Origin of the sequence: Oceanobacillus sojae, from assembly GCF_900162665.1 — a bacterium.
In the GTDB taxonomy this organism is placed as follows: domain Bacteria; phylum Bacillota; class Bacilli; order Bacillales; family Amphibacillaceae; genus Oceanobacillus; species Oceanobacillus sojae_A.
Window position 1 is genome coordinate 6961 of record NZ_LT727813.1, and the last position, 115343, is coordinate 122303.

The window sequence follows — 115343 nt, forward strand, 5'->3', positions numbered from 1 at the left end:
ATCGATAAAGAAACAATGAATATCCATCATACGAAGCATCATAACACCTACGTTACAAAATTAAATGATGCACTGGAAGGGCATGAAGATCTGCAAAATAAATCCGTAGAAGAGCTTGTAACTGATTTGAATTCCGTACCTGAAAGCATTCGTACTGCAGTACGCAATAATGGCGGCGGACATGCGAACCACAGCTTTTTCTGGAAGACATTGTCACCAAATGGCGGCGGAGAACCGGCAGGAGAACTGGCTGATAAAATCAACAGCAAATTCGGTTCTTTAGACAAATTTAAAGAAGAATTTGCAGCTGCAGCAGCGGGACGCTTTGGTTCTGGCTGGGCATGGCTGGTATTAAACAATGGCGAGCTTGAAATTACAAGCACACCGAACCAGGATTCACCATTAACAGAAGGTAAAACACCATTATTAGGACTGGATGTATGGGAGCATGCATACTATCTTAAATATCAAAATAAACGCCCTGAATACATTTCAGCATTCTGGAATGTAGTAAACTGGGATCAGGTAGCTAACAATTACGAAGCTGCGAAATAACTAAAAAACAGGCTGAGGCAAAAAAGAAAATATGTAAGCTCTGAAGCCGAAAAATATGTAAATAGAATGAAATAGATACAGGCCTGCTTCTTCAGGAAAGCTCCATTTTTTTCGATGGACAGGCAATCGCAGCTGGTTTCATTTTGGGGGAGCAATTACAATTCCAGCAGAGGGACATTTCAGGAAAAAGCAAATTTCTTTTTTCTGAAGTGTTCCTAACACCCCCTGCATAGAACCAGATTCCATCCTGACACAGCGTCTTCAATAATCGTTAAGAAATCCATATAATCCATAAGGGTATGCATACAACTCCTTTTATAAAGTTTATTGCCTGACATTCTAAATCTATGACTGCACACTGTCCCTATACATATCCTCTTAACCTCATGCAAAAAAATTATGATATTCAACTGAAAATCATTAAAAACAAATCTTTTTCGTAAATTTTGTGAAATATTGAACAAAGTTATTACAAAAATAAACAATTAGTATATTATAAAAGTATAGATTATGAATTATTTCACAATATGAAAATTCACAATCAAATAAATTACTTCCTGAACAGGAAAAAAAAGTAACTTTCTATGAAACACCAAATACTTCAGGTTCCCTTTGGTGCTTAGAACCCGGGCAAGAGGTGTTCAAGCACTCCCATTCTGATGGAGATGACCTTTGGATTTGTCTCCAGGGAACGGAGAAGAAGTGGAAATCGAAAAAGGAGATATGATTATTTCCAAACCTGCCCAGCACCATGGAATGAAGAATACAGGCGATGAAAGATTTATCTTTGTCGGTGTGGCGGGACCAATGCCGATAGATGTCATCCGTCATTAAGCGTTTAATCAATTGACATAAACCCTCGATCCAGATGGATGGAGGGTTTTGTTTGTCTAAAAATACTTCCGCTTTTCAAACAGTAAGATTGACATATCGTAAAATATCGATATAAAGAAATCCATGGAACCAATTGATGTATTTAAGGCTGCTCTGCTTCAACGATACTCCTCAAATTGATAATAGGGTTATTTATATAGTAACAAGCATAGAGATGAAAAAATACTTACAGTTGATGTAAGAAAAGGTTGTTAAATGGAGATGATAATGTTGCTTCCAGGAAATAACAATACCCTTCTCCTCAGCCTAAATAAAAAGCAGATCTCACACTAATGAACAGTTCCATAATGCTGATATTGTGTTTTGCAACTTAAAAGGTTACAAGATTGCAATGAAAAGGTTAGAACTTTGCCAGCCCGTATTTTATTATGATTGATGATTGGAAAGCGCATGTGTGACGCGATAACTATCCCCAGTAAAGCTCAAAATGTGCGCGTGGTGAATAACTCGATCTACTAATGCAGCTGTTAAACGCGCATCTGTAAATATTCTATTCCATTGACTAAATTCTAAATTGGATGTAATCACGAGGCTAGACCTCTCATACCAATCAGATATCAATTGGAATAATAATTCAGCGCCTTCCTTACTAAATGGAACATATCCCATCTCGTCTAAAATAATCATCTCTACTTTATTAAACCTATTGCGTAAGGCTTGAAAGCGTCCTTCTCTCCAAGACTTTTCAAGTAGTTCTACCAAATCGGCCACTCGATAGAAACGGACTTCATATCCAGATCTACATGCCTTTCGACCAAGCGCTGTAACCAGATGAGACTTCCCAGTCCCAGGCGCACCTGTTAAAATTAAATTCTCTTTTTTATCGATAAAATATAATGATTCGAGACTTTCTCTATCCAATTGTGGAGGGAGACGAATATGTTCACTCCACCGGTAATCCTTTAGTTCTTTTTCATTCATGAATTTCGCCTTTTTGATCAAACGCTCTCCTTTAGCTACCTCTCTATGTTCTAATTCTTGTTGTAATAAAGCCGAGATATACTGCTCAGGATTCTCGAAGGGAATCTGCTCGTATATGTCTGCGACATATGCTAAACGCAACGATTTGCATTTCTCTCTAATCAAATTAGACATTCTATACTTCCTCTCCTGTCAACGAATGGTTGAAGGGTTGAAGAGAGTCGTAGATACTCCAATTTATATCATACGGATGTGCAACCGAAGCATGTAATGATTCATTTCTATTTTCTTTATCATCCACTGGTAACAATTCATAGAAACGCTCATCTATTTCTTGCATACTGTATTTTATTATGAAGCTCTGTAACCAATCGACACGTTCTTTTCTGAGTTCCATTGATTCACTATTCAAATAATGCGCGATTCTTCCTGGAAGATATGGGAAGTATCTAGAATAGGTAATTGATCTTGGTTTCCTCATCCAATTTTTCAAAATGAATTGCCATGGAATTTCCCTAGACCGATTCATATATTGTCTAGGTCCCTTATAAAGTACCTCTCCTTGTGGAGAAATCACTTTAAAGTCATCCCAGTACTTAATTACATACAATTGTGTATAGTGATAACTATTCGGTATGTGGATTTCCTGTCCATCAATTTTTACCTCACCATATTTATTAGCTGAAGTCAGTGTTTTATTAAATACTGGATACTCTTTCTCAGGTAATGCGAGACCATATTTCTTTTCTTCCTCTATTAGATCCGCGATACAAATTCCTTTTTTATAATGCACCCTTAAATGATCATCCTGACAATGTTTGAGCAATAACGCACGTAAGTGTGTCAGATCCTGAACAACGGGTGATGGCGTAAAGAAATTATATCGAACATAACCAACCTTATTTTCTACATGCCCTTTTTCATTTCCTTTTCTTGGATTACAGGCTACCGGCTCAAATCCATAGTGATTGGCAAACCGTTGAAAACCCTCATTGAAAATGGTTTCCTGATTATGAACTCTAGCTTTTACAACGGCAGCTGATAGATTATCTAACCACAGTGTCCTTGGAACAAAGCCAGCTTGTTCAAAAAGTATTTTAATACCTTCCAAAAAGCATTCTTGATTTTCTGCCGGTAAGGGTGCTACAAATCCACCATTACTAAAGGGGAAACTCAAGACCAAGCAATGCGTATCTTTTACTTTCCCTTCATGTACGACTTCTGTAACTCCAAAATCTATCTGGGCTTCCGCCGGAGGATGTGTTAACCTATCATATTCCTCTTTTACTGTGTCAGTTTCATCTAACATTTTATCTTTCCATTCAGCGATATAGTTACAAACGGTTCGATAAGAACCCGGGAACTTTAATCGCTGTAATTCTTCAAATATATTTTTATTATTCCTTCGCAATTTCTTTTTAAGTGCTTGGTCCTCCATTAGCCAATCAGAAACAATTTCTCCCCACTCTTCTTCATACATCATACCTTTTTTTATGGGTGTTTTTTCCTCGGGTAATTGATCTTCATCCGCATATTTCTTAACGGTTTTCCAAGCAAAACCTGTTCTTTTTACTATTTCATTAATTGATAGTGATTTATTATTACGTAAATTTTTGATATGATTAACTTCGGGCATTGCTAGCATCCTTTCACTTACCTCCACCATTAATTTGTTTAGTCGCTATTAACGGTAGAGTATTTTGTTAGGGCTGGCAAGCCTTTTTTTATTTGTGCAACCTTCTAACATTTTGGTTGCAATACTCTGTACTTTTATTATGCATTAAACATATATAACAGTATAAAAAACGTTTTGAGAAATATACAGATAAATTCTAAGTGTATTGAATACATCGCAATCTATTAATATCAACGTTTCGGGGGTTGTTATATGGATAAAAATGTATGAAAAAGGATTGAAATTGATATTACTTGAACCAAATTTGAAACAGCATGATAGATGTTAGTTGAATACATTTTGTTAACATGTTTGATTGCTTTATAAAAAGTAAGATTCTGGACGGTGCAGTAAGATACTTTCAAATAAAAAAAGACACTTCTGTCGTGGAAGTTTATTGAGATAAGGGTGAAACCTTATCTTATCTTATTTTCAATTGAATTGTTCCTTCCCCCTATTCTTTAAGTTTATTAGTTTATTATTGCTTTTGAAAAAATTTTTTGAATATTTTTAATGTAGGGGTTGTTTTAGTTGTTATTTATGGTAGAATTGGTTCTAAATTGGAAAGAGGAGGGTATTATAGTATATTTTAAAGTCATTTAATGTAATAAAATTGATTGTTAAGGTGGGACACTATGAAAAAAATAATTTTAGTAATAAGTATTTTACTTGTTATAGTAATCTTTTTACTATTTTATAGTGTGAAAAAGGAATATACCGGTCTAATTGAAATTTTAGAGGTACAAAATAATGACACCGACTATTTTCTTACTTTTCAAATCATTGATTGGGAAGAAACAATTACTGTAGAAATTGATAGTAATTTTGTATTTATTGATGAAAATTCCAATCGTGTATCTTTTAATAGAGGATGGGATTCTATTAAAGTGAACGAATATTACCACGCAGATGTTATTAAGGAAAATGGTTTGAAAAGTTTAAACGGTGAGAAATATACCTTGGAAAAAATGTACCTATTAGAAAACAATTGAAAGGGGATACAAATGAAAAAATCATTATTATCTATAGTAATTTTTGTAAGTTCAATTATATTTTTGTTTTTTACTCATAATGCTTCTAGTGTTTATGCAGCCTCTTGATTTTGATTGATCTCTTCATTTGAAATAATGATACAATCAAAAATTGTCGTATTATGTAATGTTATTTACATAATATTGATAATAAAAAAATTATAATATACTTTATAACCATATTATGAAATTATGGGAAAAGGAGGCAGTAAAAATAAACCGATATTTGGAGTGAATCATTATGAGGACTTTTTTTACGGCAATAATTATCATGCTATCTATTACTTTAATTGGAACAGGTTCGGTGCTAGCAGAAGATTCAAAAAATGAAAGCGAGTTCATGGGTGTTGTTTATGAAGAAAAAATATTTCCACTAGACTCAAAAAATCAATTAGATGCGAAACTAGAAATTAATGAGCTAGAAACAAAGACTGATGGCTTAGATGTTGAGTTAACTTTGAGTTACGGTGGAAACAAATTTAATTTAAACACCAGTGGAAAGGTATACCCTTCAAGTAATACATACACAGGCGGTTATCTAGTTGATTTAAATGAGACAGAGAATTATATGGTTTTATCTTTTAAGGTAGAAGAAGAAGCTAAAGAAGCTTTACTATTACCAATTAATTATGATTTAGCAAATAAAACAGTAGTAAAGATTGCTATACTTGATAAAAACACAAACGATTTAATATACTTTGAAGATATGTTATCGAATTCTCAACAAATCGATGACGTAAAAGAAGTAAGTCAAGAACTGACATCGGAAAACTTTGATGATCAAGAAACTTTAAACGAACAAGAGGAAAAGAATCACTATATGGAATCATGGTTTATTCCGTTTCTAGAGCCTGTAGGAGAAAAGAATATAACAGAAGAAGAGGCGAGGCAGGCTGAATCTCTTGTTTTAGCAGATGATGGTAGTAATATTCCTCCATTAATTCCTTCTGGCTTCTTTCAAATCGAAGGGGAGCAATTATCGACCTATAGAGATGCTGGTGGTTATTATATAGTAACGAATGAATATCCGGCTGGTTCAAATAATATGCTCTCCAATGGTCTTGGGTGCATAATGCTCCAGATCCATTTGGGAGTAACGATAATAAAGAAATTTTTTCAACATCATTAGAATTAACACATCAAGGGCAATTTATATATCATTCGGATACCCGTAAGTTGACAACATTCGATGTTTCACCTGATTATCGGATTAAAAATCCTACTGTAAGTACCGGTGTTATGGACAAAAATACAGAAATTTTTTCTGAAGTGACAAGGAACGCAGATTTTACCGATAGAGATGTAAATTTTAATTTAAAAGGACTTATTGGATTAACACCAATTGGTGAACAGTTCTTCTTTAAAATGCTCAGTCTTATAGATTTTGTAGAAGATAAGCAAACCTCTGGTACAGTGATTCTCCATGATAGTATAGCTAATCAGGAGGCAATATGGGGAGAAGCTGTTAGAGCATACGGCTATCAATTGGAAGATGAATTCTTTATTGACACGGGAGACAAATTAGCCTTTTCAACTGTTGTACAGATACCGACTAATAAGGGCGTAGAGCGTATTCCAGGTGAAAGAGAAATAGAATATAATTTTAAATTTGAAATTTATAAAAAGAGTTTTTGGGGCATTGGTTATACTGATTTAGTAAGAGAAGTAGATAAATCTTTTTATCAAAGTTATGAAGTAATGGAGTAGGTAGAAGCAAATGACAATCAACAGGTATTTAATGGCTTTATCTATCGTATTATCCGTCGTGTGCGCTGTATTAGGATGGCAGTACTATCAGGAATATAAAGAAATTCAACGACTTATGACAAATACTCAGGACAGAATTTACGGAGAGATTGTTTCATTAAAGCGTACTATAGAGCCTTTAGTTGAATTAGACGAATACTCTAGTAGTGCTGGAGATGTATGGGCAGATATGCAAGCTTCTGCAGAAAAAATTGTGCAAACTACGGAAATTCGTGCATCGATCAATCGTTCTTTAGAGGAAAAAACTGCTCTTAGCAATATGCATTCTACTTTCACAAATTTTCTATATTTTATCAGACATACTCGTCATGCTTTATCATCGGACTACACTTATGAAGTAGGCTCCTGTGACAATGTAAAGATAATAACCGATGAGGATATCAATAAAAGATTATCCGAGTATAATCAGTTGTTGGATTATTTTGATCCTGTGGAAGATTCATATACGGAATTAGTGAACAACTGGGATACACAACAATCCTATCAGGTCAATAGCTGTGGTAATTGGTAAAGTAAATATAGTTTTAAGGGGTGTTTCTATAAAGACCACATAAAATAAGATATCCTATATTTAATATTTAGTCCTTATCTGTTTTTAATTTGTATTAATTTAGATAAGGACTAAATAATTTTTGTGCTTACAGCATAAATCTATTTTGGATAGTTGAATGAAAGATTAATTCTTTCTTGATTATACTGTGAAATAATTCAATATATGCACTACCATAACAGTCATCTTTCCGGCTCACGCTTGTGATGATGAAATGAAGTTTTCTTAAAAAACTCTTGATGGTCCTTAACTGCGTATTACCCCCTATTTAGTTGATTCGAATACTGGGTGTTGATGTTTTGAGTTCGTTGTCTCTTTATATTTCTTCATCATTTTCTAATCAATCGGCCTTTTTCTTGGCCAAATAAAGTATGAAACAGAAATAATAAAGTCAATACCTAACACAAATGTCCATATTTGTAAGACCCTAAGTAATGCTTCTGTTCGAGATGGATCATTGATTAAGAAAATGACTCCTGCTAAAATACCAGCACCAATCAAATAAGATAAAACGTGTTTTCCCCATCCCTTTAAATAATGCTTTGAATATTCGATTCCATACAGTTTAATTGGTTTTGGACCTTCTTTTATCACGTAGTAGCGAAATCTCTCATCAGCCCATTTAATCATACTTTTTCCAAATACAATCGAAACGCCTATATAAACTGCCGCAATCGCATGTGCAGCTGTTGCTGTGGCTCCTCGATATAAATCGGCAGCCGTAATAATTAATAAAATGAAATCAATTACTGGTGTTAAGGCTAAGAAAAATAACCCAAGCTTATTTTTCTTGAGGACATATCTTGTAAATAAACCTAAAATAATCACTATCCAAAATCCTATTTCACAAGCAACAATCATCCAAGCAATAAAATTCAAAAAGACACCCCAATTCTAATCCATTTATATTATGAAACACTTTGATAATATTCGTTTTCCGCAAAATTCATCCTTCGCTGAATTTCATTTATGTTCTATCTGATTGTGATGTTACCTGTTATTGTTTCAACATCCATCTCAAAACTTCCTTTACTTGCAGTGCCCGCTATCTCTTCTTCATCTTGTGATTCATCAGATGAAATAGGGATATTGATCATTTCATTCCCGCTTTTCGTTTCTATATCCAGGTTATTTGTTGAAAGCTGGTCTGAAAAACATCTCCTTAATTTCCATTGATAACAAGCTTTCCTGTAAATTCATCAGGGATTGTCACTTTCTCATTCAAAAATTGCTTTTCTTTTTTACATAAAATTCATATGCCTTCTCAAAAAAATCCAATGTTTCCGCATCGATAGGATAAAACCCGGCGCTCTCCGATTTTTGAGGTGACTTTCTAATATCCCATATCTTTTCTACAAATTCTTTGTTATCCCCAAATGTTTCCTGTTCTTTTTCATACATACGTTTTATGAGTCGCTGTATTTCCGGTGCCGAAATTCCTTTTGACATATGCTTTTTTAATTGTGCTATTAAGGCAATCCATTCCAGCGTTTCAGGATCGTCTCTATTTATATTTGGAAGATTTTGAAGCAATTTACTTTCTTCCTCATTAAATATTTGGTTTAAATACCCTTCTCTTTTGTCCATATTTTGTTGATATAATTGGATGAGCTTCTGCACACTAAACAAATCAATATTGCCATTCAGCATTATTTCATTTATTAACCCTCGTAATGTTCCTTCAATTTGTTCTAATCTCTCTTTTTCCTTTGAAATATAGCCCAATTGTTTCTTTAGACCCGTGAACCAATCATGATTCTCATCAGCTAACATTTCTTTGATTTCTTGCAGACTAAACCCTATTGTCTTTAAAAATTGGATTTCCTGCAGCTTTTTCATTTCTTTCTCTCCATATAATCTATGGCCGCCCTCTGTTTTATCTGCTGGGTGGAGAAGACCTATCTGATCGTAATAGCGCATCGTTCTGACTGTAATCCCTGTTTGTTTTGTTACTTCTTTAATCGAAATCAAGTATAGCCAACCCCTTGTTTTATTTTTACTATGTTCATTATACAAAATGACGTAACGTCAATTTCAAGTTTTTTTACTTAATTATTTGAATAAGCAGGATGAAATGTTTGAAATTAACAATTTTTATTATATAGGCAGGCTTTCATTTCAATTTTATTCAACACAATTAAGATACGAAAAATTTTATACGAGCAAATCGATGTAAGCGTCAAATCTTTTCTAAGAAAAAAGGAAACACAAAAAATCCTGCTAAAATTTTATCAGCTGGACTTTTTGTAGAAAACGATATTATTTCAAGTTGCCTATTCCTAAATAATACGCTCAATTCGGTTTACTACATTATAAAGTATTGGGAACCTCATTAAATCATTAACGGAAAAACCTTACGCTTAAAGTCATTTATTTCCTCAAGTTTAAATTTAAACGCAATATTGTCTGTATCATTTAGAATACTATTTAGGAAAAAGAGACAAAAATAAGATTGCCTGTATTTGGGCTGAAACTTCAGATGAAAAATAGCAAACAGGCGGGTCAGGCCTTCATCAAATTCCCCAGCAATATACCTCTTATAGCAGGAATAATTATCATGTACATCTAATTCATTCCAAATAAATTTGAAAAAATCGTAGAAGAAAACATATTTATCCGCAGTCTCCCAGTCGATATACCATAGGGTCTTCTCCCCTGCCTCATCGTTTAAAAGAATATTATCAGACCACAAATCGCCATGCAGGTCGATAAACGGCAGCTTCAGGGAAAGCAATTCCGGGGCAACTTTTTCTATTATTTTTTCAAATTGCTGAATATGAACCACATTTGAACTTGTATCGAATAAGCTATTCAACGTTTGATAGTCAACCTTTGAATGAAGCATTAGGTAATTGAAATAACTGTGATAATCATCATATATTGTTTTTAAAATGAACGCTTCATCGTTCTCTGTTTGATTTTCAAAATGAATGAATGTTTCCGTCACCATATTGTGCTTAGCATCTTGCTTGAGTAACGCAGGAATACGAAAGAAAGATGAAAAATACGTGTAGTTTGCTATTTTTCTTTGATAGCTTTCTTGGTTGGTGCAAATAACAAGTATTTCATCATCTGAAAAAATTCTGATATCGCCATTAATACAAAACCATAAAATACTTCCATTAAAATACTTACGTCCATAATCCTCCATTTCCAGTGAAGGAGAACCCTCTTCTTTTGAATTTTTAAGATTATTAACCATAGGGTGGCTGGTTTTTGCAGTATTATAAACAGTTCTAAGATCTTTATCAAAAGTATACTGTCCGTTTTCCAAGTAAGGACTCAGTTCTAGTATCTTGGCTTTTCTCGCCTGGACTACTTTATTATATTCTTTTATCATCTGCCATCTCCTCATCTTTTAAAAATATTTATATAAAATGTTATTTGTAGGACGTTTCCTTTTCTACAAAGTTAAAAATTTTCATTAACTTCCTTATAGCTTTTGGGAAATAATACGCACATGGAACTGCACAAATAAAAGCCTGCAGCCACATTGTCAGCCAAGTCCCCAAAAACGAGCTATTGTAGCCTATATTTATGGAGACAAAAACAAATGATATTATGTATGAGATACCAAGTTCCATCAAAACAGTAAAAGTAATATGCTCATATTTTTTATTTATTTTCAATTATAATCCATCCTTCTGTTAAAAAAAATAGTATTTATTTCAAACGGATATACTCTTATTCCAGCATATCCGTGTTTTTTATTTGGTCGGTCCATTCAGACATAAAGCGTATAATAGTAGTTAGCTCCGCTCCATCAAATTTATGAAGCAGTTCCTCATAACGCTCTATTACTTTTTGGTGAAGATGATGATGCATATAAGCTAATTCAGTCCCGGCATCTGTTAAAGAGTAGTATACAGATTTATAATCTTCTTTTTTCTTATTGGATTGAATGAGCCCTTTTTGAATCATTTTATTCACTTGGAAAATAAGTGATTCACAACATAAAAAAGCAGCTGCTATGCTGATTTCATAGCAACTGCTAATATATAGAACCTCCCCCGCACGAGTGAGGGTTTCTTACCATTTCATTAAACCTCTTCTATCCAATCCTTCGGTATCTGTTTATTAGATTGATCCGATATGGTTCCTTCCTTGCCAGATACAATCCCTGCTGCTAATATGACCACAGAAATGATGATTAAGAAAATAAGCGGCATGAGCCATCCATTACTCCTATCATGCAAGACACCGACAAGTACTGGACCAACCGCAGCTAAAAGATAACCAAAGGATTGTGCCATACCAGAAAGTTCGGCTGCTTCTTTCCCGTCTTTAGTCCGGATTGTAAAGAACATCATGGAGAGGCTGAAGCCGCTGCCGCCTGCAATTCCAAGCAATATTGCCCAAACAGGGACAAGTGCCATACTTCCAGACATCAAGCCGGTAAATCCAATAATAAACAAAACGGCTGTTCCAACAGCTAAACCGATCTGATTGCTCATTTTTTCGGCTATAACCGGAATAACAAAAGTAGTAGGAATAAGCGCAACCTGCATCAGGAAGACCATCCATCCTGCCCCGCCTGCGTTATAACCAACCGTTCTCAAAATGTCTGGCATCCAGGTAATCAATGTATAAAATGCAAGAGATTGCCCTCCCATAAATAAGGTCACACTCCAGGCAATCGGTGAACGCCATAAATTGGTTTTCTTGTCTTTTTCCACATTTGCTTTAGGTGATTCATCCGGATGTTTGCGAAGCTGCGGTAACCAAATGAGTAATGCGATAATTGTAATTATTCCCCAAATGTTCAATGCACCCTGCCAGCCCATATTGCCAACAGAAGAAATCGGGACGCTGAGACCAGAGCCCAAGGCACCGAATATATTCATAAAAACAGCATATACACCGGTCATGATTCCTATTTTTAAAGGAAAACTCATTTTGATAATACCTGGAATTAAAACATTTCCAATCGCAATAGCCAATCCTACGAAAATGGTACCTGTAAATAGATATCCTATTCCCGCAATGGACCGTACGATCATGCCTGTGATAAGTAATACTAACGATAAGGCAATTGTCCATTCCATCCCTATTTTATTCGCTATCCTTGGAGCAAACGGAGAAAGCAATGCAAATGCAATCAAAGGCAACGTTGTTATCATTCCAGCTGAGGCATTGCTGATGCCAAGATCCTCACGAATAAAGGTAATCAATGCTCCAACAGAGGTAATAGGCACTCTTAAGTTTGCTCCAACCAAAATAACGCCGATAAGCAATAACCATCTGGCTTTTGTGCTGTTTTGATCTGTTAATGTTCCTGCTTGTTTCGTCATCTTAATCCTCTATTCTTTCATTATCTTTATGATGCTTTCTTTTAATACTTCCATATCATTCTCTACATAGGCTGCTGCAGATTCCTTGTTCTGTTTCTGTATCGCTTTAAAAAGCTCCAGATGAATTCCCTGTTCAAATGGAAAAAGGGGTTCGATAGTCATAAAATCCTGTACAAAAGAAAATAATACCTCTGTCATATTTTCATATAAATCAATCAGCAGCTGATTATTGGAAGCTGCTACAACTGTTTTGTGAAACTGGATATCCGAAGAAATAAACTGTTCTAAATCTTTCTTTGCAGAAGCCTCTTTGCAGTTGTTAATACAGAGTTCCAAATCTATTAAATCTGATTCGGTTCTGCGTTCAGCTGCCATCTGGGCCGCTTGTTTTTCCAAGGCTAATCGTACTTCCAATGTTTCCAGCATGGTTGATTTTTTGACATGGCGTTTCAATGCGGCATCAAGCGCACTTGTTGAACGCACCATTGTTCCGCTTCCTTGTTTTGTCTCTAATAACCCAGCATGTACTAATGCCCGTACCGCTTCTCTTAATGTATTACGGCTGACATCGAATTCTTCTATTAATTCCATTTCCGGCGGAAGCTTGTCCCCCACCTTCCAATGCTTCTGTTCAATTAATTGTTCTATCTGTTCAGCAACCTGCTCTACAAGCGATTTGCGATTGGTTTTGAGAATCATTTCTTTGCCTCCAGAAAATTTGTAGGATGATTGGTACATCATACATATTATCATAACGGAATATATTTGTAAATGTCCTGTTCAATAGATTCATAACGCACAGAAGCAAGCTATGCATATGACTTTTCCTTTTGACTGCTTGTGCCTGGTAAATTCTTTTTATATTTTTGTAATGTCGGAAGCATGACGTCCTTGGCACAGTTATGCTACGATTATGTTATAAAACGGAATAGAGGGATTCAAATGTATTATAAAACAACTTATACGTCACCCTTTGGGACAATTACACTGGCTTGTGACGGTAATACTATCGTTGGTCTATGGAATGAAGGACAGAAATATTACGGTGCTAGTATTCCCGCAGAAATGAACATCAAAGATGATATCCCTGTATTTGAAGCAGCAAAAAAATGGCTGGATCAATATTTTATGGGGAAGAATCCTGCCATTTCCGAATTGCCGCTATCTCCTATTGGCGGAGAATTTCGGCAAATCGTATGGGATATTTTATGTGAAATACCATATGGCGAGGTAATCACCTATGGTGAAATTGCCAAAAAGGCAGCGGCTAAAATGAACAAGAAAACCATGTCAAGCCAAGCAGTAGGCGGCGCTGTTGGTCATAATCCCATCTCTATTATTATTCCTTGTCATAGAGTTGTAGGTACGAATGGCAGCTTGACAGGTTATGCCGGCGGGCTTGCCACAAAAGTAAAATTGCTTGAATTAGAGGGTGCTGACATGTCCCAATTGTTTATTCCTGCAAAAGGTACAGCTCTTTAATATTGTGTTTTAAGGGTATAGATAAGTAATTACCATTGATGTCTATTACGTTATATGCAAAATAACTTGATTAAAATAATAAAAGACGTGGGACTCACACTTTTGTGTAAGCACCACGTCTTTTGTTATTTAATGGGTTTGTCCCAGCCTCTTATTGAGCTATTATTCCTTAACCGTCTTTATATGACAAGGTTATCTTACCGTCTGATAAACAAGACCTAAGGCTCCAGAATTAAAGGACTTGTTTTCGATCAGCTTAAGATTGTCCTTCTCCTCGATGCCATCGAATAACGGCAATCCGCTGCCAATCAGGACGGGGGAAACCGTAATTTTATACTCATCTATTAAATTAAGCTGCATAAGGTAGTGTGCAAACCTGGGACTTCCGAGGATGACCATATCTTCTCCTGGCTGCTGTTTAAGGTTGTTGATTTCTTCCTCAATATTTTCTTTCACCAGTCTGGAATTGTTCCATTCTATTCTGTAAGACTGCCCGGCAACCTAACAATAATCACTGGTTACGCATACTACTTCACCATGTAACCTACATTCTGTATGATTACATGGTGAAATATATACACCTGGAAATATAAAGGCACGCTAAGTAATTACAAAGTTGAGTGCCTTCATTTTATGTGTAAGACCGCAGACAAACTTGCAATAGGAACTACTCCAGTCATTAGGAATACATTCTTCAGTTAATAATGTCTCCTTTGTTTTCCGCTAAATTTTTGTGCCATTTACGTCGATCTGCAGTTGTTAGTTTCGCCCACTCTATTTCTTCACCAACGATTTTTAAAGGAGATTTCGAGCGGTAAGAACGTGTTAAGTTTCCAGGAAATTTTTTATCAGTAACATTTGGGTCGTTTTCAAATTCACCTGTTGGTTCAATGATATAAACGCGCTCTCTTCCTTCTCCTTTTGCTAATGCTGCTGCAAGTCCTGCGCCATTGGCGTTAGCAGTAAAATAAATGTGGTTCATTTTAAGCTCAGGTTCGTAATTTGAATTTCCACCCGCTGTCAGTAAATCACCGGCTTGCAAATCTGCCTTTGTCCCGTGATAGAATGGCCCTTCATCAGAAGGTGCACCCTTATAAGAATTTGACAATTCAAAATTTCTTTTTGCGTTATCAGAATCACCTAATTCCTCATAATATTGGGCAATATTTAGGTATAACGTCGCGTATGCACTTTTAACATTTTCATCATTTATTTCCTGGGCATACTTTAAAGAGGCTTCCATCCATTTCAATTTATCTGCAATCTCTTTTTGCAGACGTGCTAAATGATATGCTGCAAGGAATCTTTCATAGTCATCCGTTGCTTCGTGCCATGCTTTATGAAACATCGTAATTGCCTCTTCAATGCTTCCGCTATCTTCCAGACTCATCCCACGCATACAAAGTTTAATAACGGCATTATTTGGATCAAATTTCATATTCATCTAATCTTACCTCCAAATTAATGAAACAGATTTTTTCAAGCCTAATCATAAGTTTCGTTTCTGCACTAATGCCAGTATAGTTCTTTCATCTTCACAAGACAAAAATGAACAACTATTCTTTTACTGACAAAAAGCAAAATAGCTTATTGGATACAATAAAAATCAAATTTTTGCACTTCATTTTTATCATTAAAATCAAGAAAAATTGCATGGTAAGTTTAAAAATGCTTAAACGTGCAATTTTTTCCAGTATAGCTTGTTGCCCCTATTCTAATAAGCTTGCTATCTAACAGGGAAAAACTTAAATTACAATTATTCCTATTTTACAAACTTTCAACCATACGGAAATATATATTCTATCAACATATCGACCTATCGACAAATTTTTCTATAGAATCTAAAATGGGTGAATAACTATTTAGAAGGAGGAGTAGTATTATCTTTTCAAAACAAGGAAAACCAGAATTAAAAAAGTTTCTGTTTATTTCTATCATTTTGGGAATCGCCTTAACAGGTATGACTATCCCTCATGATTCAGCAGAAGCAGCAGACACACGCATTTATATTGATCCAGGACATGGCGGATCTGACCCTGGAGCATCAGCGAACGGGTTACAGGAAAAGGATGTAACGTTAGATATCGCATTGAAAACAAGAGACATTTTAAATGAACAGTATAGCGGTCACACGATTAAGCTTTCGCGAACGTCCGATATTACCAAGTCATTAGATGCGAGAACAAATGAAGCAAATAATTGGGGAGCTAACTTTTTTGTTTCCATACATATCAATGCAGGCGGGGCTACAGGCTATGAATCTTATACATGGAACGGAAGCTATGATAATAAAGAAAGAACCAACGCCATAAGAAGGACAATCCATAATGAAACAGTGGAACAAACAGGGTTTACGGATCGCGGCGCAAAACAAGCCAATTTACATGTCTTACGTGAATCAAGTGCACCGGCCGTCTTAACAGAAAATGGATTTATTGATAATGCAGCAGATGCGAACAAGCTAAAAAGCGATGCCTTTATAGAAGAAATAGCACAAGCGCATGCGGATGGAATAGCTAAAGCACTTGGGTTGCCTGCTAAGTAACTTTTGTTCGTTTTCGATATCCAAACCAAGGCTAGAGCAAATGGAAAAAATTCAAAATGTTTGATAAAAATCGTACTGCTATCTACTAATGAATATAGCGGTACGATTTTTTGCTGTTTTTCGATCTATTGGGCACGAGTTAGTTCATACTCTGAAGCAGATGAATTCGAAGGTACAGCCGGCCAGTAACTGTGCATCATCTGATAAGTCCCACGTTTCAAATAACAGGGCCGGCAGTACTCAGAATTTCTTTCGTTTGATTTTTTCCAAATCAGAATCGCAGAAAACCCAGCCTATGCCCATTTCACCATTTGGACCTTCTGTAAAACCGTCTGCGATGTGTGCAAAAATAGAACAAGTCAGCTCATTTTCTGTTCTCCTTTGTTCATATGGAATATTTATATTAACTATTTTAACTTATTTCAGCTCAAATTATTTTCTATTTATATTATACGACAAAAAATAAAAAGCCTTTCTGTGACAGAAAGACTTTTTATCAATTATAAATTATTATTTAACAACGTTAGCTGCTTGTGGTCCACGATTACCTTCTTCGATGTCGAAAGTAACTGTTTGACCTTCTTCTAAAGATTTGAAACCTTCGCCTTGAATTGCTGAGAAGTGTACGAATACGTCGTCTCCACCTTCAACCTCGATAAATCCAAAACCTTTATCTGCGTTAAACCATTTTACTGAACCTGTGTTCATATGAAATTCCTCCATTGTGCACAATGTACACGTTTATTACTTTGGTTGTTCTGATAATAATTCAAGACGATGATATAAATTGTGATGTTATGACATAAATCCTGTATTGCTAGCACGAACAATTAAGTTATTTATAGTATAACACATGTCACTCAAAAAAGATACCGTCTTCTTTATATATTTAAAAGACGGTCTTCTTGTTCTATTAATGGATTCTTTTTAGTTGAATAAAAAACATAATCATAAATGCAATGTATACTCATTTGTTAAATTTTTCTCGTCATAGTTTAACAATTGATACACAAAATAATTTATAAAAAGACAGTCTAAAACCCTGTAATTACAAGGATATTAGACTGTATTCAAAATCAACCATTTATTCCTGCTCTAAAAAACAGAAAGAACGGTAATTTTGCACAATCACCATCCTTTATTATTAAACCCTACTAAATTTGTTTTAAATATGCTGCTTTATTCATTTCACTAAATTACCTTCTTTGCTGCTCATCTAATCGTCGACGAAGTACTAGAGCCGAGATAGCAAATATAACGAAAGCTGTTACTGAACCAGCAGTAACTATCATCAATACATTTCCTATTGGATTGTTAAATAATAAAGCAACTGAGATGATTAAGACGGCTCCAGTTAATCCCATCCCTGAAATTGAGTACGCTAAAACTTTATTCATTCAGTAACCTCCATTGTTAATTCTTTTAGATACTGATGGTTCTTTGAAAGTCAAATTCAGTAAAATCACAATCTATTTTCTTCAGTAAGATAATAGGATGTACAGGATAACTATCTTAGTCATGAATACTCCCGTCTACTTATTGGGTTTCGCCCTACATATTTCTTGAGGTTGGGAGTCTTCTCGCTTAATCAAGATAGATTATTACTCACAAATTCTTTAAGTTCTAATACATATTGAGAAGCACCGTGGCGCCTCACATTACCATAATAATCAAAGTACCATTATTATATTCTTTTATTATTTTTGGTACTTCTATAAAACAATCTAATAAATCATAAATAATATTGTCATTGAAATCCTTGAATCAGTTACTTAATTTTGGATCAATATCTCTATTCTTAAATAAAAAATTAAAACAATAAGTGTTTACCTTTATTCTAGGTTTTTACCTATTGGTAAACTAATGTTGTTTTAACAACTGAAGCATCCTGTCACACCAAAGAATACTTGCCTCCTCAAAGTTTATCCCCATATTAATAACAGAAATTGTGGCGAACAAGGGATGATTGACATCAGGATTCTGTTCTTCGAAGGAAGAAATTCTCTTTTTATAATCCTCAAGCGTTCGTTCATGTTGTTCCTTTTTCTTCTTTATCAAGCTAAACAATTCATCTGGTTTTAATAACCAAGAACTGTACTGCTTCAACAGGAAGGTTTTCGAATCCTCAGCTTCAGGAAGCTCTTGTACCCACGATTTTAAAGTGTCCATGCCACTAGCCGTAATTCTGTAAATTTTTCGAGGCGGACGATAAGACTCTTGTTCAATGGCTTGCAATTCAATAAATCCGGTTTTTTCCAATTTTGATAGAGATGGATAAAGCTGATTATTGTTTATTTTATAGAAATGGCTAATTCTGCTGTTGATTTGCTGCTTCATTTCATATCCGCTTAACGGTTCTCGTGCTAATAATCCTAATAAGATGTATTGGGTATTATTCATTAAGTTCTCCTCTTTCATGCTTTTGATTTATATACTTTCATTTAGATAGGTTAATTATAACATAAAATAATATTTGACATATAAAATAACATAGAATAATATTTACATAGGTTATAAATAACATATTATGAGGAGTGTGTATTATTGTGAAACTTATTTTTAAAGATCAGACTTTTTCATTCGAATTGCTTCGGACAATGGGTTATGCTGCTTTTGGAGGGGCAGACATAGGGGAATGTCTATCTACTGCCTATCGAATTGAAGAAGGTAATTTTGAAAGCTGGTATGAGGAATGGCTAAAGACTGCAATCCGGGTTCATCAAGAAGCTGACGAAAGCAGCAAGCATGGCAATAAGAGTAGTGCGAGAGACTTCTATTTAAGTGCATCGAATTACTACCGTACAGCCGAATTTTTTCTCCATGGCAATCCGGAGGATAAACGTATTCTGAAAACGTGGAGATTAAGCCAAAGCACATTCAGACGCGCGCTTACCTTACTCGATCATCATTGGGAGATTGTTACTATTCCTTATGAAGACATAGAGTTACCTGGTTACTTGTATTTAGCAGGAGATCAGCCTGCTCCTACCCTGATTGTTCATGGAGGATATGATTCCACCGCAGAAGAGCTTTATTTCCAAGTTGTTACCTCTGCTTTAGAAAAAGGGTATCATTGCTTGGTATTCGAGGGACCAGGACAAGGAGCTGTTATACGCGAGCAACGAATTCCATTCAGACATGACTGGGAGGCTGCTGTAACACCAGTGGTAGATTATCTGATCAAGCGTCCAGAAGTTATCTCTGACAAAATCGCATTAATGGGTATCAGTTTAGGCGGGTATTTGGCTCCGCGTGCGGCTGCTTATGAACACAGGCTTGCTGCATGCATTGCAAATGATGGCCTATTCTCCTTCCAAGTGGGAAAAATAGCTGCGGCATTAGGCGGAAAAGAAAGTGAGGAACTCCATTTTAATTCACCAGAGATGGATAATTTTATTGCGTCGATTATGGCACAAGATACAGGTATTCGATGGGGAATTGAAAATGGACAGTTTACTTTTTCAGCAACTAATCTGGAAGAGCTGGTGCACAAAACGGAACCTTTTACCTTGGAAGGCATTGCTGAGAAAATCAAGTGTCCAGTACTCGTTTGCGAAGCTGAACATGATCATGCCTTTGCTGGACAACCCGAACAATTGTACAAATCTTTAAGAAGTTCCAAAACGTATATGAAGTTTACTGCTGAAGATTCTGCTGAAGAACATTGCCATTTTGGGGCATTAAAATTGGCTAACCACCGCATATTCACTTGGTTAGATCAAGTTTTGAATACAGAAGCCAGGTAAGGATTACATCATCTTTTAAGCGCCTCTCCCCCAAACGGGGAAAAGGCGCTTTTTTGGAGTAGCAACAAAGCTGCCTTTTCCATATGTGGTGGACCTGTTACGCTTTTTCAAACGGGATTTAGAAAATATAAAAAACGAAGAAAAACACAAAAAAGATTGAACAAAAGAGGAGCCATAAATGGAATCTCTTTTTAAGATTTTGTTAATAACAAAAATAGTTTAATTTTTATTATTAGCTGGCAGAGTTTGCATAAGTTCAAAGAAGTATTTAGAATCGCCCGTATTAAAATAGTTATACCAAGATTCTAATGTGTTTGACTTAAAAACATCTAAGTACTCAATGATTTGTTTCGTCCATAGCAAAGCTTCAGTAGAACCGGCAGTAATAAGGTTATTAGATGCAACAGATGGCTGGTCTATATAAAAATCTTGTCCTTTATAATCAGAACAAACCATTTCAAGGAATCCCGGACCATTGCTAGTATGTGGACGGTTATCTAGTACCCCAAAATTAGCAAGTGCTGCGGTAGCTCCACAGATTGCACATACTGCAGCGCCTACAGAGAGCAGCTCGCTTGCTTTTACGAGAATAGCTTCATGCTTTGGATCATTCCATGTATCTGCATCTGGTAATAACAGCATACTTGCTTCACTTACATTAATGTCATCAATTAAGTAGTCAGGAACTATTGTCATTCCGCCCATTGTACGGATTGATTGTTTGGAGTAACTAACTGTTTTAATCGATACTTGGTTCGCTTCTTCTTTGAAAAACCTCCTGGAATGCAACCCCGAAGTAACATATCCTAGTTCCCAGTCAGCTAAAGTATCAAGTACATAAATATAAATTGTTTTCATCATTTTCCTCCATTTGATTGTAATAGATTGGTTGTTTTATTATTATTATACGTATCTATTGTTGACACCAATATGGCAACAATCTGGAATGGAGAATTTTTTTGAAAGGCGGTTAACAGATGAAAGTTAGCAGGCTTGTTAGCATTATTATGGTACTACTCGATAAAGAACGGATAAGCGCACAGGAGTTAGCAAATATGTTTGAAGTTTCGAAACGCACAATCTACCGTGATATAGATGCCATCAACATGGCGGGTATTCCAATTTACTCAACATCAGGAGTAGGAGGCGGCTTTGAAATCATGAAAAACTATAAAATGGATAGTAAGGTTTTTTCAACTACTGATATTTCTACTATTTTGACAGGACTTTCTAGCCTCTCCAATATGATGCAAAGTAACGAACTGGTAAATGCTCTTGCGAAAGTAAAAAGTTTTATCCCGGTGGATAGAGCTGACGAGATCAAATTAAAAACAGATCAAATACATATCGATTTAAATCAGTGGATAGGTTATCGGAACGTACAAGCCTATTTAGAAATCATAAAAATAGCTTTACAAGAAAACAGGCTGCTTTCGTTTGAATATGCCGACCGTCATGGAAATAAAACGAAACGGGAAGTTGAAGCCTATCAAATTGTATTGAAGGGTAATCATTGGTATTTTCAAGGATACTGTTTTGAACTACCCCACTTATCAACCTTATAGGTTGCTTGAAGTGAGAGATTCCTAAGAACACCAACCCATTGGTCAGTTATGGATTAGGCTATCCCCACAGTTCCTGCGGTTAATCGCAATGCTTCCTTACGAAGATTCCTGCTTGCGTTAATATCTCTTTGGTGATGGCACTGACAGATATTACACGTCCATGTACGCAAAGCAAGATTTTTAACGTCTTGGTTTTGGTGTCCACAATTGGAACAAAGCTGGCTTGATGGATAGTTTTTAGCAACCTTAACAACCTGTTTTCCATACCAGGCCGCTTTATATTCCAACATAGTTCGGAATGTTGACCAGGATGCGTTGCTAATCGCTTTCGCAAGATTGTGATTTTTTAACATGTTTTTAACAGATAAATCTTCCAAACCTATGATATCGTGGTTATTGATTATCTCGGTGGAGACCTTATCTAACATGTCTTTTCTTTTATTAGCAATTTTTTCATGAAGCCGGGGTAATTTTTCTTCATTTCCCGAACCGCTTTGATCGCTTTATTTTTATTGAAAAATTCGCCTTTCCAATTATTTTGAAGAAACTGCCCGTTTTGCACCATTTCATTCACTATATACCAGTAGTCGTCTTTTTCTTTTTGTTTTCCTGTAAAATAGTTGTAGACAAAACGGGCACAGCCCATTGTTTTATGGATGAAGGTGATTTGGTTTTTGTTCGGATAGATACGAAAACCAAACACTTTTTTTACTTTCATGGTCCCTTACCTCCTTCTTTCTATTATATCAGAAGAAGTATCAAGAAGGAACATTCGTTCTGTTTATTTATGAATAATCACTGCTCAAAAAGCAATCTCTTGTCGGCAGGCGATTCATCTCCCCCCTTATCGCTTAGACTATACCTTTCACGCGCTTGAAGAGGGGGTTTTCTCGCCTGTTTTGATAAAAAAGGTGTAGAGTTTGTTTCAGGTAATCTCTATGTATTATGAAAATAAAAGCTTGGTGATTACTACTAACCTTCCATTTGGACAATGGAATCATGTTTTTGGAGATCCAATATTAACAGAAGCGGTGATTGACCGACTTATTCATCATTCACATTTACTCCTTTTTAACGGTGAAAGTTTCCGTTATAAGGAATCATTCATACAGCAATAATTCGGGACGGCAAGTGGCATACATTTTTTTACTTGCCAAATACAGCCAGCTGCACAGTCAATCACCTTCTTTTTAAATAAGATATAGAAAAGCACATCAAAATTTCATTTAGGAGGGGGGGTGAAATACCGTTGAATGAAAAACAATATAGCTATTATAATAGTAGTAGAAAGCTACGTGGCAGAGATCCCTATCCAAATTGCCACTGCCATCATTGCAATAAAGAGCGCAAAAGGATTCATGAGGGAAATGAAAATAGCACATCCAATACAAATACATTTAATCCTATATTTAATCCATCCATTACAGTCAATATATCCCCTGAATACTCACCAACCCCCATAGCAGTGGAGACTGTTCAATACATTACCCTTGCCGAAGAAGGGAAAAAGGTTTATACGAACAAGGATGCATTAAAGCAATATGGAAGTAGTGATATACTTGATCCGGACAATGTTTCCACTCTAAATTTATTTGTCAATGGAGTGTTGCAGCCCCCATCCATTTACACTTTCAAGGAGGGATGCCCCAATTACTCTTCTGTTTGTCACGGTTAAATGATAATATCACCTTTCTATTTGATAAATATGCCTTTTTTAATGGGACATTTTGTTAACTTCCAATACGTACTAGTTAGTCTGACCAAGCATTTCCAACTCCTCTTCATAGAATAAAATTTGGTTGATATAAAATGGAGGTGAAAATGAACATGGCACTTCAGTTAATGAAAATCGCTATTAATGGCACAATTGACACAGATGTTAATCCTGATTCCGCAAAATTCTTTTATATCACAACAGAAGATACGGCAGCAGGAAGTACATTATCTATTGATACTGCAAGTTTCCTAGGGGATGATGGTTTAGAGGTAACGACACTTCCAGAACTTGCAGAAGATAATAGTTATTTCACTGTGGAAATTAACGGTGTTGAACAAATGCAAGGAGTATCAACATATACACCAAGTGCTACAGGAACTGGGTCATTAGACATTGCTGTTCCTGCTGGTGGAGGGTCCATTCCAGCAAACCAAACCGTTATCCTGCAAGTCGTTAATTTCGCAGCAACATCCTCCGGAACATTTGACACCTAGGATAAAAGCACTGCCTTTGTGCCCACCAGATACTGGCAGGGCACAAAGAAATTTATCTATTTTCACCATAAACACCTCACATAAGAAAAAGTCTGTTTAAATGACCGCACTTTTTTGGAAGTTTGAATAACATTATACTGTCATGCTTTTAATTTCTTTTAAAGAATAACCAGGGGGCATAGTTATGAGTATTGAATTCTTTACATTGGGTCCGACAGCTATTCAACTATTTAAGGCAGGAGAGCAAAACCCGCAAAAAGCAAAACGAATTGTTTATGGACAGGCTACTTCAAATGCAAATGGGATAGCTACACTTTATTTCACAGACAATGGATTAGCAGATGGAAATCCATTATTAGATACGATTGATTATGCGGTATCAAGCATATATTCAACAAATTCTACGATAAATGCAAGACCAAGAGTGCAAATGCGTGAGAAGAACATTACTGGAAAATATGTTTCGGCCAATGTTACAAATATTAGTGGTGTAACCGTTCTAGGCATAAGTGTATTGGGTTCGGAGAATCCAATGAGTGGGATTGTTGTGGATTTTATGATTTTGGGTAGTTTTCATAATTAAGATAGACCTTCTCTGAATGGGAAAGTATCAATAAATGTACTTGTTCGAGTATAAATAATGATTGGCCAAACTACAATATTTAACATATTCTCCCCAAACAAAATAGCATATACATGATGATGCGCTTGTATTATATACCTAAATTGCAAATATATTCGTGTCAATGACAAATAAAGTAAAGAGCCGAAACCTTTGTCATCAAAGGGGATTCGACTCGCTTACAACTATTCCTACTCAATACTTCGCCAATACAATATAGTGCAATATCGTTGATATGATAGGATCTTAGGATATATCAAAAACTATAAAGACATGAAAATTGATATAAAGTGTGTCACGACTGTGCCACTGGTTTTAATAAATCGGAAAGCTGGAATGAGAAATCATTTCGGCTTTATTACTTGAATGAATTTCATAATTGTCCCTTTTAGAATAAAAAAGTGGAAAAATCAGATTTTCTTTGTAAACATTAGATTTACAAATACTTTTCAAGAATGCAGCAATCCATTTCACCTCTAATTTATTACTTTTGGATGAGTCTTGATACGACGTAATGTCCTAGAAAAATGAAGAACAATAAAAGATACTTCCATTGTGAAAATGGAAAATTTATTAGATAGACACTTCAAATGGAGGTGTCTATCTTTGTATATTCAATTTTAGTTAAACGAATAGAAGTCATTCTAACATCAGTTGAAAAATTAAAATCCTATTAAAGTATTTCAACCCTTTATTCAAATGTATACTTGAATGAATTCAAGAAATAAGATACTATATAATCAAATGAGTATTTGAATGAAAATGGAGTGATTACTTTGGTTAAAAAAGATATGTGTGAAATGTATTGTTATGACGAGGAAAAAGTCAATCGTATACAAGAAGAATTACAAAAAGAAGACTTATCTTATGTTTCCCAATTGTTCAAAGTACTTGCAGATGAAAACAGAACAAAAATTTCTTATGCCTTATGTATAGATGATGAGTTGTGTGTATGTGACATTGCGAATATCATAGGTTCTTCTGTAGCAACTGCTTCCCACCACTTGCGGACACTGCATAAACAAAAAATTGTGAAGTACCGAAAAGAAGGAAAACTTGCTTTTTATTCATTGGATGATGAACATATTAAGCAATTAATTTCGATTACGTTAATCCATCAGAAAGAAGAAAAAGCAAATGTCTGAGCCACTCACAAAAGAAGAAATGAAAACTTATCGTGTTCAAGGATTTAGTTGTGCGGGGTGTGCAAAAACTTTCGAAAATAATGTCAAGAAATTACAAGGGGTGGAAAACGCCGAAGTTAATTTTGGAGCTTCAAAAGTGTATATAAAGGGACAAATAACTATTGAGGAGCTTGAAAAAGCAGGAGCCTTTGAAAATTTAAAGGTTCGAGATGAAAAAGAACAAAAGGTAGATTATGAACCTTTTTGGAAACAAAAAGAAAATATAAAAGTTTATATTTCAGCCATACTCCTTTTGGTTAGCTGGTTTTTAGGTAAACAATTAGGAGAAGAACATTTTTTACCAACAATCGGATATGCACTGTCTATTTTAATTGGCGGCTACACGCTTTTTATTAAAGGGCTTAGAAATCTGAGTAGATTACAATTTGATATGAATACGCTTATGACTATTGCGATTATCGGTGCAGCTATTATTGGCGAATGGATGGAAGGTGCGACGGTTGTTATCCTGTTCGCTATTAGTGAAGCATTGGAACGCTATTCCATGGATAAAGCCCGTCAATCGATTGAATCGTTAATGGATATCGCACCAAAAGAAGCATTAATCCGTCGGGGAAATCAAGAAATGAGTATCCATGTAGATGACATTGAAATTGGCGATATGATGATTGTAAAGCCTGGTCAGAAATTAGCGATGGATGGTACTGTTCTCAAAGGAACTTCCACCTTAAATCAAGCTGCTATTACAGGTGAAAGTGTTCCTGTTAGGAAAACATTAGATGATGAAGTATTTGCTGGAACATTAAATGAAGAAGGTTTACTTGAGATTAGCGTAACCAAACGAGTGGAAGATACTACACTTTCAAAAATCATTCATCTTGTAGAAGAAGCACAATCAGAGCGTGCACCCTCTCAAGCATTTGTCGATAAATTTGCTAAATATTATACGCCAGCTATTGTTATTTTAGCTATGCTGATTGCTATTATTCCTCCTTTATTTATTGGAGAAGATTGGAATACATGGGTTTATCAAGGTCTGGCTGCACTCGTAGTTGGTTGTCCTTGTGCTCTTGTCGTTTCTACTCCAGTAGCTGTAGTTACTGCCATAGGGAACGCTGCAAAAAATGGGGTATTGATTAAAGGCGGTGTCTATTTAGAAGAGACTGGAAACCTTAAAGTCATCGCTTTTGATAAAACAGGAACACTGACAAAAGGGGTTCCTACTGTCACAGATGTTGTAACGTATAGACGAAGTGAAGACGAATTAATCACTATTACCGCAGCAATTGAAAAAGGATCACAACACCCTCTCGCTTCCGCTATTATAAGAAAGGCGGAAGAAAAAGGTTTACATTACAATGATATAGCTATGGAAGAATTTCAATCCATTACAGGAAAGGGCGTTAAAGCTAAGATAAATCATGAAACATATTATGTAGGAAGCCCAAGTCTTTTTGAAGAACTGCATAATCAAATAGAAAGTGAACAAAAAGAAAAGATTACCTCTTTACAAACAGCTGGAAAAACAGTCATGGTGTTAGGCACAGAAACAGAGATTCTTGCATTCATTGCTGTCGCAGATGAAATAAGAGAATCATCTAAAGAGGTTATCAGCCAATTAAATCATCTAGGAGTCGAAACAGTTATGTTGACAGGTGATAATCAACGAACTGCACATGCGATTGGACAACAAGTTGGGGTTGTAGATGTCGAAACTGATTTATTGCCAGAAGATAAGTTGACCTTTATTAAAGAACTTCGAGAAAAACATCAACAAGTAGCAATGGTTGGTGATGGTGTGAATGACGCTCCAGCACTGGCAGCTTCTACGGTCGGAGTAGCTATGGGCGGTGCAGGAACTGATACAGCACTAGAAACAGCAGATATTGCTCTTATGTCAGATGAATTGAATAAGTTACCATATACCGTTCAATTAAGCCGAAAAGCACTGATGATTATCAAGCAGAATATTACCTTCTCTTTAGGAATTAAAGCTGTTGCTCTACTATTAGTTGTTCCTGGTTGGTTAACCTTATGGATAGCGATATTTGCAGATATGGGAGCGACCTTGCTTGTGACATTAAACAGTTTACGATTATTGAGGATTAAGAAATGAGTTATTCCATGGCATATGACGTTATAATAATCGGCGGTGGGCAAGCTGGTTTAGCTTTGGAGTTTTCATTAAAACAGAAAAACATTCCTTTCGTTATTCTTGATGAGAATGAACAAACTGGCATGTCTTGGCGAAAACGTTATGATTCATTACGTTTATTTACTCCTAGAAGTTACAGTCAATTGCATGGGTTTTATCTGAAGGGCGATCCCAAAGGATTTCCAGATAATAATGAAATTGCAGATTATTTAGCTGCATTTAAAATACAGAATGAATTACCCGTTCATCGTGAGAAAGTCATCAAACTAACTCAGAATGAGAGGAAACAGTTTTTAGTCACCACTCCAAATAAAATGTATACAGCTAAACAAGTAGTTATTGCTACTGGAGCTTTTCATAATCCTTTTGTTCCAAATGTTCAAGAAGGGACAGCAGGCTTTGAAATTCATGCTTCTAAATATCAGAATCCATCTCAAATACCTAATGGGAATGTTTTAATTGTAGGTGCTGGTAATACAGGTGTTCAAATTGCGGCGGAATTGAGTAAGACACACCAAGTTACACTATCACAAAGCAATCCAATGAAACATGTTCCTCAAAATATTGCTGGGCGAAGTCTTTTTTGGTTGTTAGAAACGTTCCTAATTGGTCGAGCAAAAGCAGATTCTTTTATAGGAAAAATGTTAAGGGAACGAGAGCCTTTAATAGGAAATGATTACAAAACAGTTCAAAATAATGTAGAAATCGGTGACAGGTTAAAAGAAATTAAAGATGATAACGCCTACTTTAATAACGGTATATCTAAGCAAGTTCAAAATGTGATATGGACGACTGGTTATCGTAATGATTATTCATGGATACAAATTGATGGAATTTTAAATGGGCATGGAGAACTATTACATCATTTTGGTGTTACGAATGTAGCTGGATTGTATTTCATAGGGTTAAGTTGGCAGAGCAGAAGAAGTTCCGCCCTTATATATGGTGTTAGCGATGACGCAAATTATATAGCTAAAAAAATTCAGTAAGACATGAAATTGGATTCATTCCTAAGTATATATCATAATAAGTTGTAAACCCTCATAATTTTTTGGTAGGGAACTATATTATTTTAGATGGTTTTAAGTCATTTTTAACAAGGTTAAATCCTTATAAATCGGTGTTCCCCCTTCAAGTTAAATTGTAGCCTTATTCCCACTCAGTACTTCGCCAATACAATATAGTGCAATATCGTTGATATGATAGGATTTCACGAAATATCAAAAACTATAAAAACATGGAAAATGATATAAAGTGTGCCACGACTGTGCCACTGATTTTAATAAATCGGAAAGCTGGAATGAGTAAAATCATTTCAGCTTTTTATTGCTTCATTAATTGTTAACGGTTTCCTTGATCAGGATGAAATCCCCGTATATGGTGAAAAGGGTTCGAACCCATCATTTTCAGGTAAGCGGATGAAACGTGGACTTTATCAATCAAAGAATGGAGTCATCGCAAACGCCGATGTCAATGGAGCCGGGAATATTATGATGAAAATGTTCCGAGAAGCATTCAAAGAACCGTTTGCTTGTACTTAGATGTTGCTTCGACCGACAGCAATCATTCTAAAATAAAAGTAGTCCCAAAGGCAAGACCAATGGAATAGTGGTGAGAGTATTCATTTGTAAACTAAGAGCACACTCCCGCACTGAAACGTTCGTGATTCAATTAATTCAAGTTTTTGATTAACATCATTAAATAACCGTTGTCCTTTTCCAATTAAAACAGGATTCAGTATAAGTCGATACTCATCAATTAAGTCATGTTGGATAAAGGTTTGTGCAATGCTTGCGCCTGCAAGTAGTGCTATATTTTTGCCGGGTTGGTCCTTCAGTTTTTCCACTTCAAAAGCCACATTTCCTTTAACCAATCTTGCATTCCATTCCGCCTTTTCCAACGTTCGAGAGAAAACAACTTTTTTCATCTTATTCATTTTTCTAGCAAAAGAACGATTTTTTTCCGTGCTTTTTTTATCAAATTCAGCAGAAGGCCAATGCTGGAGCATCATCTCATAGGCAACTCGTCCATAAAGTAGTGTATCTACAGAATCCAAAAAGTCATCCATAAAATCGTGCATTTCCTCATCCATCACATGCCAAGAGCTATCCCCGTCTTCACCTGCAACAAATCCATCTAATGACATAACCATTGATAAGACAATTTTTCTCATCCTACTCAACCTTTCTCTAGAAATTTTTAAAAATATCACACATGCATGATATTCAATAACCTTATGACCAATGCTTACTTTCTATATTAGAGCATAAATAACGTTTTGATTTCTTTTCAATTGCTACTTTTTATAGTCCAGTCATTAAAGGAAAGGTGGATGAACAAGTTAACTCTAATTTTTTACGTATTAAAATATAAAAAGCTTTCTTTTCGTCCATTTCATTGACTTTATCAACAAAAAAAAGAGCCACTGCTTTCATACAGTAGCTCTACTTCCCTGTCTATTCCTTTGGCGGGGAACCTATTGATTTTTAATCATTTCACCCATTTTATGCGCCCCTAAAATGCTGTCAAATCAACATTTTCACTTCAAATGCTTCTAGTGAATTACTCCCACTCAGTACTTCGCCAATACAATATAGTGCAATATCGTTGATATGATAGGATTTCAGGAAATATCAAAAACTATTAAGAACATGAAAATTGATATAAAGTGTGCCACGACTGTGCCACTGATTTTAATAAATCGGAAAGCTGGAATGAGTAAAATCATATCAGCTTTTTATAGATTTCATATAGAGTCTTTATGTCATGATAGTAAAACCAATTACAGTTCTAATATCAACCAGACTAATAAGTTAACCTAAACACGATAATTAAACTTATAAGAATCGTAAGAGATATAAAACATTATATAATTATTTAAAACTATACTTTATTTGAATACAATGTTTTTAAATTACTGATACTGTCCAAAATCAGTTTTAGTGTATCTAACTTCAAAGAATTATACTCTTTATAAATATATTTGGATAAGATATCTTTACCAAAGAAATTATCTCCTCCATTTTTATTGAATTTTTTACCATGAAGTTGAAGCGTGTCTGTAATATGAATTAATAAATCTTCTATATCACCCTCATTTGATTGAGAATCTCTTGGCACACTCATCAGAAAGATATTCCCAATTAAACGTTGAGGTTCAGGAATTGGTTTATTTAATTTATCTATTAATTCATCTTTTTTAGCTTCATAGGTTTTTGTACCTTATTGATGAATTTATGCAACGGGCTTCCTTCCCTTTCATTATCAAATAAAAGGATTATAGGATTGGTAGGCTCTCTTTTTATTTTACAATAAAAAAATCTAAATAATTAAATGTTTTTTCTCTTAACCCATTTATCTTGGAAGGGATGTAATAATTTATTATTTTTTGCATTGTATCTGCACCATCTTTATCTATCTCGAAAAAAAACATTTTTTTGTCCTTTGAAAGAAATCTATCTTGTATTCAAAAGTACCATCGTCATTTAATTGAATTAAATCGGGGTAATACAAATAATGTTTTTTAGAGCAGCTTTAATATACAAAACGTCGGTTTTCCCTTCAGTTACAATTAGAGGTCGATCATTATTCCAAAAATGTTTGTAAAATAGAAATTTCTGATACCTTTTTTTCTTGCATTGAGCGGCTTCCTTTTAAAAAATGTTTTAATTTGTTCTATCTTTTGATCTTGATATATTACTCTATTATATTCTTTAATATTATTATGTTTGTCTAATTGATTAATAAATGAAAAACATCCCTCAAACAGTTAAGCCAGTTACTACTTGTTGCGAATCCTTATATTGTAGCCTATTCTTTTTATCCAGCTTTTGATATTTCTTTTTGTAGTATCGAATAAAAATCTTCATAACTTTCTAAGAAGTGGAGATGTAGGTGCTCCTTGAGGTAGAATTCCTTCATGACAAACAAGCTGAGCAATCATGGTTGCTATATTTTCTTGCATTTTAAATTTATTATTTTTCACAAAGTATCCTTTTACTCTACCAAAATGAATAGTCGCGAAAAAGTCTTTGATATCTGTATTAAAAACGTATCTCTTATTCTTATGTATTTCTGAATTGCTTGCCTTTGTTTTAGGTGAAACAAAATAAATCAGGAAATGGATTCTTTTTTGGCTTAGGTTATTGGACACGGTCGAATGCTGAAATTTGTTTATTAGCTGTAAAAGGACCCCAAAAGAATTTCAAAAAAGGGGCATCAACTGATTGTTAGTCCAATTGAAGGACACAGCAAGAAACCAGATATAGCCAGAGAGAAAATTGTAGAACTGATGGGAGATCTACCACGAATTGAATTATTCGCAAGGCAATCCCCTGCAGATTGGGATGTTTGGGGAAATCAAGTAGATAGTAGCCTTTCTTTAAAAATTAAATCACATATATTTTCTTCCTCATTAAAGAATGATTACCTATGACAAACACTATATAAGAAAGTACTTTTGACAGGATTAGTTGCTTTCTTTTAGCTACCTGGTTTTCTCAAATTCTGCCTATCTAGGCAAGTGAGATGTTAGTGATTAAGTAAGATGCAAAGCACTTGGAAATGCCATTGCTTTACTATTTTCTGAATATACTATGGCTTATATTGTAAAAAGTTTATAGATGAATGAATTTCATAATTCTTAACCCTTGTGCCCCAATGAGTTCAGGACACGAAAAAAGAAATACCTCCCCAAATCTTGTATAATGGTAGTTGCCTAGAAAACCATAAAAAGACTGGAGGAGTACTTCTTATGACCATTATACGACAACCAAGTCCAAGTCCTGCTTGTACTAAATAGGCATAACATAAGAAAAATACAGAGATAACGGGATAAATTAGTAATACTAACCATCAACCTATCATAAATCTAGGTTGATGGAATAACCCCGTATCTATTAGTGGTTGTAGATTAGCAAACCGTTTCCTTGTTTGAAGCTTCCAAAACCAAAATAAGACGAACACGGAAGAAATAAATGACAAGGAAGACCAAATTGTCCATCCATGATTTGGTGATTCAATAAGGGGGGGCAAGAAATAAAACCAGCCCAATACTGACAATAACTACGCCAGGCCAATCAAGCAATGTTCGATCTGGAGCATAAGATTCTGGAATGAATCGTGCCATAATGATAGAGAAAATTCCTATTGGGACATTAACTAGAAAGATCATACGCCAGCCTAATCCACCAAAATCTGATTCAATAATAAAGCCACCTAGAACCATTCGGTGTCAGAGAGGAACCCTACTCCCTTTAAATCAATAATAAATTGTAGTAATATAAACATTTTTATCCCAACTGTCTTTATCTCAGTTGAGTTACTTACTGAAAGAAACGTTTTAATTCAAGAGTAAAATAAATCTATGTTACTGGCTCTAGTACAAGCAATATAGAACAATCTTTTATTATTCCCTACTGATATTTGCTATCCAACTAGTTTTTATTTGCCACTCAAAGCAAAAATCATTGGATAATTTCAAGAAGTGTTATATAGTAACTAGAAGCAGTAAGACAAGGGAGTGATGACCTGAAAATGGTCAAAATTAATTTGTCGGGAAAGCGGTTCGGAAGACTTACTGTATTGCATGAAGTTAAAAAGAAAAACAGAAACAGACGTTGGTGCTGCTTATGTGATTGCGGTAATTACACAAATGTGGACCAGAATTTATTAAGACAAAGGCAGAGTAGATCTTGCGGTTGCTTACAAAAGGAAATAGTGTCTGAAATAGCTACCTCTAAGATTGCTAAAAAATCTAATATTGCTGGTAAGCGGTTCGGCATGTTAACCGCTATCAAGAAAGTAGGTAAATCTAAAAATAGAAATAATTGGTTATGCAAATGTGATTGCGGTAATGAAACTATAGTGTTAACTTCTAATTTAACTAGTGGAACTACTAAAAGTTGTGGTTGCAAAGGCAATGATGGGCCAAAGAACGTATACCCTAGAAACAATAAGTTTAGAGTAATTATATCTGAAAATGGGAACCAAAAATATGTAGGTACATTTGATACAGAGGAGCAAGCAATTAAAGCTAGAAATCAAGCGAAACTACAGTAGATCATAAAAACACCTTTATTTAGAATTGTAATTTATGGATTTTCCTGTGTGAATAGAAGCCTATTCAACACCCCATAACAAAATGAAAACCGCACTTTTTAAAAAAGCGCGGTTTCCTATAACCCTCTAATTAAACTGCTGTAAACCCACCGTCAATTGGTACGACTACACCATTAATATATTTTGCTTCGCCATTTAATAAAAAGGCTACAAGTTCTGCGATTTCTTCTGGTTTTCCGAGACGACGCTGTGGAATACTTGCTTCTACTTGCTTGAAGTTTTCTGGGTGATCTTTGCGATATTGTGCAACCATTGGTGTTTCAGTTGTTCCTGGTGCTATCGCATTTACTTGGATACCTTCTCTTGCATATTCTGCGGCGATTGTTTTCGTAATACCGACAATTCCATGTTTGGTTGCAGAATATGTACCGACTGTTTCTTGTCCAACTACCCCTGCTGTTGATGATGTATTCACAATCGCCCCATCACCGTTTTTCAGCATCACTTCTAATACATATTTAATACCATATAAGCCACCTAGTAAGTTAATGCCAACCACTTGTTCAATTTCTTCAATCGTGTTGTCAGCGAATCGTTTACCTGGGCCAGAAATACCTGCATTGTTAAAGAACATATCAATTTTTCCAAAGGTTTCAACCGTTTGATCTACATAATTTTTTACATCTTCTGCTTTCGATACGTCAGCTTTGACGAAAAGTGCTTTTACACCTTTTTCTTCGAGTGCTTTCACTGTTTCATTACCGGCTTCTTCAGAAATGTCAACAACGGTAATGTTGATACCTTGATCTGCTAGCTTATACGCTACAGCTTGGCCTAGCCCATTAGCTCCACCTGTTACAATTGCTACTTTGTTGTCTGCCATCTGAAACACTCCTTTTTGTTATGTCTTTCATATACTTATCATACTACTTTTTTCACTAATCAAGCAACTAAAGACCTTACTCTGCATCTAAGTCTGTTACTAGCTCCTTAAAATATTGAAACGGCTTACTTATCCATAAATTACGGTGATAAACAAAATGAATTTGCCTTTCTAAATCTTGATTTTGAAATTCTATATAAGATAAGTGTGTTTCCTTTTCAATTAATCGTTTAGAAATTAGTGCAACAGCTTTGCCATATGACAACATCTTAATAATTGTTGAAACAGAATCTAGTTGAATCATTTCCATTCTTAGCTTTTTTTCTTGTAACCATGATTGAGAGAAGCGACCTGTTGAACTTGATAAACGATGGACTAGCAATGTCTGATTGTACAAATCATTTTCTTCTAAAAGGGAGTTTCCATTAAATGAATGTTCCTTACTAAAGGCTAGTACAATCTTATCGCTCGTAATAGGCTCATAGATTAGGTCTTGCTCTTTATTGCCTGTTTCCATAATTAAGCCACAATCAAGTTCTTGTAACAACAGTCTTCTTTCTATGTCTGGAGCGGTTTTTACATCTAAAGAAACCTTCACTTTGGGATAGTTTTCTGCTAATTGGTGAATTAATTCTGGCATGAACAATTGAGCTGGAACACCACTTGCCCCAAGCTTCAAAGCACCTTTTTCCCCATTTTTATAATCTGCTACACTTTTTTCTAATGCTTGATTCGTCTGACTTAATTGTTTCGCATAATGGTAGAGCATTTCTCCTGCATCTGTTAACCGATAGCCGCTAGAATTTGTACGAAAAAGCTTAATCCCGTAGTCTTCCTCTAACGATTTAATATGGAAAGAAACGGTTGGTGTTGATAAACCTAATATTTTAGCGGTATCGGTCATTTTTCTTGTTTCTACTAATAATATAAACACATTTAATTTTTGGATATTCACTTTATCACCCTAAAGTATTTTAGATTTTTTCTAACGATATGATGATTTTATCAGATTTATTTTAATTTAATGTTAACAGTTAGTTAATATTCACTAAACATTTCTCCTCTACACTAATGAGTAAGGAGAGGATACCATGAAAATTCTTTTAAAAGGGGTCGAAAAAAAATACGGAAATATCCAAGCAATAAAACCGATTGATCTAACGATAGAAGATAGATTTGTCACCATTCTTGGTCAATCAGGCTGTGGTAAAACTACTTTATTAAAAATGCTAGCAGGACTTACAGAACCAACAGCTGGCGAAATTTATTTTGATGACACACCGATTTTTTCTCAGTCAAAAAAAGTGAATGTAAAACCAAACAAACGAGAAATTGCCATGGTATTTCAAGATTTTGGGCTATGGCCACACATGACTGTTTTTGACAATGTCGCTTTTGGCCTCAGAGGAAAAATATCAAAATCTGAACGAACAGAGATCGTTCATGATGCATTAAAGAAAGTAAAGCTGGAACAAAAGGCAAAAATGAAACCAGGGGAACTATCTGGGGGACAACAGCAACGTGTTGCATTAGCCAGAGCCATCGCTGTTAATCCAAAACTAATTTTATTTGATGAGGCACTTAGTGCACTTGATGCTATTCTTCGTGAGCAAATGCGTGAAGAGATTTTAACGATCGTACATTCGATTGGTTCAAAGGCTATTTTTGTGACACATGACCAGACCGAAGCAATGGCGATGTCTGACAACATGATTGTCATGGATAGCGGAGAAGTAGTCCAAACAGGTTCACCTGAAGAAATCTATCATTCTCCTATTAATTCTTTTGTTGCTAATTTTATCGGCAAGACAAATTGGCTTGAAGAACAAGAAAGAATGATTCGTCCTGAACATGTCCACCCATACCCACAAGCAAATACATCAACGAGATCAGGAATTGTAAGAAAATGTATGTATGAAGGTGATCGCTATCTCATCTTCGTTGAAACAAACGGCCATATGTGGAAGTTCTATGATCATCATCCACATATACAAGGTGAAAAGATCATGCTTTATATCGAAGAAAATACGATACATTCATTACAAAAACAGGAGGCGTAACAAATGAAAAAATTAAAATTAACGGCTATGGCAGGAATTTTCACATCAGCATTACTATTAGGTGCTTGTGGAGCTAATAATGATGAAGCTTCAGGTGCGGAGAATAACACTTCGACAGACGAGAATATGATCACCGTATATTCAGCAGGACCTGGTGGACTGGCGGAAAATATTCAAGAAGCATTTGAAGAGGAAACAGGTATCAAGGTAGAAATGTTCCAAAGTACGACAGGTAAAATTTTATCAAGATTAGAAGCAGAATCAAATAACCCAGTAGCAGATGTTGTTGTACTTGCTTCTGTACCATCCATGGAAGGATTAAAATCAGAAGATAAATTACAAGCATATGAAGCAGAAAATGGAGAAAGCATCAATCCTGAGTGGAGTGATTCAGACCACTATTATTATGGATATAGTGCAGCTGCTCTTGGTGTTACATATAACACAAATCAAGTAGACGCAATCGATGCTGATTGGGATGATTTCAGTGATGCAGAATGGAAAGGTCGTGTTGCGATGCCTGACCCAACTTCTTCCGGCTCAGCTGTGGACTTTCTATACGGCTTAACGAATCAAACAGACGGCGGTTGGGATACTGTACAAAGCTGGTTAGACAATGACTTATTAATCGCAGGTGCAAACAAAGAAGCATTAAACTCTGTAATTACTGGAGATAAAGATGTTGTTGTATCTGCTGTGGACTATATGACATATAAAGCGAAAAATGATGGAGAGCCTGTTGATATTTACTATCCTGAAAGTGGTACAGTAATAAGTCCACGAGCTGCCGGTATACTAGCAGATGCACACAACTTAGAAGGTGCTCAAGCATATATCGATTTCTTATTATCTGATACAGCACAACAATTGATTGCAGATGCCTATATTTTACCTGGTAACGATGCGATTGAATTAAACGATCGAGCAGCATTAAGTGAAATCTCAACACTTCCACTAGACCTAGAAGATATAGAAGAAAAACAAACAGAAACGTTAAATAAATTCACATCAATGGAGTAAAACTTCTAGATAATGAAGTAACAAACTGGAGGAATACGTATGATTGTACGTAGACATGCCCCTTTCACGGCTTTGTTTATTATACTTAGTATTTTAGCTGTAGCACCGCTTCTTGCGGTGCTAGGCTATACATTCTTTGAAGATGGTAGTCTTTCATTCGATTCACTGCTATCTGTCCTGCAAAATAATAGTATTGTCAAAACGATGCAAAACTCGTTATTGCTCGGTCTTTATGTCATTGCATTAACGACCTGTATCGCGCTACCACTAGCGATTATTAGAACGAAAACATTTCTAGCAAAATATGACTGGTTAGATATTGTTTTTACTATTCCATTTATGACACCACCATATATCGGTTCAATGGGATGGATATTGTTCATGCAACATAATGGCTATTATGAACAGATTTTCCAATCAGAAGCACCGTTTACTTTTTTCAGTGTAGCAGGAATGGTATTTATCATGAGCATGCATCTATATCCATTTCTTTATCTCATGTTAAAGAATGCCTTACTCAGATTTGATGGATCCTTTCAAGATGCGACATTAATTTATGGTGGCAATCCGATTATGAACTGGATTCGCACCATTATGCCACTATTAATTTCAAGTTATGTGATGGCAGCATTACTCGTTTTCATCAAGGCCTTAGCAGAGTTCGGAACACCTGCCACTTTTGGTAAAAGGATTGGCTATGATGTTTTCACAACAGAAATTCATGGCTATCTATCTCATTGGCCGATTAATATTTCTGCTGCGACAAGTTTATCACTTATCTTATTAAGTGTTTGTATGCTTATTTGGTATATCCAAAATGTGATTAGTCGTAAACATTCTTACGGTACACTTTCAGGCAAATCAACAAATGCTAACCAAGTGAAAGATTCACTCGTCATCCGAATTGTTTCTTCAGGATATGTGTTAATTGTATTAGGGTTATCGATTGGTATACCATATTTTTCGATCATTGCTACCTCTTTATTAAAAGTCCGCGGTGAAGCACTTAGCTTGAGTAATATAACTTTTAGTCACTATACAGATCTTTTCACAGTTGGTTCTTCTAGTTTTCTAGCATTAATGAACAGTATTAACTTTGCCTTTGTCGCTTCTACTATTGCGGCTGGTATCGGATTTTGCGCAGCATTATATATTAAAGATGGCAAAAGGAAACCACAACAGTTTCTCGATTTTACGAGCCTGTTATCGAATATCATTCCTGGCATTGTCTTCGTCGTAGGACTTATTCTATTTTGGAATGCAGCATGGCTTCCTACTACAGTCTATAATACTAACTGGATGCCTATTTTGACTTATATTGTGTTGTTTTTACCTTATTCTGTTCAATATACAAAGTCAGCTTTATCACAGTTACACCCATCGATTCATCAATCAAATGCAGTTTTTGCGCAAAATAGTTGGATAATTTTATTAAAAATATGGCTTCCACTTTTGGGTCAAGGTATTCTAGCCGGATGGATGATGACCTTTATTATTTCTATGCGTGAACTAGTTGGTTCTTTACTTATTCTCCCTCCATCAGTTGAAACTAGTGCCACCTTCATTTTTAGTCAATTTGAACAAGGTGATGTATCAAAAGGGATGGCAATGGCTGTTATCACCGTACTATTAACCATACTTTGTATCTTTTTGATTGAACTCTTGCAACGAAAGGCCTTGCGTACCAACTAATGTTAGATGTATGCGCCCTTGGAGGAGTAGGAGAATATGGTCGCAATTGCTTTTTAGTAACCGACCAACGAACCAACACACGCATTTTACTTGATTGTGGTGTACGAAATGGAGAACCGGAAATATACCCAGCTATTACAGAGGAAGTAGCAAAACCCATTCAAGCCGTATTTATTTCACATGTTCATAATGACCATGTTGGGGCACTTCCATTCCTAGCGGCAAAAGGATTTATAGGGGATATTTGGATGAGCGTAGCTAGCTTCGAACAAATGCCTTCTATTAGGAGAAATTGGCAAGATAAGTTAGGAATTACTGCGATCGACAAACTGCATTTTCGCCCTCTTGCTAAAAACACAAGAGGGAAACGAATCAGGTTAACAGAAAACTTGTCCATTACTTGGGGTTATAGTGGTCATATGCTAGGCAGTGTCTGGTATATCATCCAAATAGGTGAGCAAACACTATTTTATTCTGGGGATATTGCGCTTGCTTCACCACTATTAGTGACAGACAAACCTATTATCAATACGTACGACGTTGCCCTAATAGATAGCGGCCATGGTGCACAAACAATGCCCTATCATAAAAGTATTACGAATATATTGCAGCATATAACAAACCCAATGGAAAAGTATCTGATTCCGGTTACGATTTCTGGAAAAGCTTGTGATTTACTGTTTTCTCTTTTTCACGAACTGCCAGACAGAATGTTTATAATCGATGATTCGTTACATCAACATTTATACAACCATTTAGAACACAAAGATAACATACACAATGACAAACTGAAGAAATTTAAAGCAATGCTACAAAGTAATCGTTTGGAGAGCTATCAAAAAACAAGGAAGCCTGGCATTTACTTATTAAGAGATAAGCCAAGTGGATTTTGTGAAATAAATACGTCTATATATAAAGATGAACAATCCCCCTTTTACAAATCACATCCTGATTTAGAAGACGTGCAAACACTAATGCGAACGATTGATGCAGAAGAATTTATTTTTTTCCACAGTAAACAAGCGGATTTAGAAAAGATGTTAGATTCATTACATGTAAAAACTGGAGGGCTTTTAAAATGAAAAAAATGATGTTGTTGTTAACGTTATTGTTGAGTGTAGTCATAGGTGTTGCTACCCCGTCCTATGCAGCAAGTGACATTGAACCTGGTTATGAAATTAAATTCAACCTTGATTTAGATGCTTTTTCAAGTACGATCGATATGCTAGATATTTTCGATGCAGAACATGACGAAGATTTAAAAGTTTATTATTTTGATACACCTGATCAAGAATTTCGTCAATTAGGCTATATTCATCGTCTACGTGTTTATGCTAGCGACAAAAAGACGAACATTACGTATAAAAAAAGATTTACTGGTGTAGCTGTTGAAGACGCGATTGCAGAAGCAACGGAAAAAGGTTTCCACAATGATATGCCCAATTACAAATTTGAAAATGACCGTAAAGAAAGAATCGATGTGTTCTCCATTAGTCGAAAAGAAAAATTTACAAAGGATGATATATTACGCTTTGATCTAATCGATCCACAATATGCAATCGAATTATTCCAAGACGAGGCACCGAAAAAGTACCGCAGATGGGATGATGAAGATTGGTATCGTGAAACGTTAAGTAATACAATTCCTTATGGGCCTGCATTAGCACACACATACGAAGGTGAGTTCCTAGGCTTTGAAGCTGATTTGGAAATCTGGTCTTATAAAGGAGATACCGTTACGGAAATTTCAACGAAAACAGATGATCCAAGAGAAGCTGATCAAATCGAAGCAGCATGGTTCAACAAATTAAGTGAAGAAGGTTGGTTAAGTGATAACCAAACATCTAAAACTGGATTTGTAATGGATCGCTAATCGAGTAGAGGGAAAAACTAAATAACTTTTCGCCCCTCTCACACCACCGTACGTACGGTTCCGTATACGACGGTTCAATAGTTTAAGTGTACGAACTGGTATTGAAGAGCGATATCTTTATATCCTCTCGATGCCAGTTCTTTGTCTGTCAATGAACGGTGGAGTACAAAGCTACTTGATATAATCCAGTAACCTTTTCTTGTATTCGACCATTCATAAGCTTTCCGTTTATCGATACCTAAATGCATTAGATTCTTTCTTTTGTTGCGTGGATTTTTCCATTGCTTCCAGATATATTGTCTAATCCTTCGCTTCAGCCACCCGTTTAGATTCTTCATAAATCCTTTCATTTCTCCTATGCCATAGTAGTTTATCCACCCTGTCATAAGCTGCTGGATTTCTTTAAGAATCATATCGATACTTCGTCCCCGATTACGTTTGGTAATCCGTCTAAGTTTCTGTTTAACGGTTACTTTTGCTTTATAATGGGGACGGATTTGAATACCTTTCTTTGTAACGAGGAGACAGAAGCCTAGAAACTTTCGTTTCAAAGGGCTACCCACCGCACTCTTTTCTCGATTCACTGTAAGACTCAAATCCGTCTCGAGAAATTTCGTGATACTTTTCATTACGCGCTGACCTGCTCTTTTACTTTTCACATAAATGTTACAGTCATCTGCGTAACGCACGAATCGATGTCCTCGTTTCTCCAGTAGCTGGTCTGATTCGTTTAAGTAGATATTACTGAGTAACGGAGACAGGTTTCCTCCTTGTGGCGTTCCTTCCTCCGATTTTTCAAAGATGCCGTCAATCATGATTCCACTTAATAAATATTGTCTTATCAAGCGTAGTACTCGTTTATCCGTTATCCGCTTTTCCACAAAGTGCATCAGTTTATCATGATTTGCTGTATCGAAGTAGGCTTTCATATCCAAGTCCACCACATATTTGTATCCTTGTTCGTAGTACGACTTTGCCCGTATGATGGCTTGATGTGCACTACGTTTTGGACGAAACCCAAAACTATTATCGGAGAACGTCGGTTCAAATATTGGTTGTAATACTTGGTTTATTGCTTGCTGAAGCATTCGGTCAATAACGGTAGGAATCCCCAGTTTTCTTGTTCCGCCGTCTTGTTTTGGAATGTCAACCCGTAATACGGGTTGAGGATATTTCCCAAGATGCAACTGCGTTAATAATTCTTCCCTATGTTTCTTCAAGTATGGAAGCAGCCTGTCATATGTCATACCATCAACTCCAGCTGCACCCTTACTTCTGACCACTTGAAGGTAAGCTTGATTTAGATTATTCCTTGAAAGGATTCTTTCAAACAGATTCGACACACCATTTTGATTGTTCTTTTCACCATGAAAGGCACTATGCGCTTCGACATACCCTTCATGTTCCACACTATCTCTCTGCCGATAGCCAGATTCTCCTGTTTTCTGCAGTTCTCGCGCCTTTCACACCTCCTGGACTTTTCAAAATTACTATCGTTCGGTCCTTCATGTTTTGGTCCTTTCACACTACTACGACCTCTGCTGACTTCTTGTGATTTACCAAGATATCACCATCATGGTTGTGTCGGCTCGTTATCACTCAACTTACACGTCACCCTCACAAGACCTCCCCCGGTAAGAACGAAAACTTTCCTCCCACGTAACTGCTAGATTTACTGTATAGGTTTCGGGCAGTATTGGATTTTGTCTCGTTGCGCAGACTCATCCGACCTAATTCAGCCTTCTATATGCAGATAAGACTCCAATAAGTGCAATCGTTATTACGACAGTAGGCAATGCGGTAACAATCACCCCATTGATCATACCGAACAAACCACCAATACGATATGCCACTTCCATTACTACCTCAACCTGCTAATAATACATTACAACTATTGCTGCTCGTTTTCTCATCCTCTCTCCTCCTGAATACATACGATTTAAATATGATAATACCGTTTCTACCCTTTTATAGGAACAGAAGAAAGTACTATTTATAGTGTTTAAAACAATCAAGCAATGAAATAGGCCTAAAATATAAAACAGAAAAGAAAACTCCTTTCTGCTAAATTTAAACAAATAAACTGTAAAAAATAAGAAAAAACCTTTATTCACGCCCTCTTCATTGTCATTAGATATATAGAAATAATCATTTCTCTATAGCATGGTAATACTTGATAATATTTATCCACTATAACGAAGGAGTAGGTGTTATATAATGAAAAAGTATGTAATGGCCACGATGATTCTATTTGTAAGCGCATTATTGTTAATGGCATGCAGTGAGTAAAACGATGAAATTGAAGCTGCCAATACCAATACCGCTAATCATCAGGAAGATGATTGTGAAAATCAAGAAGCGAGCGCAACTCTTCCGGAAGAAGTAATTCGTGATGCAGATGCTGACTCAATAGAGCTTGAAGACCAAATGAGACTTGAAATTAGAGATATGGGCTATGTCATCACACAGTCGGAAAAAATCCCGCTTGCATTAACGTTAAACAGCGTGGAAAAAACACAAGATCTTGGAACAGAAACGAAAGACGGGGATGAATTTTACCTGGTCGGTAATTTCACATTCGAGAACCTGTCGGATAGTAATATAAAAAATTGAAAAGCTAGATGCAGCTTCAGGAGCAGATGAATCCATAATCCTGAATGATGAACCGACGAAAGGTGACCGACTCCCACGTTGGTGCGTGGTATCTTGATGGGCAAAGTAATATCGACTCTAACAATCGAACAAACACTGTCTCCTTAAGTCCTTGGGAAGAAGCAAATGACAAGATTGCTATTTCTATGCATGACAGTGCATATAAGTATATCATTTTCTTTGGTCTTTATACTTCAAATAACAGAGATTATCAGAACAAGGCTGCATGGACAGTCCAGCCTTACCAGATAGACGAAAATTAACCCATCAGTTGACTTCACGCAAAAATCGGCATTTTAAATATCCTCATACAAAATGCTATTCCATTAAAGTGTTATGTTAGAAAATTATTTATCCTTACTCAAAATATACCGTTCTTCCGCCGCAAGCTCTTTCATTCTATCCGGATTTACTATTTTATCGAAAAGATCAGCTGGATTGGCATTAAAAGCCTCCATATTTGGCGCATCAACCGTTCCCCAGTGGGAAAGAAGCAAGTTAGCTTCGGGATAGGTATTGGCCAGCTTTACTGCATTATCAAAGCCAATATGCCACTCATTATCGGAGAAATCAAAGAGAATCGCATCGGGTTCCGGCATTTGTAAATGTTCTTCCATCAGACGGAAATCACCGGGAATCCATAATGTTCCATCAGTCGTCTCTATCCAGAATCCACAATAATCCTCTAGTTTAAACACATGATCAAATTTGCTGGTTTCATTTTGCCATAAATGATTTGCTGGCGTCAGTATAATTTTTATTTCTTCTATATTAAATGTTGTATGGATATCATGTCCAATTGCATCTGTATGGAATTCCTTTGAATAAAGCTCTGCAACATATTTGGGTGCATAAAAGGATTCTGTAACGGGGAGTAAATTTTTTAATGTATCTAAGCTAAAATGGTCATTATCAGAATGTGTCATTAAAATTCCATCAAGTTTTGGCACTTCTTCTGTTTTAATTGGCATATCATTTAATAAGGGCAGTTCAAAACCTTCTAAAACGGAATCAACCATAATACAGGTTCCTCTGCTATTCAGTAAAATCTCCGAATTTCCAAGCCATCTGATTTCTGTTTCATTGATTGCTTCAAATGCTTCCGCAGAAAAGGAAATTGTTTTTCGGGGTGTTGCTTGTTTCATCATTATTATCGCCTCATCTTTTATTACTTTTAGTCAAAAATTGTACTTCCTATTTATAGTTTGAATATACGTTAACTACAATCATAGTAATCCTGTCATTCTCATAAGAAATCTACTTTTATACAATATTCTTCACGTTTTATCTATAAGCATATTTTCACATGTTACAAATTTATTTTCGTAATTCGTAATTTTATTATTCAATCGCTGTATTGTTTTGTTTAACTCTTTCTGTTTAATCAAAAGTTTATCTCTTTCTTCTATTAATATTTGTTTTCTTCGGTTAGTCGTTTCATCGCCCTCTTGATATAGCCTTGTATACTCGGTCAAGACATCGATAGAAAAGGCTGAGAATGGATGCCTTCTTTTTCAGCCTCTTTTCTGGTGAGTGATCTGTCCACGTCCGTTCATACCTGATAAATGAATCGCATTGCGCCACGGCTTTCCAGTTGAGCGCATCATGCCGACAATCTAAACGATGTCAGGAAAAAATATTCGATATGAGTAAAGCTAAATCAAAAAATACCCAACACGTCAGTTAATCTTCCTTAAGCATAGTTTATCTACGTGTTGAGTATTTTTCTATATACTTATTGATCGCTCACGTTATCTCGGGCGCTATTTCTAGGTTCCCATTAGTAAACTCAAAAGGATAGCCTATCTCTTCAAATAGACTATCCTTCACTTTTATCGATAATTTATTCGTCTACATCAGCTACACCCGTTTGCTGATAATCAATTAAGATAACAGAACGCATGCCAGCTTCTTCTGCGTCTCCGTTTTCAACCGGATTGACATAATGGGAAACAGCAGAATCTTGTACACCGAACGATTCTAAAGGCTTGGTAATCTCAAACACTCAATTACATCATCCTGATTTCACCGTCCTGAAGAAAACAATTTGGAGAAGAAACAGCCCTATCTGAGTCATTTTCTACATACAGCTTCACAAGATGCATTCCAACATGAATTGGCATAATCTGGTCTTCTTCCTTCCAAAAAGTTTCATGGTAGCCCTTGATTTTTAGTTACTCATCTATATGACTCCTTTATAATAAACTTCTTGTCAGCTCTTCCCGTAAGATTGAAAGGCAAGAAAGGTTGATTCCAAGCTATTATTTTAGGTGATTCAAAAGGAAAAGACAAATGGACAGAGTTCGTTATACATTTTGTACAAATTATTAAAAGAGTTTTTTAACTAAGACTGTTAAAATCACCATTCCTATTTGATGAACGCTGTTTAGTAACTTAGATGTGAGTCAAGGTTCTTCTTCCCAGAAGCTCTAAAATGGAAACTACAAGAAAAAATCATTTTCTTCCAACAGTAGAGAGCATTATCCATAAAATTCATTTCGAATGTTGTACTTGCAACCATAATTGATAGTTACCTAACCTTTTATCTAAGCTCACATCTTCACCGAACCAGTTTGGCGGGGTAAATTTATCTACTTCTTCCTCATTCTGAAACTCCACTTCAGCAACTAAGAGGGGTATTTGTTCGTATTGGTCGATTTCTATATAAGTATTCATTCCGCTTAATTGCCAAATAGATCTTGTTTTTATAAGTGCTTGCTTATTCGCCATATTGATTAGTTGCTCATATATTTCTTTTGAAATTTCATATTCGATTTCATCTCGAATAATCCCGCTTCCTTCTTTAAAAGTGTGAGTATATTTAACATATCCTGTTTGTATATTAACTATTTTCCGCACTCGGATTTGTTGAGTAGGCTGATAAGCCAAATATGTTTGTTCGATTAAATAAGTGGATATCATTTTTAAAATTCCCTTCTGAATTTCATTATCAGGGTAGGCAGACAAAACAAATTTCCGTTCAATTTCTAATGTTATAATAATCGCCCTCCGTTCTTTGTTTAAATATAGTCGTCCCCATATACAATTTGTTTTTGTAAAGGATAAGAATTCACCTCTTCAGAATTATTTATCCGCACGAAATAAGATATCCAATTTGTTAAATCTACAAGCGATAAATTAGAACCATGACCGGCACCTGTATCTATTCCAACCATCCCTTTCTTCAACCAAATTTGACCAGTACTGGATGCCAGTCTAAATGTTGGTGTGTGACCAAATACAACTATTCTATCAGGAAAGCATTCGAAAGATGGTGTATTAATTCCTGTTAAATCTTCTATACGTTGTTTATACAATGGTAGACTTTTCTTTATACCGGCATGAACAAATATGAAAGGACTAATCTCTTTGTAAAAGGGCAGTGATTTCAAAAAAGATTTCCATCTTGCTGTATCACTGTTTTCAGAGTTTAACCATTTCAATTCATTATTACCTGCCAGAGCGATGGCACCTTCCTTACATAAAGATTCAATGCTTTGCAGGGTACCGATGGAGTCAGGGCCTTTATTTATGTAATCACCTAACATAATTAGTTGATCTATATCAGGTGAATAATTTACTGCTTGTAATAACTTAGTGAGTAAATGTCCATTTCCATGGACATCCGATATTGCAAGTATTCGCTTTTGATTTTTCATAAAGATAGTCTCCAAATAACAATTAATAAATTATAACTTAAATATACGCGTTTGCTGGACAGAGAAGGAAATGTTCATAATGTCATCTAAAGATTGCTTTTTCGTATGCAGAGCCTCAATATACTGCCCATCCTTCATTTCTAATCGATACCGCCATCTACTTCCCTCATAAATTACTTGCACAATTTTTGCTTCTATATAATTCTCAGGTTGAAATGAAACTGAATCAAAATGAATTGCTTCTAATTGGAGCATTACCAATACATCATCTCCAACAGATAGTTTGTCATTTTGACCTGTTTGAAGTGTTCCTTTTACCGAATACTCGCCACATTGAATGGTGGCTGTGCCATCATTAATCGAGGTGATTTTTCCCTTTAATCGATTTTGGTACCCCATTAATTGCGCTACACCCAGTGTTTCAGGTTCCTCATACATTTTTTGAGGCGATGCAAGCTGTTCAATTTTTCCTTGGTGCAGGACAAGAATTCGGTCCGCCAAGGCAAAAGCTTCCATCATATCGTGTGTTACATAAATTGTTGTAATCGAAAGCCTACGTAAAATATCAGCTAATTCACTTCTCATTTCCGTCCGCAGCTTTACATCTAAATTAGATAAAGGTTCATCCATTAGCAGGATATTGGGCTCTGTAGCTAACGCTCTGGCAATTCCTACTCTTTGCTGTTGCCCACCAGATAATTCAGATGGCAGCCTATTCAACAGCCCTTCCAATTGGAGCAGTTGGGAGACTGATTCTATCCTCTTCCGTCTAATGGATTCAGGGACTTTAGACATTTTCAAACCATATTCTATATTTTTACGGACGGTCATATGCGGCCACAATGCATAATCCTGAAACACCATATTAATTGGCCTTTTCTCAGGCGGAATAAATTTATTCCTGCTCAATGCTTGTAAACCACTCATGTTTATTTCTCCATGCTCAGCTTTTAACAACCCAGCAATAATCTGTAGTAATGTAGATTTACCACTGCCAGAAGAGCCCAAAAGACATATACACTCTCCCTCTATCATTTCAAATGAAATACCATCTAACACTTTTGTCATGCCAAAAGATTTTTGGACATCATTTATCTTTAAGATTGGTTCCAACAAAATTACCCTCTTTTCTATCTAGTTGATCAATTTTCTTGAAAATAAAGTTAAATACATACTGGACACCTATAATTAATAACACAACGATAGCTCCGCCAATTATAGTTGCAGCAGTAGCATATCCATATTTAGCAAATTCAAACGCCTCATCAATTACTAAAGGCAAAAGTACAAAATTTGACGGCTTTAGCATGGAGGCTGTAGCCAAATCAAATACACTGGTACCAAATGAAGCAAGCACGGCAAGTAATAAAGTATTTCGCACAATTGGCAAGATAATCGTCCTCATTTTAGTAAACATCGATGCACCTTGTACTGCAGCCGCTTTAAGTAAGGACGGAGATAAATTAGCAAACGTCCCTAATTGGACACGCACTGCATAAGGAATCGCTCCAGCAACTGCTGCCATGATAAGTAAAGATGGTTTCCCATATAAATGAAGACCAATTGGTTCCAACCATTTTTGGTTCCATATGAAAATATAACCAATACCTAACACAACTCCCGGCACAGCTAAAGAAACTAAAGTAAATACATGAAGAGAGCTTTTTAATCTGGACTTAGTAAAAGTCAATACGTAAGCTACGATGAATCCAAGAATAATACTAATAATTGCCGCTATAGCTGCAATAGTAAGTGAATTTTTCAACCCTTCCAAAATCGATAACTGTGAATAATCTAATCCATTCGCTCCACCTAAAACATCAATATAATGTTTGAATGTAAAATTATCTAATTTTATACCTGCGCCTAAATGCTTCATAAATGATACCGTTGCACTCGTCCCAATTGGGATTCCTAAACATAAAATCAGAAAAGCGAATGTCCCGATACTTAATAACCAAGCACGTTTTGGTTTCTTTTTTGTTACTCGTATGGCTTTACTATTTAAGAAATCTACTTTTGATTTTTTAATTGCAACAAATAAAATAGCCATAGTCAATGCTAAAATAAGCACTAAATAAAAAGATAATACTCCTGCCATATCAAATCTTACCGGCGATTGATTGATAGCAGAATAGATGGAGTAGGGTAAAGTTGGAAAACGATATACTGTAGCTAATGCTGCAGGAAGTCCAAAATCACCAATAGTATCAATGAACACAAGCGTCCAGCCAGCAAAATAAGCAGGTAATGATAGTGGAAGCTGTACCGTCCTCCACACCGTGAAAGGACGAGCTCCATTTAGCCTTGCTGCATGCTCAAACCGCGATACATTCCACTCCATAGCGGCTACTACTGTCAAATATGCCAGAGGAAACTTTGTTAATCCCATAATAAAAATTAAGCCACTAGGTTGAAATATAAATGAAGTCACCCAAGACCAACCTAACACACTGTTCGCCAATCCTTCAGAACTGGCGAACAATACCCATCCTTGTGCAATTATAAAAGAAGGGGCTATCAGCAAAACCCATACAGCAATATCTAACCATCGCGCTGCAGCATAATCCCATTTTGACCGGATAGTTGCTAATAAGCCGCCAAGTATTGTTCCAAAGGTTGCCGCCCCAAGACCGAGCATGACAGAATTTTTTAAAGATACGTACCACAGTTCTCTTTCAAATATCTCAAAGATAACCTGAAAACCATTGAACTCTAAATTCCCAAAAAATAATCCTGGTAAGACAGCATTTAAAATAACAGCAAGCAAAGGTAAAAAGATAAAGATAAACAGTATAAGAGTAACTACCCCGCCTAATCGATTTTCATTTCGGTTCATAATATTCTATCCTTAATTAACATTTTGATCAGCAAACCAAGTTTTTATTTCTGTTTCGTGTTCTGCCGCCCATTCCGCTGGAGGAAGTAAAAACGTACCATTTTGTTCGCGTTCTTTACGCATTTCAGTTCCTTTACTGAGCGGAGTGAAAAAGCTTGAGCTGTCATCTTCAAGAGAAGTCAGGTAGTTTTGTGTATCTGGTTCTAACATATACTCCACAAATACCTTCGCAGCTTCCAAATTTTTAGAATCTTTATTGATTGCAACTACTCGCACACTGCCTGGTGCTCCTTCTTCAGGCCAGATAACACCTACATTTTCTCCATCAAGTTCAGCTTGATATGCATTATGCTCTTGTAAAGCTGCAACATGAATTTCACCATTAATTACTGCACTTGTAACAGGTCCGTTTTTGGGATATATATTAAAACCATCTTCAAAACGCTTTAGATAGCGTTCTTTCCCTTCCTCTACTCCCCATTTATAGAAAAGGGAAGAAACTAATGGATAAGCTGGTGCTGCAACTGCTGGATCAGCATGCCCAACAGGGCCATCATAAGCAAAAAATTCATCCCAAGTTTTTGGTGCTGTTTCCTCTGTTAAAATATCTGTATTATAAACAATAACAGCTGAAGCATGAATCCCGATTGGGGTATATGCATTATCCTCAGGCACCAACTCTGTTCCTTCTTCACTCAGTAAATCAATATTTTCTGGCTTCCAATCAGTAAGCAAAAATCCTCGGTCAGCTAAATTTCTAATTGATCCATGACCATCCATCATAATGACATCCCACTGCGGGTTACCTTGCTCAGCTTCAATTTGGGCAAGTGCCTCTCCCCCACCGTAGTGAACCCCTTCGATTTCGTACCCCGTATCTCCTTGAAACTTCGGAGAAATTTCCTCTATAAAATCATTACCATAAAGTTTAATTGGCTCTCCAGTTCCTTTTTCGCCTTCTGCATTTTGCTCCTTCGATGATTCATCTGAAGCTGTGCTCTTTTCATCCTCGTTTAAACTACAAGCTGTAAGAACGAGAAAAGAAAATAAACAGATAAACAATATAGTCTTACTTCTTAGCATGTGCCTTCCCCCAATTTTTTGTGAATTACTTACAGAGTTAAATATAAAGTATGAACATTAACTATTTGTAAATTAGCAGTAAACTTCTTGTAAAATAAAATCTATTTTATATTAAATCCCATAGATAAAATCTATAATGAAGATAGATAGAGGTGGATAGTACATGGATAATTAAACAAGAAGGAATTAATTGAGAGAAGGAGGAAGTTTATAAAAGAAACACCTCTAGAAAAACATTCATATTATGTCCAAGGAGGAAACACATGAACTTGCAGCAATTAAAAGTTTTTGTATATACTGTCAAATATAAAAAGTTATACCTTGTCGCCAATAAGCTAGGAATCCGTCAGCCTACAGTTACTTTTCATTTAAATAAACTACAAGAAGAACTGGGCGTGCCTTTGTTTTTCACGAAATCTTATCATACAATTCAGCTGACTGAAGCAGGAAATTCTCTATATCATTATGCACAAAATATTATATATCAATCAGATGAAATTGAAGATCTAATGGAAGAGTTTAAAGGATTGAAAACAGGTTCTATTTCGATAGGCAGTACGCATACACCTGCAACTTACATAATCACTCCTTTCTTATCTCAATTAAACAAAGAATATAAAGATCTGGCTCTTATCTTGGATGTAAATACGTCCTCTGTTATCATCGATAAAGTTAAACAATTTCAATTAGATTTTGGTATTATTACGGAGGTAAACTTAAAGGACGAGGAATTGGAGATTATTACATTGCAAAAGGATGCTTTAGTCATCGTTATGCATCCCAATCATCCCTTAGCGAATAAACAGTCACTTACTCCCTCTGATCTATCCGGGCAGCCTTTAGTACACCACGAAGTTGAATCAGTAAGTAGAAAATTATTTGATAAATGGGCTAAAAAACATAATATTGTTCTCAATATCAAAATGCAAACATCCGGATCAGAAGCGATGAAAGAAGCAGTAAAACATGAGATGGGCTATGGAATTTTATCTGAGAATATCGTTAGTTGGGAATTGCAAAACGGGGAATTAAGTATGCACCCTATACCTGAATGGGAATATCAAAGACAAATTTTCTTAATTAGAAGAAAAGATAAGTTAATCACTCCTGCCATGCAATTATTTATGGACCGTCTTCGGTCAAATTAGTTTATTTACAAATAATCTGGCTTCCTAATTTTGATCAGCAATAAAGCATACATGAATTTGTCTTCTTTAACTTAAAAAATTGCGCCCATATATTATAATGGGAATAGTGTACATCCCTCTAACTAAAATCCCCCCGCAAACAACACCTCAATGCTTGTTTGTGGGGGTATCTTTTTCAAACTATCTGCTACTTCTCAATTGTAATTTCGCTTCCAGGATTTACATTAGCAATCTCTTCCTTTTCCAAATAGAGATCCTATTTGTCTGGCTTCACTGGTGGTATTGATAATACCACCTTTTTTAGCCTTAATAAAAATGACGGGAAAATCTCTTTGTTAATGCCCTATAAGCCAACGCTAGTCATAATGACTACTTTATCTTCTATATTCTAACAATTATTCGCCATTATCATGCCTTCCTTCTCCGTTGTTTATTGTTGCTAAATATTCTCCTCAACATGTTCTTTACTATGTGCAGGAGAGATAAATATAATGAATCCAAGAAGCTGGACACACAAAAGGACATGTTAAAGTAGGTATATGAAACGAAAAAGATATACAACCGAATTTAAATCACAAATTGTGTTAGAAGCCTTAAAGGAAGAAAAATCTATGAGCCAAATTGTATCGGAACACGGAATCGATGTGAATGTCTATTTAGCGCTCACAAAAGTCCCTGATTTTTCAGATTTTACTAAACGCGCATTTCCCATAAATATACTTGATGTTAAACCAATATAAACAAATACACATCCAACTAGAAATACAACATTTAAAGAGCTACTAAAAGCAAATTATAACTCATTTAGCATTTCACTAGATAGAGAAGCCTTCACAGCAGGGTAAAAAGAACCTGTATATTGTAAATTTATTGAATTTTCTCGGTATTCAAACCAACTCCATTTTTATGAAGCATATTTAAGCCCGATGCCATTTTCTGTGCAAATAGACTGCCCACTACGCTTACTCCAATTGTTCCTCCTATAGAGCGGAAAATTGTGATGATGAAGTAGCAGCACCACAAAAAATCATATCAACCGCACTCTGAGCAGCAGTACCAAGCGTAGGATTAATGGCACCCATCCCCAAGCCTGTAATAATCATAAACAAAACAATTTGAAAAAGAGTTGTTTCAGTTGTCATCCTGCTGAGTAGAAAAAACGATTGCCATTAACGTCATACTTGGTACGAGAATAGCCTTTGTTCATTAAGCGTCCGCCGACCATCGAGGTAATGACAACTGAAAGCATAAGCGGTATTAAATAGAAGGGCTGACCCTAATAACTCCTTGTGCAAACAATGGAATGTAAGCAACCGTTTCAAATATTCCCGCACTCATAAAAAAACTGGTAATATTGCCAAAAGCAATCTCACGTATTTTGAATAACAGAAGCGGAACAATCGGCTCTGCTGCTTTTGTTTCGATCCAAAGGAAGAGAGCAATAAAAATAATCCCTACACTTAACATCTCAATGATGATGGGCGAATCCCACGTAACAGTCAGATTGGATCCCTCTCCATTATCAATAAGAATTAAAGCAAGTAAGACAGAAACTATTGAAATGACAAAAGTAACCGTTATCCAATGAGGCGATCAACATTGTTTATGACTCATCCGTCATGACTTCAACAAGGCAACCATCCAAATTGGCCCAGAACAGCCCACGAGGTGCAAAAGGATGATCCGTACGCTGATTGTTTGGTTCATGTGGGCTATTTCCAAAGGTGACATTCCTCTCACGAAGACGATCGAGAATCTGGTCAAAGGTATGTTCATCAACACTGAAAGCCAAATGTTGCTGTGGGGTATCACTCTCGATTGTCATAAAGAAAACAGAAAGTTCAGCATTGATACGGACCGTTGCGAACTTATTATCTATCCCTTCATACCCCTCAAGTTTAAGGCCCATATTCTCGGCAAATTCGTGTGCAGCTTTATCATTATCTTTAGCAAATACCACCGTATGATTAAGTGTAATAGTCATTTTTAAGTCCCCTTTCGTATTTTTAAGTTCTATTTTTCATCTGTGCTTTTTTTATTTTCATTATCATTTGATATATTTAACAGCTCTGTGTGCACCTTTTCAATTAACTTTTGCAGCTGTTCCTTTTTTGTGAATTTTCTATAGATTGACGCCCCACCTTGAAAAATTCATGAAATAATTCTTGAATATTAGATCTTAAATTCTGTATTTCATCTATATCCACATTTTCGATCATGTTCATTCTCAAGATGAAAGGATCTTTATCTTGGTTTTCTTCTAAAAAGATTTGACCCTTATCTGTAAGATGATAAACTTTTTTCCGACCTTCTTTAGTTACATTAACAAAATCTTGATCTTCAAGCATTTGTAAAATAGGGTGAATCGAACCAGGACTAGGCGAATAAAAGCCATTAAACTTGTCTTCAAGATCTCTGATTAATCCATATCCATGTGTCGGCTGTTCTTGTAACAACTTTAATAAGATTATCTTGAGGTCACCACGCCTGAAAAAACGTTCTCCACTGTCTTCTCCACCGAATTCTTTTTCTGAAAAGAATTGTAATCCACCTAGTCGTTCATGGTTTCTATTTCCTGTTTCTAATTCCCTATCAAATCTGTCGCCTTTAAAGAAGCCATTCTGATGAAAATGACCCCGTCCTTTTAAGAAATGATGTTGAGGAATATTAGGCCTTTTGAATATTGTAAACAACCTCCTGTTAGTTTTATTTTTTAATAACGATATATCGTTAAATAAATAATAAGCGATATATCGTTAACTGTCAAGGTGGAAAATATGATTTTTTCATTTAATCTTCCATAGCAATAAAAGAACGCTTTTACTGAATGGAAAGGCGCTCCTATTCATTGACCGAGAGATATGAGTATTTGAGAGATTCTTAGTTAAATCTTTTTAAAGGGTTGTACAAAAATACACCAACTTTCCTACCGTTCATTCGCACGCAGCTGGCACCCGAACAGTTCCAACGGCTCTCTGGGCTGGAATGACTCGTACGCTTTGATAAAATTAAAACAGAGGTGTTAAATTCATTAATAAGATAAGAGGCATGCGAATGTCTCAGTCCTTTAACTTGAATACGATTAACTTTTGCAAGTTTTAAGAAGCGTTGAATGATTCTAGCAATCGTCGACTTTATCATTGGCATTCCATCATAACTAAAGACGAAATCGTCCATCCCGACTTTTGATTGTCGCTCTTTCCATTCTTTTAGCACTTATATCGTATCCTCATCTAAAGAAATGATTCGCTTTCCATTATCTGTTCTCTTATAAGCTTTTCGTTTCCAATCATTTTTATTCTTTAAATACAAAGAGTGGTGGACTCGAAGACGTTTATTTTTGAAATCAATGTCTTCCCACCATAGAACTGTTCCTTCATTCACATGTATCCTTGCCATGAAATACGTCCATAACATTACAAAACACAAGTGCTCATAAAAAACATCCAGACAAATCACAGAAATAACTTTTTCAAACTCCGTTTTTGTCCAATAAGGAACAACCGCTTTTCCTTTAGGGATTGCTTTTACTTTTTTAGAAATATTAACTTCGAGGTATTGCATATCAACTACTGCTTTCCTTGTTGATTTGTCGGTCCTTTTTTTCGGAGCCTTTTTCCCGTAATACGGTCGGTTCCCAGCTCTGTTTCATAAAAATATTGTCCAGACCGACCAACATAAACACCAGCATATTTTGTTCTAGCCATGACTGTTTTCCTCCGATTCTAGTTCACATCCTAGAATCGGCTTGTCTAATGATTCGTATCAAAGTATATTTGGGATATCCAAGTTGAATTAAATCATCTTTTGTGATCAGGTCCTTCATTAAATGTATACCTTCTTTTTCATTAACAGAAGAATACATACTAGAAACGACTGTTTTCTAATTTACTTAAAAAATCAGACGGCTACTGGTAGCAGCTCCACGGGAATTTCACCCCTGCAAGTATTTCTTCCAGTCCCATTCATTGCCTGCGACGCTTTGAACGCTCGAACAACGACGATAGGAGAGTATCGTTATATCTATTGATGTATCTTCGCCAGTCATTCACCACAATGACATTAGATAGCTTTTTTATCGCTCGTTTCTATAGAAAGTCATGGCGCAAATATCAGGTGGCTCAACATCATTAGAACGTATCTGATTTTTTGATATATAACATGGTGTTATTCGCCATGCTGTTTTGTCAAAGTACAATAATCTATAGTGAAAGGGGATTATGATTCATGGTGAAATTATATCTTGAAAGCCAAAACAGATTGCATTAGCTTGGATCGTAAACGAGATTGCATATCTCCATCTATATCCCAGTAAGTATTATCCTGTTCATCTCGCAGCTTTCTCATGGATAAACTGGCAATATAACTGTCATAGTGTTTCACTACAAGCCTTAACGCTTCGGCTTCACCCGCGTTTGCAGCGATAATTATCGGATACGGCAACAAACCACGTTCATCATTTTGAATGCTTATGTTATTCATTTGCATGTTCCTCCAAAAATCGTTTTAACCGTTTTAAAGCACTGGTTCGTCGATAATGCACAGTTCGACGAGGTACATTCAGTCGTTGACTAATTTCCTCATCTGATAGATGAAGAAATTAGTATAAGAGGACAAGATTACGCTTCTCTTCTGATAATGAGTGCATGGCTTCTGCTAGTAATTTTGTCGTAATTTTCTTATCTACAATTTGAAAACCGTCTTTATTACCCTCACCATAATTATCTACAGAATAAAGTTGATTCGCTTCATAAGGCGTTAAATCAGAGAACGTTTTCTCTTTCGACCGTTGACGCTTTCGTTCTTTGTAGATATCAATGGCGACATTCTTTAATACACGTTTGCAGAACGCATTAAATGCACAGCGTATTTGCCATTCGGTACGATTAGGTGCTATCATGCATGTCATCTCCCTTCACAATACTGCAAAGGTGGGTGATGATTTCCCCTTTCATAACCTTCAACGTTAAACATTTAAAATTGGCAAAGATTTGAGAGATAAAAAATAAACCCAACTGAAAATGAACAGTTGGGTTGGATAAATTAAAAATATATTTAAACCATGTTTACAATCTTGCAAAATATGGTCTTATTTATTTCTCTTGGATGGCACTTAAGGCATCACTATTATGTTTGAATACGTCTGTTTAACCTACTAAAGTCTTCAACTAATTTGATCTCAATTGGAAGTTTTGCTGATTTCACCTGTTTTAAAGATGATAGTCAGTAGGTAAACATGTCATGCCAAACCAACAATTACTACTCTTTTTTATTCATTAGGAAGCTCATTTCATTTTCTTTAGTACCACATTTGCTAATGTTTCAATAAATTCTGGAAGAGCGTTTGGCATTTCAGGACGATAGTAGCTTGCTCCAATCTCATCACAGACTACTTTACATTCATAATCATTATCATATAAAACTTCAAGGTGATCTGCCACAAAGCCGACAGGTGTATAAACAAATGCTTTGTATCCTTCTTTATTATATAATTCGCGAGTTAGATCCTGAACATCCGGTCCAAGCCAAGGGTCTGGAGTGTTTCCCTCACTTTGCCAGCCTACTTCATAATTTTTTACATCTGCAGCTTCTGCTATTAATTGTGCTGTTTCCTCTAATTGCTGTTTATATGGATCTCCATGTTGCAGAATTTTTTTTGGAAGACTATGAGCAGATACGATTAATACAGTATTATTTTTTTCTTCTGCTGACATATCCGCAAAGGTATTTTGCACGCCTTTTGCCCAGAAATCAATAAATCCTGGTTCTGTATACCAATCTTGAACAGACTCCATTTTTATACCGTATTTTTCAGCTGTACTATTTGCACGTTCATTATACAATTTCACGCTAAATGTAGAGTAGTGTGGCGCTAAAACGATAGAAACTGCTGCTTCTATACCATCTTTCGCCATTTTTTCTACGGCCTCCTCAATAAATGGAGCAATATGTTTTAAACCGATGTAAGCTTTAAATTCATATTCATCTTGTAATTCATTCAATTTATTTTCTAATGCATGCGTTTGTTCTTGGGTTATTTTTTCCAAAGGTGAGATGCCGCCAATTGCTTCATACCGATCTTTTAAATCCTGTAGCGCATCTGGCTCCGGCCTTCTGCCATGACGAATATGCGTGTAATAAGGTTCAATATCTTCTTCCTTATACGGCGTACCGTATGCCATTACTAATAATCCTAATTTCTTCTTTTTCATTTCCAATACACCTCGTTACGTTTTGTTGTTCAAAAGTTAGGAAATAAGTCTTCTTTTCAAGGAAAGACATAATTTTCCAATATGATTATCTTTATCTAGTGTAGTAGCCTAATTAGTGTATCTTGCTTTCATGGTGATTCTGGGAAGATATTATGAGTCCACTTAATTCATTGAAATTCATCAAAGAAAGAACGATAAGCTAAAAACTAATGATTTTGGCAGCAATCAATACAACCAAGACTAAAGCAATAATAAATTGAGTCCAATAACTTTTTGTAGAAGGACCGTTCTCCTTTCTTACAACTGATTTAGAAAGAATTAGTTCCATCATCCATATAAGCCATAGTGCTAAAATACCTTTGATAACATACAACCATGGGAAGTTGAGCGTAATTAACATTCCAAGCCCAGAAATAATCATAATTACATAAAACAGACGTAATATCATTTGCGTTATTTTTTTACTCTTAGGTTTTCCCATTTTCAATAAGATAAATGAAATGATAAAAAGCAAGATAGTGATTTCCCACAAGCCTGAATGTGATTGAAATAACATATTATACATCTTTATCATCCTCCTCAATAATTTTATAGCTATCCGCTATTAGTTTTTACTGTATATACACCCTGTTTTGATAACCATCATGTTATCACCTAAAATGGTAATGATAATCATTATCATTAAAAAAGAGTACACTTAATCTAAGTTTCTTTTTTAATGGTTATTTTAGTTCATGAACTTAGCCATAATAACACTAAAAAATCTTTCTTGGTATGTTAGCCGATATCGAATAGAGACAAGCACTAATGAATAAACAAACATTTTTATAGTTCTGTCCATCATTCAAATCTTTTTTATACATAAATATTTTAATAGTTAAGTTACCGCACTGGATTAATTATGTTGAAAAAAGCCATATTAGTAGGATTGACTCAAATGATACGCTTGCTTCTCCTAATGAAGCAAAGAATGATTTAGGTAGCTTTATGCATTAAGTCTATTTTTAAGGGATTTATCATCTACTCTCATTTTCTGTCTTTTTGTCACTGATTTCTCCAAAGCAAGCACTACCATTGCCAATATCACCGTAATGGCCGCAAGAATGAAAGCATTGCTGTATGAAGGATGAGCAGACTCGTTTAACATATTCCATTGTCCACTATTGAGTTCAAGAAAACGGCTAAACAATGCCGAGCCAATTGCTGCGCCTAAAAAAATCATAAAGGTGAATAATCCTGTACCCGTACCAGCTTCATTGGGCTGTAAAATTTCTGATATGCGATTGGTAAGAGCTGATTGATTCGCAGTAAAGCCTAAGCATACAACAATTAGCAGTACAGATATCCAAATTGGAGAGCCTCCAACAAATGTGGAAAGAGCCAGAAAAACAATGGTCATACAGATAAAGCTTAATTGATTCATAAACCGATTTCCCCGTTTAGCAATTAATAATCCAATCTGCGAACCTAAAATGATTGTCATCACCCCTCCTGGAAACAAAACAAGACCAATCAAACTAGTTGACAATCCATTTACCTCTGCAAGCATTAAAGGAAGAATGAAAATTCCTGCCATATAAGCAATGGAGTTTAACAAACCCATGAAAAGGACGAGACTAAATGGGACATTTTTCAATATGGCAATTTTAATAAATGGCTCGTTTACACGTTGAGCTTGCCAGACGAACAGAACAAAAAAGACTACAGCAAAGATAAATAGCCAAGCTGTCACATTAATTCCCATCAACAGAGACGTAATCGCTAGCATGAATAAAATGGCTCCCACCTGATCAAAACGCCTGCCTGTCTTGACTTCCTCTTTCGGTGCATATTTAAGATAAAATGGAAGCGTAATTAAACTTAAAAACGATATCAAAAATAAACTGCCCCATCCGAAAGAATCTGTTAAAAATCCACCCAGCATCGGACCAATTGCACTTCCAAGCGACACCATAGCAAACACCATGCCAAGCGCATAACCGCGTTTTTCTTCTGGATAATATCGTGCGGCAGCTACTAGGCTTAACGTAGGGAGAGTCCCCCCTCCTATCCCCTGAAGGATTCGGGCCGCAATGATGAATGAATAGTTCGGGCTCATGAACCCAATCAAAGAACCCGTCATAAAAATAGCTATTCCGATAACAAACAAGTGACGAATCGGATATCTATCAGACATTTTTCCAATAACAACTGCTGCAATACCGTTGAACAAACTGAAAATAGCTGTAATCCAGCTTACTTCAGAAGGCGTTAAAGCAAATACCTTTCTGAATTCCGGAATCGCAACATTCATCATGGTTACGTTCATTGCATTAAACAAAACCATATAACACATGGAAAAAAGTAATAACTTTTGTTTTTTTGTCATTTTTATTCCCTCTTATCTAACTTAAAAAATAATCCTCAGTTTCTGAAAATACAATATTAATCTACCTTTCAAATAGTAAAAACAATTACTTAGGGATTAAAGACATATATATTTTATGAATTTTTATCATCCCTATTTTCAATATAAAATCCCCATTCGTTTTACATTACGACCATGTTTTCCCTCAAGGAAATTATTATGCGTTAAGGCAACATAATGATATAGCTATCTAATTTTTAAATGAGGGAAGTCCCGCTACACATGATACTGTAACAGGATTTATTAAAAGTTATCCAATGGAACCTTCCATTTCGAAGCTGATCAATCTATTCATTTCTACTGCATATTCCATTGGAAGTTCCTTTGTAAATGGTTCAATAAAGCCCATAACAATCATTTCTGTTGCTTCTACTTCTGTTAAACCGCGGCTCATTAGATAGAAAAGCTGTTCCTCAGATACTTTCGAAACTTTTGCTTCGTGTTCTAAGGAAATATTGTCATTTAGAATTTCATTGTATGGGATCGTATCCGAAGTAGATTCGTTATCCATTATTAGTGTATCGCACTCAATATTGGAACGAGCCCCCTCCGCTTTACGTCCAAAGTGTACTAAACCACGGTAAGATACTTTCCCACCTTGTTTAGAAATAGATTTAGAAACAATAGTAGAAGACGTATTTGGAGCCAAGTGATGCATTTTCGCACCGGCGTCTTGTAATTGTCCTTTTCCTGCTAAAGCGATAGAAAGTGTATTTCCTCGTGCACCTTCTCCTTTTAGAAGGATGGATGGATATTTCATCGTCAGCTTAGAACCAATGTTTCCATCAATCCATTCCATTGTTGCATTCGCATCACAAACAGCACGTTTTGTAACAAGGTTATACACATTGTTCGCCCAGTTTTGAATTGTAGTATAACGGCAGTAGCCATCTTTTTTAACAATTATTTCTACAACAGCACTATGAAGAGAGTTTGTTGTATAAACTGGTGCTGTACAGCCCTCTACATAGTGTACAGATGCTTCTTCATCAACAATGATAAGCGTACGTTCAAACTGTCCCATATTTTCGGAGTTAATACGGAAGTATGCTTGTAATGGTGTTGTTGCTTTTACGCCCTTTGGTACATAAATAAATGAACCGCCAGACCATACCGCAGAATTTAATGCAGCGAATTTATTATCAGAATAAGGAACAATCGTTCCAAAGTATTCTTTAAATAGTTCTTCGTTTTCTTTCAGTGCAGTGTCTGTATCTTTAAATACAATACCAAGCTCTTGAAGATCTTCTTTTAAGCTGTGGTAAACAACCTCTGATTCATACTGTGCAGATACACCAGCAAGATATTTTTGTTCAGCCTCTGGTATACCCAGCTTATCAAAAGCCTGCTTAATCTCTGCAGGCACTTCCTCCCAGCTTCTTCCTTGCTTTTCAGTGGGCTTGACATAATAAACAATTTCATCAAAGTCTAAACCTGAGAGATCTCCGCCCCATTGCGGCATTGGACGCTTGTAGAAATGCTCTAATGCCTTCAGACGGTAGTCAAGCATCCACTGCGGCTCTTCCTTCATTTTCGAAATTTCCTTAACAATATTTGGCGTTAATCCTTTTTCTGTACGGAAAATAGATACGTCTTTATCATGAAATCCATATTTATACTCTTCTATTTCCGGCATATTTTTTGCCATTGTTAATAACCTCCCTCGGACAGAATAAAAGCTTCTGTCTTATTTGTTGTGTACACCCTTTTCCATGGCCTTCCGAGCGAGTGTCGCATATTTAATCCACCAGGAAATTCGGAAACTACCTATATCTCCCAACTTCTCTGAATCTGCTTTTGCGGAATTGCAGAGGAATGTAAATAAACTAAGGGATGTCCATTTACTTCCTGGTGAAAAGTTGGAAATTGTTCTTTAATGGCTTTTATATCCATTAATAAACTTTCCTTTCAATCACTTGTGTTAATTGTTTACGTACAGACTCAATTGGAAGTTGAGCCACCACTGGAGCTAAGAAACCATGAATTACTAAACGTTCTGCTTCTTCACGTTCTAGTCCTCTGCTCATAAGATAGTACATTTGCAATGGATCCACACGGCCTACAGAAGCAGCGTGACCTGCTGTTACATCATCTTCATCAATCAGAAGAATTGGATTGGCATCTCCACGGGATTTTTCACTTAACATCAATACACGGGACTCTTGCTCAGAATTTGCTTTTGTTGCACCATGTTCAATTTTACCAATAGCATTAAAAATGGTTGAGGCAGAACCCTTCATGACGCCACGTTGCAGGATATATCCATCTGTTGCTTTTCCGAACTGGCGAATGCTGGACGTAAAGTTTTGTGTCTGCTTACCTCGGCCGACAGATACTGCTTTTGCGTCCGAAGCAGCATTTTCCCCCATCAGGTAGGTAATGTTTTCTGAAACCGTATTTCCATCATTCATTTGTCCAAGCGCCCAATCAATTCTTGCATCATGCTTGGCAACACCACGACGATTCACATAAGTAGTTGTACCTTCTGCAAAGTTATCTACTGCACCATAAGCAACTTGTGCATTATCATGAGCAAATACTTCTGTTACAAGATTAGCAACAGTTTCTTCCGTATCATTATGAGAAATATAGTTTTCTACATAAGTGACCGAGCTGCCTTCTTCTGCTACAACAAGCACATGATTTAACAGTGCACTGTCTGTGTCCTCCTGCCAGAAGATTGCTTGAAGCGGATCTTCTATTTGTACATTCTTAGGAACGTATACAAATACCCCACCGTTCATAAGTGCAGCATGAAGTGCTGTCAAACGGTTCTGATCTACTGCAACAGCATCATTCATATAATATTTTTCTACCAGCTCACTATGCTCATTAATTGCTGTAAAAATATCTGTGAAAATAACACCTTTATCCTGAAGCTCCTGTGATAGACTGTTATATGCAGCTGTTTGATTACGCTGAATATACAGATTCTCCATACTGGCATCACCATCAAAATATGCTCTTAACTCTTCAGGCAGTTCATCAATAGAAGTAATTTTTACTGCTTCTTTATTGGAATGCTGGAAATCTGTAAAATTCCAGTTTGTAATTTTTGTTTTATCTGGTTTCGGCATGTCTAATGAATTAGCCATTTCCAAAGCTTTTGAACGAAGCGTAGCCATCCAGCCGGGTTCATTGCGATCTTTGGAAATTGCTTGAATATATTCTTGATTGAATGGAAGCTTTGTCTCTACATACATGATTACCCCTCCTTACATTACGCGTTTTGTTCTGTAGTTTCTTCGTCTTCGATTCCTAATTCTTCTTTGACCCACTCATAACCTTCCGCTTCAAGACGCTTTGCAAGTTCTGGTCCACCGGATTTCACAACACGTCCTTGCATCATTACGTGTACAAAATCAGGTGTAATATAGTTTAATAGACGTTGGTAGTGAGTAATAATCAAGCATCCTAAATTCTCCGAACGCATTTGGTTGATTCCTTTTGATACAACTTTTAGTGCATCGATATCCAATCCTGAATCAATTTCATCCAGAATTGCAATATCTGGATGAAATTGTAATAATTGTAATATTTCATTACGTTTTTTCTCACCGCCAGAGAAACCCTCATTCAGATAACGTGTTGCCATATTTTTATCAATATCAAGGTATTCTAAATCCCGATCTAATTTTTTGATGAAATTCATCAAAGGGATTTCATCGCCTTCTTCACGTTTTGCATTAATCGCAGAACGTAAGAAGTCAGAAGTAGTTACACCGCTGATTTCACTTGGGTACTGCATTGCTAAAAACAGTCCGGCACGAGCACGCTCATCTACTTCCATTTCTAATACATCTTCCCCATCAAGTGTGATAGTTCCCTCTGTTACCTCATAATTGGGATGTCCCATGATTGCAGAAGCCAATGTAGATTTACCTGTACCATTTGGTCCCATGATGGCATGGAACTCCCCACTTTTAACCGTTAGATTCACTCCTTTTAATATCTCTTTGTCTTCAATGGATACATGAAGATTCTTAATTTCTAATACTGTACTTGACATAAATCATACCTCCAAAACTTTATTTTAAATAAATTGAATAAGATATTTATTCTCATTTCAATTTAAAGATTGAGTGATCAGGTGATGCTCCATGAAGAAGCCTTGGCTCGCTCCCGCCAAAAAGCGGCGTAATCTCCATTGAGCTTGAGTAACTCATCATGGCTACCTATCTCCGTCACAGTTCCTTCGCGCAGAAACACGATCTGGTCGGCACCTTGAATCGTGGAGAGCCGATGGGCGACCATAAGCACCGTTTTGTCAGTGGTCACTTCAGCTAATCCTTCCAGAAATGCTGCTTCATTCTCTGGATCAATTGCGCTCGTCGCCTCATCCAGCAAAATAACTGGTGCATTCTTCAAAATTGCACGTGCTATCGAAATTCGCTGTCGTTCACCTCCAGACAAGCTGTGTCCACCTTCTCCAACGTTGGTATCCCAGCCTGCGGGAAGCCTACGGATAATCTCCTCAACCTGCGCGATTCGAGATGCCCGTAGCACCTGTTCGTCTGTTGCTTGTTCGTTGCCGATGCGGATATTTTCCCATATGGTATCATCGAACAAATAAACGTCTTGAAACACGAGAGATATATGCTGCATCAGATCTTCTGTAGCAAGCTCTCGGATATCGCTATCGGCGAAATCGATACGCCCAGAATCAACGTCGTAAAATCGGGCAATCAACTTAATCAGAGTGCTCTTGCCAGAGCCAGAAGGACCTACTATCGCAACCGTGGTCTTAGACGGAACCGAAAACGATACATTCTGAATAACGGGAGAATGGCTATCATAGCCGAAACTGGCCCCCTCTAACCGCACTTCGTATTGCGAACTAGGACGTGCTGGTTTATCAGGAACGGGCAAAGGCTTCGCATTTAAAATATCAGCTATCTTGCGCAGTGAGGACCGGGCCATTCGAATGCCGCCTCCCAAATCTGCCACTGTTGAAACAGAAGAGGTAAACTGTGCGACTACGGCAATAAGTGCGATCGCGGTCGCAGGCGAAATCTGAGCACCGAGAGCCAGTGGCACAATCGCTATCACGACAAGTAGCAACACAAGTTGCACCGCGATACGGAAGATGATCGAGCCTGGAATTGTTGACTTCAAATGTCGGTTACTTGTATGACGTTGTTGTAGCAACACTTTCTGTAATGACTGGTTAGCATCACCGACGTATCCGTAAGCACGGAGCACAGGCTGGGCTTGGACATACTCAATTATGCGGGCGTTTGCAGCAGCTGCCGCTCGATCCATACCACCATCTCCTTTACGATAGAACAGCCGACCAAGTCGGTTCATCCCCCAAAGGAACGGAATAGCTACTAAGAAGGCGATTCCGATTCTCCAGTCGATAATTAGCATACCTAACGTGAGCACGGATGGCGTGATAATCCCGTTAAGCATTGGTGTCATCAAAAATCCGAATACGAGCACCACATTATCTGTACCACTACTGATTGTTCGAGTGACGGTTCCTGTTCGTTGCTGACTGAACCAGCCGAGTGGAAGAGTCGCTATATGGTCCCCAATCCGATGATACAGTCGAGACGAGATACCTAGTGACAGGTGCACACCGATTACAGAGCTAAAATAATTGCAAATGATAGCTATCCCTGCGGAGAAAACAAGACAGACAATCCATATCCACAAATCAGAAGATCCTGGATCAAATATTGCATTCAAAATCGGTAGAAGGAGAAGAAACGACACTCCCTGCGCGATACAAAACAGAATGACTAGAGCAACGAAGCGTCGGAACAGTCCACGCTGGTCTTCGCCGACAATTTGGAATAACTGTTTAATCATTGCTTTCCCCTACCTTCCTTTGTTCGTTCATAAGCTTTCCACAATCGACTATACAGACCGTCCGACGAGATGAGTTCCTCATGCGTGCCACGCTGCACAATGTTTCCATCGTCAACTACGTGAATCTGATCAGCACCTACAATAGTATGCAGACGATGGGCGATAACTAGCACCGTTCTCCCTTTGATTAGCGATGTCAAGGCATGCTGGATCTCCGCTTCAGACTCGGGATCAATCATTGAGGTCGCTTCGTCCATCACTATAATTGGTGCATCCGCAAGCAATGCTCGTGCTATCGAAATTCTCTGCGCCTCTCCTCCAGATAACCGAGCGTCCACACCGACGATAGAATCATAGCCTCGGGGCAACCGCTCAATCCGATCGTGAATACGTGCCGCCCGCGCCACCCTTATGACGTCTTCCTCGCTAGCATCAGGATTGCCGAGACGAATGTTGTCACGAATCGTCTCCTGCAGTAGACGAACATCCTGAAATACAAATCCCACTTTCCGATACAACTCGGATGTATCCATCTCCCGGATAGGTACACCACCAATCGCAATCGAGCCGCTTTGAGGATCATAAAAGCGGGGCAACAGCTTCGCAATCGTCGACTTCCCCGAACCTGAGGGACCAACCAAAGCAGTTATCGTGCCAGGAAGCATGACAAAACTGACATGATCCACTGCACGGTATCCCTCTTTGTAACTAAATACAACGTTCTTATATTCCACATCGAGTTGACCGGCGTCAGGGGTTTGAGGATTCATTGGCTCCTCAATCTCTGACAAACCACGCATATTCTCTAGCCGTTTGGCGGCTTCCATCGCCTCCATCAATGAAGACATCCCATTACCGAGACGAAGAACCGGATTACCCATGGTGAGTGCAAGTAGTAAAAACGGCAAAATTGTCAATGGCTCCATCCGACCAGTGGCAATAAAACCTGTTCCGACCATCAGGATAAGTAGTAAGAAGGTAATCGGTTGAAGCAAGACACTGATTGCTGCCTGCAACTTTGACAACGGCAATAGCCAATCAACCGTTCGAGAGATGTACTCATCTACGGTATTGCTATAGCGTCGGTGAGCCTTTCCAGTCTGACCAAAAGCCCGTATGACTTGAATCCCTTCGAGCACCTCGATCACCCTGCCGGATAGCCTTCCTGAAATTTCTCCGATACCCCTTGTCACACCGGAAGAACGCGAGGTGACAACACCAAAGATAATAAAATACGTAAGTGGAGGTGCCAACGCAATAATCGCGAGACGCCAATCAACCGTGAACAAATAAATAAAACTCAAGAGTGGAACGGCAAGTCCTGAGACAAGGTCGAGAACGGAATGAGCGATCACGTAATGGATTGCATGTGTATCGTCCTGTAGCATTTTCTTTACCTGACCAGCATTGTTCACGGAGAACCACCCTAATGGTAATCGACCGAGTTTAGCCACCAATTCCCGTCGCAATCTCCACTGGTGTGTGCCGTCGGTCAAGTGCGTCACTGTAAGGGCCACCATCGATAGAGCAGCATGTAACACAAGACAGGCCACTGCCGATAGAACCAGTGTCCAAACTAGCCCTGCATTTGGTGCGGGAGACAGCAACTCGTTACCGACCTGCACAATCAGCACATAAGGTAGCACTGCAAATACCGCTGAAAGCAGTTCAATCAACGTAGCTCCTAGTAGCGGCTTTGTAACTGGAGAAAGCGCTTTTCCTAGAGGAGCTACTTTGGAAAATAAAGCAATTCGCGTCGATGTATTCGATAGCTTCATTTTATTTTCCTCCCGCTAAAGTGCCTTAACAATTGTTTCCTCTTTATTTTTTGAGTCATTAGCTTCATTTTGAGCTCCTTTCTCTCCACAAATATACTATTCATATTGATGAAGTGTTTTTCAGTTAAAATTATACTTGTTCAACGACCAAGAGTCAATTAAAATATGGTCACTGACCAATAAAACAGCTCTAATTAGTGATTAATTTATAAGCAATAAGTTTCCAGATGATCGACTATAGACATGCATATTTATAGAATGACTCTAGTACAATTTGAAGGAGGAAAAATCTTATTTGTAAATGAATTTTATTTTAAAATTTTCTTGACTCCTGTGTCACTGCACAACAATCCATTTTATGATATAATGACCTCAGATTATTGGCTATTTACGCCAATTTTGGATAGAAAATATCATAGTTCCTAGAGAGGATGACAACTTATGAGTTCTACTCGTACCACTCAATCCGACGTCATTCAGGCTGCACTCCATATTTTGAACGAATCTGGGCTTGAAGCGGTCACACTGCGCGCTGTAGCCAAACGGCTTGGTGTTTATTTAAACACCGTGTCCTGGCAGGTCAAGACGAAATCCCGCCTGATTGAATTGATGGCCGATACGATTTTTTCCGAGCTGTCCCTTGATGAGTTGCCTGAGCAACCAGAAGAACGTACTAAGGAAATTTTACGACGTCTTCGATCCGTTCTTTTGACACACCGTGATGGCGCTAAGCTGGTGACTGGTACAACCGTGTACGAAACAAACACGTTGCGGATTGGAGATGCAATCATATCGGCACTGCTCCAACTTCACCTTCCCCATAGGGAAGCTGTTCGCATATTTTGGACGTTGGCTTACTTCACATTTGGACTCGTACAAGAAGAACAGGGAGACTCAGTCGCTTATTCCGACTCGAAGTTACAGAAAACACTTGCTACAGACGAGTATCCAGCGTTTTCTCGAGTACTAACTTCCATGTACGAAGATAGCTTCGATGATCGTTTCGAATACGGCATTCATTGTGTACTTACTGGTGCTTTCCAATTAGTAGATAACAATGAACCAGGTATACGGAAGGGGAAATAAACAGTGAGTGGTACCCGTCGTAACGTATTGTTGACAGACGGGCGTTATCACAAAACAGTTGTAGCTGAATCTTAATGAGCAAAAATTTAAAAACACCAAATACTGGATGCTAGTATATATTGAGCGAATACAAAGAAACGGATGAACATCCCATTTATCGTGTAAAAAGTAGCATACAAAATTTGCAAAACTTTGTGTGAAATAGCTACAATTATGTAGATACATATTGGCACGGATAGGAAAGAAGCTTCTCGACATCCATGAACTATGCTTTATCACATTTTTTTCTAATATTGATAAAGCTTAGAATTGATGTAACAAATATATAGGAGATACTTTTTTAAAATAAAAATTCCAACTTAATATTAAGTTGGAGAGATAAAACCTTATTATTAAATTTAATATAATCAATATTTTTAAGAGACTGCAATTACTTCGCCAAATCAAAAATTGATTTGCTTTAACCATCTTGCAGAGCAATTTCTTCTATTATAACTCTGCTTCAAAGATAGTATTTATCTACAGGATGCAACTGTTTATCAAGCATATATACTAGCGGAGCGCCAGTTGGTATATCCAGATCAATGATCTCCCCAGGAGTCAGATTATCCAAAAATTTAAGCAATGCCCGCAGACTATTACCATGTGCAACAATAAGTACATTATTACCTTTTTTTATCTGTGTTTTAATTTCTCGATTCCAGTAATATTTAACACGTATTGCTGTTTCCTTGAGGCTTTCTGTTAAGGGAATAAATTCGTCATCAATATCACGATATTTAGCATCATAGATTGGATACCGTTTATCGTCTTTAGTCAAAGCAGGTGGCAATTCGTTATAACTTCTACGCCATAATTTAACTTGTTCTTCTACATAACGGACAGATATTGACTTGTCGGATAAAGGGATTGAAGAAGCACAAAATGCAGGTAGATTACTTAAGGAAGCACAATTTGCTTTTGATGTCGCTTACACTTCATATTTAAAACGTGCCATTAAAACACTAGATTATGTGCTTGAAGAAATGGACTTGCTATGGATCCCTGTATATAAAGCTTGGCAGCTTAACGAACGCCATTATGGTGCGCTTCAAGGATTGAGTAAAACTACTGTCGCCCCAACCTGTAAAAAAATTTGCTTTGTTCCATTCACTTTCTCCGTGTCTTATTAAAACTAGTTTATACATGTCTTTCACATCCTTTCTAATGATTTTTTCCATTAATCTTTCAGAAAGGCCTCTTGAATAATTCAAATATCTATCTTTTTTAATATGATAAAGAAATATGGAACATAATAAAAAATGGCTACTTTTGACTTGATGATATCATCCAAAAATATAAATTTTCACTAAAAAGTAAACCATTATACGATCATATTTTTAACAATCAATTTAAGGTTGTCATAAGCGTTATGATGATTAAAATAAACTGCCGAAAACATCTCCTTGACAAGGGGCTGAGGAACACCTAAACTTTTAATGAAAAGATTGTTTAATAAAATAATTGTTTGATTAATGGGGTGACGAAGATAAACAATAAAGAAATACTTCATGATCACAGTAAAAATTTGAGCCATATTTTAGAACAAATGCCCGATGTTCAATTTTTTTTGGAGGGAGCTGCTGTATTTCAACAGCTTTGTGATGGTTCCCGCCTTCGAATACTTTGGTTACTCTGTCATTGTGAAGAGTGTGGACATAATATCTCAGCTGCACTTGACATGAGCCCCGCTTCGATTTCTCATCATTTAAAATCTTTAAAACTCCATGGTTTAATTAAAAGTAGACGTGTTGGTAAAGAAGTTTACTATTCTCTTGCTGATAGCGAAAAAGCTCGTCTAGTTCATCAAATGATTGATGATTATTTTGATATGAGTTGTCCCTTGAAAGGCCTTTAGATTAATGATAAAAATGGGAGTATTACCTGCAGAATTTCCATTTAATACTCCCATTACACTATGCTACTATTCCTTTTCGATTTCCTTCCTCTTGATTTTGAGAAAACTGTACTGGCGTGTTGAATTTTTTTATGTTGAGTGCTCGTATTGCATTTAGAATTGCTAAAACGGATACTCCGACATCAGCAAATACAGCTGCCCACATTGTTGCCATGCCTATAGCTCCCATAATCAATACAATCCCTTTAACACCCAATGCAAAAACAATGTTTTGTTTAGCGATACGGAGTGTCTTTTTGCTTATCTTCATCACTGTAGCAATTTTGGACGGCTCATCGGTCATAATTACAACATCTGCAGCTTCAATAGCTGCATCTGAACCCAATCCCCCCATAGCAATACCGATATCTGCACGTGCAAGAACAGGAGCGTCATTGATGCCATCACCTACAAAGGCTAGACTTCTTTTTTCGTTTTTTTGCTTCATTAACTCTTCCACGTATTCAACCTTATCTGCAGGCAACAGCTCCGTATATACTTTATCTAGTTTGAGCTTAGTTGCAACCTTTTTCCCTACCGAATCTGCATCCCCAGTTAGCATGACAGTTTGCGTGATTCCTGCGGATTTCAGAGCTGTTATTGCATGTGGAGCGTCCTGTTTAATTTCGTCTTCAACAAGGATATATCCCATGTATTCATTGTTAACAGCAATATGAACTGCAGTTCCAACAAGTTTTCTTTCATTGTAGGAAATGTGTTCTCGTTTCATAAGTTTGGCATTACCCGCAAACACAACTTTTCCGTCAATTACTGATTTCACTCCATGACCAGCGACTTCTTTGATATCCTTAATACGGGAAGAATCAATCGTTTTTCCAAATGCCTGTTTGATACTTTGAGCGATGGGGTGGTTAGAATAATCCTCCGCATACGCTGCCAATTCCAATAACTCTTGATTGGACATTTTTTTAGAATATATTTCACTGACAATGAAATTACCTTTTGTTAGTGTACCAGTCTTATCAAATACGACCATTTCTGTGTTGGCCAAAGCCTCAAGATAATTGGATCCCTTCACCAAAACGCCAGATTTGGATGCCCCACCGATTCCGCCAAAAAAGCTGAGTGGTACCGAAATAACTAAGGCACAAGGACAAGAAATGACAAGGAAGATTAGAGCTCTTTCAATCCAGATGTCAAACGGTTGCCCCATGACAAGCGGCGGAATAATTGCTAGAATTAGTGCGGCAAAAAAAACAAACGGGGTATAGTATCGGGCAAATTTTGTAATGAAATTTTCACTTTTGCTCTTTTTATCAGATGCATTTTCAACCAATTCGAGTATTTTTGCTACTGTAGACTGGCCGTATTCCTTGTTTACTTGAACGGTCAATTTACCAGTTTGGTTAATACAACCACTGATTACTTCTTCTCCTTTTTGCGCATCTCGTGGAGCAGACTCACCTGTTAGTGCTGAAGTATCTATTGTAGAGAAGCCATCTGTTATTATTCCATCCAGAGGGATTCGCTCTCCAGGTTTCACTACAATACTCTCATTAATTTGTACCTCTTCCGGGTCAACCTGTATCATTTCTCCATTTCTAAGCACATTAGCATGGTCGGGTCGAATATCCATCAGTTCGGATATTGACCTGCGTGATCTTGAAACTGCATAGGATTGAAATAACTCACCTACTTGGAAAAACAACATAACAGCAATACCCTCAGGATATTCTCCAAGACAGAAAGCTCCAATCGTAGCTATTGACATTAGGAAGTTTTCGTCAAAGACCTGTCCTCGAATGATATTTCTTGCTGCTTTCCAGAGTATGTCTCCTCCAACGATGAGATAGGGGATAAAAAATACTAGAAATTCGGAAAGACCATCTAAATTAGAGATAAATGCTGCTACAAAACCTGCAGATGCAATAAGGATACGTAGCAATCTTCTCTTTTCTTTTTCGGACATGTTTGTATCCTCCTTATATTTGAGTCAGCAACCGTTATAACTGTAAAACTGCTACTGACTCAAACATTGTATTTCGTTTTGTATTAAATGGACGTGAAAATTTAACAACTTAAGTTTCTATCGACACCCCCGAATCAATTTTCTTTATAATCTTCTTAGCTTGTTTAAATACTGCATCGAATTTATCATCTGGCGCCTCAAGAATCATTCTTTGACCCATGAAATTGACCTTTACATCGGTAACGTCATCTAGCTTGCTAATACCATGTTCAATTTTCGCTGCACAATTGCCACAGTCCACATCTAGTAGTTTATAAGTTTTCTTCATAAAGTAATTGCTCCTTTTTATTATTTTTTATACAATCAAACTATAAAACAATCAAGCAATCATTTGATTGTATCTAAATTCTAGTATAATGACTTTATCTTTCACTCTCTACATATTTGGAAAGGAAAGACCGATAGGGCTAGAATTATGGCTGATTGGAACAAATTTATAAGAACTGTAGAAATGTTTATTTAATGGATAGGTATAAAAATTAAAGCAGTTTTCATTTTGTAATCAACAACGTACATCGTATTCTCATAAGAAAAAAATCAATATTTAAGGAGGTATAAATATCATGAACAGTTCTTTTTTCTCACATATCAATGCTGATATGAATTTAATACAAAATAATCAACATGTTGTTTATCAGTTGAATCCAAGTAAGGGACAAGGAACCGCGTCTGTTCATTCTGTACTCCCTGGAGTTGAGGTAACCATCTTTAATTTTCAGACCAGCGCTTTTGTACCAACAGCTCATCTGAACATGAATATTTTAGAGTTAAATCACTGCCTTGAAGGACGTGCTGAATGTAAAATGAAGGATGGATGTTTGCAATACATAGGGGAAGGTGATTTGTTTATGAATACGATGAGGAATCACAGTAATTGTATTGAATTCCCCTTAGAATACTATAAAGGTATAAACGTTACGATTGATCTGGATAAGTTTACAGGTCAACTATCGGAGCATCTCCCCGATATGGAAATTGATGTACGGGGTCTTGTTAACCGCTTTTTTGAAAACGATGAATGCTTTTTTATACAAGCAAAAGAGAATATTCAACATATCTTTAAAGGTATGTATTCTATACCAGTTGAGGCTAGAGATACCTATTACAGGCTGAAGGTTCTGGAAATTTTAATTTACCTTTATTATTTTGATACAGCTAAAGAGCAGCAAAACAATTTTTTTGTCCGGCAAGAAGTTGACATTATCAAACAGATTAAAAAGATGATGACGGAACAATTTGAACAGAGATTTACGATTGATGAACTAGCAAGACAATATCACATCAGTCCTACTGCATTAAAGACTATTTTTAAAGGAGTATACGGTGTTTCTATTGGGGAGTATATGAAAGCGTATCGTATCAAAAAAGCGGCTTCTATGTTACTTAAAACTCAAGAAAGTATTGGGGAAATCGCTTCGGCAGTGGGATATAAAAGTCAAAGTAAATTTGGAGCTGCTTTTAAGGATATATACAAAATAACACCTTTAAAATATCGAAGTAAATATAATTAAATCTAATTTTAGTCTGATACCTGTTTTAAAATGAAGGAGTGGGAGTTATTAGGAGCATCTATAAGAGTGACTTGACTGAAGGGAAATGCTTTAAAATTTTAAATAATGACATTCAAATAACCAGAGGACGGGATCATATCTCTGGTTATTTTTAATGTACTGACTTATCTCTGATATAAAAAGATTTGACAATTGTTTTGATGGCTTCTACACTAGATGAGGATAGTCATATACGAATTCCTCGCTAGGTGAGGCTCCTATGTGGAGAAATGCTGCTGCCCAGAAATGTCGAAAGACTCCAATGGGTCAACAGGAACCATCGACTTAAGGTGGTTTTTAATGTAGCTGGATATATTTCCTACGCCACATAGTGCTAAAGCTCTGCGAAGGAGGTTTATTCATTATAAAATGACTTAGGCTTTATACGCACTTTGTGTGGTGACGCTTGAGTGATCTGCATTATGCAGTCGCAAATGTTAAACATCCTTCTTTGTGGAGAGGGATGTTTTTTCGTTGTTCGGGTAAAAAAACTTGTGAGGATTTCGTTTCTAAGACGAAAGGAGGTGGTGGGGATGACTGACCCCTTTGAGAGTAGGTTATGCACAAAAATTGAAAAGAAAATCCCCTCACCTTGGGGAGAGCATCTTTAAAAGGAGGTTCTCAATATGAATCACAGCATTTATGAACACGAAACAACTGGAACGTTAATGAAACAAGGGTACGTTGCTTTGCAAGAAACTTGTACAGTAGAGCAAGCTATTCTTCATTTAAGAGAACAGGTACAAGGAAAAAGGAATATTCATTATGTCTATATGATTGATGAAGATCAACAGTTAACAGGTGTATTATCGGTGCGTGAATTATTAGCCGCAAGCGATACGGAGGAACTTGCGGATATTATGAAAAAGAATCTTATTTATTTCCCAGCAAATTTGGACCAAGAAGAAGCAGCCAAAGTTTTCAGGGATAAAGACCTTGTTTCGATTCCCGTCGTGAATAAATGGAAACAATTGATGGGGATTATTCATGTAGAAGATATTATTGATGTCATTCATCAGGAGGCTGATGAAGATATAGGAAAACTTACAGCATCTGGAAAAGAAATTGATTTCCATACCCGTCCGCTCATAGCAGCTGGAAAAAGGCTTCCATGGCTTATCTTATTATTATTTATTGGATTGATTTCTGGGGGAATCATTGAAAGTTTTGAAGAAACATTAGAAGCAGTAGTTGCCCTAGCTTTTTTCATGCCAATGATTGCAGGAATGACTGGAAATACTGGCACACAATCACTTGCTGTTGTCGTTCGCGGACTTGTATCAGAAAAACTCGATTTTAAAAAAGCTACTAAGCTTTTATGGAGAGAACTATTGGTAGGAATTATCATTGGACTTACTTGCGCGATTATCATTGCAATTGTCGCTTATATATGGAGAGGAAGCTTGATGCTTGGATTTGTCGTTGGTGTTTCACTCTTGGCTACGTTGATTATCGGAACGCTCGCCGGAACGATTATTCCGCTGATTCTTTATAAGTGTAAAGCAGATCCTGCCGTTGCTTCAGGACCGCTGATCACAACAATTAATGACATTCTATCCTTGCTTATTTACTTTGGTATTGCCACGATGTTTATCTCAAGGATTATGTGAAATCCCGATTCGTTTTAGAAGTTTTGTCGTAATTTAAACCTAAAAAAAGCATCGGGGCTGGTATCTATGTTTTTCTCGATTTTCAGTTTATACATGTATCAAAATGATGTGTAAAGAGTTTAGAAACAGTAAAAAAGTAGAATTAGCTCTACCTCATTTTGTAAGGCCGGAAGAAATTGCAGCAACAGCTGTATTTTTAGCTTCATATCCTGACGGAAATGCATATACCGATCAAACTTGAGATTAAATAGTGATAATGTTATGTTTTAACAGATTTAAAATGTAAAGTGCAGTATTGTTAGTATTTGAATAGATATTGCTAGTGGTTCCAAATAAAATCTTTAAAATAATTTCAGACATAAATTTAGCACAATCTAATTAACATCAGATTGTGCTTTTTATTAAAAGTAGTTTCTACCTCTTGAATATTTTTCTGTAGTGGTAAACCAAATAAAAGTTGATTTTATTAAAATCATTGCTTAGTAATACAAAGAATCTGCTGATATATTATGAATATAAAAAAACACTTATAACAGTGCCCTTTTATATTCATTAATGTCGCTTATTTAACATTTATCTATTAAAATTAAAAAAAGCAACATACTTTATTATTTAGTGATGATGCTCATGTCCCTCATTTGAATCTTCTGGCTCGTCAACATCCTCTACTTCCTTATAATCTTCTACAATAAATTGTTTTGTTAGCATAACGTGTTTATGGCAAACTAATAATGTAGGGATTGGCATTTAATTTATGTATGGCCCGTAGGGCATACATAAATTAAATACGCCACTTGCCAACTCCTCCAAATAACTTTAAACTCCTCGTTGGACCAACAACGTTCGACAGGAGGTTATTAGGAGATGTTAGCAGTGGCACAAATTGATTATATCAGACATGAGGTAAATCAAAAAGGTGAATCCTATGCCGATGTGGCAAGGAGAATGGAAGTTGACCCACGTACAGTTAGTAAGTATGCAAATCAGGAAGAGTTCAAAAGAAAGAAAAAGCAAAAACGAAAAGCACGGGTAATGGAGCCAGTTAAGCCCATTATAGATAAGTGGATTAAAGAAGATTTAAAGAAGAAAAAGAAGTATCAGAGAACAGCTAAAAAAATGTATGAGCAATTAAGAGATTTTCATAGCTTTACAGGGTCAGACCGCACTGTACGCGATTATGTATCCAAAAGAAAAAAGGAATTAAAGGAATCGATGACAGAAGCAGCCTTACCTCTTGAATCTATACCAGGTACAGCTCAAGTTGACTTTGGAACTGGGCCATTTAACTATGATTCAGAAACGATCGATTTACCGTACTTAGTGATGTCGTTTCCGTATAGTAATAGCTTTTATTTTCAAGTTTTTCCTTCGGAAAATACAGAATGCTTATTGGAAGGTTTACAACGGATGTTTCAACATATGGGCGGGGTTCCGAAGACGATACGATTTGATAATTTATCCCCTGCAGTGAACAAAATATTTTCTAAAGGGGAACGTGAATTAACAGATACATTTGAACGCTTTGTATTACACTTTGGTTTTCAGTATGAGTTTTGTAATCCAGGTAAAGGCAATGAAAAAGGCCATGTAGAAGCCATGGTGAAATATGTAAGAAACAACTTTTTATTACCGGAAAATAGGATTATAAACGTTGATCATTTCAATGAAACATTATGGGAAATGGCAGAAAAAGATCGTGATCGACTACATTACGATAAAAAGATCCTTCAGTCAAAATTGTTTGAAGAGGATTTAAATAGCTTTCTTATGTTGCCTGAAAAGGGATTTGAATGTGCTCGATATGAGGAATTGAAATCAGACAAATATGGAATCGTCAATGTAGATACAAAACAATATTCGACATCTCCAAGGTTTGCGCAACAAAAAATTAGAGTCCGTATTACTTATAACGAAATTGCCATTTTGAACGAAGATAACGAAGTGATTGCCAAACACACCAGACTCTATGGTGTAAGGCGGAAATCTATGATTTGGCAGCCTTATCTAGATTTATTGTCCAAACGACCAAGAGCTATAAAATATTCAAGTATTTACAACCAGTTTCCATCTATTTGGACGGACTATTTAAAGAACTGTACAGAAGAAGAACAAAAAAATGCTTTACGCCTATTAGGAGAACTTTTAAAGAATGATGATTTTTCATTACTCAATGAAGCTCTTACGATGGCTTCATCTCATGGCCATCCAAGTACGGATCAAATCAAGCATTGTTTTTACACTGTAATAAATCAAAGCAATACATATAAGGAGATAAGTCCAGCTATTAATCTACCAACTATGCCTGCGGCAACCAGAGGGCTTTCTCATTATGATTCTTTACTTCAAAGCGGAGGTGTATCTTGATGAAAGAGCAAATTGAAGCACATGCCAAACGCTTGAAGTTAAGTTGGATAAGAGAGCATTACCATGAAATTAAAGCTGAAAATAATTATGACTATCTTCTTCAATTATTTGAAAGGGAGGTTGAAAATAGAGAGGAAAGAAAAGTGAACTTATTACTAAAGCAAGCACAATTACCAAAGACAGGCGACCAACCTTTTCAATGGGAACATATTCAAATCCCTCAAGGGATTGATCGTGATAAGATCCTCCAAGGGGAATTTATTCATGAAAAGGAAAATCTGATTTTATATGGTGGAGTCGGCACAGGGAAAACTTATTTGGCAACATTAATTAGCTTAAATGCCATACATAGGTATGGCACCAAAGTGAAGTTCTTTACGTTGGCATCTTTAGCAAATAAATTAATAGAGGCGAACCAAAATGGTTCCCTCCCCAGGCTGATTAAACAGCTTGAAAGACTGGATTTACTTATATTAGATGAACTAGGCTATATTCCTCTTCACAAAGAAGGTGCAGAGTTATTGTTTCAGGTGATATCTATGTGTTATGAAAACAAAAGCTTGGTGATTACTACCAACCTTCAATTTGGACAATGGAATCATGTTTTTGGGGATCCAATATTAACAGAGGCTGTGATTGATCGACTTATTCATCATTCACATTTACTACTTTTTAACGGTGAGAGTTTTCGTTATAAAGAATCATTAATACAGCAATAATTGGAGGCGACAAGTGGCATGCATTTTTAAATGCCATTTCATACATTTTTTACTTGCCAAATACAGCATAACGTTTGAATTGTTGTATCTTGCATGTATTTTTATATTGTATACACCATCCTTTTCAAAAAGCGTCTCTATCTCATATCTGCTATTTAATGTTTTTTCAAACAGATGGCTCCAGTACCTTCTCAGAATCTTTCTCCCATATTTCTGCAGATATTTCATCTACATCGGTTAATGCTTTCCCACTTTCTGATAGCTCAATTTCCAACTTTGTATTCTCTTCTTTAACAATATTTTGAGGTATTTGTACATTGATTTCTAAAGGTTCTTTCTTATAATATTTCTTTGTGACACCTTTATCTACTGCTTGAAAAGAACAACCTATTAATATTATGGACATTGTAACGCCAAACAATCCTACACTGATTCTTTTTATCATGAAATCTCTCCTCCTTTTTCAGAGGAACCAAAGAACCATTTTCTGAGTTTCGGGATTTGCCGGATGACAAACCAGTCAAGTAAAAGATTACCAGAACCGATAGTCCAAATAGCGGAAAAATGATTGCAAAGACGATTAATATTATCAATATGCCACGTAATTTTAAAATACTTATTAATTTTGGTGCACGAAATGTCCTTCTGGTTTACGTTCCCACCAGAGAATTAACCCTTCAATGATTAATCGCATAATTCCTAAACATACAAACAGCCCAATAAACTGATTAGCTAACCCATATTCCAATCCTTTATGAACAGTGATTCCCCAAGACATCAATTTACCTAACGGTTCGTAATTATCATACAGATAATCTGCTAAAATCTCCCCACTATACTGATCAATATGCATTGTTGCTTCATCTTTTGCTTTTGGAGGGAAGACAGAAATGTATATACGCCATCTTCTGTTTGAGAGTAGATAATCTCTTTGATTCAATGTAGCACTTCTATTGTTTCCGCGGCCCATAGCACATCCGCAATATCTTTTATTTTTACATCTGAACTAGGGGCGCTGCCCATCCAAATACTTGGTGGATAACCGACGCCCGCATTCGTATTCCATGTTTGAAAGGTTGTACCTCAATTTCCTGTCCACAACAATCTGGTGAAAACAAAAAAATAATTGCCAGTGACAATCAAAATCCTGGTACAACATGAAGAACACGTATAAAGGTTCTTTTTCGTGATTTTAACCTTGGATAAAGTACTCCTGCCATTCGCATTTTTCGTGGCCACCAATCATTAATTTTTACTTCGGCGGAACGGTCAGCAGCATCACATGGCCGATAATTGTTTACATCTGAATTAGGGCATTCTTCCTTTACAGTATCTACCACTTTCGAATGGATAAGCTTTTCTCCCTGATCAGCTACAGTATAGTAATCATCGTATAAAAATTTTTCAACCTGCGGCTTGAATAAATAAACAGAACCTGTAATGGCATGAATCATTAAAAATGGCGCTATAATAATCCCTACATACATATGCCAGCGCCAAATAGGTTATCTATTTACGTTTCTAATCTTTCTTCAATACTAGCAACCTCCTGATAATTCTCTGTCACTGAAACAAATCCTCAGGGTTTCAGTGACGTAATAAATATAATTTATAGACGTTTATTGTTGAGTAGTATCAATGTTTTAATTACAAGAAACAAAATTCAGCTACTCTATTTAGATTCTGAATCCTTAAATTAGGAAAATTCCTTTTTCCGCTTGTCCATGAGATTTAGAAGTAATTCTAATATAAGGATCAAAATAAGCGAAATACCGAAAAGTGGCATGATTAAACCTAAAATCACCATTAAACTGACAAAACCAATAGAAAGTTTTTTAGATACTTTGACTGGAGCAGACAAGCTGCCTTTTTTCTTGCGATTCAGCCATGTCATGAATCCCAGTAAAATAAGTGTTAAGAAGCCAAGACAAACAGCTAAATTAATAATTTTATTTGGCCAGCCAAATAAGTGTCCCTCATGTAATGGAATTCCCCAGGTAAACCATTTACCAATAACCCCATAATTTTGATAATCTACTTTTCCAAGCAAATCACCTGTGTATTGGTCGAAATAATTCGTTGTTTCTTCATAAGGGGAAACATCCAGACCAGTGATACCAGAATTGCTTCCTTTAGAAACGGTAAATACACCTAGCTCATCTGTTGGATAAATGATAGAATATGGTCTACTTATTCCTTCTTCATCAGCTCTGTTACTAATTTCTTCAACAGACAATTGATTAGAAATATCATTAGGTGTTCTTGCTCCTGATTCATGATGGCCTGCATGCCCTTTATGATCTTCATGTTGTTCAGAAATTGGTTCTTGTTGACTTCTGGTTGCCCATGGTATTTCATTTACATCGGATGTAGGGGGATTGTATCTCATCTCTGTATTTCCTAAATCAGGATAGCTTTCTCCTAGTTTATTAATTTGGCTTCCCATAAATGCAGACCAAGGCAGACCAGTGAAAATAATTATTACCATTGGTATAGTTATAATTACACCGATAAGAGCATGATTTCTTTTATTATTCTGCCGTCTATTCTGGGTATTTCTTACTTGAAGTGCTTTTCCCTTAAAAGTTAAATAAATACCAGATAACAATAAAAAAATAGCCCAGCATGCTGCTAATTCCATTAGATAGTTTACCAATGTTCCTCCAATAAATAGAGAACTATGTAGATTCCGAAGTACATTGGAGTATGTGAATTCCGCCTTTTGATCCCCGACTATCTGATTATTATCATCCAAAAAAACATATTTTTCATCTCCAGTATTACCTGTTAAAGTTAACCTTTTATTATAAGGTTCGTCCAACATAATTACCTTTGATACTGTATAGTCTTCATAGGTATTATTTACTTCGGATATTCCTTCTTCCAACGTGAATGTCTCTTCTTTGCCACTGTCACCAAAAAACAAATCGTCATATAAAGCATTCTCTGCATTTGTATAAAATAAATAGCCGATACCGCTTAGTGTCAACGTAATTAACAATGGTGTAATAAAAAGCGCAGCATAAAAATGCATCCTCCAAAACCTGTTATAATTGTTTAATTTCATCTGGCTCCTTCTTTCTAAAGTTTGGTTATAAATCCTTGTCTCCTTCAAAATAAGTAAAGTCTTAGAGTGCCTCTGAAAATATCATTTACTAAATTAATCATGATTTTTATACAATTCCATATCTCTTGCTTATCTTCTTTACTTTTGTTTGGAACAACAGCCGGCCTGCATTGCTTCTGTCACTCTTTCAGCAGCTTCTTCAAAACGAAGTACGGTTCCATCAAACCCCTTTACAAATTTTTCTGCATGATCTTTATTTCCAAAAGTCAACACTTGAGGCTCACAACATCCCATTTGGAGTGAGGTATCCATCACAAACCAGGCAGTTGTGGCGCTTATTGTGGTATTTGTCATAAAATCATGACACAAAGCCTGCAAGACAACTTCTCCCAATTGTTTATGCCTCAAAATACCACAATGAGCACAACAGGTTCTTTCAATTCGATTGGCGGAAAGGATAAGTTGATAGGTAAGTTTGCCCTCATTACTTATTGGTTTATGACAGTATGTACATTGCTTTTGTTGTATCTTATTAGAAACCTCCTGTAATTGAACACCGCCAAAGATTTTTTTAACCAAACCCTGTTCCATTAGTAACTTTAAATCACGATGAATGGTCATTTCCGATACTTCAAATTTTTCGCTTAAATCTCGAATTTTCACATGACCTTCTTCCTGAATCATTTGATATATTTGCTCTTGTCTTTTTGATTTCAACAAACTATCACACCTTTAATCAAAATATAACATTTTATAACAACAGTATAGCATATTGCATTTCTGAATTGATTAGAAAAAAAGAAATTTTTATGATCAAACTGTGAAACTTTAGTGGATAAAACTAAATTCTAATAAAATTACTAATAGCACGTACTCTAAATTATTCAGAATACGTGCTGTTTCAATATTTTTGTCTATTCCTCATCTTCTTCAATTCGGAATAATTCATTCATATCTAGCTATATCATTATAAATCGTGCTCCGAGATACATTAAATCTATCTGCAAGTTCATTTACAGCCAAGTAATCATCTGAATGAATTAATTGATTTAGCAAAGCTATAATTCTTTGATTCAACACATAACACCACCTAAAAACATAATATAATGCTTTGTATTATGCCCTATCTGCATTATAAATAACTCTTATAGTCAAAATAAGACCAAATACTTAACAAAGTTAATTACAAAGTTGTACCTGCGTGAAAATATTTTTAATATCTGATTTTAAGAAGCGTTTATTGATTTTTTATTATAGGTTGAGGATTATAACATTATAATCGCAATAGAATTCACGATAATGTTGGGGATAAAATACCCCAAGAAAAGGAAAATTTATATACTCGTGCTGTTGAATTAACCTCTTATGACGTGCCAACACGGTTTTAAAATCACTGGTTTCCTGTCCAGAAAATCATGCCCGTAGAGGATCCATGTTAAGTTCTACCAGTTTATATCAATCAAATTCAAAGAATATATATAAACTTAACTTATTTGTGCTTTGTATCCAAAATATTGACCTAGCTTCAATACAGAAGCATATGATACACTTAGTTTAAGTAAGCTCAAACTATAATCATCGTTCTTTATCTAACAATTGAACCAGTTTTTTGAATAAGGGATATTACATATTGACATAAAATAAACAGATGCATCATACAATTACTGGAGGAAATTTAATAAGAAACGGCAATACCACTCAAAATCTCAAATAATATTTTCCATTTGAAATAGTACCAGTGAAGTTGTGTTTTCGGGAAACGAATGACTGAACTTTGTCACACCATTACTCTTTATCACCCCCCTCCCCGAAATTACGTACAAGAGAAAAATGAAGAACAAGGAGCTTAAAAAATATGCTGACAATCAAAAAGGCTTCTGAAAAAGTAGAAGTTCCGGTATCAACAATTCGATATTATGACAATGAAGGGCTTTTGCCATTTATTAAGCGTGATGAAAATGGTTACAGGATGTTTAAAGAGGAAGATTTATTCTGGCTGGAATTAATAGGTTGTATGCGTGCAACAGGAATGTCTATAGAAACATTAAGGCATGTGGCACAACTTCATATGAAGGGAGATAACACATTAGAAGAAAGAACACGAATCTTTCGTGATCATCAGAAAAAATTGCAAAAACAAAAACAAGATATTGATATGGCATTGGAAAAACTAACTAAGAAAATGAAGATGCTGGATGGTGAAATCTCAGTTGAAAACCCCTCTCAGATTTAGACTTTTGAGAGGGGTTTTATAAGATTCATTTTGCGTTCTGCAATAGCTTTTTTTGAACAAAGTCTTTATCCGAGTCAACAACGGAAGGGAAACCAAATGAAGCTTCCAAATCTTTTTGAAGCTGTTCCTGTGACTCTCGTCCAAGCATTTCTTCAGCGTCTACTACAACACCAATCGCGAATACATCATTATGGTAAAGACCTTGTTCATGTGACAGTTCAACCATTTTTTCTGTCAAATCATTAACGAAAGTTTCTTTAGAAACGAAAACTTTTCTACTCGCTTTCACGTCCCCATTAGAAGTCAGTATAGAGATAGTCGTCAATGGAGCATATTCAGCAAAAAAGCAAAACATGTAGATCCTCTCCTTTTTAATTAGCGCGTTGTATACCCTCCATTGGCGAATATTGTTTGACCATTAATCCACCATCCGTCCGTTGTTAAAAATTTAACTAACGGAGCAATATCTTCAATTTGAGTTAATTGATTATGAAGAGCTTGAGACTTATGAAATGCTACTCTTTCATCCGTTTCTTCAGGATAAAAGAAAGGTGTATCCATTGGACCAGGAGCAATGTTATTTACTGAAATTCCTCGGCTCATTAATTCTGCCGAGGCAGCTCGTGTATAATGCTCAACGGATGCCTTTTCGCCCGCATAAGTAGAGTATCCATCCGTATAGGCGGCTAACAATGCTGTGACGATAGTAATGATTTTCCCATTGTCATTCATATGCTTGGCTGCTTCTTTGATAAAAAAGTAGGCAGATTTTGCGTTAATCTTTTGCATACTATCATATTCTTCTTCAGACGTTTCTACAATTGGTTTGCGAAGAACCTTTCCTACTGTATTAACAGCAATATCAATATTGCCATACTGACTTACTGCAAAATCGAACAGTTCTTTCACTTTCGTTGCACTTGTTAAATCACCTTGAAATAATACAGCTTCCCCGCCGTTATCTCCAATCGACGCAACGGTTTGTCTTGCTTCTTCCTCAGAGGAAGAGCTATGATAATGCACAACTACTTTTGATCCTTCATTTGCATAATCTTTACTTACTAATGCACCAAGATTTTTCCCTCCGCCTGCAACTACCACTACTTTTCCTTCTAATGTATTAAATTTTGCCATGATTATACCTCCTTAGTAATAATTCATCCATAGTATAAACCCTAAAGTACGCTTGAAGGCAATAGATAAAATTAAAATTACCAAACAATTTAATTGTGTCACTCAGAATAATATTCTTCGAACCGTTTAGAAGAACAACCTACACAAAAGGAACACTCAAAAATTTTGAATGCTCCTTTTTGATCTAACAATTTTTAATAATCTTTCAAATGTTGTATAGCCTTAAATGTCTTTTCTACCAACCGTATCTTTGATTTCCCCACTCTTTTTCAATATGCTCTTCTTTTTTTATTAGAAGTGTTTCATGGGATACATCTTTTTCAACGTTTAATCCTGGATAAAGTGCACATTCACTTCCAACTTTTACTCCCGGAAAGAAAACATTGTTTACGCCTGTCCGAGTATAATCTCCGATAAATACTGCGTTAGAATATTTATCGGAGTAACTTCTTCCGTTTATTCTATGTGTTTGACGGGTATCATCAAACCTTAAAATTCCGCAAACACATGCTGCTGCAATATCCACATATTGACCAATCACTCCGTACATTTCGCTATAATGAATTGCAGAAATACCTTGCATGGTTACACCTTCAATTTCAGCATTATGTCCAATTCTATTTTCATATCCAATAACTGTATTGGGTTCTATTTTAGCATAATCCTTAATGTAAGAATGATCTCCTATCAACGCTGGGCCATTTATAATTGCTCCAGTAGCAATTTCTACGTTATTCCCAACAACTACATTACCGTTAATAGTAACATTTTTTCCTATAAAAGAATTTTTCCCTAACACAACATGTCCATTTACTGTTGCTTCTTCAGAAATAAAGGAATAGTCATCAAGAGTATTTTTTTTAATCTCTTGAGTGTATTCTTTAAGGCAATCAATGTTCACATTTAGAATATCCCAAGGAAACTGCAAATTATACACTTTCTCTTGAGCAAACACAGCTTGAATCTTATTTCCTTCTTTCAAATAGTCATTCAAACCATTCTCAAGGAATAATCGGTTAGGAATCATTGAACCTGTTACACGCTGGTTAAACCCGTAATTAGTATATGCAATGGATTCTAAAGCCTCTTTATCCAACTTGTAAACTCCAGAAACTTCAGAAGTCACATAGTGATCTCTCGCATGAGCTAAAAATTTTACAACGTGATTATTTTTTACTTGAGCACCAATCATGTCAATGCTTTCTTGTTTTTTATTCGTTACTAGTACACTTGAAAACTCTTTAGACTCCAGAAGAGAAGCTAAATCATTGGATTTCACGAGATAATTGCCCTTTTGGATGATCACTCCTTCTTCAAAAGGTTCACTACCTGCTCTTAAAAAGGCATCTAAACCTATATTAGGTTCAACATATTGGATATTTTTATACTTTTTTAACAAACGTCTTGTTTGATCTGCTTTGTAGTTTAGAAATACATATATATCCTGTTCTGAAATACCCGACGTTAATAATTCTTCAATCTGCCAAAAAATCATTTCCTTATTTAAAATTGGAAGGCTATTTATTTGATAGTGTTTATCAAATGGAAACATTTTTTCCTGCCGGTCATTACATAATAAAAAAGCTTTCATTTCTATCGCCCTCTCATCTTATTGTTTTTGTTTTTCACCAGAGAATCTAAGACAAGAGCATCCAAAGGAGCATCACCCATTTTATTTATAAACCGTATGCATTAAATAAAAACTTTCAGTTTGATACAGTGCATAGCCTATATTGAATGGTTTTCCATTCTCTAAACAAGCAATGATTTTTGTATCAATGAGTGGTGCTCCTTCTTCAACATTCAAGAAGTCACCCATTCTAGAATTAGCTAATGTTGCACTAATTTTTTGATCTACAAATTCATATTCTATCCCTTGCTCGCTTAGATACTCGTATATAGATTTTTCACAAATCTCTGTGTTTAGTTCTTTAACAATTTGAACATCAAAGTACTCTATTTCATACGAAACAGCTACTTCGTCTGCATATCGAATTCTTTCAACTAACCACATTTCTCCCCCAACAGGAATTTTCATGTCTTTTGCTTGTGTTTCATTCGCCTTTACCTTTTCTAAATTTAATAGCTTAGTAGAAGGTTCCATTCCTCGACTTTTCACTTCAGACGAAAAGCCAATTCCTGCCTTAAATCCAAAAAATTTAGGTAAAGGATTAACGAAAGTTCCTACACCTTTCTTCTTAGACAATATTTTTTCATTGACTAGTTCTTCAATTCCACGTCTAACTGTAATTCTTGATACCGAAAGATGATCAGATAATTCTGCTTCTGATTCGATCATTTGGTGAGGCTGGTAAATGCCTGTTTGAACCTGGCTCAAAATATAATTTTTTACTATTTCATACTTCGGAACTTTGCTTGTCATACAAACTACCCTCTCTATTTGTTATAAACTGCTGTTATTATAACACTAGAAAAGATGAGAAACACTCTTTGATTTATTTCCAATATCCATAGTATTGGGTAAATAGTTTATCATTATATTCATCTGCTCCATCTAAGTTAGAGCTCTTAAATACGGGAATGTCTAGCCCAGCGTCTTTTAAGCGTGAAATTACTCCAATGATAATAGTTTGTGCAATCCCTATTCCTGTGAAATCAGATGTTGGACCTAAATCCGCTTCCACTCCTTCTATACGGTAAGCAGCATCTCCCTTAGGTGCATGACTATTAATTGTAATATCAGCAATCTCATAAATGTTTTTCCCCGACTTATGACGAGAAGACACGGATTGAGAATGTTCTATAGATGTTAACGCTATAACGCTTGCACCTATTTTCTTCGCTTCTATGCACATTTCAACCGGGATGTTATTTCTTCCCGAATTAGAAACAACCATGATTGTATCTCCAGCCTCAACCTTATAAAGCGATAATATATTTTGCGCGTATCCGTCTAAACGCTCCATATATGTACTTTTATTTGGCATTTGGTGCAGCATTAATTCTGGAGGTAAGATACCTTTCACATACGCAAGTCCACCTGCTCTGATATAAATCTCTTCTGCTACCATATGAGAATGACCAGAGCCAAACACATAAAAACGTCCATCATTTTTACAACTTTCAAAAATTAATTCCGATGCTCTATTGATCGACTCACCTTCATTTTCAATCACTTTATTCCATTTCTCACTTAAATACTCCAAAAACTGTGTAATCTCTTTATTAGAAGTTGTCATCTTTATTCCTCCATTTCATTTTACACACATATTATCACTACATGTCATTACATGTAAAGGTTTTTATATGATTTTCTATTATTTTTATCAATTTCTCTGATTCACCGCATTTAAAAAAACTACTTTGAGCTTCATATTTTTCTGTTTTATATAAATCCTTCTCTGCAAAATAAAATAAGTAATCATTCCCAAGACTAAAAATTATAGCGTTGTATTTTTTTCTTAGCTTCTTAGTTAGCCCAGATGTGACTTCTCCAGGCAGTATAATGATCAATTGTTTATCCCAAAGTCCAATCCAATAGGACACTTTAATTGAGGTAATAGTATTTAAAGACTCTTTCATATTAATCACGGCACGCTTCCCTTCAATTTCCACATCAATTAACCTTTTTTCTTCTATGCTTTTTGACTTTCGGGACTTTTGCGTTAACTCTTTTTAAACTTCTTGCACCCTTTCCTTAGAAATTTTACTTACATCTTTTACTTCTAAACTTACAGACCCTTCCAGGAAATAAAGCTGGTCAAGAGTTTCATTCTTTTTTATATACTGCCTCTTGCTTAGATATTGTGAGTGAAGAGATTGACCAAATATTTTTGCTTGCTGGAAACTCTGATTTTCTCTAGTAAACCGGGTACTAACATTTGCACTACTCCCACTTATAAAACTTATTAGATCAAATCGTTGAGACATTCTTTTGTAAAATTCCCAAAGAAAATCTGCTGTTAGTAAATGATTGCTAGCAGATAAAACAGTAGGATGACAGGCGTAATTAACTAGTGCTGTTTGATTAGTATCAATTTGCATCTCAAATACAGTCATGAGTTGATCTATTGTTTTTAAAGGGTGATGTCGATCTGTAGCAATATCCTGTACCTCAGTTTGGCTTATACTGTAGTGAAAAGTTCCCATCTGTTTTTTAGCCGATCGCACTACTTTCTCTATTATCAAACAAAGGACATCCTCTAGGCCATTTTCATACTCTCCAAAAATCCCTTTCAATCCAGCTTTCTCTTTTTTATTGGTATCTACTACGCCACTAGGACCTGAATGTGTATGTGTTGCAAAAAGAAAAAGGTCAAATGCAAAATGTTCCTCACAAGTATTTTCTTTTATTTTGTTTTTTACTTTATAACGTAAAGTGCTATCCACTCCAATCACATCTAATGATACAAAACATAAATAACATTTGTTTTGTTCGTCAAGAAACACATGTGCCTTGACAAATAACGAATCATGTTGTCCTTCACACTTTCTTATTGGATAATATCCGCTTAACTCTGTTATCAGATTAGAATCCAGCTCTTTTTCAGAATAACCATACAAAAATGTCATTATTTTTTTACTCCTTCACAAATTCACATCGACATATTATAATATCTTGTCATAACAAAATAAAAATTGAGAGAAGGAAAACATTTGAATGTAATCATACGATTAAGGACTTGAGATTTCAGAGGCATTGTCAGGTCAGGTTGTGACACTTTTTGCAATCGGTTCTGTCGTTCAGCTATTCCATTGGTTACTTTAACACGGAGGCGGGGCTAAAAAATATTATTAACGGCGCCAGACATTTTGTTCTTGCCAATACATTAACAGCTTTTCCCCTTGTTATATTATATCCTTACCCTGGTATTATGTTGTATTGTAGAAACGACTATTGGATTGCTTTTGGGGGGTAGTAGCGGGTTATTCATGTCGCATGGTGATGCTGCCTCTACAAGGGCGTGCCTTAGCCATTGCAGGAACAGGACATTCGATTGCATTGTCACTGGGCGGTCGATTCTCGTATTAGTCCAGCAGAACAACGTGAACATTTTTTTCGTGAATTATGTCACATTCTTTTTCATGTCAGTCATCAGTCAGATATACATGAACCATTTCGTAACTTGGAAAAATGGGAAACTAACCACTTTGTCAAGTATGCTGTGTTACCCTTTCACATGATTAAAAAGTATAATCTAACTAATGAATATTTAAAAGAAGAATTCTAAATAATTCACCATTTTTTAAAGAGCAAACATATATAAATGGATTTCATAAATCCTAGCTCTTACAGGTAGGGCAAGGCTTGACAGCTCTAAAAGGAAATACCTCCCCAAAAGACTGGAGGAGTACTTCCTATAATCATTATGTGACAAACATATCTTTAAACCGGGTTCGACGATTCCAGCTGATGGTAATATGATGAGGAACTGGATCGGTCAGCTTTAAGTCTAAGAACAAGCGGTAAGCATTATTTGTTTGAAATTCTTTTAAGTTGGCGTTCGGAACGAATACTGAAAAAATAGCAAAAAAACATCATTTTGAATAAAATAAGATGATACAGAGAGGGACATTCTTCACAATAATAAGATTTTACTTTTTCAATAATAAAAGAGCAATCAATGTATTTATGTCCTAGTACGAATATTGAAAGAAGCTATGTCTGATTGCATATCATGAGAATATTCCAAGAAAAATATTTCTCAAACTTGTTAGAACGTGGTCAACCATCTTTGCAGGTGAATCCATATTCGGAAAAACAATATAGGTCACAGCTAGCGACCAACCTATAATCATTAAGAAAGAAAACACCATTTTCTCCTTTTTCTTCGTTGATTTTATTTTTGACCATTGATAAATAAACATCAACACTGCCACTGCCGTTACACTAAAAATGTAGACACCTTTCATGTTCTTCACCTCTTTTTACCAAGGTACATTTCCTTGCCCTGTTCTTAAAATTTTTGCCTCAATATCAAAAGTTACTTCTACGGAAGGAAATCTTTCCTCCCAGTCTTTTTTTATTCCCTTCCATTGTTCAGGGTGCTTTCGTCTAAATTCTTCACCAAATTCGATAATGTCTGCTTTCATCTCTTTCTGCACTATTTCTAGAGTATCTGTTAGACGTGTTTCAATCGCTTCTGCTAACTCCTTTTCCAGTACTCTTTGTTTTTCGATTTCATTTAAATCCCAATTCGTTTTATTCTGTATCACATCATCTATCGTTTCAATCTGGACAGTCATTTTCAATTGGTTGCCGTCTATCTCAGGTATCAACTTTGTTGTTCCCTTAATTAAATTCATAGAAATAAGACCGTCTGCATTTTCTGGTTGTACCGTGACCGTAGCTTCTTTTATTTCATCTCTAAACCATAGTACTCCTCTAGTTAACCGATCATCAATGGAACCGACCATTTTACCGTTTTTTAAGATAGCTGATTGATTAATATACGCAGTCGTTTCTAAGGGCTGTTCCCCCTCTTCAGGTGGTAATTTATCAACCATAGGAAGAATGGCAGCGTCCGATTCTCCTTTCAACATTTCCATTAAATCAAATAATGTTACTTTCATTAACACTTCTGATTTAGCTAATTCTATTAATACCTCAGAAGAACTTCTTTCTAAAGGCGGAAGCAAAGCCATAATATCTTTCGCACTTCCCTCGCTAATAAATACGTAACTTCTCAACCGCGGCTCAGGCAGGATGACGGATTAAAAAATCTAATTCTTCACGAATTCCTGTCTCGGCTAAAGCTTTATTAATCACAATCGCTTTCGTATGACTCCATAGAATTTCTCTTGGAAGTTGTGTATCAAGATCCTCAATGGCTTTTGGTATCGATATGCCTTTTCCTGTTTGATGAATCATTTTATTGCCCCCTACCTGGCTGCTCTCTCCCCCCATTCCCTCGCCACCATCACTGTTTGGAGAATGTATCTCAACTGTTACTTCTATTTCTCCATCTTCCGTTTGATCCAATCCCACTCCAGTTACAACCCAAAGATCATTGGTCTCCCTTCGGTCCCAACAACCCGTGAGCAAAAATAAGGAGATACCGATAAGCCATATTATTTTCAGCCGCTTCACTTTTTCTCCCTGCCTTTCTGCTTAAAAATCTTCATTTTACGTATGTAAGCTATCGAAAGCAGGAACATGGGGATAATCAGTCCATACACCAAAGTATCTGTTAACCCATGGGAAACCTCATGAAAATGTTCGGATGCCTCTGCGGAATTAAGAAACGCCTGTATCGCAAACACCCCAATCAGAAAACCGGTCGGCAGGACAAGAGAGCGGTAGTTGGAGAGGTTAAACCACTGAGCCGTACCCAGCACTAAAGCATAGTAAAACACACAAATTTTGATAAATGTCCCTGCAATCCAAATCGCCATAACAATTGCTTCGAGATGAGACAAAAATTCGGCTATGCTAATATATCTCGCCGCGCTCATAAGTGGGGCAGTAAAATTTCCCGTTACACGTCCAAAGACCAAAATAACGATGATATTAGTAAGCACTAATGTTATCGTAACAGCTAATACCGAAATGCCTCCCCATTTCATTCCTTTTTCTCGATTTGTTAAATATGGAAGGAAAAAATAGATAATTCCAAATTGAGCAAACCATGTGTATAAAGCCAAAGAACCTTTAACGGAAGGCATTATACCATTCTCCATCACTGGTAGCATCCGCTTTATCTCTATATCTGGAAGGAGTAATACGACGATGACCAAAAAAAGCAAGAAAAAAACTGGGAAGACCATTTCAGACAGTCTTCCTATAACCTCAAGTCCTCCATGTACTGCAAACGCACACAACAGGATCATCATACCTATTACCACATACTTTGGAGTATGGGGGAGGAATTCACTAACCACAAATTCTCCATATTGCCAAACCATCACACTGATTGAAGTATACAGTAACAGCAATAAGATAAAACCGATTACCTTACCAAAAAAGACACCAAGAATATGTTCGCTGTATTGCATAATCGTATCGTCCGGATAAAGCTTGTGTAATTTATATGCAATATATACACTTAGCAAACCTAAAGGAAAAGCCCAAAGAGGAGAGATCCAAATATCCTGCTGCGCAGCATCAAAGACTGTTTTGGGAATGAAAAGAATCCCCGTTGCTATAATAGCGTGATACATCATCACGCTCATCTGTGAAGCTGATATTTTTCCTTTCTCTATCATTTATTTCACCACCTCTAGGTCATTCTTCCCCGCTTTCCTTTTCGGGAAAAGGCTTCTGGTTAGAAGATTGCCGATATTTATTATATTCTCCCGTTAAATGGGGACGCGTATTTAATTTCCATAAAGGTGCCCTTATTAAAGTATCTTTCATATCTCTTCTTTTCATTGGAGCTAATGGAGAGAGATAAGGCACACCGAAGGAACGTAACGTACTCAGGTGTATGATAATAGCCAAGAGTCCCATCATGATGCCTATAAATCCAAACGTTCCCGCCAGTAACATAATTGGAAAACGTAATAATCTGAAGGGAATAGCAATATTGTAACGCGGAATTGTAAAGGAAGCGATACCAGTAAGGGCAACAACCATGACCATGGGATCTGAGACTAAACCAGCAGCTACCGCTGCCTGACCAATAACCAATGCTCCTACAATACTAACAGCAGCTCCTACTTGTTTTGGAAGTCTAAGTCCTGCTTCCCGCAATCCTTCAAACGTAATCTCCATAAGTAAAGCTTCCACTAGCGCAGGAAATGGAATTGCCTCGCGTGAATCAACCATAGTAAGCAGTAATTTAGTCGGAACCATCTCTTGGTGATAGGTAATCACAGCAACATATAAAGATGGTAACAGGAGAGAAATAAATAAAAATATTAAACGTAACCAGCGAGTTGCCGTAGATATCACGAAATGATGATAATAATCTTCTCCAGATTGAAATAAGGAATAGAATGTCGTTGGAGCAATCAAAACAAAGGGTGTACCATCCACAACAATGACCACACGTCCTTCCAGCAAATTAGAAACTGCTGTATCAGGTCGCTCTGTAACAAGTACTTGTGGAAACGGAGAGTAAGAATTGTCTTGAATTAATTCTTCTATGTACCCAGATTCTAATATTCCATCAATGTCAATTCGTTTAATACGTTGAGTGATTTCTTCAATCAGCGTTTCATCTGATAAATCTTGAATATAAGTTATCATAATTGTAGTTTGTGTGTAACTCCCCACTTTTAAGGTTTTCATTTTTAGTTGGGGACTTTTGATCTTTCTTCGCAACAAAGAGGTATTAACCTCCACACTCTCCGTAAAACCTTCACGAGGCCCTCTAACTACCAACTCACCAGATGGTTCTTCGATGGCACGCTTCTCCCATTTAGCCAATCCCAATGCATATCCTTGTTGGTCACCATCCAGCAATAAAATAGGGTTACCAACGGATAATTGTTCAACACAGGTGTCAAAAGATTCAATCTTTGTTATCTCGGCAACAGATACTCTCTGTTCAATCAATAATCTGGGATTTATAGATTTCTGATCGGTTTGTTGCATAAGCGGTGTTAATACATTACTGTCTATTTCTTCAATATTTGACATACCTTTTATGTAAACTAATTGAGCCTTTATCTGATCAGCAATTACAAATGAACGGAAAATAACATCTGAGCAATCTTCATAAAGAAAATGTAGCACTTCTGTATTTTTCTCCAAATTAGAATAAAGAGGTTTTAAAACCTCTTCATCAATCTGCCGTTCTTTATTTCGATTAAATTTAAATTTTTTTCGATTAAACATAAGAATCCCACTTTCTTATGGTCTCTAAACATTCATATTATATGGAGGTATCTTCCCAGTAGTATCTCACTTATTTTTAAATTTATTCCCTGTTAAGAAATGCTATATAGACAAAACATCCTTTATTTTTTGTTCCACTTCAACAAGTTTATTTACAGGCATTGAATATTTCTCTTTATCAAGAGAAACTCTTTTTTCATTACTGATCAGTATATTTTCATAACCACTTTCAGTCACTTCAGCGATAGCAAAATCATATTCTTCAAGAATATCCCTAGATGAATAGGATTTTTATTTCATTGTTGTTCCCTACATTTATTGCTAAAGATCGAATAAATTCAGCTCTATCCTCCATCAGATCTTCGCAGTTTTCATTTGCATAACCTGCTCTAAATCCATCTAATAACGAGTCATACAAAACCATAACATTTTTTGTTGTTACTATTTTCCATTTACATTCCTCCTATATCTAAATCTAATTTAATAAAGCCCCCAAGAAATTAATCATGAAGGGCTTGTTTAAAAGGGATTTAAGCATTAGATCTTATAATACATCTATATCATCTTTATTGAATCATAAAGTTCGATAAAAGTTCATATTTAATCTTATTTTCAATGAATTAACGAGCATATTATTTTAACTTCCATAACTTTTCATGTATACTCTCATTGTTTATGACTTTTACAGAATGTAAGGAGATTAGGGTGAATCATGGAGAATCTAGGTGATAAACTACTTATCGAAGCTTATTTTAAAGCAAAAGAATTAAATCTTGACATAGTTTTTATTAAGATGTTAGCAATTGAACTCCGAAAGCGTTCAATTGACATAAGAAATGAATCCGAATTAAGACAGCTTTTAAACATCCAGTTCAATAGCTAAATCAAGTATATTCGTAAATAACAAAAGATAATTATACCAATTGTATTTGTCAAATAAAGTGTGTAAGTGGGAGTGTAAACTAAACTGTGTAAGTTAAAAGAGCGTACAGCTCTTACTACGAAGTTTAGTTTTTTTATTGTTAAAATAAATATATATGATTGGGAAGTTATTCTATTGTCTAAATCAAAGCGAGAAGAGAAATCAGCTGAATTGGCAAAACAAATTCTAGAAAACTACCAACCAAAGGCCGCGGAAAACATGCAAAATGCACTAAAAGAAATATTTGGGCCGATTTTTTGAGTCCTTTTTGAAAGGTGAATTTGAATCCTTTAAACAACAGTGGGCAGCATATCAAGGAACGCTCGATGTATGGAGAAGGAATTTTAACCATGTGGAGCAGCTTTATGATTATGGAAGTGCCATTCGGAGAGTAATGTACACCACGAACTCAGTAGAAAACGTCCATTCCAGTTTCCGAAAAGTAACAAAAAAAGAAGCATTCCCTAACGAGAACGCTCTGTTAAAAGTATTATATTTACGAATCTGAGAACTAGAATCCAAGTGGGGTGGGCGGTCGTCATATTCAAAATTGGTCAATGGTTATGAACCAACTTTTTCATGATGAACTGAAAGATAGAGTGTTAAAGTACCTTAAGTGTATAGGAACTTACACACTTTATTTGACAAACCCGGAAAAACTTAAATCAAGCAGATTTTAGTGCCCTAAAAAAAGTGGAACTCTTTTATTTTTTTGAACGTATCACTTAACCATAAGTTTTGATAAATTATTCTGTTGACTTTTTAGAACTTTAACTTCAAACGGATATAAAATTAAATGAAAGCACATATGAACCAGTATTGCAGCAATGATGCCATTATTATAATAATTGCCATCCACAAATAATGCCTACAAGCATATTGCCTATGAAGATGTAACTATACAGTATAAATGACTTTCCAGCTATTGAGGAACCTTGATAATGCGCTAGTGTAAAAATCAAACTAGATACAACAATAGATGTCCATACCGATATTCCTTTTTGAATAGTGATAATAACCAACCACATATTCCACCTAATAAAGCAGGTAAGATCCAACCAAACCCCCTTTCACTTAAAGGCAGTTTTATAATTGGAGAAATAAAATCCCAATTTTCATTGATGGCTATGAGGCCATCATTTAAGCTCACAATCATTGTAAAGATTACAGCCCCTCTATAGACAAACTTCTGACCATTGAAAAGTTTATCTAGGAAGGTCAACATAATTAATACAATAATAATAGGGTAAATAAAATTTAAAACGGGAACAGACAAGCCAATTAATTTCTCTAATCCCACATTTGCTACTACTCCACTAAATAGAACAAAAAAAGTAAGAAACCCTTTGTATGAAATTCTGGGAACCTTTTTATGAAAATAAAGTGCACAGGATGAAAGCAGACCTGCACCAGTCGGGATACATGCTAATATAATTGCAATTCCCAAAATAACATTGCCAAATACACCAAAGTATTCTTGTGAAGCACCGGATAAAATAGAAGCTCCTGATGTAAATGAAAAAGTTGAGCTTGTTGCCCCTAAGTACCCTAGACCCAGATAGATAGAACCTAAACAGATTAGAGCAATCGTGCTAGATTTCCATATGATATGTTGAATATTCTTTTTTTTGAAAAACGCCTCTGTCTCTAATTGCATTTATGATGATGGTAGCAAAAATGATAGAGACAATCGTATCCATTGTTAAATAGCCCTCTGTGATTCCCTTAAAAAATGGATGTTCTGCATACTCATTTAAAGGAGTTTCTGGTGCATTAAATGGTTTGACTATCGCTGCTATAATTAATACAGATAAAATAAGTAATAAGAAGGGCGTTACAAATTTTCCAAAACGATCAACAAATTTGCTAGGATGAAGTGCTAAAAAATACACAATTAAAAAATAAAAAATAGTAAAAATAAATAACGAAAAAGAGTTTCCGTCATTAGGTAGAAAAGGTGCAATAGCTATTTCATATGAAACCACACCAGTTCTTGGACCAGCAAAAAAAGGACCGATAGATAAATAGGTAATACTAGTTAAAAGTACAGCAAAGACAGGGTGTATTTTTTTACTTAAGTCTTCTGCTGAACCTGTATTGCTTGCATATGCAATAGATAACAGCCCCAATATAGGCAAACCTATACCTGATATAAGGAAACTGCCCATACCATGCCAAATAGATTCCCCTGCATTTTTCCCTAATTCAGGTGGGAAGATTAAATTACCTGCACCAAAGAAAAGAGAAAAAACCATCAAACCAATGAATAATATTTCTTTATTGGATAATGTTTGTTTCATTTGGAAATAGTTCAACTCCTTAAAAATAGCTGTTTAAAACATTAAACAAGTGAATTTAATTTAAAATGTTCAGTTAATTCTCTATACCATCTTTGATATCAATAAAATAGTGGTTTTTTCGGTAGGAAACTGCTTCCATGGTAGCGATTAAATTTTCCTTATGATAGATATCAATCCGATAAAAACCTGTGCGGTAGTTACATTTAATTTCAGTTGCACTTGCTACCAATCTATCTCCAGGTCTTGCTGCTTCAATAAATTGGATGGTAGTAGAGAGTCCTACAGAGGTTTTTCCATAGGCATTACAGGCAACTGAAAAAGCATGGTCTGCTAGAGCATAAATAATAGCTCCATGAACAGTTTCGTATGCGTTTACCATATGATCTTGCACTTCTATTGCTGATCCAGCTTTAAATTCGGTTAACTGAATTCCCAATGATTGAGCATAAGGGTCTTTTTTTACTTGCTCAAGAATCTGATCATAGTGTTTTTCGTGAATTTGTTGTTCATCTATTCTTTTTTTCATTATTACCACTCCCTTAAATTGTTTATATTTCTCTTTTATCGTTGCAGTAAAAAATTATAGTTGACAGAGCTCTTGTACCATTCTCATTGTAATCAAAAGACTGTTTGTACCATAAACATATAAGCAATCGTTCCACCTGCTATTGAAAGAAGCATACTTTTCTTCCAAAAATGAAGGATGGCAATGATTCCCGTAGCCACTAGCTCAGGTATACCATGACTTCCAGAGGTAAAACTTACATTTCTAAAGCAATAAATCACTAAAAGCCCAATGACTGCTGCTGGAAGCACTTTACCGAGATACTGCACATACTTTGGCGTTGGTTTTTCTGGTGGAAATAATATAAAAGGAATAAACCTTGTAAGCACAGTTCCTAAAACAACCATGCTAATGATAATAACTTGTTCCATTACACTCATTGTCATGCTGTACTAGCCTCCACTTTCTCCAAAGATTTTCTTGATAAAGTAAGAAGTCCTAAAATTGCTATCATAGCGGGGATAATAAAATGGTTTCCACCAAAAATAACAAGACAAACAATAGAAGCTCCAACACCGATGATTGCACTTGTGTGTTTTTCTTCTTTCATCCATTGATCAAGGAAAATAACTATAAAAAGGGCTGTCATCACAAATTCAAGTCCTTCTGTATTAAACGTAATAAGTGAACCAAAAATACCACCAATAGTTGCACCTAATACCCAATAGGTGTGGTTAAGCAACGTCACGAAAAACATAACCCATCCTTTATCAATATCTTTCGGTACATCTATCGTGCTATTAATCGCAAAAGATTCATCACAAAGCCCAAAAATCATATACCACTTTTTTTGCCTAATCCTTTATACTTGTCTAGCATTGAAATTCCATAAAATAGATGTCGTGCATTGATCATTAAAGTTAAAAAAAGAACATTAATTGGATGAAATGCACCAACTAAAAAATTCGCAGCAACGAATTCTACTGAACCTGCAAATACAGTTAAACTAATTAAAAAAGGATATATAGCACTAAATCCTAGTGAATTCATTAAGAGCCCATGCCCAAGGCTTCCAAGTTTCCCTTAGAGGTTTAGAGCATGACGGTAAAGGAAGAAGAAAATAATATAAAAGCAGTTACAAATACGATTATTAATCCAGCAATTAATTCGTTTTTGGGATTTCACTCAAGAAAGAGACAAAAATAAATAAGCTCTGTTATTAGAGCTTTTTTATACCCAACAATAGAACTAACGTTCCATGAAGTGATAAAAGATGAAACATCATACTACATTATTAGAAGATTCAATTAAAGAATTTTATCAAAAATTAGATATTCATTTTCCTAACCAATTAAATATGAGAGAAATTGCATAAAAATTAAACATTAAATTAACTTTCTTAAAAATTTCAAGTAGAACATATAAAGTTGAAATTATAATTGATTCCCGATTATCACCAGAAGAACAATGGTTAGATTTCGCTCATGAACTTTGTCATGTTTTATTACAATATGGAAATCAAATTATAAACTTAAATAATCTTTACATTCAATATTAAAAATGGAAAGCTAATAATTTTGCCTTACATTTTTGCGTTCCAACATTTATGTTACTTGAATATAAAATAAGCACTACTAATGAAGCTATTAATATTATTAAAAACAAATTTTATGTAACAGATAAGATTGCAAAAAAGAGTAATTCATTTTGAAAATCAGTTGGAATGGTCAAAAATTTATTGCAAATTAACTAATAGTATTTAAATAATTTATTTAATTTTAATAAGCATAAAAAAAGAGAGTAATAGATTTAATTCTACTACTCTCTCATTTTAAGATATAATTATTAATTACATTATACCAAGAGCCTTTGCCCCAGTGATTTTATTTGGTAATTGGTATGGTCCAATTATTCCTGTAAAGCTTTTACCTTTACCTTGAGCGTTATAAGCTTGCCATACAATTTTAGAACAATAAGTTGGATTTTTTGAAGTTTTACTTCCAGTAAACCCATATTTATAATTTTTCCCTTTATAATTATTTGAAGCCCAAGTACCAGCCTTACCAGCACTACTATTATTCACTCGATACACTTTTGTATTAGTTTTTCCATCACGTTGCCCTTTAATAATTCCATAATTTTTTTGCCATGTATTCACGCTTACTACCTGTGGTTTTTTACCAGAACCAGCAATATGTAAAATCTGACTGTTACTAATTGCTATTCCAGCATGTCCAGTTAAACCTTTAGAAGACGTTCCATTACTAACTAAAATATCCCCTTTTTTTAAAGTAAAAGTCTTTTTAGCAGCAAAGGTATCTATACCAGAAAGATCAGAATCTCCAGTATCAAGAAGTACATCCGGTGCTTCTAATTCATCAAATAAAGCTTCGTCATTCGCTTCAGCCCATTCTTCATAAGTAATATCATCCGGTATTAACCCTTCATCTACCAATTGATTGTAATCTTCTAAACTTAAATCCGTACCTTCATCGTTTGCTTCTTTTGCAAATGATGTGTTAGAATAAATAAACAATGAACCAACCAAAACAATAGTTATCAAAAACATAAACTTCTTAAACACTTTAAACACCTCCAACTAGAATTTAATACCAATTGTAAGGAGTCTACCATTATATGTCAATAACTAAAAGTAAAAAAGCTAGGAATATTCTCATAATAATTATTGTTTTAGTTCTACTTATAGGAGGAACAGTTTTTATGTTTTTCTATAATAAGAAAAAAGAAAGTACAGAAATAATAGATTCATACATCACTGAAAACAATTATGAAGACCTCATTAAAGAAAAAGAAATTGTATTTGATTCAAAACAAGGAAACTATAACGCAGAAATTATTTTCAAAGATGAACCAGAAAATTTTTATGAATTCTACGTAGAACCATCTACAAATAAAGTAAACGTGGCGGCTTTTGATAGTGAAAATGTAGAAATAACGGATAAATCTAAAGCAAAATATATTAATGATTAATTAAAATTAAAGCGAACAAAACCCGAATGTTTAACTATCGACAATCGGATTTGTTCGCTTTATTTCGTATTACTTTTATTTTATTTTTATTATCTTAAAATATGGATATTAGTTAATGTAATAAGGTTTAATAGGTTGTAGAGCCTAATATTTTTATGGTAGTGAAATAAAGTCCATGGGTATCGCAAGGTCTCCTATTGGTAAGTAGTTGTAACTCCACAAAATGTATAAAATAACAAAAGTCAATCAGAAATAAATGATTGGCTTTACTAATGCTATTAGCAATTTATACCACTTAATCAAGAAATAAAAGTTATTTATAATCACTAAAAAGTTCCCTACCAAAATTCAACGAAAAAACAAAAAACCCTACCAATTTATTTTGGCAGGGTTTTGGCAGGGTTTTGGCAGGGAACTATCTTTTTTTAATCATTTTATCCATATTAGATTAGGAAAAACCCTTGTAAATCGGCGTTCCCTCTTCAAATTAAGTTGTATTCTTATTCCCACTCAAGTGTGCAGGTGACGCCGAAACATTGCTATATCAACGTTTATCACACCTTTAAATTGTATTGGCGGGGATTCTGGCGGAACTTATTTTTTTACTGCTTGATTCCCATTAAATGATATACTTGATTTTTCCGCTGTTCGTATATTAATGTTACCTGTCATCTCTTCCGCAATTAGTTCATCTACACCTGACCACATATGTGAATAATGCTTTAACGTAATTTCTGGACTCGAATGTCCCATACGCTTTGATAAAATCAAAACAGAAACATTAAATTCATTAATGAGATAAGACGCATGCGAATGTCGGAGTCCTTTAGCTTGAATACGATGAACATCTGCAAGTTTTGCATAACGTTGAATAATTCTAGCAAGCGTCGATTTAATCATTGGCGCTCCATCATAACTAAAAATAAAATCGTCAATCCCTATTTTTGATTGTCGTTGTTTCCATTCTTGCAACACTTGTATCGTATCCTCATCCAAAGAGATGATCCGTTTACCATCCTCTGTTTTTGTATAATCTTTTCGTTTCCAATTGCTTTTATTTATTAAATACAGTGAGTGATGAACGCGAAGCCGTTTGTTTTTAAAATCTATATCATCCCACCACAAGGCCGTTCCTTCACTAACCCGTATCCCCGTCATGAAATACGTCCACAACATCACAAAACATAAATGTTCATAAAAGTCATCCAGACAAATAACCGAGATAACTTTTTCAAATTCTTTCTTTGTCCAATATGGGACAACCGCTTTTCCTTTAGGGATAGCCTTCACCTTTTTAGACACGTTCACTTCTAGATATTGCATATCAACTGCCATATCCAGACTTTTACGAAACATACCAAATACCAAACTTGCATATGCTTGGGAATATCCAGCTCCTTTATCAGAAAGTAACCAGGTTCGATAACGTTGGACATCTTCTACTGCTAAAGAACGAAGCTCAATGTTTGTAAAACGATCTCTCATACTTTCTAAAGTTCGTTTGCGAACGTAAAAAGTACTTTCTTCCACCTCGGTTTCATAAGCTGGAATGTACACAGTGTCCATGAATTGACCATATGTCATGTGATAATTTCCATAACCATTTGCTTGATGGTATTCATTTTTCACCCGTACCAATTCTTTATAAGCTTGCAAAGCAGAAGTAAACTTTCTTCCTTGTTGGTTCGTACGTCCTTTTTTTCGGAGTCGTTTTCCAGTAATGCGATCCGTTCCTAACTCCGTTTCATAAAAATATTGACCATTGTTATCAATATAAACCCCTACATATTTGGTTTTAGCCATGACTGTCTTCCTCCAATTCTAGTTCACAACCTAGAATCGATTCGACTGTCATTTTTGGTACACGCCCTAAGCGTTTATTATTATAAAATGGATACCCTTTTTGTACCATGATTTGTTTGGCTTGTCTAATAATTCGTATCGAAGTATATTTAGGATACCCAAGTTGAATTAAATCATCTTTTGTAATCAGTTCCTTCATTATATATACCTCCCTTTCACTAACAGAAGAATACATACTAGAAACAACGATAATTTAATACTATTAAAAAATCAGACGGCTGTTGGTGCAGCTCCACGGGAATTTCACCCCTGCAAGTATTTCTTCCAGCCCTACTCATAGTTTGCGACGCTTTGAACGCTCGAACCATGACGGTAGGGGAGTATCATTATCCTAACTAATGAGTTATCGCCAGCAATCCACCACGATTGCATTAGATTCATAGATTATCGCTCGTTTCTAACGAAAGTCGTGGCGTATGAATCAAGTGGCTCATCATCAGTAAAACGTATCTGATTTTTTATTTATACTGCATGGCGTTATCTTCCATGCTTTCTTTGTCAAAGATCAAATTATGATTAATGAAAGGGAAAACCTAACCATTATTTCATCAAATCTTGAAAGCTAAAACAGATTGCATAAGCTTCGCTCGTAAGTGTTCGCGTGTATCTTCATCGATGCCCCAATAAGTATTTCCTTGTTCATCACGGAGCTTACGCATAGATAAGCTTGTCATGTAGCTTCCATAATGCAAAACAACTACTTTCATTGCTTCTGGCTCACCCTTATTTGCAGCTAAAATAATTGGGTACGGCAATAAACCACGCTCGTTGTTTTCAATATTAGAATTAATCATCCCATTCATCTGCATGTTCCTCCAAAAATCGCTTTAACCGTTCAAAAGAGCTTGTCCGCCTATACTGAACTGTACTACGTGGAATGTCGAGTAGTTGACCAATTTCCACATCAGACAGTTGAAAAAAATAGTATAGTAGGACAGTGATACGCTTTTCCTTTGGCAAGGTACGCATGGCTTCAGCAAGTAATTTCGGAGTGATTTTCTTTCCAGCCACTTGAAAACTTTGTCCTTCTTCTCCTTCATATTGCTTATCTAAGGTATAGAGTTGATTTTCTTCTTGTGGGGTGAGATCAGAAAATGTCATCTCCTTTGCTTGTCGTTGTTTTCTTTCATTAAAAATATTGATTGCTTCATTCTTCAACACACGTTTACAAAAAGCATTAAATGCACAGCGAACTTGCCATTCGGTACGATCTGGTTCTATCATGCATATCCTCTCCCTTCGCAACCGCAAAGGTGGGTGATGATTTCCCCTTTCATAACCTTCAACAAGATTTTTTATAAAATGCCAAAAATATCAGTGATCTTATTTTTTTAAAAAATATAAGGCCCAACTGATAATCAACCAGTTGGGCATAAAAATTGATATTTGTACTAGATGCTGTTTGTTGTGACATTAATGCTATAATGGTTTCATAATTATCCAAGATGTTTTTGATATATCGTAGCTTAAAAAAAGCAAAATTAATGTCCCCTTATGAAATCCTTTTTTAAAGGGAGAAACGGAGGTTTAGATTTTTTTAATCTCCATTTGATAAATTCACTACATATAGTAAAGCCTTGTCCTCCTATATTACATACGATCATCAAACGCTTATCGCCAGCTTCGAATCGTTTCCAATATATTCTCTGTATAACTCCCTGCCCACTTTACAATTCTTTCCGCCAAACGGGGTAACAATAACAATAAAATGATTCCTGCTATGCAAGCTACTATAGCACGTGGTAATGTATTAATCGCAATCATCATCACGGTCATATCAAATAATCTATACAAATAAGGAGATAAAATCATAGCGATTGGCAGTAAATAACAGACAAAAGCAGCAATAAAAGTGAAGAAACCTAGAATAAATCTTGGAAAAATCATGATCCCCACAGTAAACCAATTTCTTTTGTCTGAAATTTCCTTTGTCAATTTATCTTGTGGATCCCATTTTAAGCTAGGGATATTTATATGCGCATATTTTTCTGCTATTTTTCGATCCAAATCCAGAAAAAAAGGAATCGTCCGAAAAACTCCTGCTAAAATCGGAATACCAACAACTGTAAAACTTACTCCAACGGAAAATGTTACGCTTATTAAATAAAAAGCGAAATATAAGAAGCCAATGAAAAACCAAAGGAACAAATACAGAAAGTTTTTAAAATTAAAGATAAGCATTTTCATACAGAAAACCACCTTTTCTTTTAATAATGAAGTAGCATTAGATTCCTCACTGTCCAATACTTATTTCATTATCCATACTTCACGTCATAAGGCATAGTGACATTTTGTCATTTGTTTTCATGACTGATATTCATAATGACTTGTAGTAAAATAGTGATAGTCACATCATTAAATAAGCGGGGTTCTCTTATGTATGACATCATCAAAAAGTGGTACTGGTATGACTGGATGGTATTTGCTGTTCGCTCCATTTGGTTACTCTCTGTCCTAATCGGCTTGTGGGAATTTCATAATATTTTATCATTTCCGTTTTGGATTCTGTTTGGATTGCCCTTCATTGTCTTTTCAATTCCATTTTTAATTCAGCAATTTTTTAGAAAATACTTCATACTTACGGAGATCATCATTTCTGGAAGCTATTGCATTTTTTTGACATTCCTTCTTCATGATGCATTATGGCAGTTTATCCCGATTGCTTTTGTGATAGGGTTTTACAGTATCCTAAGAGTCTATTTCTGGTCTGGCCCTTTAGCTATTGTGGTCATTCCCTTTATCATCGGGATTGTCACCGATCAAACTTTGGCCGACACCGTTCTTCGTTTAATGTCGAATTATGGTGTAGCGTTTGGACTCGGCTATGCTTTTCAATTACTTGTAACCAACCATAAGCAAGGCTTAATCATACGAAAGCAAAACAGTGTGCTTGAACAATATGTACACCAGGTGGAGCAACTCACATTGTTGGAGGAACGGAATCGTTTATCACGGGAATTACACGATACAGTCGGCCATACCTTTACAACGATGATCATGGGAATGGAGTCGATCCGTTCTTCATTGACGGATGAAAAGGCTAGACGTAAACTAAACGTTTTACTGAATGCGGCACATGACGGTTTAAAAGACATGCGAAAGCTTGTACATCAGTTGGAACCATCCGCAATGAATCTACCTCTTGTACAATATGTAAAACAGTTAATTAACAAATTTATGGAAAGTACGGAAACCTCTGTTAAATTTCGATATTTTGGAGATGAATACAGCTTATCCAAGGAAGTTAAATTAACAATCATTCGTTGCATTCAGGAAGCATTAACAAACGCTGTTAGACATGGGCGAGCAAGTGAAATCAAAGTATCTCTTTACTTCGACAGCTTGGAGCTCCGCTTGCAAGTTGAAGACAATGGTGTATTGGAACGGGAGAAAAAGATTGAGCTCGGTTTTGGCTTAAGTGCGATGAAAGAAAGATTGCAGGCCTTGCAAGGAAATTTATCCATACATACAGACAGTATGGAAGAAACAGTGATTATCTGCACCATTCCACGAAACAGCGAAGCTAATACCGAAACGATCAAGATAATCTTAGTAGATGATCAACCTGGCATTTTGGATGGGTTGAAGACAACTTTGGAGAGTCACAGTCAACTGCAAATTGTCGGTATAGCTGAATCTGGAGAGGATGCCTTATCATTATGTAGCCTAAACCAGCCCGATATCGTGCTTATGGATGTAAATATGCCAAATATGAATGGAATAGAAGCCATGGAAGCGATAAAGGAAAAGAATTCCCTGATCAAGGTTGTTATTCTTTCATCTTTTGAGAATATCGATCAAGCGGTAGAGGCACTACAAAAAGGAGCAAACGGGTATTTACTTAAGTCCATTCAATCGAAAGAGCTCATTGAAACCCTTCGTTTCATTCACCGTGGAGATACCATTATCTACCATGAAATTGCTAATCAGGTGTTTGAAAAATTGCAGGAGCAAAATGCTTCAGGTGGTAAACATGACAAAAATGATTATGGACTGACATCTAGAGAAATTGAAATTATTCGCTTTTTAGCCAAGGGTATGCGTTATAAGACCATTGCAGCCAGACTTTACTTATCGGAGGGTACAGTTAGGAACTATGCGTCTGAAATGTACGCGAAACTTGGTGTAAGCAATCGTGACCAGGCTGTAGAAAAGTGTATAGAGAACGGATTGATCCCGAATTAACTGACAGTAAGCCCCCCACTTCAAGAATTCGAGGTGAAAACGAGAATTGTAAGTGGGGGACAACTGCCAGTAAATACCCGATTGGTTCAGGCCTGCTGGACGAAGGTCACAAAGGCGTTGCGACGTACAGGACGTACTAGTGCGGGCGAAACGACAGGATGTCGTGCTTTGAGCCTGCCGACAGGATGTTGCGAATTTAGCCTTTGATCCTTACTATTCAGTGGGGGATGAAAAAAACCCCCACTGAATGAAGTTTCACTTTATATCTCATTGATCTCTTTCAGGATTTTGGTTAGATCGGGAGGAATATGGGAGTTTGTTATGTTCGTGGTCGATACGGTGGTAAAATTCCCCGAAAAAGTAGTCGACGTATTAGCACGTAAATACAACAAAAGTAGATCATCAATTCACAGGGTCCGATCCGTTGGGAAACTCCTAAACGATCGGACAAGTAATGGAGAATGGACAAAGAAAGCACTAGCCAGAACAACCGGCCATTCAATCGATAAGCTATTTGTGCTGGCCTGCCCTCTTTCTTCAGAAGCCTCAGGCGTATTGATTCCCGCTTTTCCTCCGCCAATAATGGCGACCAGAGGCAATTTGCATGATCACATACGGATTTTTTATCGCTGTTGAAAAGCTACTTTTACACCAAGCCATATATAAATCAAACCTGCAAATTTTCCACTCCATTGTCCAAGTTTGGCAGTTCTCTTCATCAAACGGCCAATGAGTCGAACACTGATAGCAATCAAGGTAGTGTAAAGACAACTCATAATCACAAATATCAAACCTAGCAATAAGAATTGAACTATCGCAGTGCCCTTTTCAGGATGGACAAATTGAGGCAGAAAAGCTAAAAAGAAAATAGCCGTTTTTGGATTCAATACCTCTGCCAAAACGGCTTGTCTGTATGATTGAAGGTTTGATGACTTTGAGACGGAAGGAAGGTCTTGTTTATTGGGCTTTTCTGCAATAGCTTTAAGCCCCATATAAATCAAATAAACTGCCCCAGCATATTTGACAAGGTTAAATGCAGCAGCTGAAGTCATCAAAATAGCAGACAGCCCCAAAACAGCAAACATTGTATGTATAAAATCACCTGTTGCAATACCTAGCCCTGTTAGAATCCCTGTTTTTCTACCTCCTCGTATGGTGCTGGACAAAGTTAAAAGTACCGCAGGACCGGGTACCAAAAATAAACCTAAAACCACCACAAAAAATGTTCCTAATGTTGAAAACTCTATCATATAAATATCGCTCCTTTTACTAGAATACTCGTCACTTTAGTTATATCGCTATTATTTTCCCTGTATAGAGTTAGCAGGAAACAATCATCAGAATTGACGATACTCATATGAAACCTCATCCCCCATTCCATTTTGGTCTAAATTCGCCAAAGAACGAAGACGAATAGTGCTGATGAGGCTAAACTTGAAATGGTCCGAACATGGTTCCATGCTGTCCATTTTAAATAGTAATCTTTCCATAGCTCCAAACTTTCTGCATCTGTAGCTCTTATATTGGCTAATGCATCATTTAGTGGGACATTACATACCGCCGTAACCAGCAAGCTTCCCAGAAGATAAAACAAACTACCAGCTAATATATAAATGGCATTCGGTTCTTGCCAATTGAATAATGAAATAATCACAAGCAGGATACAAACAAGAGATGTCCCCATAAACACTGTAAAGAATAGTCGATTTAGCACAACATTATTTATGGACTGCATAGCCGAAATTCCCTGCTCTGGAGGGAGCCGGTAGAGAGCCTTCATGACAAATGCCGAAAATGCAAAGAATAATCCTGCAATCAGCCCAGATCCCAATAATGCAGTAAAAATTAGAATAAGAAAGAGGTTTTCGATCATATTTCATCTTCCCTTTGTGCGTTTTCTCTTAGATTGATTGAAGGGTAATTCCTCATCATTTCGTGAACCAATTGTCTAGGGTTTTCACTTTCAAATACAACATGATCAAACTCACAACCCTTCAATTGAAGCATGACGACTTCATTTTGGTTATGATAGGCTAAAAAGTATTTCTCATCTTCAATCATGAATATTCCAGCTTTATAGCCAGATGTTGTGATACCAGTTCTCTTAATAGCCGCAGTCCATGGAAAATGAAATTTCCCCACCCGAATTTCTTCAATGGAGGTGTAAGGTATTTTGATCTCCTTCCTCAAAGTTAAAGCCGCTGTCCATCCCGAAATATTCAGTCGTAACTCACGATCACCTGCCACAACTTGAAAACCCATCTTGTATCCCCTCCAATTTATACAGCCAATCATCTATGGTTTATTTAACCAGTGACCCGATGAAGGAAATCACATAGAAGGCAATTCCTTTCGGGATAAATACGATGTTGCAAATATTAAGCAGAAAACAATGAGTAATACAGATACCGTCATGGTGATGAAAAAGTGCGGTAACACATTCCCTGACGTTATGATGCTAACAGCTTGATTTGATAAATGTGCTGGATTTAGGATTTGAAATCCTCCCTCCAACAATGTAATAGTTTTCAAAAAGATTAGAACAAAAATAGACAACAATGCAATGGCCGGTGTTCTAGACAATAAAGCGCCGATTGCGATTACGAAGGTCAACATAAACAGACACCAAATGTAATAAACCCCCAGCCCAGCTGCTATCCTGGCCACGGAAACAGCTTGATATAGATAAAAAGTATAAAATACTGCTGTCAGAAATCCGAGGAATATGGAACCTGCAATCATGACAGCATGCCCTACTAACTTACTTAGCAAATATTCAACAAGTGTCGTGTTGCGCGTCAGAATAAACGCTAACATGCCATTATTTTTATCTGATGCAATGATGCCCATCGTTGCCATGACAATCACGATTAAGCCCAATTGGTCAAATTGATCGGTTAAGGCACTAGCTAATACTTCACTAGCCGTTAACTCAGGTAATGTGATCGTTATTCCATCAGGCAGTCCACCAGCCATTTTTAAAATTTCTGGTAAATAAAAAGACGATAAAGGTTGGAGAATGCCCAAAAACATAAAAACGACAGGCAACCATAATAATTTATAGCTTCTTTTTGCATCAAGCCACTCTTTCTGCAACAGAACTGTGAAACGATTCATGATGACTTCACCATCCTTAAGAAGATCTCTTCTAGGCTTTCTTGCACTAATTCAAACTTTTGAATTGGGAGCTGTGCTTTTAAAATATGGCTTAACAGCCAATCTCTTCCCTGTTCGATATTTTTAACTCGTACTTTGGCAGCATTTCCTGTTAACTCAATAGATTCAATAAGGTCTTCATTCATAAGTTGGTGTGTCCACTCGCTTAATCGAGGTGCCTGAATGATAAAGATTGGTTTTTGAGTCTGTTCAATAATTTGATGAATGGATCCGTTAACAAGTAATTGTCCTTTGTTGATGATCAGCATCTTATCACAAAGTTCTTCGGCATCATGCAAAATATGTGTTGAAAAAAGAATCGTCGATTTCTGTTTGATCACTTTAAGCAATTCCAATATATCCCTGCGTCCTAATGGATCCAATGCAGAAACTGGTTCGTCCATAATCAGTAATTTTGGTTGATGGATAAGTGCCTGTGCAATACCTAACCTTTGCTTCATCCCTCCCGAATAGGTACCAATAAGCTGATTTTCTACCTCACTCAGTCCAACCAACTTCAGCAATTCGTTGATCCTTTCTTCCAAAATATCCCTTTCTATATTTGAAAGTCCGCCCATAAATATAAGCAATTCTCTTCCCGTCATCCATGGATAAAAAGTAGGGTGTTGTGGTAAATACCCAATAAATTTACGCATTTGGTCATGGCGTTTTCCGTTAAGCAAGATTTTTCCGCCTGTAAGTTTGTTTATATCTAGTATCATTTTAATGATCGTTGTTTTACCTGCTCCGTTCGGACCGAGAAGAGCCACACATTCTCCTTGATTAATATGAAAATCAACATTTTGAACAACTTCATGATTTCCGTACTTTTTTTGGAGTTGACTTACTTGAAGTAGGTGCATCTGAGCGTTGCCTCCTTCCCAAGACAAAATATAAAATGGGACCAATGATGTTAACCAGTATAATCACAGCACCCCAAAGCCATTTATAATCCGTACTTTGATCTCTTTTTAATAAATCCACTAATGCCACAGAAAATAAGATCAGATGTAGGATTAAGATAGGCAAAAGTAATGGTAACCAAGCTCCAATTTCATCAATTTCAATGTGATACCCATAATGCATCTGTTGTCCCCCTTACTCTTTTGGTGGTTTTTGTGGAATAAACATACTCCCAAAAATTCGCGTGGTTCGTTCAGGTGTTAATTTGTTGTTGAACACCTTCTCAATCTCCTGTTGAATGGACTGAGTAAGCTCCTGGAATTCCTCATCTGACAAATGCAAAGGTACATACGCATAGCTAAACCCTTCTTGTTCATACTGTTCAGGGGACGTATTCGCCAAATAAGACGTTGCTAATTGAAGTAAATTACCGTGAAATACGGAAAAATGACGGATATGATCTTCCTGTGAGATCGTTTCAATTTCGCCTTCAGGAATTTGCAAGTTATCCATTTTGACTGAGAATTTACGCTCCTCTGTTCCTTTCACCTTTTTTGTTTCAATCACTTCAATTAAATTTGCCTCAAGTAAAAGATTGATATGCCGATATAGCGTAGCTTGAGGAACATCTCCAAGTATCTCCACAAGTTGAGCGATCGTCAGTGGTTTGTTTAGCAACAATTGCTGTACAATTCGCATCCGCACGGGATGAAGAAGTAAATCAGCATTTCCTTTCATTGGATTACCTCCATATCATTATCATTTTATAAAACGATAATGTAAAAAAACAAGATTGTCAACTATAGCTCTAAAGGTTTGACCACTACGCCCACTATTCTTCTTCAACAATCTTTTGATTGTTGAAGGTTATTGTATTTTCTGTGTTTAAGATACACTCATTTGTCCTATTAAGATTACTTTTCATATTGACTCTATAACTACTTCCCCTTCGCAAGAAGGCACTTCAAATCCGTTTAAGTAAGAAGTTAAAGCATCTTCCGTGATAGGAAAAGCTGCATTTGCATCAAATCTTTTACTCCGTATATCCAACCGTTTGCGAATAATTTCAGGACTAACTTTCAAATAAATAAGTCTCCACTCACCACCAGCTTTTTCAATTAGCTGTTTGTATCCATCTCGTTTGGCTTTTTGCCAAAAACTGAAATCAATCACAACCTTTCGTTTATCCTGAATCAGACGTATCAATTGATTTTGAAGCCTTCTTTCAGCTTCAACTTGATAATCGCCATATTTCTCAGCAGGATAGTCTATTCCATAACGTCCATTAACCTTCCAAATCTCTTCATCAATCGAAAGACGTACAAACCCTTCTGTTTCCAAGCGTTGTGCGAATGTCGTCTTCCCTGAACCCGCTACACCACACATCATAATAATTAATGGATTTGAAGTTATTTGTCTTAATATGTCCTTTATATTTTCTTCAAAATTCGACAATACTATCACTCCTAATAATTTCACCTTTTCTTCTATATAATCAGGTTCTTGTTCCTCTAAAGGATCAAAATCAATATTCGGATGACTATATGCTTTCACAAGTCCGTCATCTTTTAATCTATAAAAGGTTGTTTCTTTTTTATCTTCTTTATCATGAACATTACTGAAATCCTCCCATTAGTTATTATTAAATAGTTTGTTCTCACGATTTAGATCATGTTGATATAAGGGATCTATGTTTCCATGTTAAAAGCACTGTACCAGCCAAAAAGGCTAATACTCCTATTACATAAGGGA

At 36.1% G+C, this 115343-nt stretch carries 122 protein-coding genes, 11 pseudogenes and 1 riboswitch (1 of these 134 running past the window's edge); of the genes and pseudogenes, 42 read left to right on the forward strand and 91 right to left on the reverse strand.

Annotation, left to right across the window (positions count from 1 at the left end):
• The coding region (locus BN1068_RS17295; protein ID WP_077604126.1) for a superoxide dismutase at window positions 1–555 on the forward strand (555 nt) is incomplete at its 5' end.
• Window positions 556–1227: 672 nt separating this feature from the next.
• A complete protein-coding gene (locus BN1068_RS23855; RefSeq protein ID WP_217697332.1) occupies window positions 1228–1389 on the forward strand; it encodes a cupin domain-containing protein in 162 nt (53 codons plus the stop codon).
• 426 nt (window positions 1390–1815) lie between these two features.
• Here the strand turns inward: BN1068_RS23855 and istB (BN1068_RS17305) are convergent, their stop codons facing one another.
• A complete protein-coding gene (istB, locus tag BN1068_RS17305; protein ID WP_077601273.1) occupies window positions 1816–2544 on the reverse strand; it encodes an IS21-like element helper ATPase IstB in 729 nt (242 codons plus the stop codon).
• 1 nt (window position 2545) lies between these two features.
• Window positions 2546–4033: an IS21 family transposase gene (gene istA / locus BN1068_RS17310; protein WP_254846678.1), complete on the reverse strand. Its 1488-nt coding sequence runs from the start codon at window positions 4031–4033 to the stop codon at window positions 2546–2548.
• A 647-nt stretch (window positions 4034–4680) separates the two neighbouring features.
• On the opposite strand from istA (BN1068_RS17310), the gene BN1068_RS17315 reads away from it, so the two are divergent.
• The 4 genes from BN1068_RS17315 to BN1068_RS17330 all read left to right on the forward strand — a co-directional run bounded on the left by BN1068_RS17315 (window position 4681) and on the right by BN1068_RS17330 (window position 7354).
• A complete protein-coding gene (locus tag BN1068_RS17315) occupies window positions 4681–5037 on the forward strand; it encodes a hypothetical protein (protein ID WP_077604127.1) in 357 nt (118 codons plus the stop codon).
• 280 nt (window positions 5038–5317) lie between these two features.
• Window positions 5318–6205: a hypothetical protein gene (locus BN1068_RS17320; protein ID WP_077604128.1), complete on the forward strand. Its 888-nt coding sequence runs from the start codon at window positions 5318–5320 to the stop codon at window positions 6203–6205.
• Between the two features lie 47 nt (window positions 6206–6252).
• The gene (locus tag BN1068_RS17325) at window positions 6253–6783 is read left to right on the forward strand and encodes a hypothetical protein (RefSeq protein ID WP_077604129.1); all 531 of its coding nucleotides are present in this window, start codon (window positions 6253–6255) and stop codon (window positions 6781–6783) included.
• A 10-nt stretch (window positions 6784–6793) separates the two neighbouring features.
• Window positions 6794–7354, forward strand: a complete 561-nt coding sequence (locus BN1068_RS17330; RefSeq protein WP_077604130.1) for a hypothetical protein — start codon at window positions 6794–6796, stop codon at window positions 7352–7354.
• Between the two features lie 139 nt (window positions 7355–7493).
• Here the strand turns inward: BN1068_RS17330 and BN1068_RS24440 are convergent.
• The 8 genes and pseudogenes from BN1068_RS24440 to BN1068_RS23405 all read right to left on the reverse strand — a co-directional run.
• Window positions 7494–7622: pseudogene (locus BN1068_RS24440) on the reverse strand (IS3 family transposase); the annotation flags it as partial.
• Between the two features lie 107 nt (window positions 7623–7729).
• The gene (locus BN1068_RS17335; protein ID WP_077604131.1) at window positions 7730–8272 is read right to left on the reverse strand and encodes a hypothetical protein; all 543 of its coding nucleotides are present in this window, start codon (window positions 8270–8272) and stop codon (window positions 7730–7732) included.
• A 342-nt stretch (window positions 8273–8614) separates the two neighbouring features.
• Entirely contained in the window at window positions 8615–9364 is a 750-nt protein-coding gene (locus BN1068_RS17340; RefSeq protein ID WP_077604132.1) for a MerR family transcriptional regulator, read from the reverse strand.
• Window positions 9365–9725: 361 nt separating this feature from the next.
• A complete protein-coding gene (locus BN1068_RS17345) occupies window positions 9726–10733 on the reverse strand; it encodes a phosphotransferase (protein ID WP_084788516.1) in 1008 nt (335 codons plus the stop codon).
• A gap of 40 nt (window positions 10734–10773) precedes the next feature.
• A complete protein-coding gene (locus BN1068_RS17350; RefSeq protein ID WP_077604134.1) occupies window positions 10774–11022 on the reverse strand; it encodes a DUF2798 domain-containing protein in 249 nt (82 codons plus the stop codon).
• Window positions 11023–11077: 55 nt separating this feature from the next.
• Window positions 11078–11314 (reverse strand): helix-turn-helix domain-containing protein, encoded by a 237-nt coding sequence (locus BN1068_RS17355; protein ID WP_077604135.1) that lies wholly within the window; start codon window positions 11312–11314, stop codon window positions 11078–11080.
• A 119-nt stretch (window positions 11315–11433) separates the two neighbouring features.
• On the reverse strand, window positions 11434–12684 hold the full coding sequence (locus BN1068_RS23400; protein ID WP_139344876.1) for a CynX/NimT family MFS transporter: 1251 nt from the start codon (window positions 12682–12684) through the stop codon (window positions 11434–11436).
• A gap of 9 nt (window positions 12685–12693) precedes the next feature.
• Complete coding sequence (locus BN1068_RS23405; protein WP_139344877.1) at window positions 12694–13383, reverse strand: FadR/GntR family transcriptional regulator; 690 nt, start codon at window positions 13381–13383, stop codon at window positions 12694–12696.
• Between the two features lie 243 nt (window positions 13384–13626).
• Here BN1068_RS23405 and BN1068_RS17365 point away from each other — a divergent pair, with 243 nt between their 5' ends.
• Window positions 13627–14166 (forward strand): methylated-DNA--[protein]-cysteine S-methyltransferase, encoded by a 540-nt coding sequence (locus BN1068_RS17365; RefSeq protein ID WP_077604136.1) that lies wholly within the window; start codon window positions 13627–13629, stop codon window positions 14164–14166.
• A gap of 192 nt (window positions 14167–14358) precedes the next feature.
• Here BN1068_RS17365 and BN1068_RS17370 read toward each other — a convergent pair.
• The 3 genes and pseudogenes from BN1068_RS17370 to BN1068_RS24335 form a co-directional block, all read right to left on the reverse strand.
• Window positions 14359–14649: pseudogene (locus BN1068_RS17370) on the reverse strand (dihydrofolate reductase family protein); the annotation flags it as partial.
• A gap of 211 nt (window positions 14650–14860) precedes the next feature.
• A complete protein-coding gene (gene arr, locus BN1068_RS24055; RefSeq protein WP_254846866.1) occupies window positions 14861–15274 on the reverse strand; it encodes an NAD(+)--rifampin ADP-ribosyltransferase in 414 nt (137 codons plus the stop codon).
• Window positions 15275–15280: 6 nt separating this feature from the next.
• A pseudogene (locus BN1068_RS24335) lies at window positions 15281–15610 on the reverse strand (NAD(+)--rifampin ADP-ribosyltransferase); the annotation flags it as partial.
• A 516-nt stretch (window positions 15611–16126) separates the two neighbouring features.
• On the opposite strand from BN1068_RS24335, the gene BN1068_RS17380 reads away from it, so the two are divergent.
• Complete coding sequence (locus BN1068_RS17380; RefSeq protein WP_077604138.1) at window positions 16127–16711, forward strand: N-acetylmuramoyl-L-alanine amidase family protein; 585 nt, start codon at window positions 16127–16129, stop codon at window positions 16709–16711.
• Between the two features lie 510 nt (window positions 16712–17221).
• On the opposite strand, the gene BN1068_RS17390 is transcribed toward BN1068_RS17380, so the two are convergent.
• The 3 genes from BN1068_RS17390 to BN1068_RS17400 all read right to left on the reverse strand — a co-directional run bounded on the left by BN1068_RS17390 (window position 17222) and on the right by BN1068_RS17400 (window position 19111).
• The gene (locus BN1068_RS17390) at window positions 17222–17419 is read right to left on the reverse strand and encodes a cold-shock protein (protein WP_077604139.1); all 198 of its coding nucleotides are present in this window, start codon (window positions 17417–17419) and stop codon (window positions 17222–17224) included.
• Window positions 17420–17907: 488 nt separating this feature from the next.
• The gene (locus tag BN1068_RS17395; protein WP_077604140.1) at window positions 17908–18108 is read right to left on the reverse strand and encodes a hypothetical protein; all 201 of its coding nucleotides are present in this window, start codon (window positions 18106–18108) and stop codon (window positions 17908–17910) included.
• Window positions 18109–18571: 463 nt separating this feature from the next.
• Complete coding sequence (locus BN1068_RS17400; RefSeq protein WP_175637191.1) at window positions 18572–19111, reverse strand: PadR family transcriptional regulator; 540 nt, start codon at window positions 19109–19111, stop codon at window positions 18572–18574.
• A gap of 146 nt (window positions 19112–19257) precedes the next feature.
• On the opposite strand from BN1068_RS17400, the gene BN1068_RS17405 reads away from it, so the two are divergent.
• Window positions 19258–20457 (forward strand): alpha/beta hydrolase family protein, encoded by a 1200-nt coding sequence (locus BN1068_RS17405; RefSeq protein WP_077604142.1) that lies wholly within the window; start codon window positions 19258–19260, stop codon window positions 20455–20457.
• Window positions 20458–20676: 219 nt separating this feature from the next.
• Here the strand turns inward: BN1068_RS17405 and BN1068_RS17410 are convergent, their stop codons facing one another.
• The gene (locus BN1068_RS17410) at window positions 20677–21315 is read right to left on the reverse strand and encodes a DJ-1/PfpI family protein (RefSeq protein WP_077604143.1); all 639 of its coding nucleotides are present in this window, start codon (window positions 21313–21315) and stop codon (window positions 20677–20679) included.
• Between the two features lie 119 nt (window positions 21316–21434).
• On the opposite strand from BN1068_RS17410, the gene BN1068_RS17415 reads away from it, so the two are divergent.
• Window positions 21435–22022, forward strand: coding sequence for a helix-turn-helix transcriptional regulator (locus BN1068_RS17415; protein ID WP_077604144.1), 588 nt, complete (start codon window positions 21435–21437; stop codon window positions 22020–22022).
• A gap of 53 nt (window positions 22023–22075) precedes the next feature.
• On the opposite strand, the pseudogene BN1068_RS17420 reads toward BN1068_RS17415, so the two are convergent.
• A pseudogene (locus BN1068_RS17420) lies at window positions 22076–22495 on the reverse strand (RNA-guided endonuclease TnpB family protein); the annotation flags it as partial.
• Entirely contained in the window at window positions 22444–22740 is a 297-nt protein-coding gene (locus BN1068_RS17425) for a helix-turn-helix domain-containing protein (RefSeq protein ID WP_077604145.1), read from the reverse strand. The pseudogene BN1068_RS17420 and the gene BN1068_RS17425, both read right to left, overlap by 52 nt.
• 202 nt (window positions 22741–22942) lie before the next feature.
• Here BN1068_RS17425 and BN1068_RS17430 point away from each other — a divergent pair.
• From BN1068_RS17430 to BN1068_RS17460, 7 genes and pseudogenes are all read left to right on the forward strand, one after another.
• A pseudogene (locus BN1068_RS17430) lies at window positions 22943–23140 on the forward strand (ATP-binding protein); the annotation flags it as partial.
• A 131-nt stretch (window positions 23141–23271) separates the two neighbouring features.
• Window positions 23272–23697, forward strand: coding sequence for a DUF4183 domain-containing protein (locus BN1068_RS23410; protein ID WP_254846820.1), 426 nt, complete (start codon window positions 23272–23274; stop codon window positions 23695–23697).
• A 152-nt stretch (window positions 23698–23849) separates the two neighbouring features.
• A complete protein-coding gene (locus BN1068_RS17440) occupies window positions 23850–24233 on the forward strand; it encodes a DUF4183 domain-containing protein (RefSeq protein WP_077604148.1) in 384 nt (127 codons plus the stop codon).
• 184 nt (window positions 24234–24417) lie between these two features.
• The gene (locus BN1068_RS17445; RefSeq protein WP_077604149.1) at window positions 24418–24816 is read left to right on the forward strand and encodes a hypothetical protein; all 399 of its coding nucleotides are present in this window, start codon (window positions 24418–24420) and stop codon (window positions 24814–24816) included.
• A gap of 815 nt (window positions 24817–25631) precedes the next feature.
• Window positions 25632–26000, forward strand: coding sequence for an ArsR/SmtB family transcription factor (locus BN1068_RS17450; protein ID WP_077604150.1), 369 nt, complete (start codon window positions 25632–25634; stop codon window positions 25998–26000).
• Entirely contained in the window at window positions 25993–28116 is a 2124-nt protein-coding gene (locus BN1068_RS17455; RefSeq protein ID WP_077604151.1) for a heavy metal translocating P-type ATPase, read from the forward strand. The genes BN1068_RS17450 and BN1068_RS17455 overlap by 8 nt, the downstream gene beginning before the upstream one ends.
• A gap of 8 nt (window positions 28117–28124) precedes the next feature.
• Complete coding sequence (locus BN1068_RS17460) at window positions 28125–29144, forward strand: flavin-containing monooxygenase (protein WP_077605150.1); 1020 nt, start codon at window positions 28125–28127, stop codon at window positions 29142–29144.
• Between the two features lie 632 nt (window positions 29145–29776).
• On the opposite strand, the gene BN1068_RS17465 is transcribed toward BN1068_RS17460, so the two are convergent.
• Both BN1068_RS17465 and BN1068_RS17470 read right to left on the reverse strand, forming a co-directional pair.
• Window positions 29777–30328 carry a dihydrofolate reductase family protein gene (locus BN1068_RS17465; RefSeq protein ID WP_077604152.1) on the reverse strand — a complete coding sequence of 184 codons (552 nt, stop codon included), beginning with the start codon at window positions 30326–30328 and terminating at the stop codon, window positions 29777–29779.
• 710 nt (window positions 30329–31038) lie between these two features.
• On the reverse strand, window positions 31039–31281 hold the full coding sequence (locus tag BN1068_RS17470; RefSeq protein WP_077604153.1) for a hypothetical protein: 243 nt from the start codon (window positions 31279–31281) through the stop codon (window positions 31039–31041).
• A gap of 1138 nt (window positions 31282–32419) precedes the next feature.
• Here BN1068_RS17470 and BN1068_RS24445 point away from each other — a divergent pair.
• Both BN1068_RS24445 and BN1068_RS17485 read left to right on the forward strand, forming a co-directional pair.
• Window positions 32420–32590 (forward strand): methyltransferase-A70 family protein, encoded by a 171-nt coding sequence (locus BN1068_RS24445; RefSeq protein WP_439822990.1) that lies wholly within the window; start codon window positions 32420–32422, stop codon window positions 32588–32590.
• 1100 nt (window positions 32591–33690) lie between these two features.
• Window positions 33691–34215: a hypothetical protein gene (locus BN1068_RS17485; RefSeq protein WP_077604155.1), complete on the forward strand. Its 525-nt coding sequence runs from the start codon at window positions 33691–33693 to the stop codon at window positions 34213–34215.
• Between the two features lie 130 nt (window positions 34216–34345).
• Here the strand turns inward: BN1068_RS17485 and BN1068_RS17490 are convergent, their stop codons facing one another.
• Both BN1068_RS17490 and BN1068_RS17495 read right to left on the reverse strand, forming a co-directional pair.
• On the reverse strand, window positions 34346–35098 hold the full coding sequence (locus BN1068_RS17490; protein ID WP_077604156.1) for an SDR family NAD(P)-dependent oxidoreductase: 753 nt from the start codon (window positions 35096–35098) through the stop codon (window positions 34346–34348).
• A 76-nt stretch (window positions 35099–35174) separates the two neighbouring features.
• Window positions 35175–36053 carry a LysR family transcriptional regulator gene (locus BN1068_RS17495; RefSeq protein WP_077604157.1) on the reverse strand — a complete coding sequence of 293 codons (879 nt, stop codon included), beginning with the start codon at window positions 36051–36053 and terminating at the stop codon, window positions 35175–35177.
• Window positions 36054–36189: 136 nt separating this feature from the next.
• On the opposite strand from BN1068_RS17495, the gene BN1068_RS17500 reads away from it, so the two are divergent.
• The 5 genes from BN1068_RS17500 to BN1068_RS17520 are packed head-to-tail and all read left to right on the forward strand — an operon-like array spanning window position 36190 to window position 41743.
• A complete protein-coding gene (locus tag BN1068_RS17500) occupies window positions 36190–37158 on the forward strand; it encodes an ABC transporter ATP-binding protein (protein ID WP_077604158.1) in 969 nt (322 codons plus the stop codon).
• 3 nt (window positions 37159–37161) lie between these two features.
• Window positions 37162–38178 carry an ABC transporter substrate-binding protein gene (locus BN1068_RS17505; RefSeq protein ID WP_077604159.1) on the forward strand — a complete coding sequence of 339 codons (1017 nt, stop codon included), beginning with the start codon at window positions 37162–37164 and terminating at the stop codon, window positions 38176–38178.
• Between the two features lie 39 nt (window positions 38179–38217).
• A complete protein-coding gene (locus tag BN1068_RS17510; protein WP_077604160.1) occupies window positions 38218–39870 on the forward strand; it encodes an ABC transporter permease in 1653 nt (550 codons plus the stop codon).
• On the forward strand, window positions 39870–40952 hold the full coding sequence (locus tag BN1068_RS17515; RefSeq protein ID WP_077604161.1) for an MBL fold metallo-hydrolase: 1083 nt from the start codon (window positions 39870–39872) through the stop codon (window positions 40950–40952). The genes BN1068_RS17510 and BN1068_RS17515 overlap by 1 nt, the downstream gene beginning before the upstream one ends.
• Window positions 40949–41743: a CYTH domain-containing protein gene (locus BN1068_RS17520; RefSeq protein ID WP_077604162.1), complete on the forward strand. Its 795-nt coding sequence runs from the start codon at window positions 40949–40951 to the stop codon at window positions 41741–41743. The genes BN1068_RS17515 and BN1068_RS17520 overlap by 4 nt, the downstream gene beginning before the upstream one ends.
• A gap of 74 nt (window positions 41744–41817) precedes the next feature.
• On the opposite strand, the gene ltrA is transcribed toward BN1068_RS17520, so the two are convergent.
• Both ltrA and BN1068_RS24205 read right to left on the reverse strand, forming a co-directional pair.
• Window positions 41818–43152: a group II intron reverse transcriptase/maturase gene (gene ltrA, locus BN1068_RS17525; protein ID WP_217697333.1), complete on the reverse strand. Its 1335-nt coding sequence runs from the start codon at window positions 43150–43152 to the stop codon at window positions 41818–41820.
• Between the two features lie 321 nt (window positions 43153–43473).
• Window positions 43474–43602 (reverse strand): hypothetical protein, encoded by a 129-nt coding sequence (locus BN1068_RS24205; RefSeq protein WP_303046900.1) that lies wholly within the window; start codon window positions 43600–43602, stop codon window positions 43474–43476.
• A 568-nt stretch (window positions 43603–44170) separates the two neighbouring features.
• Between BN1068_RS24205 and BN1068_RS17530 the strand changes: the two genes are divergently transcribed.
• Together BN1068_RS17530 and BN1068_RS17535 are read left to right on the forward strand one after the other, a co-directional pair.
• Window positions 44171–44356, forward strand: coding sequence for a hypothetical protein (locus BN1068_RS17530; protein WP_077604164.1), 186 nt, complete (start codon window positions 44171–44173; stop codon window positions 44354–44356).
• A gap of 44 nt (window positions 44357–44400) precedes the next feature.
• Entirely contained in the window at window positions 44401–44658 is a 258-nt protein-coding gene (locus tag BN1068_RS17535) for a hypothetical protein (protein ID WP_077604165.1), read from the forward strand.
• An 84-nt stretch (window positions 44659–44742) separates the two neighbouring features.
• Here BN1068_RS17535 and BN1068_RS17540 read toward each other — a convergent pair whose 3' ends face one another.
• The 7 genes from BN1068_RS17540 to BN1068_RS17570 all read right to left on the reverse strand — a co-directional run bounded on the left by BN1068_RS17540 (window position 44743) and on the right by BN1068_RS17570 (window position 51976).
• Window positions 44743–45543 (reverse strand): MBL fold metallo-hydrolase, encoded by an 801-nt coding sequence (locus tag BN1068_RS17540; protein WP_077604166.1) that lies wholly within the window; start codon window positions 45541–45543, stop codon window positions 44743–44745.
• Window positions 45544–46238: 695 nt separating this feature from the next.
• Window positions 46239–46400: a 2OG-Fe dioxygenase family protein gene (locus BN1068_RS24060; protein ID WP_254846821.1), complete on the reverse strand. Its 162-nt coding sequence runs from the start codon at window positions 46398–46400 to the stop codon at window positions 46239–46241.
• A gap of 488 nt (window positions 46401–46888) precedes the next feature.
• The gene (locus tag BN1068_RS17550) at window positions 46889–47437 is read right to left on the reverse strand and encodes a CYTH domain-containing protein (protein WP_368483303.1); all 549 of its coding nucleotides are present in this window, start codon (window positions 47435–47437) and stop codon (window positions 46889–46891) included.
• Entirely contained in the window at window positions 47416–48054 is a 639-nt protein-coding gene (locus BN1068_RS17555; protein ID WP_077604169.1) for a metallophosphoesterase, read from the reverse strand. The genes BN1068_RS17550 and BN1068_RS17555 overlap by 22 nt, the downstream gene beginning before the upstream one ends.
• 30 nt (window positions 48055–48084) lie before the next feature.
• The gene (locus BN1068_RS17560; RefSeq protein ID WP_077604170.1) at window positions 48085–49167 is read right to left on the reverse strand and encodes an ABC transporter ATP-binding protein; all 1083 of its coding nucleotides are present in this window, start codon (window positions 49165–49167) and stop codon (window positions 48085–48087) included.
• The gene (locus tag BN1068_RS17565; protein ID WP_077604171.1) at window positions 49142–50893 is read right to left on the reverse strand and encodes an ABC transporter permease; all 1752 of its coding nucleotides are present in this window, start codon (window positions 50891–50893) and stop codon (window positions 49142–49144) included. The genes BN1068_RS17560 and BN1068_RS17565 overlap by 26 nt, the downstream gene beginning before the upstream one ends.
• A gap of 12 nt (window positions 50894–50905) precedes the next feature.
• Entirely contained in the window at window positions 50906–51976 is a 1071-nt protein-coding gene (locus tag BN1068_RS17570; protein WP_077604172.1) for an ABC transporter substrate-binding protein, read from the reverse strand.
• Between the two features lie 263 nt (window positions 51977–52239).
• Here BN1068_RS17570 and BN1068_RS17575 point away from each other — a divergent pair, with 263 nt between their 5' ends.
• A complete protein-coding gene (locus BN1068_RS17575) occupies window positions 52240–53124 on the forward strand; it encodes a LysR family transcriptional regulator (RefSeq protein WP_077604173.1) in 885 nt (294 codons plus the stop codon).
• Between the two features lie 539 nt (window positions 53125–53663).
• Window positions 53664–53864, forward strand: a complete 201-nt coding sequence (locus BN1068_RS24340) for a transposase (RefSeq protein ID WP_084788517.1) — start codon at window positions 53664–53666, stop codon at window positions 53862–53864.
• 240 nt (window positions 53865–54104) lie between these two features.
• On the opposite strand, the gene BN1068_RS23420 is transcribed toward BN1068_RS24340, so the two are convergent.
• The 16 genes and pseudogenes from BN1068_RS23420 to BN1068_RS17650 form a co-directional block, all read right to left on the reverse strand.
• A complete protein-coding gene (locus tag BN1068_RS23420; protein ID WP_139344879.1) occupies window positions 54105–54266 on the reverse strand; it encodes an MFS transporter in 162 nt (53 codons plus the stop codon).
• Window positions 54267–54727: 461 nt separating this feature from the next.
• A complete protein-coding gene (locus BN1068_RS17590) occupies window positions 54728–55108 on the reverse strand; it encodes a VOC family protein (protein ID WP_077604175.1) in 381 nt (126 codons plus the stop codon).
• A gap of 103 nt (window positions 55109–55211) precedes the next feature.
• Entirely contained in the window at window positions 55212–55817 is a 606-nt protein-coding gene (locus BN1068_RS17595) for a PadR family transcriptional regulator (protein WP_175637192.1), read from the reverse strand.
• Window positions 55818–56097: 280 nt separating this feature from the next.
• Window positions 56098–56715 (reverse strand): annotated as a pseudogene (locus BN1068_RS17600) (tyrosine-type recombinase/integrase); the annotation flags it as partial.
• Entirely contained in the window at window positions 56694–56831 is a 138-nt protein-coding gene (locus tag BN1068_RS24450; RefSeq protein ID WP_371863316.1) for a hypothetical protein, read from the reverse strand. The pseudogene BN1068_RS17600 and the gene BN1068_RS24450, both read right to left, overlap by 22 nt.
• 23 nt (window positions 56832–56854) lie before the next feature.
• The gene (locus BN1068_RS24345; RefSeq protein ID WP_139344880.1) at window positions 56855–56989 is read right to left on the reverse strand and encodes a DUF3173 family protein; all 135 of its coding nucleotides are present in this window, start codon (window positions 56987–56989) and stop codon (window positions 56855–56857) included.
• A 371-nt stretch (window positions 56990–57360) separates the two neighbouring features.
• Window positions 57361–57606, reverse strand: a complete 246-nt coding sequence (locus tag BN1068_RS17605; protein ID WP_077604177.1) for a helix-turn-helix domain-containing protein — start codon at window positions 57604–57606, stop codon at window positions 57361–57363.
• Window positions 57607–57724: 118 nt separating this feature from the next.
• On the reverse strand, window positions 57725–58024 hold the full coding sequence (locus BN1068_RS17610; protein WP_254846823.1) for an RNA polymerase sigma factor: 300 nt from the start codon (window positions 58022–58024) through the stop codon (window positions 57725–57727).
• Window positions 58025–58409: 385 nt separating this feature from the next.
• Window positions 58410–59336, reverse strand: a complete 927-nt coding sequence (gene hemH, locus BN1068_RS17615) for a ferrochelatase (protein ID WP_077604178.1) — start codon at window positions 59334–59336, stop codon at window positions 58410–58412.
• 199 nt (window positions 59337–59535) lie between these two features.
• Window positions 59536–59901 carry a DUF1516 family protein gene (locus tag BN1068_RS17620; protein WP_077604179.1) on the reverse strand — a complete coding sequence of 122 codons (366 nt, stop codon included), beginning with the start codon at window positions 59899–59901 and terminating at the stop codon, window positions 59536–59538.
• Window positions 59902–60321: 420 nt separating this feature from the next.
• Window positions 60322–61704, reverse strand: coding sequence for an MFS transporter (locus BN1068_RS17625; RefSeq protein ID WP_077604180.1), 1383 nt, complete (start codon window positions 61702–61704; stop codon window positions 60322–60324).
• Window positions 61705–61993: 289 nt separating this feature from the next.
• Window positions 61994–63391 (reverse strand): Fe-S cluster assembly protein SufB, encoded by a 1398-nt coding sequence (gene sufB, locus BN1068_RS17630; protein ID WP_077604181.1) that lies wholly within the window; start codon window positions 63389–63391, stop codon window positions 61994–61996.
• A gap of 244 nt (window positions 63392–63635) precedes the next feature.
• Window positions 63636–64946, reverse strand: a complete 1311-nt coding sequence (gene sufD / locus BN1068_RS17635) for a Fe-S cluster assembly protein SufD (RefSeq protein WP_077604182.1) — start codon at window positions 64944–64946, stop codon at window positions 63636–63638.
• Between the two features lie 17 nt (window positions 64947–64963).
• Entirely contained in the window at window positions 64964–65752 is a 789-nt protein-coding gene (gene sufC, locus BN1068_RS17640; RefSeq protein WP_077604183.1) for a Fe-S cluster assembly ATPase SufC, read from the reverse strand.
• A gap of 77 nt (window positions 65753–65829) precedes the next feature.
• Window positions 65830–67557 carry an ABC transporter ATP-binding protein gene (locus BN1068_RS17645; protein ID WP_077604184.1) on the reverse strand — a complete coding sequence of 576 codons (1728 nt, stop codon included), beginning with the start codon at window positions 67555–67557 and terminating at the stop codon, window positions 65830–65832.
• On the reverse strand, window positions 67554–69335 hold the full coding sequence (locus BN1068_RS17650) for an ABC transporter ATP-binding protein (RefSeq protein WP_077604185.1): 1782 nt from the start codon (window positions 69333–69335) through the stop codon (window positions 67554–67556). Before BN1068_RS17650 ends, BN1068_RS17645 begins: the two co-directional genes overlap by 4 nt.
• A gap of 441 nt (window positions 69336–69776) precedes the next feature.
• Here BN1068_RS17650 and BN1068_RS17655 point away from each other — a divergent pair, with 441 nt between their 5' ends.
• A complete protein-coding gene (locus BN1068_RS17655; protein WP_077604186.1) occupies window positions 69777–70421 on the forward strand; it encodes a TetR/AcrR family transcriptional regulator C-terminal domain-containing protein in 645 nt (214 codons plus the stop codon).
• A gap of 502 nt (window positions 70422–70923) precedes the next feature.
• Here BN1068_RS17655 and BN1068_RS17660 read toward each other — a convergent pair.
• Window positions 70924–71253 (reverse strand): 2,3-bisphosphoglycerate-dependent phosphoglycerate mutase, encoded by a 330-nt coding sequence (locus tag BN1068_RS17660; protein WP_246145291.1) that lies wholly within the window; start codon window positions 71251–71253, stop codon window positions 70924–70926.
• 52 nt (window positions 71254–71305) lie between these two features.
• Here BN1068_RS17660 and BN1068_RS17665 point away from each other — a divergent pair.
• A pseudogene (locus tag BN1068_RS17665) lies at window positions 71306–71539 on the forward strand (2,3-bisphosphoglycerate-dependent phosphoglycerate mutase); the annotation flags it as partial.
• Here the strand turns inward: BN1068_RS17665 and BN1068_RS24350 are convergent.
• A complete protein-coding gene (locus tag BN1068_RS24350; RefSeq protein WP_368483304.1) occupies window positions 71456–71641 on the reverse strand; it encodes a histidine phosphatase family protein in 186 nt (61 codons plus the stop codon). The pseudogene BN1068_RS17665 and the gene BN1068_RS24350 overlap by 84 nt on opposite strands.
• Before the next feature lie 299 nt (window positions 71642–71940).
• Here BN1068_RS24350 and BN1068_RS17670 point away from each other — a divergent pair, with 299 nt between their 5' ends.
• Window positions 71941–72318 (forward strand): ArsR/SmtB family transcription factor, encoded by a 378-nt coding sequence (locus tag BN1068_RS17670; protein ID WP_246145292.1) that lies wholly within the window; start codon window positions 71941–71943, stop codon window positions 72316–72318.
• 58 nt (window positions 72319–72376) lie between these two features.
• Here the strand turns inward: BN1068_RS17670 and BN1068_RS17675 are convergent.
• Window positions 72377–74615 (reverse strand): annotated as a pseudogene (locus tag BN1068_RS17675) (heavy metal translocating P-type ATPase).
• Window positions 74616–74910: 295 nt separating this feature from the next.
• Between BN1068_RS17675 and BN1068_RS17685 the strand changes: the two are divergent.
• The 4 genes from BN1068_RS17685 (at window position 74911) to istB (BN1068_RS17700) (ending at window position 80590) form a co-directional block, all read left to right on the forward strand.
• Window positions 74911–75858, forward strand: coding sequence for a helix-turn-helix domain-containing protein (locus tag BN1068_RS17685; protein WP_077604191.1), 948 nt, complete (start codon window positions 74911–74913; stop codon window positions 75856–75858).
• Between the two features lie 233 nt (window positions 75859–76091).
• Window positions 76092–76257: riboswitch (M-box (ykoK) riboswitch) on the forward strand.
• Between the two features lie 266 nt (window positions 76258–76523).
• Window positions 76524–77507 carry a magnesium transporter gene (gene mgtE / locus BN1068_RS17690; RefSeq protein ID WP_077604192.1) on the forward strand — a complete coding sequence of 328 codons (984 nt, stop codon included), beginning with the start codon at window positions 76524–76526 and terminating at the stop codon, window positions 77505–77507.
• Window positions 77508–78371: 864 nt separating this feature from the next.
• Window positions 78372–79871 (forward strand): IS21 family transposase, encoded by a 1500-nt coding sequence (gene istA, locus BN1068_RS17695; RefSeq protein ID WP_077112926.1) that lies wholly within the window; start codon window positions 78372–78374, stop codon window positions 79869–79871.
• On the forward strand, window positions 79871–80590 hold the full coding sequence (gene istB / locus BN1068_RS17700; RefSeq protein WP_064467641.1) for an IS21-like element helper ATPase IstB: 720 nt from the start codon (window positions 79871–79873) through the stop codon (window positions 80588–80590). Before istA (BN1068_RS17695) ends, istB (BN1068_RS17700) begins: the two co-directional genes overlap by 1 nt.
• 166 nt (window positions 80591–80756) lie before the next feature.
• Here the strand turns inward: istB (BN1068_RS17700) and BN1068_RS17705 are convergent, their stop codons facing one another.
• From BN1068_RS17705 to BN1068_RS24355, 6 genes are all read right to left on the reverse strand, one after another.
• Entirely contained in the window at window positions 80757–81035 is a 279-nt protein-coding gene (locus BN1068_RS17705) for a hypothetical protein (protein WP_077604193.1), read from the reverse strand.
• A 174-nt stretch (window positions 81036–81209) separates the two neighbouring features.
• Window positions 81210–81530, reverse strand: coding sequence for a PepSY domain-containing protein (locus BN1068_RS24065; protein ID WP_254846824.1), 321 nt, complete (start codon window positions 81528–81530; stop codon window positions 81210–81212).
• Window positions 81531–81729: 199 nt separating this feature from the next.
• Window positions 81730–82077, reverse strand: coding sequence for a PepSY domain-containing protein (locus BN1068_RS24070; RefSeq protein WP_254846825.1), 348 nt, complete (start codon window positions 82075–82077; stop codon window positions 81730–81732).
• A 209-nt stretch (window positions 82078–82286) separates the two neighbouring features.
• On the reverse strand, window positions 82287–83657 hold the full coding sequence (locus BN1068_RS17715; RefSeq protein ID WP_077604194.1) for a PepSY-associated TM helix domain-containing protein: 1371 nt from the start codon (window positions 83655–83657) through the stop codon (window positions 82287–82289).
• A gap of 138 nt (window positions 83658–83795) precedes the next feature.
• On the reverse strand, window positions 83796–84374 hold the full coding sequence (locus BN1068_RS17720) for a DeoR family transcriptional regulator (RefSeq protein WP_139344882.1): 579 nt from the start codon (window positions 84372–84374) through the stop codon (window positions 83796–83798).
• Between the two features lie 228 nt (window positions 84375–84602).
• Window positions 84603–84737, reverse strand: coding sequence for a helix-turn-helix domain-containing protein (locus tag BN1068_RS24355; RefSeq protein ID WP_077604196.1), 135 nt, complete (start codon window positions 84735–84737; stop codon window positions 84603–84605).
• Window positions 84738–85512: 775 nt separating this feature from the next.
• Between BN1068_RS24355 and BN1068_RS17730 the strand changes: the two genes are divergently transcribed.
• Window positions 85513–85890 (forward strand): MerR family transcriptional regulator, encoded by a 378-nt coding sequence (locus BN1068_RS17730; RefSeq protein WP_077604197.1) that lies wholly within the window; start codon window positions 85513–85515, stop codon window positions 85888–85890.
• Between the two features lie 25 nt (window positions 85891–85915).
• On the opposite strand, the gene BN1068_RS17735 is transcribed toward BN1068_RS17730, so the two are convergent.
• The 13 genes and pseudogenes from BN1068_RS17735 to BN1068_RS17795 form a co-directional block, all read right to left on the reverse strand.
• A complete protein-coding gene (locus BN1068_RS17735) occupies window positions 85916–86245 on the reverse strand; it encodes an ROK family protein (RefSeq protein WP_077604198.1) in 330 nt (109 codons plus the stop codon).
• Between the two features lie 20 nt (window positions 86246–86265).
• Window positions 86266–87024 (reverse strand): SDR family oxidoreductase, encoded by a 759-nt coding sequence (locus tag BN1068_RS17740; RefSeq protein WP_077604199.1) that lies wholly within the window; start codon window positions 87022–87024, stop codon window positions 86266–86268.
• Window positions 87025–87259: 235 nt separating this feature from the next.
• The gene (locus BN1068_RS17745) at window positions 87260–88615 is read right to left on the reverse strand and encodes a glycosyltransferase (protein ID WP_077604200.1); all 1356 of its coding nucleotides are present in this window, start codon (window positions 88613–88615) and stop codon (window positions 87260–87262) included.
• Window positions 88616–88696: 81 nt separating this feature from the next.
• Window positions 88697–89407, reverse strand: a complete 711-nt coding sequence (locus tag BN1068_RS17750; protein ID WP_077604201.1) for a GntR family transcriptional regulator — start codon at window positions 89405–89407, stop codon at window positions 88697–88699.
• Window positions 89408–89480: 73 nt separating this feature from the next.
• Entirely contained in the window at window positions 89481–90224 is a 744-nt protein-coding gene (locus BN1068_RS17755; RefSeq protein ID WP_077604202.1) for an SIS domain-containing protein, read from the reverse strand.
• 37 nt (window positions 90225–90261) lie between these two features.
• Window positions 90262–90600, reverse strand: coding sequence for a hypothetical protein (locus tag BN1068_RS17760; protein WP_077604203.1), 339 nt, complete (start codon window positions 90598–90600; stop codon window positions 90262–90264).
• Between the two features lie 60 nt (window positions 90601–90660).
• Window positions 90661–91557, reverse strand: a complete 897-nt coding sequence (locus BN1068_RS17765) for a neutral/alkaline non-lysosomal ceramidase N-terminal domain-containing protein (RefSeq protein ID WP_077604204.1) — start codon at window positions 91555–91557, stop codon at window positions 90661–90663.
• Between the two features lie 810 nt (window positions 91558–92367).
• A pseudogene (locus tag BN1068_RS17770) lies at window positions 92368–92617 on the reverse strand (transposase); the annotation flags it as partial.
• Window positions 92618–92661: 44 nt separating this feature from the next.
• Window positions 92662–92898 carry a hypothetical protein gene (locus tag BN1068_RS17775; RefSeq protein WP_077604205.1) on the reverse strand — a complete coding sequence of 79 codons (237 nt, stop codon included), beginning with the start codon at window positions 92896–92898 and terminating at the stop codon, window positions 92662–92664.
• 15 nt (window positions 92899–92913) lie between these two features.
• Window positions 92914–93675: a Ger(x)C family spore germination protein gene (locus tag BN1068_RS17780; RefSeq protein WP_175637195.1), complete on the reverse strand. Its 762-nt coding sequence runs from the start codon at window positions 93673–93675 to the stop codon at window positions 92914–92916.
• A 7-nt stretch (window positions 93676–93682) separates the two neighbouring features.
• A complete protein-coding gene (locus tag BN1068_RS17785) occupies window positions 93683–94075 on the reverse strand; it encodes a Ger(x)C family spore germination protein (protein ID WP_077604207.1) in 393 nt (130 codons plus the stop codon).
• The gene (locus tag BN1068_RS17790; protein WP_077604208.1) at window positions 94072–95190 is read right to left on the reverse strand and encodes a GerAB/ArcD/ProY family transporter; all 1119 of its coding nucleotides are present in this window, start codon (window positions 95188–95190) and stop codon (window positions 94072–94074) included. The genes BN1068_RS17785 and BN1068_RS17790 overlap by 4 nt, the downstream gene beginning before the upstream one ends.
• Before the next feature lie 19 nt (window positions 95191–95209).
• On the reverse strand, window positions 95210–96766 hold the full coding sequence (locus BN1068_RS17795) for a spore germination protein (RefSeq protein ID WP_077604209.1): 1557 nt from the start codon (window positions 96764–96766) through the stop codon (window positions 95210–95212).
• 712 nt (window positions 96767–97478) lie between these two features.
• Between BN1068_RS17795 and sda the strand changes: the two genes are divergently transcribed.
• The 3 genes and pseudogenes from sda to BN1068_RS23435 form a co-directional block, all read left to right on the forward strand.
• Entirely contained in the window at window positions 97479–97649 is a 171-nt protein-coding gene (gene sda, locus BN1068_RS17800) for a sporulation histidine kinase inhibitor Sda (RefSeq protein WP_077604210.1), read from the forward strand.
• 174 nt (window positions 97650–97823) lie between these two features.
• Window positions 97824–97949 (forward strand): hypothetical protein, encoded by a 126-nt coding sequence (locus tag BN1068_RS24210; RefSeq protein ID WP_303046901.1) that lies wholly within the window; start codon window positions 97824–97826, stop codon window positions 97947–97949.
• A 19-nt stretch (window positions 97950–97968) separates the two neighbouring features.
• Window positions 97969–98368 (forward strand): annotated as a pseudogene (locus tag BN1068_RS23435) (transposase); the annotation flags it as partial.
• 278 nt (window positions 98369–98646) lie between these two features.
• Here BN1068_RS23435 and BN1068_RS24075 read toward each other — a convergent pair.
• The 5 genes and pseudogenes from BN1068_RS24075 to BN1068_RS17825 all read right to left on the reverse strand — a co-directional run.
• Entirely contained in the window at window positions 98647–99345 is a 699-nt protein-coding gene (locus BN1068_RS24075; protein WP_254846826.1) for a branched-chain amino acid transport system II carrier protein, read from the reverse strand.
• Complete coding sequence (gene brnQ / locus BN1068_RS24080; protein WP_254846827.1) at window positions 99281–99988, reverse strand: branched-chain amino acid transport system II carrier protein; 708 nt, start codon at window positions 99986–99988, stop codon at window positions 99281–99283. The genes BN1068_RS24075 and brnQ overlap by 65 nt, the downstream gene beginning before the upstream one ends.
• A gap of 73 nt (window positions 99989–100061) precedes the next feature.
• Window positions 100062–100514, reverse strand: coding sequence for a PaaI family thioesterase (locus BN1068_RS17815; RefSeq protein WP_077604211.1), 453 nt, complete (start codon window positions 100512–100514; stop codon window positions 100062–100064).
• Window positions 100515–100606: 92 nt separating this feature from the next.
• Entirely contained in the window at window positions 100607–100939 is a 333-nt protein-coding gene (locus BN1068_RS17820; RefSeq protein WP_077604212.1) for a branched-chain amino acid transporter permease, read from the reverse strand.
• Window positions 100936–101546: pseudogene (locus tag BN1068_RS17825) on the reverse strand (AzlC family ABC transporter permease); the annotation flags it as partial. The pseudogene BN1068_RS17825 and the gene BN1068_RS17820, both read right to left, overlap by 4 nt.
• A 385-nt stretch (window positions 101547–101931) precedes the next feature.
• Here BN1068_RS17825 and BN1068_RS24360 point away from each other — a divergent pair.
• Window positions 101932–102051, forward strand: a complete 120-nt coding sequence (locus BN1068_RS24360; protein ID WP_368483305.1) for an ImmA/IrrE family metallo-endopeptidase — start codon at window positions 101932–101934, stop codon at window positions 102049–102051.
• 291 nt (window positions 102052–102342) lie between these two features.
• Here BN1068_RS24360 and BN1068_RS17835 read toward each other — a convergent pair whose 3' ends face one another.
• The gene (locus BN1068_RS17835; protein WP_077604213.1) at window positions 102343–103077 is read right to left on the reverse strand and encodes a YiiX/YebB-like N1pC/P60 family cysteine hydrolase; all 735 of its coding nucleotides are present in this window, start codon (window positions 103075–103077) and stop codon (window positions 102343–102345) included.
• A 53-nt stretch (window positions 103078–103130) separates the two neighbouring features.
• Here BN1068_RS17835 and BN1068_RS17840 point away from each other — a divergent pair, with 53 nt between their 5' ends.
• Window positions 103131–103484 carry a DUF3139 domain-containing protein gene (locus BN1068_RS17840; RefSeq protein ID WP_077604214.1) on the forward strand — a complete coding sequence of 118 codons (354 nt, stop codon included), beginning with the start codon at window positions 103131–103133 and terminating at the stop codon, window positions 103482–103484.
• A gap of 594 nt (window positions 103485–104078) precedes the next feature.
• Here BN1068_RS17840 and BN1068_RS17845 read toward each other — a convergent pair.
• From BN1068_RS17845 to BN1068_RS17865, 5 genes are all read right to left on the reverse strand, one after another.
• Entirely contained in the window at window positions 104079–105287 is a 1209-nt protein-coding gene (locus tag BN1068_RS17845) for a tyrosine-type recombinase/integrase (RefSeq protein ID WP_077604215.1), read from the reverse strand.
• The gene (locus tag BN1068_RS17850) at window positions 105280–105486 is read right to left on the reverse strand and encodes a DUF3173 domain-containing protein (protein WP_077604216.1); all 207 of its coding nucleotides are present in this window, start codon (window positions 105484–105486) and stop codon (window positions 105280–105282) included. The genes BN1068_RS17845 and BN1068_RS17850 overlap by 8 nt, the downstream gene beginning before the upstream one ends.
• Before the next feature lie 409 nt (window positions 105487–105895).
• A complete protein-coding gene (locus tag BN1068_RS17855; RefSeq protein ID WP_077604217.1) occupies window positions 105896–106150 on the reverse strand; it encodes a helix-turn-helix domain-containing protein in 255 nt (84 codons plus the stop codon).
• Window positions 106134–106571, reverse strand: a complete 438-nt coding sequence (locus BN1068_RS17860) for an RNA polymerase sigma factor (protein WP_077604218.1) — start codon at window positions 106569–106571, stop codon at window positions 106134–106136. The genes BN1068_RS17855 and BN1068_RS17860 overlap by 17 nt, the downstream gene beginning before the upstream one ends.
• Window positions 106572–106958: 387 nt before the next feature.
• Complete coding sequence (locus BN1068_RS17865) at window positions 106959–107534, reverse strand: sensor domain-containing protein (RefSeq protein ID WP_077604219.1); 576 nt, start codon at window positions 107532–107534, stop codon at window positions 106959–106961.
• 189 nt (window positions 107535–107723) lie between these two features.
• On the opposite strand from BN1068_RS17865, the gene BN1068_RS17870 reads away from it, so the two are divergent.
• Window positions 107724–109532, forward strand: a complete 1809-nt coding sequence (locus BN1068_RS17870; RefSeq protein WP_175637196.1) for a helix-turn-helix transcriptional regulator — start codon at window positions 107724–107726, stop codon at window positions 109530–109532.
• 407 nt (window positions 109533–109939) lie between these two features.
• Here BN1068_RS17870 and BN1068_RS23440 read toward each other — a convergent pair whose 3' ends face one another.
• The 10 genes from BN1068_RS23440 to BN1068_RS17920 form a co-directional block, all read right to left on the reverse strand.
• Window positions 109940–110131 carry a hypothetical protein gene (locus BN1068_RS23440; protein WP_139344884.1) on the reverse strand — a complete coding sequence of 64 codons (192 nt, stop codon included), beginning with the start codon at window positions 110129–110131 and terminating at the stop codon, window positions 109940–109942.
• Window positions 110132–110155: 24 nt separating this feature from the next.
• On the reverse strand, window positions 110156–110782 hold the full coding sequence (locus BN1068_RS17880; protein ID WP_077604222.1) for a LysE family translocator: 627 nt from the start codon (window positions 110780–110782) through the stop codon (window positions 110156–110158).
• Between the two features lie 137 nt (window positions 110783–110919).
• Entirely contained in the window at window positions 110920–111405 is a 486-nt protein-coding gene (locus BN1068_RS17885; RefSeq protein ID WP_077604223.1) for an anthrone oxygenase family protein, read from the reverse strand.
• Window positions 111402–111794 (reverse strand): PH domain-containing protein, encoded by a 393-nt coding sequence (locus BN1068_RS17890; protein WP_077702595.1) that lies wholly within the window; start codon window positions 111792–111794, stop codon window positions 111402–111404. The genes BN1068_RS17885 and BN1068_RS17890 overlap by 4 nt, the downstream gene beginning before the upstream one ends.
• A gap of 69 nt (window positions 111795–111863) precedes the next feature.
• On the reverse strand, window positions 111864–112649 hold the full coding sequence (locus BN1068_RS17895; protein ID WP_077604225.1) for an ABC transporter permease: 786 nt from the start codon (window positions 112647–112649) through the stop codon (window positions 111864–111866).
• The gene (locus tag BN1068_RS17900) at window positions 112646–113551 is read right to left on the reverse strand and encodes an ABC transporter ATP-binding protein (RefSeq protein WP_077604226.1); all 906 of its coding nucleotides are present in this window, start codon (window positions 113549–113551) and stop codon (window positions 112646–112648) included. Before BN1068_RS17900 ends, BN1068_RS17895 begins: the two co-directional genes overlap by 4 nt.
• Entirely contained in the window at window positions 113502–113774 is a 273-nt protein-coding gene (locus BN1068_RS17905) for a PLD nuclease N-terminal domain-containing protein (RefSeq protein ID WP_139344885.1), read from the reverse strand. The genes BN1068_RS17900 and BN1068_RS17905 overlap by 50 nt, the downstream gene beginning before the upstream one ends.
• Before the next feature lie 12 nt (window positions 113775–113786).
• Window positions 113787–114329 carry a helix-turn-helix domain-containing protein gene (locus BN1068_RS17910; RefSeq protein ID WP_077604227.1) on the reverse strand — a complete coding sequence of 181 codons (543 nt, stop codon included), beginning with the start codon at window positions 114327–114329 and terminating at the stop codon, window positions 113787–113789.
• 183 nt (window positions 114330–114512) lie between these two features.
• Window positions 114513–114980: a P-loop nucleotide/nucleoside kinase family protein gene (locus tag BN1068_RS17915; protein WP_077706831.1), complete on the reverse strand. Its 468-nt coding sequence runs from the start codon at window positions 114978–114980 to the stop codon at window positions 114513–114515.
• A gap of 280 nt (window positions 114981–115260) precedes the next feature.
• On the reverse strand, window positions 115261–115343 hold the 3' portion of the coding sequence (locus BN1068_RS17920; RefSeq protein ID WP_254846828.1) for an MFS transporter. The gene runs 1105 nt beyond the window's last position; 83 of the gene's 1188 nt are visible here — the last part of the coding sequence; its start codon lies off the right edge, out of view; it ends in the stop codon at window positions 115261–115263.

What these genes read in the sequence shown, in the direction of transcription:
- istB (WP_077601273.1), bottom strand. Translation starts at nt 2,544, where the DNA reads ATGTCTAATTTGATTAGAGAGAAATGCAAATCGTTGCGTTTAGCATAT.
- BN1068_RS17315 (WP_077604127.1), top strand. Translation starts at nt 4,681, where the DNA reads ATGAAAAAAATAATTTTAGTAATAAGTATTTTACTTGTTATAGTAATC.
- BN1068_RS17320 (WP_077604128.1), top strand. Translation starts at nt 5,318, where the DNA reads ATGAGGACTTTTTTTACGGCAATAATTATCATGCTATCTATTACTTTA.
- BN1068_RS17330 (WP_077604130.1), top strand. Translation starts at nt 6,794, where the DNA reads ATGACAATCAACAGGTATTTAATGGCTTTATCTATCGTATTATCCGTC.
- BN1068_RS17345 (WP_084788516.1), bottom strand. Translation starts at nt 10,733, where the DNA reads ATGATAAAAGAATATAATAAAGTAGTCCAGGCGAGAAAAGCCAAGATA.
- BN1068_RS17355 (WP_077604135.1), bottom strand. Translation starts at nt 11,314, where the DNA reads ATGATTCAAAAAGGGCTCATTCAATCCAATAAGAAAAAAGAAGATTAT.
- BN1068_RS23400 (WP_139344876.1), bottom strand. Translation starts at nt 12,684, where the DNA reads ATGACGAAACAAGCAGGAACATTAACAGATCAAAACAGCACAAAAGCC.
- BN1068_RS23405 (WP_139344877.1), bottom strand. Translation starts at nt 13,383, where the DNA reads ATGATTCTCAAAACCAATCGCAAATCGCTTGTAGAGCAGGTTGCTGAA.
- BN1068_RS17365 (WP_077604136.1), top strand. Translation starts at nt 13,627, where the DNA reads ATGTATTATAAAACAACTTATACGTCACCCTTTGGGACAATTACACTG.
- BN1068_RS17380 (WP_077604138.1), top strand. Translation starts at nt 16,127, where the DNA reads ATGACTATCCCTCATGATTCAGCAGAAGCAGCAGACACACGCATTTAT.
- BN1068_RS17390 (WP_077604139.1), bottom strand. Translation starts at nt 17,419, where the DNA reads ATGAACACAGGTTCAGTAAAATGGTTTAACGCAGATAAAGGTTTTGGA.
- BN1068_RS17395 (WP_077604140.1), bottom strand. Translation starts at nt 18,108, where the DNA reads ATGAATAAAGTTTTAGCGTACTCAATTTCAGGGATGGGATTAACTGGA.
- BN1068_RS17400 (WP_175637191.1), bottom strand. Translation starts at nt 19,111, where the DNA reads ATGAATAATACCCAATACATCTTATTAGGATTATTAGCACGAGAACCG.
- BN1068_RS17410 (WP_077604143.1), bottom strand. Translation starts at nt 21,315, where the DNA reads ATGAAAACAATTTATATTTATGTACTTGATACTTTAGCTGACTGGGAA.
- BN1068_RS17415 (WP_077604144.1), top strand. Translation starts at nt 21,435, where the DNA reads ATGAAAGTTAGCAGGCTTGTTAGCATTATTATGGTACTACTCGATAAA.
- BN1068_RS17425 (WP_077604145.1), bottom strand. Translation starts at nt 22,740, where the DNA reads ATGAAAGTAAAAAAAGTGTTTGGTTTTCGTATCTATCCGAACAAAAAC.
- BN1068_RS17440 (WP_077604148.1), top strand. Translation starts at nt 23,850, where the DNA reads ATGGCACTTCAGTTAATGAAAATCGCTATTAATGGCACAATTGACACA.
- BN1068_RS17445 (WP_077604149.1), top strand. Translation starts at nt 24,418, where the DNA reads ATGAGTATTGAATTCTTTACATTGGGTCCGACAGCTATTCAACTATTT.
- BN1068_RS17455 (WP_077604151.1), top strand. Translation starts at nt 25,993, where the DNA reads ATGTCTGAGCCACTCACAAAAGAAGAAATGAAAACTTATCGTGTTCAA.
- BN1068_RS17460 (WP_077605150.1), top strand. Translation starts at nt 28,125, where the DNA reads ATGGCATATGACGTTATAATAATCGGCGGTGGGCAAGCTGGTTTAGCT.
- BN1068_RS17465 (WP_077604152.1), bottom strand. Translation starts at nt 30,328, where the DNA reads ATGAGAAAAATTGTCTTATCAATGGTTATGTCATTAGATGGATTTGTT.
- BN1068_RS17470 (WP_077604153.1), bottom strand. Translation starts at nt 31,281, where the DNA reads ATGAGTGTGCCAAGAGATTCTCAATCAAATGAGGGTGATATAGAAGAT.
- BN1068_RS17485 (WP_077604155.1), top strand. Translation starts at nt 33,691, where the DNA reads ATGGTCAAAATTAATTTGTCGGGAAAGCGGTTCGGAAGACTTACTGTA.
- BN1068_RS17490 (WP_077604156.1), bottom strand. Translation starts at nt 35,098, where the DNA reads ATGGCAGACAACAAAGTAGCAATTGTAACAGGTGGAGCTAATGGGCTA.
- BN1068_RS17500 (WP_077604158.1), top strand. Translation starts at nt 36,190, where the DNA reads ATGAAAATTCTTTTAAAAGGGGTCGAAAAAAAATACGGAAATATCCAA.
- BN1068_RS17505 (WP_077604159.1), top strand. Translation starts at nt 37,162, where the DNA reads ATGAAAAAATTAAAATTAACGGCTATGGCAGGAATTTTCACATCAGCA.
- BN1068_RS17510 (WP_077604160.1), top strand. Translation starts at nt 38,218, where the DNA reads ATGATTGTACGTAGACATGCCCCTTTCACGGCTTTGTTTATTATACTT.
- BN1068_RS17515 (WP_077604161.1), top strand. Translation starts at nt 39,870, where the DNA reads ATGTTAGATGTATGCGCCCTTGGAGGAGTAGGAGAATATGGTCGCAAT.
- BN1068_RS17520 (WP_077604162.1), top strand. Translation starts at nt 40,949, where the DNA reads ATGAAAAAAATGATGTTGTTGTTAACGTTATTGTTGAGTGTAGTCATA.
- BN1068_RS24205 (WP_303046900.1), bottom strand. Translation starts at nt 43,602, where the DNA reads ATGGAAGTGGCATATCGTATTGGTGGTTTGTTCGGTATGATCAATGGG.
- BN1068_RS17530 (WP_077604164.1), top strand. Translation starts at nt 44,171, where the DNA reads ATGAGACTTGAAATTAGAGATATGGGCTATGTCATCACACAGTCGGAA.
- BN1068_RS17535 (WP_077604165.1), top strand. Translation starts at nt 44,401, where the DNA reads ATGATGAACCGACGAAAGGTGACCGACTCCCACGTTGGTGCGTGGTAT.
- BN1068_RS17540 (WP_077604166.1), bottom strand. Translation starts at nt 45,543, where the DNA reads ATGATGAAACAAGCAACACCCCGAAAAACAATTTCCTTTTCTGCGGAA.
- BN1068_RS17555 (WP_077604169.1), bottom strand. Translation starts at nt 48,054, where the DNA reads ATGAAAAATCAAAAGCGAATACTTGCAATATCGGATGTCCATGGAAAT.
- BN1068_RS17565 (WP_077604171.1), bottom strand. Translation starts at nt 50,893, where the DNA reads ATGAACCGAAATGAAAATCGATTAGGCGGGGTAGTTACTCTTATACTG.
- BN1068_RS17570 (WP_077604172.1), bottom strand. Translation starts at nt 51,976, where the DNA reads ATGCTAAGAAGTAAGACTATATTGTTTATCTGTTTATTTTCTTTTCTC.
- BN1068_RS17575 (WP_077604173.1), top strand. Translation starts at nt 52,240, where the DNA reads ATGAACTTGCAGCAATTAAAAGTTTTTGTATATACTGTCAAATATAAA.
- BN1068_RS24340 (WP_084788517.1), top strand. Translation starts at nt 53,664, where the DNA reads ATGAAACGAAAAAGATATACAACCGAATTTAAATCACAAATTGTGTTA.
- BN1068_RS23420 (WP_139344879.1), bottom strand. Translation starts at nt 54,266, where the DNA reads ATGACAACTGAAACAACTCTTTTTCAAATTGTTTTGTTTATGATTATT.
- BN1068_RS17590 (WP_077604175.1), bottom strand. Translation starts at nt 55,108, where the DNA reads ATGACTATTACACTTAATCATACGGTGGTATTTGCTAAAGATAATGAT.
- BN1068_RS24450 (WP_371863316.1), bottom strand. Translation starts at nt 56,831, where the DNA reads ATGGCTAGAACAAAATATGCTGGTGTTTATGTTGGTCGGTCTGGACAA.
- BN1068_RS24345 (WP_139344880.1), bottom strand. Translation starts at nt 56,989, where the DNA reads ATGTATTCTTCTGTTAATGAAAAAGAAGGTATACATTTAATGAAGGAC.
- BN1068_RS17605 (WP_077604177.1), bottom strand. Translation starts at nt 57,606, where the DNA reads ATGAATAACATAAGCATTCAAAATGATGAACGTGGTTTGTTGCCGTAT.
- BN1068_RS17610 (WP_254846823.1), bottom strand. Translation starts at nt 58,024, where the DNA reads ATGATAGCACCTAATCGTACCGAATGGCAAATACGCTGTGCATTTAAT.
- hemH (WP_077604178.1), bottom strand. Translation starts at nt 59,336, where the DNA reads ATGAAAAAGAAGAAATTAGGATTATTAGTAATGGCATACGGTACGCCG.
- BN1068_RS17620 (WP_077604179.1), bottom strand. Translation starts at nt 59,901, where the DNA reads ATGTATAATATGTTATTTCAATCACATTCAGGCTTGTGGGAAATCACT.
- BN1068_RS17625 (WP_077604180.1), bottom strand. Translation starts at nt 61,704, where the DNA reads ATGACAAAAAAACAAAAGTTATTACTTTTTTCCATGTGTTATATGGTT.
- sufB (WP_077604181.1), bottom strand. Translation starts at nt 63,391, where the DNA reads ATGGCAAAAAATATGCCGGAAATAGAAGAGTATAAATATGGATTTCAT.
- sufD (WP_077604182.1), bottom strand. Translation starts at nt 64,946, where the DNA reads ATGTATGTAGAGACAAAGCTTCCATTCAATCAAGAATATATTCAAGCA.
- sufC (WP_077604183.1), bottom strand. Translation starts at nt 65,752, where the DNA reads ATGTCAAGTACAGTATTAGAAATTAAGAATCTTCATGTATCCATTGAA.
- BN1068_RS17645 (WP_077604184.1), bottom strand. Translation starts at nt 67,557, where the DNA reads ATGATTAAACAGTTATTCCAAATTGTCGGCGAAGACCAGCGTGGACTG.
- BN1068_RS17650 (WP_077604185.1), bottom strand. Translation starts at nt 69,335, where the DNA reads ATGAAGCTATCGAATACATCGACGCGAATTGCTTTATTTTCCAAAGTA.
- BN1068_RS17655 (WP_077604186.1), top strand. Translation starts at nt 69,777, where the DNA reads ATGAGTTCTACTCGTACCACTCAATCCGACGTCATTCAGGCTGCACTC.
- BN1068_RS24350 (WP_368483304.1), bottom strand. Translation starts at nt 71,641, where the DNA reads ATGGAAAAAATCATTAGAAAGGATGTGAAAGACATGTATAAACTAGTT.
- BN1068_RS17685 (WP_077604191.1), top strand. Translation starts at nt 74,911, where the DNA reads ATGAACAGTTCTTTTTTCTCACATATCAATGCTGATATGAATTTAATA.
- mgtE (WP_077604192.1), top strand. Translation starts at nt 76,524, where the DNA reads ATGAATCACAGCATTTATGAACACGAAACAACTGGAACGTTAATGAAA.
- istA (WP_077112926.1), top strand. Translation starts at nt 78,372, where the DNA reads ATGTTAGCAGTGGCACAAATTGATTATATCAGACATGAGGTAAATCAA.
- istB (WP_064467641.1), top strand. Translation starts at nt 79,871, where the DNA reads ATGAAAGAGCAAATTGAAGCACATGCCAAACGCTTGAAGTTAAGTTGG.
- BN1068_RS17705 (WP_077604193.1), bottom strand. Translation starts at nt 81,035, where the DNA reads ATGATAAAAAGAATCAGTGTAGGATTGTTTGGCGTTACAATGTCCATA.
- BN1068_RS24070 (WP_254846825.1), bottom strand. Translation starts at nt 82,077, where the DNA reads ATGTATGTAGGGATTATTATAGCGCCATTTTTAATGATTCATGCCATT.
- BN1068_RS17715 (WP_077604194.1), bottom strand. Translation starts at nt 83,657, where the DNA reads ATGAAATTAAACAATTATAACAGGTTTTGGAGGATGCATTTTTATGCT.
- BN1068_RS17730 (WP_077604197.1), top strand. Translation starts at nt 85,513, where the DNA reads ATGCTGACAATCAAAAAGGCTTCTGAAAAAGTAGAAGTTCCGGTATCA.
- BN1068_RS17735 (WP_077604198.1), bottom strand. Translation starts at nt 86,245, where the DNA reads ATGTTTTGCTTTTTTGCTGAATATGCTCCATTGACGACTATCTCTATA.
- BN1068_RS17740 (WP_077604199.1), bottom strand. Translation starts at nt 87,024, where the DNA reads ATGGCAAAATTTAATACATTAGAAGGAAAAGTAGTGGTAGTTGCAGGC.
- BN1068_RS17745 (WP_077604200.1), bottom strand. Translation starts at nt 88,615, where the DNA reads ATGAAAGCTTTTTTATTATGTAATGACCGGCAGGAAAAAATGTTTCCA.
- BN1068_RS17750 (WP_077604201.1), bottom strand. Translation starts at nt 89,407, where the DNA reads ATGACAAGCAAAGTTCCGAAGTATGAAATAGTAAAAAATTATATTTTG.
- BN1068_RS17755 (WP_077604202.1), bottom strand. Translation starts at nt 90,224, where the DNA reads ATGACAACTTCTAATAAAGAGATTACACAGTTTTTGGAGTATTTAAGT.
- BN1068_RS17765 (WP_077604204.1), bottom strand. Translation starts at nt 91,557, where the DNA reads ATGACATTTTTGTATGGTTATTCTGAAAAAGAGCTGGATTCTAATCTG.
- BN1068_RS17775 (WP_077604205.1), bottom strand. Translation starts at nt 92,898, where the DNA reads ATGAAAGGTGTCTACATTTTTAGTGTAACGGCAGTGGCAGTGTTGATG.
- BN1068_RS17790 (WP_077604208.1), bottom strand. Translation starts at nt 95,190, where the DNA reads ATGATAGAGAAAGGAAAAATATCAGCTTCACAGATGAGCGTGATGATG.
- BN1068_RS17795 (WP_077604209.1), bottom strand. Translation starts at nt 96,766, where the DNA reads ATGTTTAATCGAAAAAAATTTAAATTTAATCGAAATAAAGAACGGCAG.
- sda (WP_077604210.1), top strand. Translation starts at nt 97,479, where the DNA reads ATGGAGAATCTAGGTGATAAACTACTTATCGAAGCTTATTTTAAAGCA.
- BN1068_RS24075 (WP_254846826.1), bottom strand. Translation starts at nt 99,345, where the DNA reads ATGCAATTAGAGACAGAGGCGTTTTTCAAAAAAAAGAATATTCAACAT.
- brnQ (WP_254846827.1), bottom strand. Translation starts at nt 99,988, where the DNA reads ATGAAACAAACATTATCCAATAAAGAAATATTATTCATTGGTTTGATG.
- BN1068_RS17815 (WP_077604211.1), bottom strand. Translation starts at nt 100,514, where the DNA reads ATGAAAAAAAGAATAGATGAACAACAAATTCACGAAAAACACTATGAT.
- BN1068_RS17820 (WP_077604212.1), bottom strand. Translation starts at nt 100,939, where the DNA reads ATGACAATGAGTGTAATGGAACAAGTTATTATCATTAGCATGGTTGTT.
- BN1068_RS17840 (WP_077604214.1), top strand. Translation starts at nt 103,131, where the DNA reads ATGTCAATAACTAAAAGTAAAAAAGCTAGGAATATTCTCATAATAATT.
- BN1068_RS17845 (WP_077604215.1), bottom strand. Translation starts at nt 105,287, where the DNA reads ATGGCTAAAACCAAATATGTAGGGGTTTATATTGATAACAATGGTCAA.
- BN1068_RS17850 (WP_077604216.1), bottom strand. Translation starts at nt 105,486, where the DNA reads ATGAAGGAACTGATTACAAAAGATGATTTAATTCAACTTGGGTATCCT.
- BN1068_RS17855 (WP_077604217.1), bottom strand. Translation starts at nt 106,150, where the DNA reads ATGAATGGGATGATTAATTCTAATATTGAAAACAACGAGCGTGGTTTA.
- BN1068_RS17860 (WP_077604218.1), bottom strand. Translation starts at nt 106,571, where the DNA reads ATGATAGAACCAGATCGTACCGAATGGCAAGTTCGCTGTGCATTTAAT.
- BN1068_RS17865 (WP_077604219.1), bottom strand. Translation starts at nt 107,534, where the DNA reads ATGAAAATGCTTATCTTTAATTTTAAAAACTTTCTGTATTTGTTCCTT.
- BN1068_RS17870 (WP_175637196.1), top strand. Translation starts at nt 107,724, where the DNA reads ATGTATGACATCATCAAAAAGTGGTACTGGTATGACTGGATGGTATTT.
- BN1068_RS17880 (WP_077604222.1), bottom strand. Translation starts at nt 110,782, where the DNA reads ATGATAGAGTTTTCAACATTAGGAACATTTTTTGTGGTGGTTTTAGGT.
- BN1068_RS17885 (WP_077604223.1), bottom strand. Translation starts at nt 111,405, where the DNA reads ATGATCGAAAACCTCTTTCTTATTCTAATTTTTACTGCATTATTGGGA.
- BN1068_RS17890 (WP_077702595.1), bottom strand. Translation starts at nt 111,794, where the DNA reads ATGGGTTTTCAAGTTGTGGCAGGTGATCGTGAGTTACGACTGAATATT.
- BN1068_RS17895 (WP_077604225.1), bottom strand. Translation starts at nt 112,649, where the DNA reads ATGAATCGTTTCACAGTTCTGTTGCAGAAAGAGTGGCTTGATGCAAAA.
- BN1068_RS17900 (WP_077604226.1), bottom strand. Translation starts at nt 113,551, where the DNA reads ATGCACCTACTTCAAGTAAGTCAACTCCAAAAAAAGTACGGAAATCAT.
- BN1068_RS17905 (WP_139344885.1), bottom strand. Translation starts at nt 113,774, where the DNA reads ATGCATTATGGGTATCACATTGAAATTGATGAAATTGGAGCTTGGTTA.
- BN1068_RS17910 (WP_077604227.1), bottom strand. Translation starts at nt 114,329, where the DNA reads ATGAAAGGAAATGCTGATTTACTTCTTCATCCCGTGCGGATGCGAATT.
- BN1068_RS17915 (WP_077706831.1), bottom strand. Translation starts at nt 114,980, where the DNA reads ATGATGTGTGGTGTAGCGGGTTCAGGGAAGACGACATTCGCACAACGC.